The 115343-nt window shown below is 70.6% G+C and carries 99 protein-coding genes and 5 pseudogenes (1 of these 104 cut by a window edge); 37 read left to right on the top strand and 67 right to left on the bottom strand.

Translation table 11 applies throughout. The annotated features are described in order from the left end of the window. The 4 genes from AB0O07_RS15715 to AB0O07_RS15730 form a co-directional block, all read right to left on the bottom strand. Window positions 1-275, bottom strand: the beginning of a protein-coding gene (locus AB0O07_RS15715; RefSeq protein ID WP_365632541.1) for an AI-2E family transporter. Its footprint begins 1192 nt before the window's first position; only the first 275 of its 1467 coding nucleotides appear in the window; the start codon lies at window positions 273-275; its stop codon lies off the left edge, out of view. Between the two features lie 174 nt (window positions 276-449). Then, window positions 450-1190, bottom strand: a complete 741-nt coding sequence (locus AB0O07_RS15720) for a transglycosylase SLT domain-containing protein (RefSeq protein ID WP_365632544.1) — start codon at window positions 1188-1190, stop codon at window positions 450-452. A gap of 369 nt (window positions 1191-1559) precedes the next feature. Continuing rightward, window positions 1560-2885, bottom strand: coding sequence for a PhoH family protein (locus AB0O07_RS15725; protein WP_365632547.1), 1326 nt, complete (start codon window positions 2883-2885; stop codon window positions 1560-1562). Between the two features lie 466 nt (window positions 2886-3351). Further along, on the bottom strand, window positions 3352-4113 hold the full coding sequence (locus AB0O07_RS15730; RefSeq protein WP_365633093.1) for an isoprenyl transferase: 762 nt from the start codon (window positions 4111-4113) through the stop codon (window positions 3352-3354). 148 nt (window positions 4114-4261) lie between these two features. Here AB0O07_RS15730 and mgrA point away from each other — a divergent pair, with 148 nt between their 5' ends. Then, a complete protein-coding gene (gene mgrA / locus AB0O07_RS15735) occupies window positions 4262-5371 on the top strand; it encodes an L-glyceraldehyde 3-phosphate reductase (RefSeq protein ID WP_365632550.1) in 1110 nt (369 codons plus the stop codon). Window positions 5372-6086: 715 nt separating this feature from the next. Here the strand turns inward: mgrA and AB0O07_RS15740 are convergent. Together AB0O07_RS15740 and AB0O07_RS15745 are read right to left on the bottom strand one after the other, a co-directional pair. Continuing rightward, window positions 6087-6890, bottom strand: coding sequence for a class I SAM-dependent methyltransferase (locus AB0O07_RS15740; protein ID WP_365632553.1), 804 nt, complete (start codon window positions 6888-6890; stop codon window positions 6087-6089). Between the two features lie 104 nt (window positions 6891-6994). Beyond that, window positions 6995-7948, bottom strand: a complete 954-nt coding sequence (locus AB0O07_RS15745; RefSeq protein ID WP_365632556.1) for a prepilin peptidase — start codon at window positions 7946-7948, stop codon at window positions 6995-6997. A 124-nt stretch (window positions 7949-8072) separates the two neighbouring features. Here AB0O07_RS15745 and AB0O07_RS15750 point away from each other — a divergent pair, with 124 nt between their 5' ends. Continuing rightward, the gene (locus AB0O07_RS15750; protein WP_365632558.1) at window positions 8073-8489 is read left to right on the top strand and encodes a DUF192 domain-containing protein; all 417 of its coding nucleotides are present in this window, start codon (window positions 8073-8075) and stop codon (window positions 8487-8489) included. Between the two features lie 10 nt (window positions 8490-8499). On the opposite strand, the gene AB0O07_RS15755 is transcribed toward AB0O07_RS15750, so the two are convergent. From AB0O07_RS15755 to AB0O07_RS15895, 29 genes and pseudogenes are all read right to left on the bottom strand, one after another. Beyond that, window positions 8500-8940: a DUF3592 domain-containing protein gene (locus AB0O07_RS15755; protein ID WP_365632560.1), complete on the bottom strand. Its 441-nt coding sequence runs from the start codon at window positions 8938-8940 to the stop codon at window positions 8500-8502. A 77-nt stretch (window positions 8941-9017) separates the two neighbouring features. After that, window positions 9018-9641 (bottom strand): hypothetical protein, encoded by a 624-nt coding sequence (locus tag AB0O07_RS15760; RefSeq protein ID WP_365632563.1) that lies wholly within the window; start codon window positions 9639-9641, stop codon window positions 9018-9020. A gap of 22 nt (window positions 9642-9663) precedes the next feature. Continuing rightward, complete coding sequence (locus AB0O07_RS15765) at window positions 9664-11148, bottom strand: hypothetical protein (protein WP_365632566.1); 1485 nt, start codon at window positions 11146-11148, stop codon at window positions 9664-9666. A 173-nt stretch (window positions 11149-11321) separates the two neighbouring features. Then, window positions 11322-11780 carry a hypothetical protein gene (locus tag AB0O07_RS15770; RefSeq protein ID WP_365632569.1) on the bottom strand — a complete coding sequence of 153 codons (459 nt, stop codon included), beginning with the start codon at window positions 11778-11780 and terminating at the stop codon, window positions 11322-11324. A gap of 292 nt (window positions 11781-12072) precedes the next feature. Next, window positions 12073-12471, bottom strand: coding sequence for a cupin domain-containing protein (locus AB0O07_RS15775; RefSeq protein ID WP_365633096.1), 399 nt, complete (start codon window positions 12469-12471; stop codon window positions 12073-12075). Next, a pseudogene (locus tag AB0O07_RS15780) lies at window positions 12445-13239 on the bottom strand (carbon-nitrogen hydrolase family protein); the annotation flags it as partial. The gene AB0O07_RS15775 and the pseudogene AB0O07_RS15780, both read right to left, overlap by 27 nt. Window positions 13240-13819: 580 nt before the next feature. Further along, entirely contained in the window at window positions 13820-14056 is a 237-nt protein-coding gene (locus AB0O07_RS15785) for a hypothetical protein (protein ID WP_365632572.1), read from the bottom strand. A gap of 104 nt (window positions 14057-14160) precedes the next feature. Next, window positions 14161-15048: a hypothetical protein gene (locus tag AB0O07_RS15790; protein ID WP_365632574.1), complete on the bottom strand. Its 888-nt coding sequence runs from the start codon at window positions 15046-15048 to the stop codon at window positions 14161-14163. Then, complete coding sequence (locus AB0O07_RS15795) at window positions 15045-17252, bottom strand: polymorphic toxin-type HINT domain-containing protein (RefSeq protein ID WP_365632577.1); 2208 nt, start codon at window positions 17250-17252, stop codon at window positions 15045-15047. Before AB0O07_RS15795 ends, AB0O07_RS15790 begins: the two co-directional genes overlap by 4 nt. A gap of 339 nt (window positions 17253-17591) precedes the next feature. Beyond that, on the bottom strand, window positions 17592-18854 hold the full coding sequence (locus AB0O07_RS15800) for an epoxide hydrolase family protein (RefSeq protein ID WP_365632580.1): 1263 nt from the start codon (window positions 18852-18854) through the stop codon (window positions 17592-17594). Window positions 18855-19065: 211 nt separating this feature from the next. Continuing rightward, window positions 19066-19719, bottom strand: a complete 654-nt coding sequence (locus tag AB0O07_RS15805; RefSeq protein ID WP_365632583.1) for an OmpA family protein — start codon at window positions 19717-19719, stop codon at window positions 19066-19068. Window positions 19720-19727: 8 nt separating this feature from the next. Then, on the bottom strand, window positions 19728-20327 hold the full coding sequence (locus AB0O07_RS15810) for a hypothetical protein (RefSeq protein WP_365632586.1): 600 nt from the start codon (window positions 20325-20327) through the stop codon (window positions 19728-19730). 30 nt (window positions 20328-20357) lie between these two features. Continuing rightward, complete coding sequence (locus AB0O07_RS15815; protein ID WP_365632589.1) at window positions 20358-21050, bottom strand: pilus assembly protein TadG-related protein; 693 nt, start codon at window positions 21048-21050, stop codon at window positions 20358-20360. Then, window positions 21047-21289: a hypothetical protein gene (locus tag AB0O07_RS15820; RefSeq protein WP_365632592.1), complete on the bottom strand. Its 243-nt coding sequence runs from the start codon at window positions 21287-21289 to the stop codon at window positions 21047-21049. The genes AB0O07_RS15815 and AB0O07_RS15820 overlap by 4 nt, the downstream gene beginning before the upstream one ends. 329 nt (window positions 21290-21618) lie before the next feature. Continuing rightward, complete coding sequence (locus AB0O07_RS15825; protein ID WP_365632595.1) at window positions 21619-22734, bottom strand: response regulator transcription factor; 1116 nt, start codon at window positions 22732-22734, stop codon at window positions 21619-21621. A 72-nt stretch (window positions 22735-22806) separates the two neighbouring features. Next, entirely contained in the window at window positions 22807-24111 is a 1305-nt protein-coding gene (locus tag AB0O07_RS15830) for a histidine kinase (protein WP_365632598.1), read from the bottom strand. A 45-nt stretch (window positions 24112-24156) separates the two neighbouring features. Further along, the gene (locus AB0O07_RS15835; protein WP_365632600.1) at window positions 24157-25041 is read right to left on the bottom strand and encodes a DUF5936 domain-containing protein; all 885 of its coding nucleotides are present in this window, start codon (window positions 25039-25041) and stop codon (window positions 24157-24159) included. Between the two features lie 16 nt (window positions 25042-25057). Beyond that, on the bottom strand, window positions 25058-25996 hold the full coding sequence (locus AB0O07_RS15840) for a type II secretion system F family protein (RefSeq protein WP_365632603.1): 939 nt from the start codon (window positions 25994-25996) through the stop codon (window positions 25058-25060). Window positions 25997-26006: 10 nt separating this feature from the next. Beyond that, window positions 26007-27344 (bottom strand): CpaF family protein, encoded by a 1338-nt coding sequence (locus AB0O07_RS15845; protein ID WP_365632606.1) that lies wholly within the window; start codon window positions 27342-27344, stop codon window positions 26007-26009. 76 nt (window positions 27345-27420) lie between these two features. Continuing rightward, a complete protein-coding gene (locus tag AB0O07_RS15850) occupies window positions 27421-27831 on the bottom strand; it encodes a TadE/TadG family type IV pilus assembly protein (protein ID WP_365632609.1) in 411 nt (136 codons plus the stop codon). A 3-nt stretch (window positions 27832-27834) separates the two neighbouring features. After that, window positions 27835-28344 carry a TadE family protein gene (locus tag AB0O07_RS15855; protein WP_365632612.1) on the bottom strand — a complete coding sequence of 170 codons (510 nt, stop codon included), beginning with the start codon at window positions 28342-28344 and terminating at the stop codon, window positions 27835-27837. Between the two features lie 2 nt (window positions 28345-28346). Next, window positions 28347-29654, bottom strand: a complete 1308-nt coding sequence (locus AB0O07_RS15860; protein ID WP_365632615.1) for an AAA family ATPase — start codon at window positions 29652-29654, stop codon at window positions 28347-28349. Window positions 29655-29661: 7 nt separating this feature from the next. Further along, on the bottom strand, window positions 29662-30366 hold the full coding sequence (gene cpaB / locus AB0O07_RS15865; protein WP_365632617.1) for a Flp pilus assembly protein CpaB: 705 nt from the start codon (window positions 30364-30366) through the stop codon (window positions 29662-29664). 334 nt (window positions 30367-30700) lie between these two features. Beyond that, window positions 30701-31600 (bottom strand): hypothetical protein, encoded by a 900-nt coding sequence (locus tag AB0O07_RS15870; protein ID WP_365632620.1) that lies wholly within the window; start codon window positions 31598-31600, stop codon window positions 30701-30703. 535 nt (window positions 31601-32135) lie between these two features. Beyond that, window positions 32136-33578, bottom strand: a complete 1443-nt coding sequence (locus AB0O07_RS15875) for an Nramp family divalent metal transporter (RefSeq protein ID WP_365632623.1) — start codon at window positions 33576-33578, stop codon at window positions 32136-32138. 181 nt (window positions 33579-33759) lie between these two features. Continuing rightward, window positions 33760-35235: a gluconate:H+ symporter gene (locus AB0O07_RS15880; protein ID WP_365632626.1), complete on the bottom strand. Its 1476-nt coding sequence runs from the start codon at window positions 35233-35235 to the stop codon at window positions 33760-33762. A 286-nt stretch (window positions 35236-35521) separates the two neighbouring features. Next, on the bottom strand, window positions 35522-35932 hold the full coding sequence (locus AB0O07_RS15885; RefSeq protein ID WP_365632629.1) for a RidA family protein: 411 nt from the start codon (window positions 35930-35932) through the stop codon (window positions 35522-35524). Further along, window positions 35929-36711, bottom strand: a complete 783-nt coding sequence (locus AB0O07_RS15890; protein WP_365632632.1) for an IclR family transcriptional regulator — start codon at window positions 36709-36711, stop codon at window positions 35929-35931. Before AB0O07_RS15890 ends, AB0O07_RS15885 begins: the two co-directional genes overlap by 4 nt. Beyond that, window positions 36708-37802 carry a sugar kinase gene (locus AB0O07_RS15895; protein WP_365633099.1) on the bottom strand — a complete coding sequence of 365 codons (1095 nt, stop codon included), beginning with the start codon at window positions 37800-37802 and terminating at the stop codon, window positions 36708-36710. The genes AB0O07_RS15890 and AB0O07_RS15895 overlap by 4 nt, the downstream gene beginning before the upstream one ends. A 312-nt stretch (window positions 37803-38114) precedes the next feature. On the opposite strand from AB0O07_RS15895, the gene AB0O07_RS15900 reads away from it, so the two are divergent. The 5 genes from AB0O07_RS15900 (at window position 38115) to AB0O07_RS15920 (ending at window position 44727) form a co-directional block, all read left to right on the top strand. Next, window positions 38115-39422 (top strand): alanine racemase, encoded by a 1308-nt coding sequence (locus AB0O07_RS15900; RefSeq protein ID WP_365632635.1) that lies wholly within the window; start codon window positions 38115-38117, stop codon window positions 39420-39422. Window positions 39423-39508: 86 nt separating this feature from the next. Then, window positions 39509-41269 carry a D-aminoacylase gene (locus tag AB0O07_RS15905; protein WP_365632638.1) on the top strand — a complete coding sequence of 587 codons (1761 nt, stop codon included), beginning with the start codon at window positions 39509-39511 and terminating at the stop codon, window positions 41267-41269. A gap of 628 nt (window positions 41270-41897) precedes the next feature. Further along, window positions 41898-42620, top strand: coding sequence for a polysaccharide deacetylase family protein (locus tag AB0O07_RS15910; RefSeq protein ID WP_365633102.1), 723 nt, complete (start codon window positions 41898-41900; stop codon window positions 42618-42620). A 306-nt stretch (window positions 42621-42926) separates the two neighbouring features. Then, complete coding sequence (locus AB0O07_RS15915; protein ID WP_365632641.1) at window positions 42927-44138, top strand: pyridoxal phosphate-dependent aminotransferase; 1212 nt, start codon at window positions 42927-42929, stop codon at window positions 44136-44138. A 148-nt stretch (window positions 44139-44286) separates the two neighbouring features. Then, window positions 44287-44727: a hypothetical protein gene (locus tag AB0O07_RS15920; protein ID WP_365632644.1), complete on the top strand. Its 441-nt coding sequence runs from the start codon at window positions 44287-44289 to the stop codon at window positions 44725-44727. 90 nt (window positions 44728-44817) lie between these two features. Here AB0O07_RS15920 and AB0O07_RS15925 read toward each other — a convergent pair whose 3' ends face one another. Beyond that, window positions 44818-46728: a phosphoenolpyruvate carboxykinase (GTP) gene (locus tag AB0O07_RS15925; protein WP_365632647.1), complete on the bottom strand. Its 1911-nt coding sequence runs from the start codon at window positions 46726-46728 to the stop codon at window positions 44818-44820. Window positions 46729-47018: 290 nt separating this feature from the next. Between AB0O07_RS15925 and AB0O07_RS15930 the strand changes: the two genes are divergently transcribed. Continuing rightward, on the top strand, window positions 47019-47786 hold the full coding sequence (locus AB0O07_RS15930) for a hemolysin III family protein (RefSeq protein ID WP_365632650.1): 768 nt from the start codon (window positions 47019-47021) through the stop codon (window positions 47784-47786). 81 nt (window positions 47787-47867) lie between these two features. Continuing rightward, complete coding sequence (locus AB0O07_RS15935; protein WP_365632653.1) at window positions 47868-48491, top strand: TetR family transcriptional regulator; 624 nt, start codon at window positions 47868-47870, stop codon at window positions 48489-48491. A 106-nt stretch (window positions 48492-48597) separates the two neighbouring features. Here the strand turns inward: AB0O07_RS15935 and AB0O07_RS15940 are convergent, their stop codons facing one another. From AB0O07_RS15940 to AB0O07_RS15985, 10 genes are all read right to left on the bottom strand, one after another. Continuing rightward, window positions 48598-50418, bottom strand: coding sequence for an asparagine synthase C-terminal domain-containing protein (locus AB0O07_RS15940; protein ID WP_365632656.1), 1821 nt, complete (start codon window positions 50416-50418; stop codon window positions 48598-48600). Window positions 50419-50536: 118 nt separating this feature from the next. Continuing rightward, window positions 50537-51091 carry a hypothetical protein gene (locus tag AB0O07_RS15945; RefSeq protein WP_365632659.1) on the bottom strand — a complete coding sequence of 185 codons (555 nt, stop codon included), beginning with the start codon at window positions 51089-51091 and terminating at the stop codon, window positions 50537-50539. Continuing rightward, a complete protein-coding gene (locus tag AB0O07_RS15950; protein ID WP_365632662.1) occupies window positions 51088-52110 on the bottom strand; it encodes a hypothetical protein in 1023 nt (340 codons plus the stop codon). The genes AB0O07_RS15945 and AB0O07_RS15950 overlap by 4 nt, the downstream gene beginning before the upstream one ends. After that, window positions 52107-53138, bottom strand: a complete 1032-nt coding sequence (locus AB0O07_RS15955) for a hypothetical protein (RefSeq protein ID WP_365632666.1) — start codon at window positions 53136-53138, stop codon at window positions 52107-52109. The genes AB0O07_RS15950 and AB0O07_RS15955 overlap by 4 nt, the downstream gene beginning before the upstream one ends. Next, the gene (locus tag AB0O07_RS15960; RefSeq protein ID WP_365632669.1) at window positions 53135-53917 is read right to left on the bottom strand and encodes a cupin domain-containing protein; all 783 of its coding nucleotides are present in this window, start codon (window positions 53915-53917) and stop codon (window positions 53135-53137) included. The genes AB0O07_RS15955 and AB0O07_RS15960 overlap by 4 nt, the downstream gene beginning before the upstream one ends. Before the next feature lie 126 nt (window positions 53918-54043). Next, window positions 54044-56548 (bottom strand): galactose oxidase early set domain-containing protein, encoded by a 2505-nt coding sequence (locus tag AB0O07_RS15965; RefSeq protein WP_365633105.1) that lies wholly within the window; start codon window positions 56546-56548, stop codon window positions 54044-54046. A 242-nt stretch (window positions 56549-56790) separates the two neighbouring features. Then, window positions 56791-58320: a glycosyltransferase family 2 protein gene (locus AB0O07_RS15970; RefSeq protein WP_365632673.1), complete on the bottom strand. Its 1530-nt coding sequence runs from the start codon at window positions 58318-58320 to the stop codon at window positions 56791-56793. After that, a complete protein-coding gene (locus tag AB0O07_RS15975; RefSeq protein WP_365633108.1) occupies window positions 58317-60029 on the bottom strand; it encodes a phospholipid carrier-dependent glycosyltransferase in 1713 nt (570 codons plus the stop codon). Before AB0O07_RS15975 ends, AB0O07_RS15970 begins: the two co-directional genes overlap by 4 nt. 218 nt (window positions 60030-60247) lie before the next feature. Beyond that, complete coding sequence (locus AB0O07_RS15980) at window positions 60248-61492, bottom strand: glycosyltransferase (RefSeq protein ID WP_365633111.1); 1245 nt, start codon at window positions 61490-61492, stop codon at window positions 60248-60250. Between the two features lie 279 nt (window positions 61493-61771). After that, complete coding sequence (locus AB0O07_RS15985) at window positions 61772-63862, bottom strand: thioredoxin domain-containing protein (RefSeq protein ID WP_365632676.1); 2091 nt, start codon at window positions 63860-63862, stop codon at window positions 61772-61774. Window positions 63863-64093: 231 nt separating this feature from the next. On the opposite strand from AB0O07_RS15985, the gene AB0O07_RS15990 reads away from it, so the two are divergent. Next, complete coding sequence (locus AB0O07_RS15990; protein WP_365632679.1) at window positions 64094-64660, top strand: Uma2 family endonuclease; 567 nt, start codon at window positions 64094-64096, stop codon at window positions 64658-64660. Window positions 64661-64886: 226 nt separating this feature from the next. Here the strand turns inward: AB0O07_RS15990 and AB0O07_RS15995 are convergent, their stop codons facing one another. From AB0O07_RS15995 to AB0O07_RS16020, 6 genes and pseudogenes are all read right to left on the bottom strand, one after another. Next, window positions 64887-65750: a hypothetical protein gene (locus AB0O07_RS15995; RefSeq protein ID WP_365632682.1), complete on the bottom strand. Its 864-nt coding sequence runs from the start codon at window positions 65748-65750 to the stop codon at window positions 64887-64889. Window positions 65751-65823: 73 nt separating this feature from the next. Continuing rightward, window positions 65824-66234: pseudogene (locus AB0O07_RS16000) on the bottom strand (cyclic GMP-AMP synthase DncV-like nucleotidyltransferase); the annotation flags it as partial. After that, complete coding sequence (locus AB0O07_RS16005; protein WP_365632685.1) at window positions 66231-67424, bottom strand: SAVED domain-containing protein; 1194 nt, start codon at window positions 67422-67424, stop codon at window positions 66231-66233. The pseudogene AB0O07_RS16000 and the gene AB0O07_RS16005, both read right to left, overlap by 4 nt. Window positions 67425-67727: 303 nt before the next feature. Next, window positions 67728-68483 (bottom strand): annotated as a pseudogene (locus AB0O07_RS16010) (restriction endonuclease); the annotation flags it as partial. Between the two features lie 348 nt (window positions 68484-68831). Beyond that, window positions 68832-68981 carry a hypothetical protein gene (locus AB0O07_RS16015; protein ID WP_365632688.1) on the bottom strand — a complete coding sequence of 50 codons (150 nt, stop codon included), beginning with the start codon at window positions 68979-68981 and terminating at the stop codon, window positions 68832-68834. Window positions 68982-69027: 46 nt separating this feature from the next. Beyond that, entirely contained in the window at window positions 69028-69309 is a 282-nt protein-coding gene (locus AB0O07_RS16020; protein ID WP_365632691.1) for a DUF255 domain-containing protein, read from the bottom strand. Between the two features lie 94 nt (window positions 69310-69403). On the opposite strand from AB0O07_RS16020, the gene AB0O07_RS16025 reads away from it, so the two are divergent. The 4 genes from AB0O07_RS16025 to AB0O07_RS16040 are packed head-to-tail and all read left to right on the top strand — an operon-like array spanning window position 69404 to window position 73901. Continuing rightward, window positions 69404-70126 (top strand): NUDIX domain-containing protein, encoded by a 723-nt coding sequence (locus AB0O07_RS16025; RefSeq protein WP_365632694.1) that lies wholly within the window; start codon window positions 69404-69406, stop codon window positions 70124-70126. Further along, window positions 70127-71302 (top strand): 5'-methylthioadenosine/S-adenosylhomocysteine nucleosidase, encoded by a 1176-nt coding sequence (locus tag AB0O07_RS16030; RefSeq protein WP_365632697.1) that lies wholly within the window; start codon window positions 70127-70129, stop codon window positions 71300-71302. Beyond that, on the top strand, window positions 71299-73341 hold the full coding sequence (locus AB0O07_RS16035) for a hypothetical protein (RefSeq protein WP_365632700.1): 2043 nt from the start codon (window positions 71299-71301) through the stop codon (window positions 73339-73341). Before AB0O07_RS16030 ends, AB0O07_RS16035 begins: the two co-directional genes overlap by 4 nt. Window positions 73342-73367: 26 nt before the next feature. Beyond that, complete coding sequence (locus AB0O07_RS16040) at window positions 73368-73901, top strand: hypothetical protein (protein ID WP_233656990.1); 534 nt, start codon at window positions 73368-73370, stop codon at window positions 73899-73901. A gap of 81 nt (window positions 73902-73982) precedes the next feature. Here AB0O07_RS16040 and pglX read toward each other — a convergent pair whose 3' ends face one another. Further along, window positions 73983-77549 (bottom strand): BREX-2 system adenine-specific DNA-methyltransferase PglX, encoded by a 3567-nt coding sequence (pglX, locus tag AB0O07_RS16045; protein ID WP_365632704.1) that lies wholly within the window; start codon window positions 77547-77549, stop codon window positions 73983-73985. A gap of 293 nt (window positions 77550-77842) precedes the next feature. Here pglX and AB0O07_RS16050 point away from each other — a divergent pair, with 293 nt between their 5' ends. Both AB0O07_RS16050 and AB0O07_RS16055 read left to right on the top strand, forming a co-directional pair. Beyond that, window positions 77843-79255: an AAA family ATPase gene (locus AB0O07_RS16050; RefSeq protein WP_365632707.1), complete on the top strand. Its 1413-nt coding sequence runs from the start codon at window positions 77843-77845 to the stop codon at window positions 79253-79255. Next, on the top strand, window positions 79252-79887 hold the full coding sequence (locus AB0O07_RS16055; RefSeq protein ID WP_365632710.1) for a hypothetical protein: 636 nt from the start codon (window positions 79252-79254) through the stop codon (window positions 79885-79887). Before AB0O07_RS16050 ends, AB0O07_RS16055 begins: the two co-directional genes overlap by 4 nt. Window positions 79888-80265: 378 nt before the next feature. Here the strand turns inward: AB0O07_RS16055 and AB0O07_RS16060 are convergent. Then, a pseudogene (locus tag AB0O07_RS16060) lies at window positions 80266-80421 on the bottom strand (DUF255 domain-containing protein); the annotation flags it as partial. 44 nt (window positions 80422-80465) lie between these two features. Next, the gene (locus AB0O07_RS16065; RefSeq protein WP_365632713.1) at window positions 80466-81035 is read right to left on the bottom strand and encodes a TetR/AcrR family transcriptional regulator; all 570 of its coding nucleotides are present in this window, start codon (window positions 81033-81035) and stop codon (window positions 80466-80468) included. Window positions 81036-81241: 206 nt separating this feature from the next. On the opposite strand from AB0O07_RS16065, the gene AB0O07_RS16070 reads away from it, so the two are divergent. Continuing rightward, entirely contained in the window at window positions 81242-82936 is a 1695-nt protein-coding gene (locus AB0O07_RS16070; RefSeq protein ID WP_365632716.1) for a CocE/NonD family hydrolase, read from the top strand. A gap of 75 nt (window positions 82937-83011) precedes the next feature. Beyond that, window positions 83012-83812, top strand: coding sequence for a hypothetical protein (locus AB0O07_RS16075; RefSeq protein WP_365632719.1), 801 nt, complete (start codon window positions 83012-83014; stop codon window positions 83810-83812). Window positions 83813-83962: 150 nt separating this feature from the next. Here the strand turns inward: AB0O07_RS16075 and AB0O07_RS16080 are convergent, their stop codons facing one another. From AB0O07_RS16080 to AB0O07_RS16090, 3 genes are read right to left on the bottom strand one after another with little or no spacing between them, the layout of a single operon-like run. Further along, entirely contained in the window at window positions 83963-84385 is a 423-nt protein-coding gene (locus tag AB0O07_RS16080) for a cupin domain-containing protein (RefSeq protein WP_365632722.1), read from the bottom strand. Between the two features lie 36 nt (window positions 84386-84421). Then, on the bottom strand, window positions 84422-85405 hold the full coding sequence (locus tag AB0O07_RS16085) for an SDR family oxidoreductase (RefSeq protein ID WP_365632725.1): 984 nt from the start codon (window positions 85403-85405) through the stop codon (window positions 84422-84424). Then, window positions 85402-86439: an alcohol dehydrogenase catalytic domain-containing protein gene (locus AB0O07_RS16090; RefSeq protein ID WP_365632729.1), complete on the bottom strand. Its 1038-nt coding sequence runs from the start codon at window positions 86437-86439 to the stop codon at window positions 85402-85404. Before AB0O07_RS16090 ends, AB0O07_RS16085 begins: the two co-directional genes overlap by 4 nt. 264 nt (window positions 86440-86703) lie before the next feature. Here AB0O07_RS16090 and AB0O07_RS16095 point away from each other — a divergent pair, with 264 nt between their 5' ends. After that, entirely contained in the window at window positions 86704-87639 is a 936-nt protein-coding gene (locus AB0O07_RS16095) for a helix-turn-helix transcriptional regulator (protein WP_365632732.1), read from the top strand. 80 nt (window positions 87640-87719) lie between these two features. On the opposite strand, the gene AB0O07_RS16100 is transcribed toward AB0O07_RS16095, so the two are convergent. After that, window positions 87720-88934, bottom strand: a complete 1215-nt coding sequence (locus AB0O07_RS16100; protein ID WP_365632735.1) for an ROK family protein — start codon at window positions 88932-88934, stop codon at window positions 87720-87722. Between the two features lie 133 nt (window positions 88935-89067). On the opposite strand from AB0O07_RS16100, the gene AB0O07_RS16105 reads away from it, so the two are divergent. The 6 genes from AB0O07_RS16105 (at window position 89068) to AB0O07_RS16130 (ending at window position 94647) form a co-directional block, all read left to right on the top strand. After that, window positions 89068-90114 (top strand): substrate-binding domain-containing protein, encoded by a 1047-nt coding sequence (locus tag AB0O07_RS16105; protein ID WP_365632738.1) that lies wholly within the window; start codon window positions 89068-89070, stop codon window positions 90112-90114. Window positions 90115-90275: 161 nt separating this feature from the next. Continuing rightward, window positions 90276-91250 (top strand): ABC transporter permease, encoded by a 975-nt coding sequence (locus AB0O07_RS16110; protein WP_365632741.1) that lies wholly within the window; start codon window positions 90276-90278, stop codon window positions 91248-91250. Continuing rightward, window positions 91247-92092, top strand: coding sequence for an ATP-binding cassette domain-containing protein (locus tag AB0O07_RS16115; protein ID WP_365632744.1), 846 nt, complete (start codon window positions 91247-91249; stop codon window positions 92090-92092). Before AB0O07_RS16110 ends, AB0O07_RS16115 begins: the two co-directional genes overlap by 4 nt. 182 nt (window positions 92093-92274) lie before the next feature. After that, window positions 92275-93156, top strand: a complete 882-nt coding sequence (locus AB0O07_RS16120; RefSeq protein ID WP_365632747.1) for a sugar phosphate isomerase/epimerase family protein — start codon at window positions 92275-92277, stop codon at window positions 93154-93156. Then, on the top strand, window positions 93156-93908 hold the full coding sequence (locus AB0O07_RS16125) for a nucleoside/nucleotide kinase family protein (protein ID WP_365632750.1): 753 nt from the start codon (window positions 93156-93158) through the stop codon (window positions 93906-93908). Before AB0O07_RS16120 ends, AB0O07_RS16125 begins: the two co-directional genes overlap by 1 nt. Before the next feature lie 124 nt (window positions 93909-94032). Continuing rightward, a complete protein-coding gene (locus tag AB0O07_RS16130) occupies window positions 94033-94647 on the top strand; it encodes a TetR/AcrR family transcriptional regulator (protein WP_365632753.1) in 615 nt (204 codons plus the stop codon). Between the two features lie 3 nt (window positions 94648-94650). Here the strand turns inward: AB0O07_RS16130 and AB0O07_RS16135 are convergent, their stop codons facing one another. Further along, complete coding sequence (locus AB0O07_RS16135; protein ID WP_365632756.1) at window positions 94651-95391, bottom strand: TetR family transcriptional regulator; 741 nt, start codon at window positions 95389-95391, stop codon at window positions 94651-94653. An 85-nt stretch (window positions 95392-95476) separates the two neighbouring features. Between AB0O07_RS16135 and AB0O07_RS16140 the strand changes: the two genes are divergently transcribed. The 7 genes from AB0O07_RS16140 to AB0O07_RS16170 all read left to right on the top strand — a co-directional run bounded on the left by AB0O07_RS16140 (window position 95477) and on the right by AB0O07_RS16170 (window position 102255). Then, window positions 95477-96187, top strand: a complete 711-nt coding sequence (locus AB0O07_RS16140) for a type II CAAX endopeptidase family protein (protein ID WP_365632759.1) — start codon at window positions 95477-95479, stop codon at window positions 96185-96187. A 185-nt stretch (window positions 96188-96372) separates the two neighbouring features. Then, window positions 96373-97548: an FAD-dependent oxidoreductase gene (locus AB0O07_RS16145; protein ID WP_365632762.1), complete on the top strand. Its 1176-nt coding sequence runs from the start codon at window positions 96373-96375 to the stop codon at window positions 97546-97548. A gap of 59 nt (window positions 97549-97607) precedes the next feature. Next, window positions 97608-97916 (top strand): (2Fe-2S)-binding protein, encoded by a 309-nt coding sequence (locus AB0O07_RS16150; protein WP_365633114.1) that lies wholly within the window; start codon window positions 97608-97610, stop codon window positions 97914-97916. Continuing rightward, window positions 97897-99399 (top strand): FAD-dependent oxidoreductase, encoded by a 1503-nt coding sequence (locus tag AB0O07_RS16155; RefSeq protein WP_365632765.1) that lies wholly within the window; start codon window positions 97897-97899, stop codon window positions 99397-99399. The genes AB0O07_RS16150 and AB0O07_RS16155 overlap by 20 nt, the downstream gene beginning before the upstream one ends. A gap of 60 nt (window positions 99400-99459) precedes the next feature. Beyond that, entirely contained in the window at window positions 99460-100458 is a 999-nt protein-coding gene (locus tag AB0O07_RS16160) for a dihydrodipicolinate synthase family protein (RefSeq protein WP_365632768.1), read from the top strand. A gap of 2 nt (window positions 100459-100460) precedes the next feature. Further along, window positions 100461-101471 (top strand): proline racemase family protein, encoded by a 1011-nt coding sequence (locus AB0O07_RS16165; RefSeq protein ID WP_365632771.1) that lies wholly within the window; start codon window positions 100461-100463, stop codon window positions 101469-101471. A gap of 61 nt (window positions 101472-101532) precedes the next feature. Further along, on the top strand, window positions 101533-102255 hold the full coding sequence (locus AB0O07_RS16170) for a GntR family transcriptional regulator (RefSeq protein WP_365632774.1): 723 nt from the start codon (window positions 101533-101535) through the stop codon (window positions 102253-102255). A gap of 171 nt (window positions 102256-102426) precedes the next feature. On the opposite strand, the gene AB0O07_RS16175 is transcribed toward AB0O07_RS16170, so the two are convergent. Beyond that, window positions 102427-102654 carry a hypothetical protein gene (locus AB0O07_RS16175; protein WP_365632777.1) on the bottom strand — a complete coding sequence of 76 codons (228 nt, stop codon included), beginning with the start codon at window positions 102652-102654 and terminating at the stop codon, window positions 102427-102429. A gap of 235 nt (window positions 102655-102889) precedes the next feature. Between AB0O07_RS16175 and AB0O07_RS16180 the strand changes: the two genes are divergently transcribed. The 3 genes from AB0O07_RS16180 (at window position 102890) to AB0O07_RS16190 (ending at window position 105694) form a co-directional block, all read left to right on the top strand. Continuing rightward, entirely contained in the window at window positions 102890-103732 is an 843-nt protein-coding gene (locus tag AB0O07_RS16180; RefSeq protein ID WP_365632781.1) for a helix-turn-helix transcriptional regulator, read from the top strand. Further along, window positions 103729-103941 carry a DUF397 domain-containing protein gene (locus AB0O07_RS16185; protein WP_365632784.1) on the top strand — a complete coding sequence of 71 codons (213 nt, stop codon included), beginning with the start codon at window positions 103729-103731 and terminating at the stop codon, window positions 103939-103941. The genes AB0O07_RS16180 and AB0O07_RS16185 overlap by 4 nt, the downstream gene beginning before the upstream one ends. Before the next feature lie 196 nt (window positions 103942-104137). Then, complete coding sequence (locus AB0O07_RS16190) at window positions 104138-105694, top strand: ABC transporter substrate-binding protein (RefSeq protein WP_365633117.1); 1557 nt, start codon at window positions 104138-104140, stop codon at window positions 105692-105694. A gap of 30 nt (window positions 105695-105724) precedes the next feature. Here the strand turns inward: AB0O07_RS16190 and AB0O07_RS16195 are convergent, their stop codons facing one another. From AB0O07_RS16195 to AB0O07_RS16210, 4 genes and pseudogenes are all read right to left on the bottom strand, one after another. Beyond that, window positions 105725-106390, bottom strand: coding sequence for a hypothetical protein (locus AB0O07_RS16195; protein WP_365632787.1), 666 nt, complete (start codon window positions 106388-106390; stop codon window positions 105725-105727). 46 nt (window positions 106391-106436) lie between these two features. After that, window positions 106437-108773: a hypothetical protein gene (locus AB0O07_RS16200; protein WP_365632790.1), complete on the bottom strand. Its 2337-nt coding sequence runs from the start codon at window positions 108771-108773 to the stop codon at window positions 106437-106439. Between the two features lie 6 nt (window positions 108774-108779). Continuing rightward, window positions 108780-109238 (bottom strand): hypothetical protein, encoded by a 459-nt coding sequence (locus tag AB0O07_RS16205; RefSeq protein ID WP_365632793.1) that lies wholly within the window; start codon window positions 109236-109238, stop codon window positions 108780-108782. A 152-nt stretch (window positions 109239-109390) separates the two neighbouring features. Beyond that, window positions 109391-109865 (bottom strand): annotated as a pseudogene (locus AB0O07_RS16210) (nitroreductase family deazaflavin-dependent oxidoreductase). 185 nt (window positions 109866-110050) lie between these two features. On the opposite strand from AB0O07_RS16210, the gene AB0O07_RS16215 reads away from it, so the two are divergent. Beyond that, on the top strand, window positions 110051-113341 hold the full coding sequence (locus AB0O07_RS16215; protein WP_365632796.1) for a tetratricopeptide repeat protein: 3291 nt from the start codon (window positions 110051-110053) through the stop codon (window positions 113339-113341). A 230-nt stretch (window positions 113342-113571) separates the two neighbouring features. Here the strand turns inward: AB0O07_RS16215 and AB0O07_RS16220 are convergent, their stop codons facing one another. Beyond that, window positions 113572-113829: a hypothetical protein gene (locus tag AB0O07_RS16220; RefSeq protein WP_365632799.1), complete on the bottom strand. Its 258-nt coding sequence runs from the start codon at window positions 113827-113829 to the stop codon at window positions 113572-113574. Next, complete coding sequence (gene mca / locus AB0O07_RS16225) at window positions 113822-114703, bottom strand: mycothiol conjugate amidase Mca (RefSeq protein ID WP_365632802.1); 882 nt, start codon at window positions 114701-114703, stop codon at window positions 113822-113824. Before mca ends, AB0O07_RS16220 begins: the two co-directional genes overlap by 8 nt. Before the next feature lie 109 nt (window positions 114704-114812). Here mca and AB0O07_RS16230 point away from each other — a divergent pair, with 109 nt between their 5' ends. Further along, window positions 114813-115238, top strand: a complete 426-nt coding sequence (locus tag AB0O07_RS16230) for a DUF4307 domain-containing protein (RefSeq protein WP_365632805.1) — start codon at window positions 114813-114815, stop codon at window positions 115236-115238. The last annotated feature ends 105 nt before the right edge of the window (window positions 115239-115343 follow it).

Here is a 115343-nt window from a genome sequence, read left to right on the forward strand (position 1 = left end):
CCCGCGACCCGTATGCCCCAGGGGATGGCGCTGACGGGGTCGGGCTCGGCCGCCACGGGGGCCGGCGGCGGGGCGGGGGCTTCGGGGGCGGGCGGCGGCGCGGACGGCTCCCGTACGGCGGCACCCCGGCCGTCGGGCCCGGTGCCGGCCGCGGTCTCGGCGGCGGCCCTCCGCTCGGCGTCTTCCTCGGCCTCGGCCTGGCGCTGTTCGAGCCGCTCGCCCATCCGGGAGAGCTCCGCACCCATCTGATTCAGCCACTCCGGCAGTCTTGACATGAAGCTTCCTCTTCCCCCCGTCCGGCTCCGCACGCCCGCTGCTTCCCGGGGCCCTCTGGTGGTGCGGCGTGGTCGGTACGACCGTACAGGGGGAAGCCCCCCACCGTAGGACGGCGGGGGGCTTCCCGGGGTTGAGCGTGACGGGCACCGGCGGAGGAAGCCGGTGGCGGCCGTCTAGTACCAGTTGTTGGCCTGCCAGAACGACCAGGCGCCACAGGGGCTGCCGTAGCGCTCGTTCATGTAGCCGAGGCCCCACTTGATCTGGGTGGCCGGGTTGGTGCGCCAGTCGGCTCCCGCCGAGGACATCTTGGACCCCGGGAGCGCCTGGACCAGCCCGTACGCGCCCGAAGAGGCGTTCTGGGCCTGGTAGTTCCAGGTCGACTCGTGGTTCACGATGTTGCTGAAGCACTGGAACTGGCCGGAGGGGACGATGGACCGGGCGATGGCCTGGACCTCGGCGACCGTGTAGGAGGACTGCTGCGGGAAGGAGCCGGCGGAGGCGGTGGTGCGCGTGGCGTCGCGGCTGGCGCGCTCGGCGTCCTCCTGCTTCTTCTTCTCCGCGGCGGCCTTCTCGGCCTCGACCTTGTCGACGGCCGCCTGCTTCTTCGCCTTGGCGTCCTTCGCGGCCTGGAGCCGGGCCGACTCCTCGGCGGACTTGCGCGCCGTGGTGTCGGCGGCGGCTGCCTGCGCGTCCGCCTGGGCGGTCAGCGAGGCGGTCTGCACCTGGGCCTGCTGGCCCGCGGGGATGTCCGCGAGGAGCGTCATGTCCGCCGCGGTGGTCTCGAAGTTGTCGCCCGAGGTCTGGGGGTCGCCCGAGGCAACACCCACCACAGCGCCGACGGTGGTGACCGCGGTGGCAGAAGCCACGGCAAATCCCCGGACCGAGATCCGGCTCACACGGTGTCCTTCCAGCATCGCCCGCCTACGTGACCTGGCGGACGCGATCGTGCCCCTGGCACTGGTCTCCGTTCTACGGGGTCACGGGAGACACGGGCCCGGTGGGCAACCCCCTTGCGAGGAGTGCCGCGTGGTGCACGGGCGGCATACGGCGGCAGCTTTGGAGTTGTGTGGTGCCGCACCCTTGGTGGTGCGCGTGTGCCGCATGCGGGGCCTGACGGAAGCAAGACTCTGCCGGACTCCCCCACCGGGTGGCAATTCTCCGTCGCGTGGGAAAGCTCACACCTCGTTTGCCCCAAGGGTTTTGAGGAAAGTACGGCGCGACACAGCGCCGCCCGGCTAAGCTCTTTCGGCTTCGCCGGGCGGCGCCAAGTGCGGTGATACGGGTCAGATCTGACCGTCCTCCAGCATTTCGGTCACGAGCGCGGCGATCTGCGAACGCTCCGAGCGGGTGAGTGTCACATGGGCGAAGAGCGGATGACCCTTGAGTTTCTCGACGACGGCGACGATCCCGTCGTACCGACCCACCCTCAGATTGTCGCGCTGCGCCACGTCATGGGTGAGGACGACCCGGGAATTCGCCCCGATCCTGGACAGAACGGTCAGCAGGACGTTCCGCTCCAGCGACTGGGCCTCGTCCACGATGACGAACGCGTCGTGGAGGGAGCGGCCCCGGATATGCGTGAGCGGCAGCACCTCCAGCATGCCGCGCCCGAGCACCTCCTCGATCACATCCCGCCCCGCGACGGCCGAGAGCGTGTCGAAGACCGCCTGCGCCCAGGGGCTCATCTTCTCGGCCTCGGAGCCCGGCAGATACCCCAGCTCCTGCCCGCCGACCGCGTACAACGGCCGGAAGACCATCACCTTCTGATGCTGCCTGCGCTCCAGGACCGCTTCCAGGCCGGCACAGAGGGCCAGCGCCGACTTGCCGGTGCCCGCCCGGCCACCCAGGGAGACGATGCCGACCTCGGGGTCGAGCAGCAGGTCGAGGGCGATGCGCTGCTCGGCGCTGCGGCCGTGCAGCCCGAAGGCCTCGCGGTCGCCCCGGACGAGCCGGACGGCACCCTCGGAGGTGACCCGGCCGAGCGCCTTGCCGCGCTCGGACTGGAGCACCAGGCCGGTATGGACCGGCAGGTCGCTCACCTCGGGCACATAGAGGGTCTCCTCGGTGAAGAGCAGGTCCACCTGGTCGGCGGCGAGCGTCACTTCGCTCATCCCCGTCCAGCCGGAGTTCTCGGTGATGGCGAGCTCGGCGCGGTACTCCTCGGCGAGGAGTCCGACCGACGACGCCTTGATGCGCAGCGGCAGGTCCTTGGAGACGACCGTGACGTCGTACCCCTCGGCCTGGAGGTTGCGCGCGACCGCGAGGATCCGTGAGTCGTTGTCCCCCAGTCGGAAGCCGGCGGGCAGGATGCCGGGATCTGAGTGGTTGAGCTCGACGCGGAGCGTGCCGCCCAGGTCGCCGATGGGGATGGGGGCGTCGAGACGGCCGGAGCGGATCCGGAAGTCGTCCAGCAGGCGGAGGGCCTGGCGGGCGAAGTATCCGAGTTCCGGATGGTGCCTCTTGGCCTCCAGCTCCGTGATCACCACGATGGGGAGCACGACTTCGTGCTCCTCGAAGCGGGACATGGCGTTGGGATCGGCCAGCAGGACGCTGGTGTCGAGAACGTAGGTGCGCCTGTCGGGCATGCGGCGCTTTGTGCTGGTCACCACGGAAGGACGTACCCCCTCGGATGAGGTCGGGGTTGCGACGGCGTCGCGGGCGGGTGGGCCGGGCTCGGGCCCCATGCGCGGGCCGAGCTCCGGCCCTCCCTGTCGCCCGTACGACGTGGCGCACGGTCGTCCTGGTGCAAAGGGCCTCCCGGGCGGACGGCCCCATGCCGTCCGCTGAGATGCGATGTCCACGGACCTGTCTTTTCGGACATCGACCTGGGGGAGGTATTCCCGCGAACCCGCGCCGCCATGCCAGGGCATCCGGCGGACGGTGGGTGAACCGTGGGTGAAGCGCCCTGGACCGGAGCGGCGCCCCGGGCCGGTGCGGGGGCGGGACGGCCCCCGCCGGGGCGTTTCGGGGGGACGGTCCCGAGGGGGCGGCGCCGGGGGCGCCTGGCCGAAACGGGTGGTCAGGCGCGGCGCTCCGGGCCGGTCCGGGCGGCGGGGCCGGGGGCCGTGGGGGCGCTCAGGTGCCGTAGCGGCGGTGGCGGGCGGAGTAGTCGCGCAGGGCGCGCAGGAAGTCGATCTTCCGGAACGCCGGCCAGAAGACCTCGCAGAAGTAGTACTCCGAATGGGCGCTCTGCCAGAGCATGAAGCCGGAGAGCCGCTGTTCGCCGCTGGTGCGGATGACCAGGTCGGGGTCGGGCTGGCCGCGCGTGTAGAGGTGCGAGGAGATGAGGTCGACGTCGACGATCTCGGCCAGTTCCTCGAAGGTGGTGCCCTTGTCGGCGTGCTCCATCAGCAGCGAGCTGACGGCGTCGGCGATCTCCTGCCGGCCGCCGTACCCCACGGCGACATTGACGAGTATCCCCTGGTTGCCCACGGTGGCCTGTTCGGCCTCCTTGAGCACGGTCTGGGTCTGGGCGGGCAGCAGGTCGAGGGTGCCGACGTGGTGGACGCGCCAGCGGCCGTCGGCCACCAGGGCGCGGACGGCGTCCTCGATGATGGCGACGAGCGGGGCCAACTGGTCCTGGGGGCGGGAGAGGTTGTCCGTGGAGAGCATCCACAGGGTGACGACTTCGACCTTGGTCTCGGAGCACCAGCCGAGGAACTCCTGGATCTTGCCGGCGCCGGCCTTGTGGCCCTGCTCGGCGGTGCCCCCGAAGCCCTTCGCCCAGCGGCGGTTCCCGTCCAGGATGACACCGATGTGCTTGGGCACCTGGGCGTGGTCGAGGCGGCCTTCCACCCGGCGCGCGTAGAGCCGATACACCAGGTCGCGCACGTTCACTGCGTCCACCCTCTCGATTCCGTAAGGCCCGGCGCGTCCGCCGGCGGGCGCCCGGGGCCGGCCCGGGATCCCGAAGCCGCCACATTACTGCGGACCTCCTGCGGGGACCCAACCCGGTCTGTCACAAGTACGTGATAAGGAGGGCAGCATGACCCATTCCCCGTCTTCCCCTTCGCGCACTTCTCCCTCTTCTCCCGCTGCCCGCCCGGCCTCTTCCCTGCTGCCCTCTTCTCCCTCTTATACGGCGGCCGGGGACCGGTACGACGCGATGGAGTACCGGCGTACGGGGCGCAGCGGCCTGCGGCTGCCCGCGATCTCGCTGGGCCTCTGGCACAACTTCGGCGACGACCGGACGCTCGGCTCCCAGCAGGCCATCCTGCGGCGCGCCTTCGATCTCGGGGTGACCCACTTCGATCTGGCCAACAACTACGGGCCGCCGCCGGGATCCGCCGAGCTGAATTTCGGGCGGATCTTCGCCCGGGATTTCTCGGCCTACCGGGACGAACTCATTATTTCGACCAAGGCCGGATATCTGATGCATCCGGGTCCTTATGGCGAATGGGGTTCACGCAAGTACCTGCTGTCGTCGCTGGACGCCTCGCTGACCCGGATGGGCCTGGATTACGTCGACATCTTCTACTCGCACCGTTTCGACGCGAACACCCCTCTTGAGGAGACGATGGGGGCGCTCGCCACGGCCGTACGGCAGGGGAAGGCGCTGTACGTGGGGATCTCGTCGTACACGGCGGAGCAGACCGCGCGGGCGGCGGCGCTGCTGCGGGAGATGGGGGTGCCCGCGCTGATCCACCAGCCCTCGTACTCGATGATCAACCGCTGGACGGAGACGGACGGGCTGCTGGACGTCCTGGAGACGGCGGGGATGGGGTGCATCGCGTTCGCCCCGCTCGCCCAGGGGCTGCTGACGGAGAAGTACCTCCAGGGCATCCCGGAGGGGTCGCGGGCCACCCAGGGCAAGTCGCTCGACCCGGGGCTGCTCTCGGACGAGGTGGTACGGCGGCTGCGCGGCCTGGACGGGATCGCGCGGGGCCGTGGCCAGAAGCTGGCCCAGCTCGCGCTGGCGTGGGTGCTGCGGGACGCGCGGATGACCTCGGCGCTGATCGGGGCGTCGAGCGTGCGGCAACTGGAGGAGAACGTCGGGGCGCTGACGGGGCCCGCGCTGACGGCCGAGGAGCTGACGGAGATCGACCGCTTCGCGGTGGACACGGCCGGCACGAACATCTGGGCCGGACGGAGCTGAGGCGGGGGCGGCCCGGGGCGGGGGCGGCCCGGGGCGGGGACGGCCCGGCGCGGGGGCGGCCTCCGGGGCCGCACCGGGGCCGCACCGGCCCGGGGCGACGGGGCGCGGCGGGAGTGTCACGCTCCGTGACGCTCGGGGCTGACGCGCTGTGAGCGCCCGGCTCGCGCGCGGCCCGCGCGCCGGGCCGGGGCGGGGCGTGCCGATCCGGGCGGCGGGGCGCCCGTACGGGCGGGGCGGGGACGGGGCGGTGCCGCGCGGGAGCGGACGGGCCTCGCGGGCCCGGTCCGGGCCCCCGGCCGGACCCGCCCCTCGACCTGGACTGGACCAGAGTGACAGGGGTACGGCGGAGAGGCGGCGGCCGGGCGGCCCCCGCGCTCCACGGCGGTACGGAGCGGAGGCGCGGGCCCGGACAGAAAACGGGCCGGTCCGTGGGGGGGGATACGGACCGGCCCGAGGGGGGGTTTCCACCATAACCCTTCGTGAGGGTTCATGGGGCCCCTCGTGCAGCAAGATAACGCTCCGAAAGCGTCGCTCCGGGGCCCGAAGCGCCCGCGACCAGGCTTTTCATTGGTTGGACAAACAAAAATGGCGAGTAGTCGCCATGTCGTGTCGTCCCTCTCAGGGGCGATTTTTCAGGGCGCCATCTTGACGGAAGGTAGCGCTGGGGCGGGTGGGAGGCCCGGGGCGGAAGGGACAGCCTCAGCGGCGGACTGCCTCAGCGGCGGACTGCCTCGATCAGGAAGCGGGTCGTCGTCGCCACGAACGGCCCCTCCGTCCCGATCCGGCGGTGCAGCTCCGCGAGCCGGTCCCGGTATCCGGCGACGGTGAAGCCGGGCACCATCCAGACGACCTTGCGGAGGAAGTAGACGACGGCGCCGATGTCCAGGAACTCGGTGCGCAGCGCGGCCGTGCGCAGGTCCACGACCTCCAGCCCGGCCGCCTCCGCCGCCGCCACGGCCCGCCCGGGGTCGCGGGCGGCGCGCGCCTCGGCGGGCTGGGGGCCGAGGAAGTACTCGACCAGCTCGAAGACGCTGGCGGGCCCGACCTCCTGGGAGAAGTACCGGCCGCCGGGGGCGAGCACCCGGGCGATCTCGTCCCACCAGACCCGTACGGGGTGGCGGCTGACGACGAGGTCGAAGACGCCGTCGGCGAAGGGCAGCGGGGGCTCGTCCGGGCCGGCCACCAGGGCGACCCCGCGCGGGCGCAGCCGGGCCCCGGCCGCGGCGAGGTTCGGCGGCCACCCCTCGGTGGCGACGGTGAGCGGCGGCAGCACGGGCACGGAGGCGAGCACCTCGCCGCCGCCGGTCTGGATGTCCAGGGCGGTACGGGCGGAGGCCATCCGGGCGGCCAGGGCGCGGGCGTACCCCCAGGGCGGGCGCTCCTCGGTGGCCCGTCCGTCGAGCCAGGAGAAGTCCCAGCCGTCGACGGAGACCGCGGCGGCCTCGGCGATCAGCTCGTCGAAGGTACGGGGGGTGCGCGGGGCGTGGGGGGTACGGGGGGTGCGGGGCGGCGTGGGCATGCGCGCGATGCTGGCAGGGCGGGTCCGTACGCGCGAGCACTTTTCGCCGGTACGGCGCCGTACGGGCGAAGGCGCGGCAGGCGCACACGTACGGCGGCGAGGGGTCAGCCCGCGGTGAGGCCGCCGAGGAGGAGGCCGAGGAGCGCCCCGGCGATCATGAACGGGCCGAACGGCATCACCGACTTGCGCCCGGCCCGCCGCAGGATCACCAGCCCGAGCCCGTACAGCCCGCCCAGTGCCAGCCCGGCGAAGGCCCCCAGGAAGAGCACGGCCCAGCCGTACCAGCCGAGGAGGACGCCGAGGGAGAGCGCGAGCTTGACGTCGCCGAACCCCATGCCGCGCGGGTTGATCAGGAAGAGGACGAAGTAGCACCCCCCGAGGACCAGACCGCCGAGCAGCGCCCCGGTCCAGGAGCCCCCGGCCCCGGGGACGAGGGCGGCCACCCCGAGGAGCACGGCGGCGGCGAGGGCGAGGGGCAGGGTGAGGTGGTCGGGGAGGCGGTGGACGTTCCGGTCGACCAGGGAGAGGAGCAGCGCGACGGGCGCGAGCAGCAGCCAGACGGCGAGTTCGGGCCGGGCCCCGGTGGCGGCGGCGAGGGCGGCGCAGCCGAGGGCGCCGAGGACGGGGACGAGGAGGGAGGGCGCGTACCGCACGAGGGAGGCGTCGGGGGTCCCGTCGGGCTCGGGCCCGGTGTCGGGCCCGGTGCCGGGCCCGGTGTCGGGCTCCGTGTCGACAAGCCCCTCGGGGGCGGAGGCGGGGGCGGCGTCGGGCTGGGCGGTGACCGCGCCGGAGTCGCCAAGGTCGCCGGAGTCGTCAACGGGGGTGCGCGTGGCTCCCGTACGACCGGATCCAGCGGCCTCGCTTCCGGCGGTCTCGCAGGCGGGGCACTTCGCGATGCCGAGCCAGCCGCGTGCGGCCCCGGTGAACGGGTGGCCGGCGGGGCAGGTGGTGCGCCAGGGGTCGCCCGGGTCGACGGAGAGACGGTACGCCGGGCGCGGGAGCAGGATTCCGGTGGCGGCGCCCCAGAGCGCGGCGAGGGCAGTCAGCGTGGCGTACACCCCATGACCGTAGGCCCGCCGCCGGGCCCGGTCATGGGTCCAGGGGCCCACTTCCCGCACGCCAGGACCCAGATCCGGGCTCGAGGGCGGTCACCGTCGCCTCTGGACGCTACGGTCTACGGCCATGGGTACATGGCGAAACGGCACGGGACGGCTCACGGTCGAGGCGGCCGAGGGGACCGAGGGGGCAGCGGGACCGGACGCCCCGGGCGCCCCGGGCGCCCCGGTGGAGGTGGCGCTGGAAATCGCCGCCTCGTACGGGACACGGCGGCGCGGGCTGCTCGGCCGTTCCGGGATCGACGGGGCGCTGCTGATCACGCCGTGCAACAGCATCCACACCTTCCGGATGGGCTTCACCATCGATGTCGCCTACCTGGACCGTTCGTTGAAGGTGCTCCAGGTGCACACGGTGAAGCCGGGCCGGCTCCATATGCCCCGGCTGCGCGCCCGCCACGTACTGGAGGCGGAGGCGGGGGCGATGGAGCGGTGGGGGCTGCGGCCGGGGGCCCGGGTGAGCGTCACGGACGTACCGTCCGCGTAACGCGGAAAGGTCAGAACAGGCCTTCCGCCGCCGCGACCGCCAGCAGCGGGACGGCCGCGAAGAGCGCGGCGCCCAGGCAGATCAGGGCGGGGACATAGACGGGGCCCCAGGTGCCGGGTCCGGCGATCGTCGCGCGCTTCCGCGGGGACTTCGGGTCGTAACTGACCCGGACCGGCGCCCCGACCTCGTACCCGAACATCCCGGGCCGGTCCTTGAACTCGACGGCGGTGCCGTCCTCCGTGCGGAACGTGAAGACGAACTCGGGGTGGGAGCTGGGCGCGTTGCCCGAGGCGACGCCCGAGGTGGTGACGGTCCGGCGGTCGACGCACCGCCCTTCGGCGCGCCGTCCGCCGCCGAGCAGGACGAGGACCATCAGGACGCGCCGGGCGAAGTGGCCGGAGACGGCGAGGGCGAGAAGCCCCACCAGCAGGAAGAGCGCTTCGATCCCCACGCCGTACTCCGATCTCACTCACTCGTGCCGCTCAGGTCCCCGCACTTCAAGGGGACTTCCCACTTCAGGAAGGCTCCCTACTTCAGGGAGACACTGGCGATGATGTCCTTGATCTGCTGATCGGACAACAGCCCCTGCTCGGCGTTGACCGTGATGAGGAAGGGCCGGTCCTTGGTGTCCAGGCCGGTCACCATGACCCCCGCCAGCGGGGTCCCCTTGGGCGGCTGTCCGTCGTCGCCGGTGGAGGTGGAGGTCCAGTCGATACGGCGCGCCTCCGCCGTGTCGCCCTTCGCCGTGGCGACCTCGATGTCGGTGGTGTCGACCGGGGTCGCGCCGAGCTGGATACGGGCCTGGGCGGCCGTACCGGCCATGTCGACGTCGTTGATGCCGGTGCCGTAGTCGAACTCGACGTAGATCGCGCCGACCGGGGAGCCGTCCTTCCGCTGGACGGCTCCCGCCGCGTCCCCCTCCGGCAGGTCCCCGGCCGCGAGCTGCTTGAAATCGGCCGGGTGCGCGACGGTGAGCCGGTCGGTGGTGAGGGTGGACCAGCCGTCCGGGGTCGTCGCCGCGTCCTTGGCGCCGGTGCCGCAGGCGGCGAGGAGCGTGGCGGCGAGGCCCGCGGTGAGGGCCGTACGGACCCCGTACCCGACTCGCGACGTGACGGACCTGACGGACGCGACGGACCTGACAGACGTGTTCATCCTTCTGTTCCTCTCCGTTCCGTCACTTGGCGCAGTAGCTGTACGGCACGTACTCGCGCTTGCCGTCCCTCGGCGCACCGAGGAACTGGGCGTCGCTGAGCGTCTCGGACTTGTTCTCCATCGAGATGGAGGCCCCGAGCGAGATGCCCACGTTCAGTTCGAAGCCGTACTCCTGCGCGTCGGACATGCCATCGTACGTGGTCTTGCTGGACTTGCCCTTGTCGAACATGAGCTGGCCGAAGGGGTCGTCGTCGCCGGGGCGGCTGGTCGGCACGTTGGTGTCGAGCATGTACGCGAAGGGCGCGGTCCGGTCGCCGTTACCGTCCAGCCACGCCTGGCCGATGGCCCGGTCGGCGTCGCCCTTCTCGCCCTTCTCGAAGGAGACGGTGTTGGTGACGACGCTGATGTCGCTGCCGCCGGAGTTGTCGGTGTTCTTGCCGCTGCCGCCGCGCTTGTCCTTGCCGTCCTTGCCGTTGCTGCCGCTGGCGCCGGTGGACGAGCCGGTGAACGTCTCGGTGGTCTGGGTGAAGTCGATACGGAGCAGTTCGCCGGTCTCCTGGTCGCGGGTGACGGTGACGGTGGCCGAGCGCTCGCCGGTCGCGTGCTTGCCCTGCTCGACGGGGCCCGCCTCCACACCGGCGCCGATGGTGCCGTCCGCCTTGACGGAGTAGGTGTACGACTGGGTCTTGCGGAAGTCGTCCCTGGTGACGAGGGCGTCGGCGCTGATCTTCACGTCCGCGCCCAGCTTGCCGCTGAGCTTGCTCTCGTCGCCGGCGCTGAGCGAGAGCTCGCCGCCCGCCTTGCCGTAGACCCCGACCGAGGCCTGGCTGATGTGGCGGTCCTTGAGCTTGTCCTCGACGCGGTTGCGGATGTTCTCCTCGTCCTTGAGGGGGCCCTTGCCGAAGAGGTAGAGGAAGCTGTCGCCGACGCTGGCCTCGGCGCCGCCCGGGGAGGTGCGGCGCATCTCGTACATCTTCAGCTTTTCGAGGTCCTCGCGGAAGGACTCGGCCTCTTCGCGGCTCTTGAAGACCCAGGTGTCGCCGTTGCTGACCTTGACGCCGGCGCCGAGGTCGACGGAGCCGGTGCCGAGCTTGCCCAGCTTGCCGCCGAAGCCGCCGGTGACACCGGCGCTGGCGGAGTCGGTGAAGGTGGTGTAGATGAGCTGGTCCTTGTCGTCGACGACCCCGTCGCCGTTGACGTCGTAGTTGGCCTGCATGGTCCGGTCCATGAAGCCGTAGTCCTGGCCCCACTCGAACCAGCCGACCTTGACCTTGCCGCCCGCGGTGTCCGAAATGGTGGATATGGTGCAGAGCGGGGGCTCGAAGTCCTTGTCGGTGAGCGGCTTGTCGGCCTTGTCACCGCCGCCGGAGGTGCAGCCTCCGCCGCCTCCGCCGCCCATGGCGCCGACGGCGCAGCGGATCCGGTCACCGATGGAGCCGCCGATGCCGGCGGCGCTGATGCCGAGCACGATGGCGACGACGACGATGATGGCGCCGAGGTACTCCATGGCGGTGGCACCGGTGTCGGCGCCGAACCCACGCCCCCTAGCCCGCCCGCGGCCCCCCGCAGACCTCCGCTCCCCCGCAGACTTCCGCTCTCCCGCAGACCTCTGCTCTCCCACAGACTTCCGCTCCCCCGCAGGTCTGCGCTCCCCCGCGCGTCCGCTCCCCCGGCTCACCCTCATCGCTCCCCCTCGCGTATGCGGTCCACGGCATATCCGGTGACCGCTCCGGCCACCACCACGGCGCAGGACATCAACAGGCCTTCGAGGGACACCCGGTCCCACCTGAGAACCAGGTTGATCACCTGGGCGAAGACGGGGACCGTGAAGACGGCGAAGGCATGCCGTACCGGCAGGTCCCGGAAGGGCTCACGATGCGCGCGCGCGGAGACCCAGGCCGCGAGCGCCACGCAGAGGGCGTTCGGGAGGTGGATCAGGAGCAGCCGGCCACCGAACGATTCCAGCCGCTCGGTGGAGGCCAGCGTCTCGTAGAGGTAGGTGACTTGGAGGTACGAGGCCACGCCGAGCGTGACGAACCCCGCGGCCCAGGCGGCGGCCATCGCCATCAGCCCGCCGCTCTCCTGCGCCGTATCCCCGTAACCGGCTCCCCGGTACGGCGGCCCCCCTGTCCCACGCATCCGCGCAGCCCCCTGTGTATTGACGTATTGGCCGGATCTGACCGGCCGATCTTAAGGGGCGGGGCAAGGCGGGGGCGTGGGCCCAGGGGCCCAGAACAAGACCCAAACGCGAGTTCGCGCCATTCGCCCCGTTCGGGGCGAGGGAAACCGTTCGGGGCGAGGGAGAGGGATAACCCCGTTCAGCAGGAGAGTCGAGAAGGAATAAGAAGGAACCGGAAAGGACGGGAAGAGATCAGGGAGGACCAGAGAGGAACAGCGGGGATCAGCGGGGATCAGCGGGAGTCAGGGGAGATCAGGAGGGATAGGTGACGACGAGCATGGTCACCCCGCCCTCGGAGATCCAGGGGCCGTGGGGCATGCCCGGCGGGCGGCACGCGTACTCGCCCCGCGAGAAGGTCCGCCCCAGCGTCAGATCGCGCATGTCCCCCTCCACCAGGTAGACCTCCTCCCAGAAGTCGTGCCGGACGACGCCGGACGCCGAGGTGTCCGTACCCGGCTCCCAGCGGACGAGCGCCGTGCGACGCCCCCCGCTCCCGTCAACGGCGAGGGTCTGCTCACGCACCCCCGGGGCCGCGCCTTCGGGCGCTTCCCACTCTCCGTCAGGACGATGGAACTCAAGCTCGGGCTTGGCCCGCTCGGGCTTGGCCCGGCCGCCCTCGGCATGGAGACCGGGCCGCCGATTGGCCAGCACAGAAACCTTGCGCCGCACCAAGCCGACCTCCTCCACATCGACATCCCCCACCAGCAGCCCGGGCCCCGCGTCGAGCCGCTGCCGTACGGTGCCGTCGGGCCCGATGAGGGCGCTGTGGCCGATTCCGGTGGGCGCGGAGGTCGTGGGGGTTTGCCCGGAGGCGGCCGGATCGGCCTGCCCCACGGCGGCCAGCCAGACCGTGGCGTCGAGCGCCCGGGCCCGGGTCAGCAGCTCCCACTGCTCACGCTTCCCGGGCCCCGCGCCCCAGGAGGCGGGGAGCAGCGACAGCACCGCGCCCGCGTCGGCATGGGCCCGGAAGAGCTCGGGAAACCGTACGTCGTAACAGGTGGCGAGCCCGATCCGGACGCCGTCGAGTTCGAAGGTCACCACTTCCGAGCCGGGGGCCACGGTCCGGGACTCGGCGAAGCCGAAGGCGTCGTACAGGTGGATCTTGTCGTACGCCGCCTCCACGCCGCCCCCGGTGGCCAACACCGTATTCCGTACCCGCCCATCGGGGGCCGGCGTGAACATCCCGGCGACGACCACGACTCCGGCATCCTCCGCGATCCGCCGGACCTCCGTGGCCCAGGGCCCGTCCAACGGCTCGGCCAACTCCCCCAGCGGACCCCCGAAACAGGCCATGGCCGCCTCAGGAAACACCACCACCCGAGCCCCCGCCTCAGCCGCCCGCCCCGCCTGCTCACGCAGCAAGGAAAGATTCCGCTCGGGCTCGGGACCACTGGTGATCTGACTCAGCGCGATACGCATGGGTGCCTCTCTCTTCCCTCCCAGCCGATCGGCCGATCGGCTGGCTGACCGGCTGGCTGCGGGCGACATGCCCCAGGGCCCGCCTCTCGTCTCCGCGCTTCCAGCACGTCCGGCGAATCCACGACAGGTCCGTCGCCTCCCCCGCCCGCACCCAAGGCAACCTGATCGGACGCCCACGCCACCACCGGCCACAATCGGAAACGCCCACGTCCGGCTCGCCCGGAAGCGCCGGAAACTCCTTGCCTCCATCCTCCGTATGCGCCAGAAACACTGCGTCGAGTTCGTCGACCGCGCGGACGAGGGGCGCCCGCAACTCTGCCGGCACGTTCGCCAACCGTACGCCAACCTGATCACGGGCCCGCAGATCCCGAACGTACGACTTCACCGGATAACGCCCGGTCGGCGCCCAGTCCCCCGCCATCCGACGCACGAGCCGTTCCCACAGGAGCAGTTCCTCCCGCCCGGTTGATCTGATCCTGGGCGTGTGCGGCGCGATCCGGGTCCACGGCCATCTCGAACTTCTTGGTGACCGGGACGGCGATGCTCTCCGGCTGAACGCAATACCCGTACCTCATTGTCGCTACGCGAAGACCTCCAAGAAGTAGTCACCTGACGCCAGATCGATCACCATCCCATACGTGGCCGCAAGGTAGGCAGCTTCACGGTCACCGATCGGATAGCTCTCGACAAATGACCCGACAGCCTGCCCACAAAGCACAGCAAGCGCCTCTACATCCACTCCTTCAAGATGCGCTTCCGAGATCAGTTCATCCGTATTCGCATCAAACCTGGAAACAACAAATCGAGCAGCAGCCATACGCCCCCCTGGAGCAGCTTCAACTCCTCCATGCCGACACCACCGTGGACCCCGCCCTGCCATACCCATCTCTCCACCGCCCCACCCCGATCAGCGCTTTCAGGTCAACGCGGCCCAGTACCCCGCCCCCAAGGCACCCGCACCGGCCGCCGAAACCACCACCACCCGCGTTCCCCACCCCCCGCACCCGCCTCGCCCAACATCACAAAGACTTCCTCGCAACCCTGTTCCTTCGTATGGGCCAGAAACACCGCGTCAAGCTCCCCAACAGCCCGCCCCAGAGGCCCCCGCATGTCCCCCGCTGCCGCCAACCGCGCCCCAAGACGATCACGGACCCGCAGATCCTCCACGTACGACTCCAACGGATAACGCCCTGTAGGCCCCCACTCCCCCGCCATCCGCCGCACCAGCCGCTCCCACAGGAGCAGCCATTCCCTGTCCCTGTTCGCGGTGTCGACCCCGTGTGCGACGCCCTCGGGGTCGACAACCACGACAAAGGCGTCCGTTGTGGGGGTCGCGATCACTTCTTCTCGGAAGATTTCCGGGATCAACCGAACCCGAGCCGACGGAAACCGGGCAATGGGTTCCTCTACCACCGCGACCGTGTATGCGAGATCGGGGCCATCCGACTGATCGACGCGAGCCCGAGTGATCGCACCCTCGGGGGTAGCCGCCCAGTAGGCAGACGGAATGGCCTCTTCTGCATGCCACAGCAACACCGTGTCGAGTCGCTGCGAGAGCACGGCCGCCAGTTCCACGACACCAGGAGCCTCGGGGAAATTTTCCGCCAGTTGAATTTCCAGCAGGAGGGCCACATCCCCGCCAAGTGCCGCGTAGTCACACAACACAGGCGCCTCCCAGTCCCGCCCTTCCAGGGGACCATCCGAATCCGCCGCGTCCACTGCGGCTGGATTCACGTGCAAGATCTCAGCGAGGACATCGCCGAGACGGGAGGGTTCGAGCACGTCAGCAGCGAGAAAATTATAGATCACCTATACGTCCCCTCATAAACTTCCTTGGCCTTGGACACTCGCTCTGGATGGTTAGTGAACCGAGGATTCCTGTTGAGCTGAGGAGAGGCCGAGACATCACCCTTATGTTTTGCTACCTCGATCAGAGCAGCATATTCGTGCGTATCCATCTCGACCATACCAGGACCTGATTCAGGATAGACCCTTCCGGTTTCCTCTACTCCATAGGTTCGCCCGCCGACCTCGTACCGATTCCCATCCCTCAGAAGATTCGCCCTCCCTTGAGCGATAGCCTCGATGTCCTTGTCAATCTGCTTCTCGTAACCGCGCAGAATTACGGTGTTCTTCGCCGCCTGCGGCTTCTTCTGGTGCGCGACGCCCCGAAGGTAGTGGCGGTCGTTCGGCCGCTTCAGCTTCAGTCCGGCCGCAGGACCAGGGATGTCCTCCCTGGCCTGCCATTCACATCCATTGTTGTTGTGGACGAGAACGTTCTCGGAACCGATACCGACGTAATACGTGTGGATTCCGGCGACAGCCAGGTCATAGGTGGTCCGACGCTGAACGTATCGGAACACGGATGTCACCTGCGTGGACGTCCCCGCCGAGGTCATCAGCCGGTCACCAGCACGTACTTCACCGGCGTCCTCCCAGAGGCTCCGGTCGGGGAGCCAGAACGGGTGCGTGTCCGTGGCGGTCAACTGGTGCGTGGGCCCCCCGGTCCGAACCGTCAGACGGGTGAAGTTCTTGTCGTCCTTCGTGATGAACGTCCGCGTCACAGGACGCCCCGCCGTGACACCAGTCAGCGGATCCGTGGCCGTGACCTTATCGCCGACACGTACGTCCTGAATGGCACGGTGCGAACCGTCCGCCATCAGCACCGGGGTATCAGGCAGAAAACTGTGACTGGCGGGGCATACGCTCGGAGTTTTGTCCGGCTTCCGCGAATTCCCGCTCGCCGCCTCACGCCCAGGACGAGCCCCTCTGTCCAGCGCCTCGCCGCCGGGCTTTCCCGTCCGACCATACTTGCCGAGGCGTACCGCCTTGGACAGGAGTCTGGTCTCGCCATAGCCGGGGATGAAGAGGGAGCCGATGTTCCAGCCGACGGCGCCTATGGCTCGGCCGTATTCGCCGTTCTTCCACAGGTCGCGGGCCTCGTCGCCGATGAGCATGTCGTCGGCGATCGTGTCCACCGTTCTGCTGGATGCCTTGCCCCAGTTCCAGATGGCGCCGAAGTAGTCGCCGTCCGACCATTTCCCTGCCGCGCCTCGGGAGTCCTTCTCCCACTGGGCGGCCAGGAGTTCGCCGTATCCGCCGATCCCCTTCAGGGTGTCCATCGGGTGGGTGACGGTGTCGAAGAAGCCGGTGACGTCGCCCCAGAGGCCGTCGACCACGGCGCCCTTGAAGAAGCCGCCCACCTGCTCGACCCCGCAGGAGAGGACGCGCCATCCGCCGCAGTCGTCGCCCTTCTTTTCGGCCTCGTCCGCCTTGTCGGCCTTCTCGGACTCCCTCTCCTCCCCCTTCCCTTTCTTCTCTTCCTGCCGGCCCTCCTGGCTGTCCCGCGAGGCATCCTCGACCGGGCCCCGCCCGTCGGCCGCTCGTACATCACCGGGCGCACCGTCACCCGGAGCGCGCTCTTCGGCACGTACGTCCGCGTCCGTGCCGTTGTCGCCCTGGCCCGGGGCGAGGCACATGCCGCCGCCGAGTGAGCAGACCGCCGACTGGAGACCGCCGGTGATCCGGCCGCTCACTCCCGTCGCGACCAGGCCTCCGATGAGCGCCACGACGACGGCGATCAGGCCCAGGTACTCCGTCGCGGTCTGGCCTCCGTCGCCGCGCCACCGGATCATGCGGGCGAGGCGGAAGCGGCGGTGCGGGGCGCGGGCGGACGGGGTGAGGCGGAACCAGTCGCGCGAGGAGGGGTGGCAGAGGAGTGCGGCGGTCGCCAGGGGGAGGAGCAGTTGAGTCGGCCCGTGCCCGCCGCCCTCGGCAAGCGTTCCCGACGCACCGAGAAGCAGCCAGCCCTGGACCGCCAGCAGCCCCCACCGGACCCGCACCCCGCCCGTCCACACCCGCCGGGCCAGCACCAGCCCGGCCACACCGGGGGCCGCCGCGTAGGCGATCAGGCCCAGGAGCCGGGCATCCATGGTTCCGGCCGGTGCGGTGGCGATCAGCGCCCCGGCCCCGCCGATCACCGTCAGGGCGAACAGTGCCCGTACGAGCGTCAACGCCTCGTACAGGGAAGGGGGCAGCGGCTCCTTTCCCGGGCCGCCCGGGAACACCCCGGGGCTCGCGGGCGGTACGGAGGCTCTCCCTCTTCCTGACATGTCCCCGGACTCCCCCTCAGCAGCACGTCATGTCGACCGAGGAGCCAGTTCAGCACATTTGCTATAGCAATGCAATCCGTTTCGCCGCCGACTGATCGGCACCTCAAATCATGAAGTTGATGGCGCTTTTGATGGCTTCTGCCCGGATTCATGGCAGGGTGTGCAATCAGTTGCTTACGCGATGAGCATGGCCGGTGTACGACGATGCTGTTCGTCAGCATGGTCCAGCCGCTCAGCCCGTCATCCCGGCCGCCCGGCCCGGTAGGGGCGGAAGAACTCGCGCAGTTCCTCGGCGTACAGCTCCGGTTCCTCGAAGGGGGCGAAGTGGCCGCCTCGGGCGGGTTCGGTGACGCGGGTGGTGTTGGCCATGCGGTCCAGCCAGGCCCGGGGCGGGCGGACGACGTCGCCGGCGAAGAGCGAGAAGCCGGAGGGCACCTCGACGCGGCGGGCGAGTTGCGCGGGCGGGATCGCGGCGTTGGCGGCGTACATGCGCATCGACGAGCCGATCGTGCCGGTGAGCCAGTAGAGCGTGACGTTGGTGAGGATCTCGTCCTTGGTGAAGGAGCGCTCGATGTCGCCGTCGCAGCCGCTCCAGCTCCGGAGTTTCTCGACGATCCACGCGGCGAGTCCGACGGGCGAGTCGGTGAGTCCGAAGGCGGCGGTCTGGGGCTTCGTACGGTGCATGGCGGCGTACCCGCCCTCGGTCGCGCCCCAGGTCGCGACGGTGTCCATCCAGGCGCGTTCCTCGGGCGTGAGGTCGGCGGGGTCGCCGGTGAAGACGGGCAGGCCCGCGTCCATGCGGTGGACGGCCACGACCCGGTCGGGGTGGTCGAGGCCGAGGTAACGGGTCACATGGCTGCCCATGTCCCCGCCGGCCGCGCCGAACCGGGGGTAGCCGAGGACCGTCATCAGCTCGGCCCACAGTCCGGCTACGTCCATGTAGTCGAGCGGGGCGCCGGCGGGGCGGTCGGAGTATCCGTAGCCCGGCAGGTCGGGCACGATCACGTCGAACGCGTCGGCGGGGTCGGCGCCGTGCGCGCCGGGGTCGGTGAGGAGCGGGACGACCTTCGAGTAGCGCCAGAAGGAGTCGGGCCAGCCGTGGCTGAGGAGCAGCGGGAGGGGCGCGGGTCCGGTCGGTGCGCCGGGGGTGGTGGCGGCGCGGGCGTGGACGAAGTGGATCCCGAGTCCGCCGACCGGGACGCGGAAGCGGGGCAGCCGGGCGAGCGCCGCTTCCTGGGCCCGCCAGTCGAACCCGTCCGCCCAGTAGGCGACCAGTTCCCGGAGGTAGTCCAGATCGGTCCCGAGCGACCAGCCGGCCTCCTCGGGGGCGTCGGGCCAGCGCGTGGCACGCAGCCGGGTGCGCAGGTCCTCAAGGGCTTCGGGGGTGGCCTGGGGGGCGAAGGGTTCGGGGGTGGGGGTGGAGGTGGGGGTGGAGGTGGGGGTGGAGGTGGAGGAGGCGGGTTGGGGGGTGGGGCGGGGCGAAGGGTCCGACATGGCTGGCATGTTAGGCATGGTAGGCACGCCGGGCTTCGCGAGGTCGTCGGTCTGGTGGGGTGGGGTGGCGGTGGGGGCGGTGGGGGCGGTGGGGCACAGCATGATGGCGGCGGCATCGGCGCCGCCGCCATCATGCTGTTTCCTCTTCCTCTGTTCCCACAGGGCACACCCGGCGAGCCCGCGGGCTCCGTGTACTGGGTGGGACGGGGGGCGGGCTCGCCTACGACGCCTCGCCGCGCGGGAAGGAGACCTCCACCCTGCGGTTCTTCTTGCGGCCTTCTTCCGTGGCGTTGCTCGCGATCGGGTAGTCCTCGCTGTAGCCCCGGACTTCGTAGGTGATGCCGGAGGTGCCCAGCTGCTGGTTGAGGACCTTCTGGACCGCGTCCGCGCGCTGCTTGGAGAGGACCTTGCCGTGCTCGTAGGAGCCCAGGTTGTCCGTGAAGCCGAAGACGCGGATCTTCTTGGCGTTCTGCTTCTTGATCTCCTCGGCGATCGCGGCGATACGGCTGTTCGCCTTGCTGCTGAGGGCCGCGCTGTCCTTGCCGAAGAGGACCTCGGCCTGGAGCGCGAACTTGATGTCGGCGTTGCTGTCCTCGCGGCGCTCGTCGCCGCCCTCGTCCTCGACCACCTGGACGATGTCGAGCACCTTGGCCGGGGCGAGCGTGCCGCCCTGGGGGAGCTTCAGGCCGGGGGCGTTGGGGTCGACCTCGACCGGTGGCTTGGCGGACGCTTCGGTGCCGGGCGGCACGCTCGGACCGTCGTCAGCGGCGGCCGCCCCGGCGCCGAAGACCTGGGCGGTGGCCAGGAACGCGAACGCCACCGCCGCTGTTCCGGCGGTACGCGCTCGCCTCGTACGGATACGGGTGTACGTCATGTCGGCCCTCACTCGGAGATCTTCAGCGAGGCGACGGCGAAGGTCGGCAGCGCGAAGTCAACGTCCGTGGTGCCCTCCGGCGGCGCGGGGAACTGCATGAAGACGGGGGCCTTCTTGCCGGGCTGAAGGGGCAGCAGCCCCATCGTGCAGAGGCAGCGGTTGTCGGTGTCGCGCAGCACGTAGTAGCGCTTCTTGCCCGCCTTGTCGATCAGCGTCGCGCCCGCGACGGAGTTGGGGCTCTGCGCCACCATCTGTGTCTCAGAGCCCGCGAATCCACCCATGTTGACGACTTGGTCCGTCGGGTTGTCGATCACTCCGCTGACCGTGACGAAGCCACCACTGTCCCGCTTGACCTGGTTGACGACCAGGACCACACCTCCCCGCCCGGTGACCTCGGCGAGCTTCACATTCGGGTCCGGCTGGTCGGCGGAGGAGTCGTCCTGCCCCTTGCTCTTCTCGGCCGACGGCTGCGAGGACGAGGTGGACTCCGTCTTCTTGCTGTCGTCGCCGTCTCCACCACCGCAGCCAGCCACAGTCAGGGCCAGCGTGACCGCCATCGCGGCCACCGCCACTCCCCTGCGGCCCTTCGTGATGCGCCGAATGCTCATGTCTGCTTTTCCTTTGTTCGTCATTCGCTGTCAGTCCGCGTCAACCAAGTGCACGGTGAAGAAGGTCTCGCTCAGGTTCAGCCACTCACCCGGATGGGCTGGATCGATGGTGACGTGACGTCCACCGTGACAGGTGAAGTCGATCGGACTGGGCTTTTCGTCCTCGTCTTTACCATCGTCTCCGCCTCCACCCGGGGAGGCGCTGCCCTCGGGTTCGGGTTCGGGGCGGGGGAGGGAGCACCGGAACTCGACGACGGCCTTGGCGCGGGCGGTGGCGTGCTTCTGGTCCGTACCGGGAATCACCGACTCGCCCACGGTGTAGCGGGTCTTGACCTCTACCGTGAACTCGTCGCTCAGGAAGCCGGGCCGCGAGTAGCAACCGCTGCCGGCGCCGTCGATGGACTGCACATCGGCCCGGTTCTTCGCGGCGAGCACCTGCGCCTGGGCACAGGGGCCGGGATCCGTGAACCTGCCGTTGTTGTCGAAGAAATCGTTCAGACCGCCCGGCAGCAGCAGGGCGGCGAGGAATCCGGCGCCCATCTCGTCCCGGGCTTCCTGCGCCGCGGCGAGCGCCGCCGCGTCAGCCGCTCCTTGTGCCCCGTTGCGGGTCGCGGACGCCTTGCCGACAGTGAAGAACGCCAACGCGAGAAAGAGCAGGCCCGCCACCATCACGATGTAGATGGGGAAGGCCTGCCCTCGATCGCCGCGAAGACGCTGGATCATCCGGCGGTGATGGTGCCCACCAGCCCGGTGATGCGCTCCGTGATCGCCGAGCCGATACCCGAGGCCACCATGCCACCGATGATCGCGACGACCACCAGGATGATGCCCAGGTACTCGAACGCCGTCTGGCCGCGGTCTCCGGCCTGGCGCTTCTGGATCTTCGAGACGGCGGTGTTGGCCCAGCCGTTCACGCGGATCTTGGTGTCGACGGCGGCCTTCAGCATCATGTTGTTCGACATGGGGTTCCCCTCCAGGTTCGGCCGACCGCCTGCCGGCCGACGTGTAAGTCTCTTCGGTGTCGTTCCCGTCTCCGGCTTCCTCCTGGCCGGTTCCGTTGGCGACATGAGAAACGTACGCCGGACCACCGGGTGCACCAGAGGGCCCCAGGGCCCAATCCAGGGCCCAAAGCGGCTTCTGGGCCCTCCCGTTCGAGGGCTGGGCCCGCAGGCCCAGGTGCAGGGGTGCCTCCACCGGGGCCGCCGTGCCCGCCACGTCCCCGGGCACGCTCGCGCCCGTACGCGGCCCATGCGGCCCCCGTACGGTCACCTCGTCCCGCGAGCTCCCCCGTTCAGCCATGGCCGACCGCACTCCTTCCCGCTCCCCCGCCCGGCGTCGTGCCGAGCCACTTCGCGATGGCTTCGCTCCGGCTGCCCGAGTGCAGCTTGGCGAAGATCCGGTTGATGTGGTTCTTGACCGTCTTCTCGCTGATGAAGCAGGTGGCGGCGATCTGCTGATTGCTCATGCCGGACGCGATCAGGTCCATGATCTCCACCTCCCTCGAACTCAGCCCGAACTCCTCGCGGTTGTGACCGGGGGCACCCTGCGGTCCACCCCTAGACTGTGCCACATCCGATTGCATTTGCGAAACCCCTTGAGGGATTCGAGGCACTTCTGGTAGCAACCCACCCGGCCTTTGGCCGGTTTGGGGGCCTCTGGGCGACGGAACTCCGGGAGCGTTTGCATGTGCATTCGCATCAGGCTCGGGGGGTCTGATCGGAGCCGCCGGCTGCGCCTCCCCGCCGTACGGGACACCCGTCGTGTACACCGCGCCGAGCCCCTCCGGGAGCGGCCGGTCCTGGAGCGGGGACGGGCCGCTGCGCATGTGCTCCAGCAGAGCGTTGGCCGCCGTGGGGGTGAAGTGGGCCCGGCCCTGCTTGATGTCCCGTACGGCCGAGACGAGCTGGTCCGCGGTGAACTCGCCGTGGACCAGGTAGCCGCCGGCCCCCAGCCGCAGCGCCTCGTGGACGATCTCGTTCTCCCGGCTGTACGTCAGCATCATGACCGGGGATATCCGGACGAGGTGCGGCAGGGCGGAGATGCCGTCGACGCCCGGCATCCGTACGTCCAGCAGCACCACATCCGGGCTGGTCCGCTGGGCCACCTCGTAGGCCTGGCGGCCGTCCGCCGCCTCGCCCACCACCTCGATGTCGTCCCGGCCCGAGAGCAGCACGGTCAGCCCGGCACGGACGACCGGGTTGTCGTCGGCCACGACCACCCGCAGCGGTACAGGGGCGGCGGGGCCGGGGAAGTCCGGCAGCCCGGGGTGCTCGCCCGGGGGCGGGGGAGCGGGGAGCGGCATGGAGGGCAGTGGGGAGTGAGGAGCCCCGTCGTGCGCCGACGTGTACTGGGACGCATGACGTGGCGTGGGCTGCTGCCCTGAAGTGCGGGAAGGGTCGTCCGGCATCGTGCGGTCTCCTCTCTGGGGAGTCGGGAGCGGAAAACGGAGCGGAATCCGATGGAGGAAAGTCATGGGTGGTCAGGGCGGCGGCGCCGCGCCGAGTGCCGCCAGCGGCAGGTCGACCCGTACCTCCGTGCCCGTCGCCGCCTTGCCCTTGCCGATGCGGATACGGGCCCCGATCGCGGCCGCCCGTTCCACCATGCCGACCAGGCCGAAGTGGCCGGCCCGCCGGAGGTCGTCGAGGGTGATGCCCGGGGGAAGTCCCCGCCCGTCGTCGTAGACGCTGATACGGAACTGGTCGCCGACCGTGCCCGCCGACACGTCCACCCGGGTCGGCCGGGCGTGGCGGTGGGCGTTCTCCATCGCCTCCGAGGCGATGGTGAGGAGCTGCCGGGCCACGACGTGCGGTACGGCCGGTACGGGCGTTTCGCCGAACCTGCGGAAAGACACGGGAAGTTCGCTGCGGCGCCCGAAGTCCTGGGTACGGGCGTCCAGCTCGTCCAGGACCGCCACGCCGCCGTCCAGGCCGGACTCGCGGCGCAGGTCCGAGAGGAGTTCACGCGACTCGCCCGCCGCGCGCCGGGCCGAGCGGGCCACCAGCTCCGCCTGGCGCCGTACGGTCCCCGGGTCCAGCCGGTCCACCGACCCCGCGAGCCCCTCAGCGGCCATCGCGAGACCGTGCAGCGTCTTGGCGACCGAGTCGTGCATCTCCCGGGCGAGCCGGGCCCGTTCCTCCTCGACCGCCTCGCTCACGGCGAGCCGCGCCCGGGTCTCGGTCAGCGCCTGGCTGGCGCTGCCGAAGCGGAGCAGCAGGCCGCGCAGGGTCACGCCGACCGCGCCGGCGATGACGCAGAAGCCGGGGAGGAGAAGCCCGGTGGTGAGGAGGGAGTCCAGCTTCTCGTTGGTCAGATAGACCAGCGCGAGGAGCAGGATCTGGAGCGCCGTGAAGAGGCTCGCGCCCCGCCAGCCGTAGACCAGTCCGGCCAGCAGCGGGGTGCAGACGGTGACATACGCCAGGGTCGAGTCGGGCGTGGCCGTGATCAGCAGGAGCGCGCCGAAGAGGCTGTCCGCGCCGAGCAGCCAGGGGTGCTTGAGCAGCAGCGGGCCGAACCGCTCCCAGTCGCGGAAGAGGACGTACGAGCCCATGAACGTGACCAGGACGGCCCCGCCGACCAGCACCGTCGGCGCACCGGGCGCGGTGCCGGCCAGCGCGAAGGGCGTGGCCATGGCGATCATCGCCAGCCGGAACCCGAAGACCTGCCGGCACATCGCCTGGAGCGCGTTGAGCTGGAGCGAGAGCGCGGGCGCCGGTGGCGGCTCGGCCGGCACCGTCCGTACGTCCATGGTCAACCCGCCGCGCCATCGGGCCAGTTGGCTTGCCATGAGCCTGACACCGCCTTCCAGGACTCCCCCGTGATGTCGGTCATGTCAGCCGCCGAGGAAGCTGAAGTCCACGTTCGCGCCGTACACGAAGCCGACGGTCAGCAGCACCAGCGTGCCGGGCAGCAGGAACGAGGTGACCGCGAAGGTCGCCTTGGGGACGGCCTTGGCCGCCTTGCGCCGCGCGTTCTGGGCGTCCGTACGGCGCATGTCGTTGGCGATGGCGATAAGGGTGTCCACGATCGGCGCGCCCAGCTCCTCGCCCTGCTGGAGCGCGGTGACGAACATCGCGACCTGCTCCGAGTCGTTGCGCTTGCGCAGCTCCTCGAAGGCCTGGCGGCGGCTGACGCCCATGTCCATCTGGCGCAGGGTGATGCGCAGTTCGTCGGACCAGGGGCCCTCGTACTTCTCGGAGACGCGGTCGAGCGCCTGCCGGAAGCCGAGCCCGGCGCTGACGACGACGGCGAGGACGTCGAGGAAGTCGGGGAGGGTGCGCTCGATGTGGTCCCTGCGCACCCGGACGGCCGACCAGATGCCCACTTCGATCCAGAAGAGCCCGAAGAGGACCATCACGGCCGCCAGCAGCACCTGGCCGCGGATGATCATCGAGAAGGCCCCGGCGAAGCCGAGCGCGCCGTAGACGGCGCGCCGGGCGGCGTAGCGGTCGATGGTGAGACCGCCGGGGTTGCCGGCGAGGTCGATCTGCCGGCGCTTCTTGTTGACCTGCTTGGGCCCCATCATCCGCAGGATGGCGGGGGCCCAGCGCATGCCGAGCCGGTCGATGCCGGAGCCGACGGCGCTGGTACGGGTGGAGCCGACCTCCAGGGCGACGGCGAGGTCGCCGGGGAGCTTGGCGTCGGCGCGGTACATACGGATGCCGTGGAGGGCGCCGTACACGCCGAGGCCGACCACGAGTGCGAGCAGGAGTTCCATGGGTCTGCCTCCCCCTTCAGATGTCGATACGGGACAGGCGGCGGATCACGACGAAGCCGATGGCGTACAGGACCAGCGAGACGATGACGGCGACCTGTCCGATGAGGGCGCTGGTCATACGGTCGAGGGCCCCGGGCATCACGGCGTTCAGCAGGAGCAGCGCGGCGAAGCCGAAACCGGGGACGGCGTACGCGGTCACGGTCACCTGGGAGAGCTGGGTCTTGACCTCGCGGCGGGTCTCCTTGCGCTCCTCCAGCGTCTCGGTGAGGTTGCGCAGCGAGCTGACGACCGTACCGCCGGCCCGGTTGGAGAGCACGAGCGTGGTCACCAGGACGACCAGCTCACGGGAGGGCAGCCGCTCGGCCAGCTCCCCGAGTGCGCTGTCGAGCGACTCGCCGACGGCGAGCCGGCGGGCCACCCGGGCCAGCTCCTCGCCCGCCGGGGCCTCCAGTTCGTCGGCGGCCATGGAGAGCGACGTACGGAGGGCCAGGCCGGCCTGGGTGGCGTTGGCGAGGATGCGGGAGAGCTCGGGGAGCTGGTTGATGAAGCGCTCGGTGCGCTTGGTGCGCTGCCAGTTGAGGAAGGTGTTGGCGCCCCAGAGAGCGGTCAGTCCGGCGAGCGGGCCGAAGAACGCGGCGAGGATGGAGGAGGCGATGGTCCAGAGCGCAACGACCGCGGCGAGCATGTAGACGAAGTACTCGCCCGGGGTGATGTCGAGGCCGGTCGAAGCCAGCTTGAGTTCGAGCTTCTTGCCCAGCTTCGTCTTGCGGAGATACCGGTCCAGCCCGGCGAAGCGCTTCCGCCGCCCGACGATCGGTATCTGACCGGTGGTCGAGAGCCGGTCGACGAGCGCCTGGCGCTGGGACTTGCCCGCCGCGTAGGCATGCACGCCCATGACGCCGAGCAGGCAGCACAGCAGCGTGACGCCGATCGTGGGCAGAACGAGATTGTTCATGACGGGCTACCTACTTGGCCTCTCGGGTGAGGAGCTGTTCTTCGGACGCGGCGACTCCGAAAGCCTGCGGAATGGGCTGGTTGGCCATGTAGAGACGCTCGGCCACGCGTCGCGGAAGCGGAAAGTACTGGAAGGTGCCGTGGATCTGTCCGTCGGCGTCCATGGGCTGGGCGTTGAAGCGGACGGCGCTGACGATGCGGTACGCGTCCCTGCCGTGCGAGTCGAGTACGGCGATCTCGGTGACCCGGCGGGAGCCGTCGGCGTGCCGGGTGAGCTGCACGATCACATCGATGGCGCTGTTGATCTGGTCGTGCAGCGCCTCGAAGGGGATCTTGATCTCGGACATCGACGCCAGGGTCTGGAGACGCATCAGCGCGTCCTCGGCGTTGTTGGCGTGCACCGTGGCGAGGGATCCGTCGTGACCGGTGGACATCGCCTGGAGCATGTCGAGGGACTCGCCGCCGCGGACCTCACCGACGACGATCCGGTCGGGGCGCATACGGAGGGAGTTGCGGACGAGGTCACGGATGGTGATCTGGCCCTTGCCCTCGACGTTGGCGGGGCGGGACTCCAGCCGGATGACGTGTGCCTGCTGGAGCTGGAGTTCGGCGGAGTCCTCGATGGTGATGATGCGCTCGCCCTCGGGGATCAGCCCGGAGAGCGCGTTGAGCAGGGTGGTCTTGCCGGTGCCGGTGGCGCCCGAGACGATGATGTTGAACTTCGCCTGGACGAGGCCGGAGAGCAGCAGCACCATCTGCTCGTCCAGCGAGCCGAAGGTGAGCATCTCGGTGAGGGTGAAGGCGCGCGGGAAGCGGCGGATGGTGAGCGTGGCGCCGGTCAGGGCGAGCGGCGGGATGATGACGTTGACACGCTCGCCGGACGGCAGCCGGGCGTCGACCATCGGGTTGGACTCGTCCACGCGCCGGTTGACGGTGGAGACGATGCGCTCGATGGTCTGCATGAGCTGGTCGTGCGAGCCGAACCGCATGGGGAGCTGTTCGACCCGGCCGCCGCGCTCGACGAAGATCTGGTCGGGCCCGTTCACCATGATTTCCGTGACCGAGGCGTCCTCCAGCAGCGGCTCCAGGATGCCGAGGCCCAGGGCCTCGTCGACGACCCGGCGGATGAGCTGGGCGCGCTCGACGGTGGAGAGGACGGGGCCCTCGCGGCTGATGATGTGGCCGAGGACGCGTTCGAGACGGGTCCGCCGGTCGGCCGCCGCCAGGGCGGACATCTCGGCGAGGTCGATCTCTTCCAGCAGCTTGGCGCGGTAGGTGACGACGAGGTGGCTGTCCTCCCCCGTCGCGCCGTTCTCCTCGGGGGAAGTGATCCGTGCCCGCAGGCTCATGGTGCGTAACTCCTCGGTGATGCTGGCCTGCTGGGGTGCCAGCGGGGCCGGTGAAGCTCGGTGAGGCCGGTGGTGCTCAGTTGACAGGCATGGTGGAGCTGCGGGTCGCCTTGCCCCAGCGGCCTTCCATGCCGGGGATCACGGACGGGATCTTGAGCTTGACCGTGTAGGTCACATCGCGGCCGTTGTAATGGACTTCGGAGTCGTAGGTGTCGCTCTTCCTCAGCCAGCGGCTGATGGAGCTGCGGGCCGCCGCGTCGGGGGTCAGCTCCCGGTCCAGCCAGTCCTGGCTGGCCGTCCGCGCCGCCACCCGGGCCGCCGTGCCCGCCTGGTTCGCGGTGTACGCGGCGATCCCGAGCTGGATGGCGAGGAGCCCGACGATCAGCAGGAGGGGTATGAAGCCGACGTACTCGATGGCGACCTGGCCCGCGTCGCGACGGCGCCGGCGGCCCTGGGGACGGGCGGTGGTGTTCTCGCGCTCTCTCATGGCTCAGCTCTCCTTGACCGAGGTGGCGTTGCCCTCGACCGGGAACGGGAAGTTCAGCACGCCCGGGACGAGTACCGGGACGTGGAGCTTCACGATGGCGCGGTAGAGGCCGCGCTCTCTTACGCAGTCGACTTCGGCCTTGCCGGACCACGCGTTCGGCAGGTCCTCCTTCGCCGCGCGTATGCACCGCGTCTCCTGCGCGTACGGCGCCGTCGTACCCACCCGCGCCCCCACATCCGCCGCGTTCCCCGCGAGGCTGAACGTGTAGCCGATCAGCGCGCACTGCCAGAGCGCCACCAGCAGCAGGATGATCAGCGGGAAGACGCCCACGAACTCGATCGCGGTCTGCCCGCTGTCACGGCCCCGGCCACCATCCCGGCGGCCGGTCCGGCGACCGCCCCAGCGGCTGACCCGGCGGCTGACACGGCGGCCGCCCCGCCCGGGCGGACGGCAGGCGTGCTCCCCGCCGTCCGCCGGCCCCGGCCGGTCCTGTCGTTCCCCCGAAACAGACATGATCAGCCATTCCCCTTCCTGGAGCCGGAGCCCGGGCCCGAGTCGGCACCCGGGCCGCTCGGGCCGCCTCGGCGGCGGCGGGTGCCTATCGCGCCCCGGTCGTTGTTGCGGAACTTGCTGTTCTTCTCGGCGGGCTCCGGGATCTTGACCAGGCCGAGTTCGCCGGCCAGGCCCCACAGCGCCTGTTTGACCACGCTCTTGCTCTCCAGCTCGTGGAGACGGCCCGCGTCCACCACGCCCTGGAGTTCCTTGAAGTTGGACGGGACCGCCGACTGGGCCAGCCTGGTGCCGGTGATCTTCTGGATCAGCGGGGGCTGGATCTCGGTGGCGCGGCTGTAGCGGTTGACGACCGTCATGGTCTCCTCCGCCTTGCGGATCTGGAGGCGGTCCCACATCCGTACGATGCGCTTGGCGCCCCGGACCGCGATCACGTCCGGGGTGGTGACCAGGAGCGCCGTGTCGGCCATTTCGACCGCGGTGGCGTTGGCCCCGGTCATCTGGGTGCCGCAGTCGATGACGACCACCTCGTACCGCGAGCGCAGCGCGCTGACGATCTGGCGGACGGAGCGGTCGGTGACCTCCTCGCCGCGTTCGCCCTCGCCGGGGGCGAGGAGCAGGGCCAGGCCGCTGGCGTGGCTGAAGACCGCGTCGGAGAGGACCCGGGGCGAGATGTCGGTGATGGCGGCCAGGTCGACGAGGGAGCGGCGGAACTGGACGTCCAGGTACGAGGCGACATCGCCGGCCTGGAGGTCCATGTCGACCAGGGCGACCGTACGGCCGGAGGCCTGGGCCGCCAGGGCGAGCTGGATGGCGGTCAGGGTGGTGCCCACGCCGCCCTTGGCGCCGGTGACGGTGACGACGGTGCCGCCGGGGCCGGTGAAGACGTCGCCGCCCTGGCCGAGGTGGCGCCGTACGCCTACCGACCACTGGGCGGCGGCCTGGAGGCGGTTGGCCAGTTCCTCGTAGCTGAGGGGCATGGCGACCAGGCCGCGGGCGCCGGAGTCCATGGCCGCGGCGAAGAGTCCCGGGCTGGCGTCGGCGGTCACGAGGACGACCCCGACCGCGGGGAAGCGGAGCGCCACCTCGCGGATCAGCTCCAGCGCCGGGACCGGGCCGATCCGTTCGTGGACCAGCACCACCTCGGGCAGTTCGTCGAGCGACTCGCCGGCGAGCCGGGCGAGCAGGTCGATGAGTTGCGTCGAGTCCGACACCGGCGGCGCCGGCTCCACATCGGGGAGCTGGCTGAGCAGGGTGGTGATGGATCTGGCGGCGTCGGTGTCCCCGACGGCCGGGATGATCCTCGTGGCCATCAGTACCTCACTTGTCCTTGCCGAGCTCGTACGTGCGTTCGCCGGGACGGAGCGTGGTGTCGCTGCCGGGAGCGACGAGTGCGAGCCGGACGTGCTGGGCGAAGGACTCCGCGTACGCGATGCGCTGGGCGTCCAGCGTCTTCAGGGCGAAGGTGATCGGCACGGCCTCGGTGGTCTGGTTCTTGGAGTCCCTGCTGGGCTCCAGCGCCGTCAGCTTGCCGACGTCGAGGACCTTCGCGTTGGAGACGATGATCTTCGACTGGGCCGCGGCGCCCTGGTTCTCGGCGGCGAAGGTGGCGAAGACGTTCACCGAGGCACCCGGGGTGATCTTGCCGGCCACACCGGTGGCGGCGTCGATCATGATGGCGATCTCCTGCTCGCCGGGCTGGAGCGCCGGCCGCTTGACGATCATGTCGTTCTGGAGGAGCGAGCCCTTGCGGAGCTGAGTGATGGCGACCTTGCCGCCGACCTCGGAGAGGTTGGTGACGGCATTGTCCGAGAGCCAGCGCTTCGGCATTTTGATCTTCTCGAACTGGTCATTCCGCAACGCCTCGTAGGGGGCCACGTCCGACTTCAACTGGTAGGCGACCACTTCGGGGCCGACCTTCGAATTCACATCGCTGATGACGGAAAGGACACCGACGAACGCGGCGAAGGCACAAAGGACGGAAAGGAGCAGAAGTATGACGCCACGGCGCTGGCGGGAGTTCATGGACCGTACAACCTCGATCGGGGACGTTGGTGCGGAACGGACGGAAGCTGTTGGGCGAGCGGAAGCGGTTGGTCGAACGGAAGCGGTCGGGCGGCCGGCCGGGTGAGCGGTCGACCGGATCGTACGAGGTGGTGCGAGCAAAGCGAAGGGTGTGGGCCGGAAGGTGACGGGGCCGCACCCGGCCCGCCTCGTACGCCGGGGACGTGTGCCGCCCCCGCGCCGCGCGCTGCCCGGCAGGTGTCACTCTCCGCCCTCGTGGGCCGGTTGTCCGCGGGGCACCGTGGCGGTTCCGTAGCGGCTCCGCGAGGCCCGTGGTGGCACCCGGTCCCCGTGGCTACGGCTCCTGACCCACAGGAGCCCCATCGTTCAGGACACCAGTTGGCCGAGATTGGTTCTCGGGAGTGTGCAACGGCGAGGAACAGAAGCCGCACCGGTCTCCTATCAGCTCCATTCCGCACCAATGGCACCTTTCGCGCCGTACCGACGACACCAACTGGTAGAGCACGGAGATGTCCGGGAGATGAGCGGCGAATTCGACCAGCTTGCCGGTTCCCCACCACCGGGCGGAACTGGCGGGCAGTTCGGCCTCGGCCACCCCGGCGACCTTCCATGCCGGGGCGAGCGTCTCGGTGACCCACTCGGACTGCGACTGCCCCCGGGCGACCAGGAGCTGGGTGGCGAACTCGGGCCCGGTCAGTTCGCCGGCCCCGACCCTGACGAGCTGCGGCTGCGGACTGGCCACCACCCCGAACTGCGAGCCCGGGACCCAGGACCTGGCGTGCGTCTTGAGGCTGACGGGCACCCGGTCCAGCTTGGCCACGGAGCCGAGCAGCGCGCCCGCGTGGATGTAGTGGGCGAGCAGCCGGGCGGCCGACGCGACCACGCCGGGGCTGAAGTCGCAGATGGAGAGCTGGCGCAACTGCCGTACGAGCACGGCGAGCCCGAGCGGCGGCAGCTCGGAGCGGAGCAGCGCGACCCGGTCCGTCTCCAGGACGGACCGTACGGCGTGCAGCCGCCGTTCGTACGCGGGCGGGAGGGTGGACGGATAGACGGCGACGACATAGCCGTACTGCTCGACCAGCACCTGCATATCGGTGAGGGCGTCCTCGAACGACTGCTCCCCCGGCGGTTTGAAAGCCGCTGCGGTGGGCGTCTGCTGATCCTGGGCCGGCAGCACCAGGTCGGTGCTGGTGACGGCAATCGCTGTCGACACGTGCTGATTCCCCGTTTCCATCCGGTCCCCAGACGCAGCCCGCCGGGAACCGCGGGTCGCTCACTGCTGAATACACCCGCGTCGGCACTTTATCCAGCTCAATGCATTACTACCAAGCGTTCCATCTGACGAAGCACCATAAGCGTTCACAGGTGGGCGTTCTGGACAAATAGGAAAGAATATCTTGGCTATGGGCGCGACCTGCGGGGATTGCCCTCGCGCCGCATATGCCACCACCTTCACCGGAATGTGAAAGCGGAACGATTTCACTCCGTATAAAGGTCATGGCCACAAATCCTTCACCGCAGGACCGGGCCACCGTCGGCGCCCTTCAGCGACCCAACTCCATTGGCGCGGACCAATTTTACGCCCGTCGAACAGGTACTCGGCAAGAGAATCCGCCACGATCTTCATCCGGGCACGCCCGCGCCGCCACTCGGACCCGGCCGGGCGCCGAGGCGGGCGCGGGGCGGGGCAGGGTCGGGCAGGGAGAGCCCTACCAGGGGATGCCGTACCAGGGGATGGCCCTCCCAGGGGATTTCCCTCACCTATGGCCCTACCAGGGGATTTCCCTCACCTGCTGCACGCAGAGGACGACGAAGAGCAGCCCCGCCGCCGCCAGCATCACATTGCTGAGGAGCCCGTTCCGCCACTCGGCGGGCGTACGGGAGGAGTTGAGCAGCCAGATCAGGGTGAGCGCGAGGAACGGCATGAAGAACGCGCCGAGCACCCCGTACGCCACGACCAGGCCGAACGGCTCGTTGAGGAAGAGCAGCGCGATGGGCGGGAAGGTCAGCCAGAGCAGATACCCCCGGAACGCCGGCGACCGCTCGCGCGCCCCCGACGCGACCTCCTCGGCGCCCGCATCACCGTCCGGGGCCGGGCCCGCGTCCGTACCCCCGCGCCGGATCCGGTCCACGAAGTCCGCGAACATCAGGCTCACCCCGTGCCACACCCCGATCAGCGAGGAGAACGACGTGGCGAAGAAGCCGACCAGGAAGAGCTTGGCGGTGGCGGGCCCGAACCGGTCCTCCAGCACCCCGCCCAGGTCGACCAGGCCCCGGTCGCCCGAGGTCAGCGCGATGTTCGAGGAGTGCAGCAGCTCGGCGCCGATGACCAGCATCGCGACGACGAAGAGCCCGGTGGTGACGTACGCGACCCGGTTGTCGAGCCGCATGACCTTCATCCAGGAGGAGTTGGTCCACCCCTTCGCGTTGACCCAGTACCCGTACGCCGCCATGGTGATCGTGCCGCCCACCCCGCCGATCAGCCCCAGCGTGTAGAGCAGCGAGCCGTCCGGCAGCACCGGCAGGAGCCCGGCGAAGGCGCCGCCGAGGTCGGGCGCGACGCGGATCGCCACGTACATCACGACCACGAACATGACGCCGATCAGGGCCGTCATGACCTTCTCGAAGACGGCGTACCGGTTGAACCAGACGAAGACCAGGCCGACCACCCCGGTCACCACCGCCCAGGTCTTGAGCCCGGGCCCGTCCGGGAAGAGCGCGACGACCGGGAGCGCGCTGGCCGACATGGCGGTCGCGCCGTACACGAACCCCCAGACCACGACGTAGATCGCGAAGTACACCGTGGTCCACCGGCCGAGGCTGCGCCAGCCGTCGAAGAGGGTGCGACCGGTGGCGAGATGCCAGCGGCCGGTGGCCTCGGCGAGGGAGATCTTGACGACGCAGCCGATGACCGCCGCCCAGAGCAGCGTGTAGCCGAACTTGCTCCCCGCGATCAGCGTGGCGACCAGGTCACCGGCGCCGACCCCGGTCGCCGCGACGACGATCCCGGGCCCGATGTACGTCCAGCTCGACTTACGGGGCCGGGAGGAGGGGGAGGCTACGGCGGCGGCGCCGGTCGCGGCGCCGGTCACATCTCCGGTCGCGGCGGCGTCGTCGGCGGTACGGCCGGATCCGGTCGTACGGTCCGATCCGGCCCCGGGATCCTCCGTACCGGCGCCGCCGCCCAGCCCGGTGTCCGTGGTTCCTGCCATCCGTACATCGCCTCCCGCTCGCCCGCTCGGCTCGTTACGTGACCCAAGTCACCAAAGCGGGGCGGCGATCATCGCGCAAGAGGGCCTGCACGGCACGTCACCGGAGCTCGGTCTGTCCAGTCCGTCCGATCCGGCCGGTCCGGACAGACTGGACAGACCGGCCGGACCGGACAGACAGGGCCTAGATCACCAGGCTCAGCAGCGCCGCCACCACGAAGCCCGCCACCGACAGCACCGTCTCCAGCACCGTCCACGACTTGAGGGTGTCGCGCTCCGAGATGCCGAAGTACTTCGCGACCATCCAGAAGCCGCCGTCGTTGACGTGCGAGGCGAAGATGGAGCCCGCCGAGATCGCCATGATGATCAGGGCCAGGTGGGCCTGCGAGAGCCCCTGTCCCTCGACCAGCGGGACGACGATGCCCGCCGTCGTGACGATCGCGACCGTCGCGGAGCCCTGCGCGACCCGCAGCACCACCGAGATCAGCCAGGCCAGCAGGATCACCGGCAGGCCCACGTCGTTGAAGGTGTCGGCGAGCGCGTCGGCGATGCCGCTGCCCTTGAGGACCGCGCCGAAGACCCCGCCGGCGCCGACCACCAGCAGGATGTTGCCCACCGGCTTGAGCGAGGCGGTGGAGACCGTCTCCAGCGACGCACGCGACCAGCCGCGCCTGATGCCGAGCAGGTAGTACGCGAGCAGCAGCGCGATCGTCAGCGCCACGAACGGGTGACCGAAGAACTCGATGACGGAGCGGATCACCGAGGGGTCGAAGGCGATGGACGAGAACGTCGCCAGCAGGATGAGGATCAGTGGCGTCCCGATGATGGCGAGGACCGTGGAGAGCGCGACGGGGTTCTCGTTCGGGGTGACGCCCGCCGCCCGCTGCTCGGCGGCGACGGCCGCCTTCGACTCCTCCGCCGCCTCGACCATGTCCTGCGGCACGTCGACGTAGAGGCGGTTGCCGATCCAGGCGGAGTAGACCCACGCGGCGATGACGGCCGGGATCCCGACGACGGCGCCCATCAGGATGACCCACCCCAGGTCGACGTCGAAGAGTCCGGCCGCGGCGACCGGGCCCGGGTGTGGCGGCAGGAAGGCGTGGGTCATGGAGAGCCCGGCGAGCAGCGGCATGGCGTACAGCACGATCGACTTGCCGGAGCGCTTGGCGGCGGCGTACACGATCGGCGCGAGGACGAAGATGCCGACGTCGAAGAAGACCGGGATACCGAAGACGACCCCGGTGACACCCATCGCGAGCGGGGCGCGCTTCTCGCCGAAGAGCCGGAGCAGCCGGGCGCTCAGCACCTCGGCGCCGCCGGAGACTTCGAGGATGGCGCCGAGCATGGTGCCGAGCCCGATGATGATGGCGACATGCCCGAGGATGCCGCCCATCCCGGATTCGATCATGGAGACGGCGGCGGATTTCTGGACCGTACCGAAGAGTTCGGTGACCGAGAGCCCGGCGGCGAGGCCGACGGCTATGGAGACCCCGAGCAGCGCCACGAAGGGCTGGAGTCTGATCTTGATGATCAGGACGAGGAGCAGGGCGATACCGAGGGCGGCGACGGTCAGCAGACCGGGCGTACCGCCGATGAGCAGCAGCAGCCCGCCGGTGTGTGGCGGTACCTCGGGGGCGGACGGGTCGGCGGCGAGCAGCATGGGGGACCTCTGACCTCTGCTAGGGAAGCGGAGCAGGACATGGCGCAGGACATGGCGGTGCGAGGGCTGCTGTGCGGAGTTGCGCGGAGCTGTGCGGAGTTGCGCGGAGCTGTGCGGAGTTACGTGTACGGAGGCGGTACGTGTACGGGGGCGGTACGTGTACGGGGGCGGTACGTGTACGGGGGGCCTCCTACCGCCGGCGGGAGAGGTCACCGGCGGCAGGAACGTACGGCGGAAACGTACGGCGGAAACGTACGGGGAGGACAGGGCAGTTGGTGCCCGTGTGTCAGCCGAGGACGGCGAGTACGTCGATCTCGATCAGCAGGCCGGCGGGCAGCCCCACGTACACCGTCGTACGGGCGGCGGGCGGCTGCGTCAGGCCCTGCTCCGCGAAGTACGCGTTGTAGATCTCGTTCAGCTCGGCGAAGTGGGCGACGTCCGTGAGGTAGACGCGGACCATCATCGCGTCGTCCCAGCTCGCCCCGCCCTCCTCCAGGATCGACTTGACGTTGGCGAGGGTCTGGAGCGTCTGCTCGCGCAGGGTCGGGCCCGCGGGCGTCGGCGGCTGCCCCTCGACGGCGGGGAGGAAGCCGACCTGGCCCGCGACCTGGAGGATGTTCCCCTTGCGGACACCGTGCGAGAAGCGCGCGGGCGGGGTGGTGTGGGTGGCGGGCGTCAGGGCGGTCTTCTCGGTCATCGGGGAAGTTCCTTACTCGGAGGAGGGGTTGTGCTCGCGGGGGTTCCGGAGTACTCCGCGCTGATCGCGTCCGCCGTACGGCGCACCAGCGGGAGGAGGGTGAGGAGTTCGTCGGCGCCGACGACGACATTCGGCGCCGAGACCGACATCGCGGCGACGACCCGGCCGTCCGCGCCCCTGATCGGGGCGCCGACGCAGTTGATGGACCCCTCGTGGCCGCCGAGGTCGGTGGCCCACCCCTGTTCGCGTACGGCCGCCAGTTCGGTGAGGAAGGCGGTGGCGTCGGTGGTCGAACGGGGGGTGTACACGGGGTAGTCGAGGCGGTGTGCGAGGGCGCGGCGCTCGGCTTCGGGGAGGTCGGCGAGGAGCAGTTTGGCGACGGCGGCGACGGTGATCGCGACCGGCCGGCCGATCCGGGAGTACATCCGGACCGGGTAGCGGCTGTCGACCTTGTCGATGTAGAGGACGTCGTCCTCCTCGCGTACGGCGAGATGGACGGTGTGGCCGCACCGTTCGTTGAGCGCGACGAGGTGCGGGTGGGCGATCTCGCGCAGGTCGAGGTTCTCGACGGCCTCCTGCGCGAGCGCGAGGAGCCGGGCGCCGAGCCGGTACCGCTGGTTCTGCTGCCGGTAGACGAGGCCGTGTTCGTGGAGGGTGCGGAGCAGCCGCAGCGCCGTCGACTTGTGGACGCCGAGCCGCTCCGCGACCTGCCCGAGGTCGGCGGGTCCCTGGGCGAGCAGCGGAAGGATGCTCAGCGCGCGGTCGACGGTCTGGCTCATGGGGTACGTACCTCCGGCTCGCCCGGACCCGTCCAGCCCGGTGCGAGTCGCAGTGTGCCCCACTCCTCCTCGTCCAGGGCGGCGAGCCGGTCGGCGAGGTCGCGGGCGGGCGGTACGGCGAGGTCGCCGGGGACGGTGAGGGTGGCGGCGGCCATCAGATGCCCGTGCCGCAGCCGGGCAGCGACGTCCAGCCCGCGCAGGGTCGCGGAGAGGAACCCGGCGGCGAAGGCGTCCCCGGCCCCGACGGGCGCGACCACCTCGACCCGGAGGGCGGGCACGGAGGTGACGGTGTCCCCAGGGTCGTTCGTACGGTCCATACCGCTCGTACGCTCCGTCCCGCCCGGACGCTCCGTCCCGCCCGGACGGTCCGCACCACTCGCACGGTCCGCACCACTTGCACGGTCCGCACCACTCGCACGGGTGTACGCGACCGCCCCCTCCGCCCCGCGCTTCACCACCAGCGTCGCGGGCTCCGGAAGCGCCGCCCGGATGGCGTCCGCGCCGTGCACGCCCCACGCCTCGGCCGCCTCGTCCTCCCCGACGAAGACGAGGTCGGCGCCGCGCGCGAGGTCGAGCAGGACCCGGGCGCCGTCCGCGTCGCGCCAGAGCCCGGGGCGGTGGTTGATGTCGAAGGAGAGCAGCGGCCGGCCGGCCGCGGGGCGGGTGAGTTCCCGGGTGAGGGCGAGGCAGCCGGCCGAGAGCGCGGGGGTGATGCCGGAGAGGTGGAGCACCCGCCCGGCCCACAGGTCGCCGTACGGGAGGGAGCCGGGGGCCAGCGCGGAGGCGGCGGATCCGGCCCGGTAGTAGGCGACTTCGTGGACGTCGTCGGCGCGGTCGGTGGCGGTACGGAAGTAGATCCCGGTGGGCCGCGCCGGGTCGCGCCGTACGCCCGAGGTGTCCACGCCGTACGCGCCGATCGCCTCGACCAGGTGGTCCCCGAAGCCGTCGGCGCCGACCTGGCTGAGCCACTTCACGGAGTGCCCCGCGCCCGCGAGCGCGCAGGCGACATTGGACTCGGCGCCGCCGATGGTCCGCTCGTACGAGGGGACGTCCGCGAGCCTGCCGGGGCGCGTGGGCAGGAAGGTGACCATGGACTCGCCGAGACAGACGGCGTCCACGCTCAGGGGGACGGCGCGGCCCGCGGCCGCGGTTCCGGTCACGCTGGGGCTCCTCGTGGTTCGTACGGACCGCATGGTTCGTGCGGATCGCATGGATCGGGTGGGGCGGAAGGGGGCAGTGATACGGGCGTGGGCACCGTCGCCACCGTTGACCCGGTGTCTGCCCGGATGTTAGACACTGCCCAGCGACATACGCAATGGACGTTGCAGAGAATGCAATACGCACCCTGCCTGCGACGGCCCCGGCCATCGCACCGACGACGCACCGACGACGGAGAGGCACCCATGGCCACCGACGCGCACGCCGAGCACGTCGACCGCACCGAGCAGCCCGCGCCCGCGCACGCCGAGCACGTCGACCACCGCTTCAAGGGCCTCCCGCCGGACGCCGACGGCCTCACCCTCGGCGCGCTCGCCGCCGAGCGCCGCTCCCTCTTCACCGGCGGCTTCACCACCCCCGTCCTCACGCTCTCCGCCGAGTCCGTCGAGCACAACCTCGCGCTCCTGGAGACGTACACGGAGCGCCACGGCCTCGCCTTCGCCCCGCACGGCAAGACCTCGATGGCCCCGCAGCTCTTCGCCCGCCAGCTCGACCGGGGCGCGTGGGGCATCACCGCCGCCGTCCCCCACCAGGTGCGGGTCTGCCGGGCCTTCGGCATCCAGCGGATCTTCCTCGCCAACGAGGTGGTGGACGCCGCCGCGCTCCGCTGGATCGCCGCCGAGCTGGACCGGGACGACACGTTCCGCCTCATCTGCTACGTGGACTCCGTACGCGGCGTCGAGCTGATGGACGAGGCGCTGCGGGCGGCCGGCGCGCGCCGCCCCGTCGAGGTCGTCGTGGAGCTGGGCGCGGGCGAGGGCGCCAGGACCGGGGCCCGTACGGAGGCGGAGTGCGCGGCGGTCGCCGACGCGGTCGCGGCGGCGCCGGCCCTGCGGCTGACCGGGGTGGCCGGGTACGAGGGCGAGGTCCCGGACGCCGACGGCGCTGCCGTACGCGGCTGGCTGGGCCGGCTCACCGCGCTGGCGGCGGAGTTCGACCGGGCGGGCCGCTTCGACGGTACGGACGAGATCGTGGTCAGCGCGGGCGGCAGCGCCTGGTTCGACGCGGTGGCGGAGGTCTTCGCGGGGATCCCGGCGCTCTCCCGCCCCGTGCTGAAGCTGCTCCGCTCGGGCGCGTACATCTCCCACGACGACGGCCACTACCGCCGGATCACCCCCTTCAACCGGGTCGCGGAGGAGGGCGCCCTGCACCCCGCCTTCCGGCTCTGGGCCCAGGTCGTCTCCCGCCCCTCCCCCGGGCAGGCGTTCGTCAACGCGGGGAAGCGGGACGCCGCGTACGACCTGGACCTGCCCGAGGCGCAGGTGGTACGGGACGGACGCACCGGCGAGCTCCGCCCGGCGGCCGGGATCACCGTCACGCGCCTCTCCGACCAGCACGGCTGGCTGGCCACCGGGCCCGGGGCGGAGCTGGAGGTCGGGGACTGGGTGGGGATGGGGCTCTCGCATCCCTGCACGTCGTTCGACAAGTGGCAGCTCATCCCGCTGGTGGAGGCGGACGGGACGGTCACCGACTTCATCCGTACCTACTTCTGACGTATCCGCTTCTGACGTATCCGCTTCTGACGTATCCGCTTCTGACGTATCCGCTTCTGACGTACCTACTTCTGAGGAGGGCCGCCGTGGAGGCGATACGGAACGAGCCCGGCCGCCCGGATCACAGGGACCGCCCCGACCACGCGGACCTGGTGTTCCGGGACGTCCAGGTCGTGGACGGCACGGGCGGCGCCGCGTACCGGGCCGATGTCGCCGTCACGGACGGCAGGATCTCCGGCATCCTCCGCGCCTCCGACGCCGGCCCGCGCACGCCGCGCCCGACCGGGACGCGGGTGGTCGACGCCGACGGGCTCGCGCTCGCGCCCGGCTTCATCGACATGCACGCGCACAGCGACCTCGCTCTGCTCCGCGACCCCGACCACTCGGCGAAGGCCGCGCAGGGGGTGACACTGGAGGTCATCGGCCAGGACGGGCTGTCGTACGCGCCGGTGGACGACGCGACGCTCGCCCAGGTGCGGCAGGCGATCGCGGGGTGGAACGGCGGCGCGCCCGCCCCGGACGGCGCGCCCGCCCCGGACGGCGCGAGCGGCCCGGACGGCTCCGGGGGCGGCTCCACGGACATCGACTTCGACTGGCGCACCGTCGGCGAGTACCTCGACCGCCTCGACCACGCCTTCGCCGGCCGGGGCTTCGACGGCGAGGGCACCGCGGTCAACGCCGCGTATCTGATCCCGCAGGGCACGGTGCGCGCCCACGCGGTCGGCTGGGACGACCGCCCGGCGACGGAGGCCGAACGCGGCGCGATGCGGCGGCTGGTGGCCGAGTCGATGGAACAGGGCGCGGTCGGCATGTCCTCCGGGCTGACGTACACCCCCGGCATGTACGCGGACGACGCCGAACTGACCGAGCTCTGCCGGGTGGTGGCGCGGTACGGCGGCTACTACTGCCCGCACCACCGGTCGTACGGGGCCGGGGCGCTCGCCGCGTACGAGGAGATGGTGACGCTCACGCGCCGCGCCGGGTGCGCGCTCCATCTCGCCCACGCCACCATGAACTTCGGCGTCAACAAGGGGAAGGCGCCCGAACTGCTCGCCCTCCTCGACCGGGCGCTGGACGAGGGCGCGGACATCACCCTCGACACCTATCCGTACACCCCCGGGTGCACCACGCTGGTGGCGATGCTGCCGAGCTGGGCGAGCGAGGGCGGGCCCGGGGCGATCCTGGAGCGGCTGCGGGACGACACGGCCGCCGAGCGGATCCGGTACGTACTGGAGGAGGTCGGCGCGGACGGCTGTCACGGGGTGCCGATCGAGTGGGACACCATCGAGATCTCCGGCACCACCGACCCCGCCCTCGCCCACCATGTCGGCCGTACGGTCGCGGAGTCGGCGGCGCTGGCGGGCGAGGCGCCCTGGGAGACGGCGCGGGCGCTGCTCGTCGCCGACCGGCTCGGCCCGACCATCCTCCAGCACGTGGGGCACGAGGAGAACGTCCGCGCGATCATGCGCCACCGGGTCCACACGGGCGGCAGCGACGGCATCCTCCAGGGCGCCAAGCCGCATCCGCGCGCGTACGGCACCTTCCCCCACTATCTCGGCCGGTACGTGCGCGAGCTGGGCGTCCTCTCGCTGGAGGAGTGCGTGGCCCACCTGACCGCGCGCCCGGCGGCCCGGCTGGGGCTGCGGGACCGGGGGCTGGTGGCCCAGGGGTACCGCGCCGACCTGGTGCTCTTCGACCCCGGGACGGTGGCGGCGGGCTCGACCTTCGCCGAGCCGCGCAGGCTGCCCCGGGGGATCCCGTACGTCCTGATCGACGGCCGGTTCGTGATCGAGGACGGGCGGCGCACGGAGGTCCTGGCGGGGCGGTCGGTCCGGCGGGCCGGCTGAGCGGAGAGCCACCGGGCCGCGTGCCGGGCGGAACCGGGCCGGGCGTACGGTACGTATCTCCCGGGGGCGGGCGTGTGGGCGTGCCTGATGGGGACGGGCGTGGTGGGCGTGCCTGGCGGGGACGGGCGTGAGGGCGTGCCTGGCGGGAACGGGTGCGCGAGCCGGTTCACCCGAACTTGTGGCCGCTTCCCGGGGAACGGATCCTCCTTCCCCTTTCGCTCGTCTCTCTCCCCGGGAGAGGTGCCGGAGAGATGAGTGACAGGTGAAAGCGGTGGGGATCATGGGGCGGGCCGTATCGGCACGGGGACGGCTGCTCGCGGGGGCGCTCGTGCTGGCGAGCGCCGCGCTGCTGGCGGGGTGCGGGCAGCAGGTGGTGGAGGGGAGCGGCGGCGCGAAGACGCCCGGGACCCGGGCCGGTGCGGACGACCGGGCGGGCGGGGACGACGGGAGCGGCCCGCGCGGCGAGGGCGGCGGGAGCGGCCGGGGCGGCGGGAGCGACGGGGCCGGGGCGAGCGGTGACGACGGGAAGCCGGGGCGGCACGGCGGGCCGGCGGAGCCCGGCGGCGACGGGCGGCCCGGCGGCCGGGGGGACCACGGGGAGCGTGGGGAGCGGGGCGACCGTGACCCCGTGACCCCGGCACCGACGGGCGGGACGGACCCGGCGTCGCCGACGGGGCCGAGGCCCCCCGCTCCCCCGGCCCCGCCCGGGCAGACCTCGTCGCCGGACCCGAGCCTGCCCCCGCCCGTGGTCAGCATGGACATCGCCCATGCGGTGGAGGGCGGCGGCAAGGCGGTCAACCTCACCATCGACGACGGCCCCGACCCGGTCTGGACGCCCCGGATCCTCACGATCCTCCGGGAGAACAAGGCGCGGGCGACCTTCTGCATGGTCGGACCGCAGGCCGCCGCCCACCCCGAGCTGGTGCGCCGGGTGGTGGCCGAGGGGCACCGGCTCTGCGATCACTCGGTGGCCCACGACACCGGAATGGACCATCGGTCGCGTGCTTATCAGAAGGACCAGATCCTGACGGCGGCGCGCCAGATCGAGCGGGCGTCGGGCGGGGTGAAACCGCTGTACTACCGGGCCCCCGGGGGCGCCTTCACGCCGTACAGCCGACAGATCGCGGCGAGCGCGGGGATGCGGCCGCTGGGGTGGAACGTGGACTCGAAGGACTTCGAGCTGCCGGGCGCCGGGACCATCGTCCGCACCGTCAAGAGCGAGCTGGGCAACGGCCCGACCATCCTTTTCCACGACGGCGGGGGCGACCGTTCGCAGACGGCGGAGGCGCTGGAGCGGCTGCTGCCCTGGCTGCGCGGACAGGGCTACGGCTTCGGCTTCCCGGAGCGCTGAGCCGGACACCGGGCCGGACACCGGGGCCGGACACCGGGCCGGACACCGGGGCCGGACACCGGGCCGGACGCCGGGCCGGACACCGGGCCGGACGCCGGGCCGGACACCGGGCCGGACGCCGGGCCGGACACCGGGCCGGACGCCGGGCCGGGCCTTCCCGCACGGCGCCCCTCCCCGCACGGGACCCCTTCCGCACGGCGCCCCTTCCGATGCGCATGCGGACGCACGTGCGGGAGGGGCCCCGCGCGGGCCAACGTGGGGAAGAACACCACGCGGGGTTGGTTACGCGGCCGTAAGGTGGCGGACATGCAGGTCATCCAGTCGACGAAGCTCGCCAACGTCTGTTACGAGATCCGGGGTCCGGTCCTCGACGAGGCGATGCGGCTGGAGGCGGCGGGCCACCGCATCCTCAAGCTCAACACCGGCAACCCGGCCGCCTTCGGCTTCGAGTGCCCGCCGGAGATCCTGGAGGACATGCTCAGGAATCTGGGCGACGCGCACGGCTACGGCGACGCGAAGGGCCTGCTCTCCGCCCGGCGCGCGGTGATGCAGCACTACCAGACCAAGGGCATCGACCTGGGCGTCGAGGACATCTACCTCGGCAACGGCGTCTCCGAGCTGATCCAGATGTCCATGCAGGCGCTGCTCGACAACGGCGACGAGGTCCTCGTACCGGCCCCGGACTATCCGCTGTGGACGGCGTCCGTCTCGCTCGCGGGCGGTACGGCGGTGCACTACCGCTGCGACGAGCAGGCCGACTGGATGCCGGATGTCGCGGACATCGAGCGGAAGATCACCGACCGCACCAAGGCGATCGTGATCATCAACCCGAACAACCCGACGGGTGCCGTATACGACGACGCCGTGCTCCGCTCGCTGACCGAGCTGGCCCGCCGCCACCACCTGGTCGTCTGCTCGGACGAGATCTACGACCGGATCCTGTACGACGGCGCCACCCACACCCCGACCGCCGCCATCGCCCCCGACCTGCTGACGCTCACCTTCAACGGGCTCTCGAAGAACTACCGGGTGGCCGGGTTCCGCTCCGGCTGGCTGGCGGTCTGCGGCCCCAAGGCGCACGCCTCGTCGTACATCGAGGGGCTGACGATCCTCGCCAACATGCGGCTCTGCGCGAACATGCCCTCGCAGCACGCCGTGGCCACCGCGCTCAACGGCCGGCAGTCGATCGACGAGCTGGTGCTGCCGGGCGGCCGGATCCTGGAGCAGCGGGACGCGGCGTACGACCTGCTCACCCAGATCCCCGGGGTGACCTGCGTGAAGCCGAAGGGGGCGCTCTACCTCTTCCCCCGGCTGGACCCGAAGGTGTTCAAGGTCAAGGACGACCGGCAGATGGTGCTGGACCTGCTGCGGGCCGAGAAGATCATGGTGGTGCACGGTACGGGGTTCAACTGGCCGGAGCCGGACCACTTCCGTATCGTCACCCTCCCCGCCGCGCAGGACCTGAGGGACGCGGTGACGCGGATCGGGACCTTCCTGGACGGCTACGCGCAGCCGTAGGAGAGAAGCGACCGTAGGAGAGAAGCGACCGCGTAGGAGAGAAGCGGACGGGCCGCGACGACCCGATCATCGGATCGCACTCAACTTTAGACTGATTCCAAGGTAGGATGGTCTCCTGACCATGCCAGGAGTGCCAGGAGGCCGTCCCATGTACGAGCCGATCCGTACGAAGTCGGTCCACGCGCTGGCCGACGACGCCGACTTTCCGCACCGGAGCCGCGCGGAAGAGCTGAGGATCCAGCTCTCCGGTCATCTTTCCGCGCTGCTCGCCGTCACCGACGAGCTGGGGCTCGACGCGGCGGCGGAGGCGATAGCCGCGCAGGTGAGCCGGTTGCGCGGGGCGCCGCCCGCCAGGCACGCCGGGCTGAGCGGGGCCGACCCCGCCGCCCTGCACCGGCGTGCCCTCGCGCTGGCGGGACGTGCCCTCGTCGTCGCCGCCTCGCGCGCCGACACGGCCGCCGCGATCCTCGCGGCGGAGCGTATGGACGCGCACACGGCGGCCCTGGCCGAGTCCGTGCCCGACCAGGGCCGCGAGGGCGGGGCCGACGCCGGCGAACGCTCCGACCAGCGACTCGTCGGCGCCCACTGACGGCCCCGGTCCGCGCGCCGAGCGGGCACGCGGACCGGGCGCCACCGAGCGCGCCCCGCCCCGTTCCGGGACCCCCGTTCCGGCCGGGACTCAGCCCAGGCGCTCGACCAGCGCGTGGTACTCGTCCCACAGCTCCTTCGGCGCGTGGTCGCCGAAGGTGGTGAGGTGGCCGGGTACGAGCGCGGCCTCCTCGCGCCAGACCTCCTTGTCGACCGAGAGCAGGAAGTCCAGCTCGTCCGCCGACAGCTCCAGGCCCTCGGTGTCCAGGGACTCCTTGGTCGGGAGGATGCCGATCGGCGTCTCGACGCCCTCCGCCGTCCCGTCCAGGCGCTCGACGATCCACTTCAGGACGCGGCTGTTCTCGCCGAAGCCCGGCCAGACGAACGAGCCGTTCTCGTCCTTGCGGAACCAGTTGACGTAGTAGATCTTCGGCAGCGCCGAGGCGCCGCCCTCACGCCGCACCGCGTCCTGGCCGACCTTGACCCAGTGCCCCATGTAGTCGCCCATGTTGTAGCCGCAGAACGGCAGCATGGCGAAGGGGTCGCGGCGCAGCTCGCCGACCTTGCCCTCGGCGGCCGCCGTCTTCTCGGAGGCGACATTGGCTCCGAGGAAGACGCCGTGCTGCCAGTCGAAGGACTCGGTGACCAGCGGCACGGCGGAGGCGCGGCGACCGCCGAAGAGGATGGCCGAGATGGGGACACCCTGGGGGTCCTCCCACTCGGGCGCGATGATGGGGCACTGTCCGGCGGGGACGGTGAAGCGCGCGTTGGGGTGGGCGGCGGGCGTGCCGGACGCGGGGGTCCAGTCGGCGCCCTTCCAGTCGGTGAGGTGCGCGGGCGGCTCCTCGGTCATGCCCTCCCACCAGACGTCGCCGTCATCCGTGAGGGCGACGTTGGTGAAGACCGAGTTGCCCCACATGGTCTTCATGGCGTTGGCGTTGGTGTGCTCGCCGGTGCCGGGCGCGACGCCGAAGAAGCCCGCCTCGGGGTTGATCGCGTAGAGCCGGCCGTCCTCGCCGAACCGCATCCAGGCGATGTCGTCGCCGATGGTCTCCACGGTCCAGCCGGGGATGGTGGGCTCCAGCATGGCGAGGTTGGTCTTGCCGCAGGCGGACGGGAACGCGGCGGCGACGTACTTCGGCTCCGCCGCGCCCTCCGCCGCGCCCTCGCCCTGCGGCGGGGTGAGCTTGAGGATCAGCATGTGCTCGGCGAGCCACCCCTCGTCGCGCGCCATGACGGAGGCGATACGGAGCGCGTAGCACTTCTTGCCGAGCAGCGCGTTGCCGCCGTACCCGGAGCCGTACGACCAGATCTCGCGCTCCTCCGGGAAGTGCGAGATGTACTTGGTGGAGTTGCACGGCCAGGGCACATCGGCCTCGCCCGGGGCGAGCGGGGCGCCGAGGGTGTGGACGGCCTTGACGAAGAAGCCGTCGGAGCCGAGTTCGTCGAGGACGGGCTGTCCCATGCGGGTCATGGTGCGCATGGACGCGGCCACGTACGCGGAGTCGGTGAGCTCGACGCCGATCGCGGAGAGCGGCGAGCCGAGGGGGCCCATGCAGAACGGGACGACATAGAGGGTCCGGCCACGCATCGAGCCCCGGAAGACGCCGTTCTCACCGGTGAAGATCTCCCGCATCTCGGCGGGGGCCTTCCAGTGGTTCGTGGGTCCGGCGTCCTCCTCCTTCTCGGAGCAGATGAACGTACGGTCCTCGACGCGCGCCACGTCGGAGGGGTCGGAGGCGGCGTAGTACGAGTTCGGCCGCTTCGCCGGGTCGAGTTTCCTGAACGTGCCCTTGGCGACGAGCTCCCCGCACAGGCGCTCGTACTCGCTGTCGGACCCGTCGCACCAGACCACGCTGTCCGGCTGGGTGAGAGCGGCGATCTCGTCCACCCAGGAGATCAGCCCCTGGTGACGGGTGGGGAGAGGGTCGCCGGTGGTGCTCGCGCCGCCGGGGGTGCCGGTGCTTGCGCTGGTGCTGGGAGCCGCGATGTCGCGCGCCACGATTGCTCCTTGGTGAGGGATTTTTTGGGTTCTGCCCCTTGGGGGCCACGACCCGGACGCTTCGTAGCCGCTCATCCGGTGCCGATCGCACTCATTTGATCATCGGACTCGTCCGCCCATATGTCCAGAGGGCCTCACACGTGAGCATCGCCACTCCTGAACGGAAAGCGCGGGCAAGCTGCGGGGAACGGGCGGGAAACCGGCGGGGAAGCGGCGGACAGCGACGGAATTAACAGCGCGGAAGCCGGGTACTGGCGCGTAACTTACGGACCCGTAGGTAGCATGAGCCCATGACTCCTGCCGCGTCCGATCCGCACGCGAACCCCGCGCAGACCGAAGAGATTCCGGCCCGGGCCGAGGGAACGCCGACGACCGGAACCCCGTCCGCACCGGCCGCGTCGGTCTCACCGGACTCGTCGACCCTGGTCAAACCGAAACTGCGCGGCTGGCTGCATGCGGGCATGTTCCCGGCCGTCCTGGTCGCCGGCGTGGCCCTGATCGCCCTGACCGGCTCCACCCGCGCCCGGATCGCCTGCGCCATCTACGTTCTGACGGCGTGCCTGCTCTTCGGGGTCAGCGCGGTGTACCACCGGGGCGAGTGGGGGCCGCGCGGCGAGGCGGTGCTGCGCCGGCTCGACCACGCGAACATCTTCCTGATCATCGCGGGCACGTACACCCCGCTGACGATGCTGCTGCTCCCCGACTCGACCGGCCGGACCCTGCTCTGGGCGGTATGGGCGGCGGCCGCCGCCGGCATCGCCTTCCGGGTCTTCTGGGTCGGCGCGCCGCGCTGGCTGTACACGCCCTGCTACATCGCCATGGGGTGGGCGGCGGTCTTCTTCCTCCCCGAGTTCATGCGCGCGGGCGGGATCGCGGTGCTGGTCCTGGTGGTGGTCGGCGGGGTGCTCTACAGCGCGGGCGGGGTGGTCTACGGGCTGAAGCGGCCGAACCCGTCACCGAGGTGGTTCGGCTTCCACGAGGTCTTCCACTCCTTCACGCTCGCCGCGTTCGTCGTGCACTTCGTCGGCATTTCGCTGGTGGCGGCCCAGCACCCCTGAGCCTCCCGGAGGCCTGCTCCGCCCGGGGCGTCGCCTCCCGGACGTGGCCCGGAAGGCGACGGATACACGACAATGAGCGCCATGGCCGCCACCTCGTACTCCCCTCCGGAAGAGCAGCTCGCCCAGCTCACCCTGCGCGAGCGCAAGAAGCTGAGGACCCGCGTAGCCATCCGCCGGGCCACCTACCGGCTCATCTCCGAGCAGGGGTACGAGGCGACGACGGTCGAGCAGATCGCGGAGGCGTCGGAGGTCTCCCCCTCCACGGTCTTCCGGTACTTCCCGACCAAGGAGGAGATCGTCCTCACCGACGAGTACGACCCGTTGATCGTGGCGGCCCTGCGGGCGCGCCCGGCCGGCGAACCCCCGCTGGCCTCGCTCCGGGCCGTACTGACGGAGGCGCTGGAGACGGCGGCGGCCCGGGAGCACGAGGCGCTGGTGGCCCGGACCCGGCTCTCGGCCGAGGTCCCCGCCGTCCGGGCGCGGCTGGCGGAGACGACATCGGTCCTGGCGAAGCGCCTCGCCGCCGTACTCGCCGAGCGCACCGGCCGGGACCCCGACGACCTGGCCCTGCGGGTCTCCGTCGCCGCCGTGCTCAACACGCTCGGCGAGGCCGTCCTCTACTGGGGCGAACACGGCTGTGAGGGCGACCCGACGGCCCTGGCCCACCGGGCCCTGGACACCCTCGAAGGCGGACTGCGCCTCTGACGTGCCCGTGCCGTGCCCGTTGCCCGTACGGTGCGGGGGCCCGTACGGTGCGGGGGCCCGTACGGTGCGGGGGCGCCCGTACGGGCGCCCCGGGCGTGGGGGGGCGTCACGTCACGTCGTACGACCGCAGCCACAGCTCCAGCGTGAGGACGAGCCAGAGTTTGCCGCCCTGGCGGGGCAGGAGGGCGCCGTCCCCCTTCATCCAGGCGCGGAGCGTGGCGGGCCGGAACAGTCCGCGCTCCCGGGCCTCCCTGCCCAGCAGCAGATCGCCGGCGAGTTCGCGGAGCGGGCCGCCGAGCCACTGCTGGACCGGGACGCGCATCCCGCTCTTGGGCCGGTCCACGACCGTGGCGGGCAGCAGGTCGCGCACCGCCTCCTTGAGGACCCACTTCTCCTCGGTCCCGTTGAGCTTCCACCGGGGCGGCGTCGCGAACGCCTGCTCCACCACCCGCCGGTCGAAGAGCGGCGAGCGGCCCTGGATGGCCTGGGAGGCGGTGAGCCGTTCCACCTTGGTGAGGATGTGGTGGGCGCCCTTGGTGCGCAGATTGCAGTGGAGGAGCTGGTTGAGGAGGTGGTCCATCCGTCCCGGCCGGGGCCGGGGCCGCAGATACGGGGTGACGAACCGCTCCGGGCGCGGCAGCGTCTCCAGCACCTCCAGCGCGTCCGGGGTGAGCAGGTCGGGCAGGTCGGTGAAGCACTTGCGGTACGAGCGCAGGTAGGCGTTCTCCCGGGCGTCCTCGGCCTCGGCCGCGCCCTCCCCGTACCCGCCGTACCCCCCGCGCCGGTGTATCTCGTACACCAGCATGGGGAGGTTCTTCGGCCCGCCGAAGACCGGGTCGCCGCCCTCCCCGTTGAGCGCGACCCGCAGCCCGTCGCCCGCCACGGCCTCGGCGAGCATCAGGTTGGGCACGGTCAGCGGGTCCCCGACGGGGCTGTCGAGCAGCCCGGCGGCCTCCGCGAGCCGGGCGGCGACGGCCCGGCCGGTGACGCTGAGCACCCGGTGGCGGGTGTCGCAGTGGGTGGCGACCAGGCCCGAGTAGCCGAGTTCGTTGGGGAGTTCGTCGCCGAAGCTGATCGAGTAGGTGTGCACGGGGTGGGTGTGCAGCTTGGCGGCGAGGGCGGTGACGAGGGAGCTGTCGACGCCCCCGGAGAGCAGGACGGCCACGGCCTCCCCCGCCGGCAGCCGCCGCGCCGTCGCCTCCTCCAGCAGGCCGCGCAGGCGCAGCGCGTACTCCTCGGCGGGCGCGTCACCGCCCTCGTACCACTCGCGCACGCCGAGCCCGATCCGCTCCTCGGGCTCCCAGTAGTGGTCCTCGGTGACCGTCCCGTCGGCGGCGAGGCGGAGACAGCGGCCGGGCAGGACCTCCCGTACGCCGCGCAGCAGGGTCTCCTCGCCGGGGAGGTAGGCGAAGGTGAGGAAGGAGCGTACGGCGGCGAGTTCGAGCCCGGTGCCGAGCGCGGGCCAGCGGCGCAGGGCGCGGAGCGAGGTGGCGGCGGCCCAGGCGTCGTCGGCGCGGGCGTAGAAGAGGGTACGGGCGCCGAGGTGGTCCCGGATGAGGACGAGATCGCCCTCGTCGTGGACGGCGAGCGCGAACATGCCCTCCGCCAGCCGGATCCCGCGCGCCCCGAACTGCGCCCAGCAGCGCAGCAGCAGCTCGCCGTCCGGGCAGTCGGGCGGGGCGGCGGCTCCGGCGCGGGCGAGCGCGGCGGCGAGTTCGGCCCTGTTGTGCAGGGTGACCTCGCCGACGGCGGTACGGCCGCAGGCGGTGAAGGGGCCGGTGGCGTGGCCCGGTTCGTCGTGGATCAGGGCGGCGCCGGGTCCTGGCCCGGCCGCCGCCGCGTCGTACCGTACGGCCGCGCCCATCGCCGCGAGGTGCGACCGCGCCCGGTCGGGGGTCGCCGCCAGGCAGGCACAGAATCGCGCCACGGTACCGCCTTCTCTCGTCTCTTCTTCACCCACTGGTCTCTCCCGCGCCGGAGACCGGCCGAACGGGAGGTCACCCACACCGGAAGTCAGCCGTACCGGAGTTCACCCGCACCGGAGGTCAGCCGAAGTCGTCGTCGCTCCAGCCACCGTCGCCGTCGGAGCCCCAGCCGTCTCCCGCGTCCCAGTCACCGCCGTCACCGCCGTCACCGCCACCGTCACCGCCGCCCCCGCCGCCCTCCGCACCGCCGGAGGTGGACTGGTTCGCCGCCTGCTGCTGTTGCCGGAGCTGCTCCTCCTCTTGGGGGGTGAGGCTCTCGGGCGGGAAGTGCGCGGCGGTGACGGTGAGGGCGGCGAGGCCGAGGCCGCCGAGGACGAGGCCCATCCGGCCGCCGAACGAGGTCCGGTTGACCATGACCGACTCGCCCTGGCCCCAGACCGTACGGCCGTAGCCGATGTCGCGGCCGTAGCGCACGGTGCCGTCCGCGTGCCGGCGCTTGACGATGCGCTGCCCGAGAAGTTCGTCGGTGCCCGCGCCGCCCTCGTTGTCGTGCCAGCGCACGCGGGTGGCGCCGTCCCGCCGGCGCCACTCCTGGCGGCCGGACTCGTAGGTGCGGTGGACGCTCCCGTCGGCGAGGAGTTCGTCCCGGTACGGTATTTCGCGGGGCCTGGTCATCGTCTCGTGTCCTCGGGTCGCCGGGCCGGATCCCCGGGCCAGGTCAGGAATCCTGTCGTCCGCAGCTCACGCAGCCCGCTCCGGACGGAGTGGCCGGGCGTCCTCGGGCCGCGCACCAGCCGCAGTACGGTACGGAGCAGCCGCGCCGGAGGTACGGCCTCCACCTCGGCGGCCCTCCCCCGCGCCAGCCACTCCACCTCACGTGCCTCCAGCGCGGCGGGCAGCTCCGGGAGCGGTGACGCGGCCCGCCCGTCGGCGGCCCGCCCGTCGGCGCCCCGGGACTCGCCCGGCCGGGAGAACAGCCGCAGCGCCACCGCGTGCCGGGGCACGAGACCCAGCGAGGTCACCCGTACGCCGGGGACCGCGTCCCGCAGCGTGGCGCGCACCCGGGCGGTGAGCGCGATGCCCTCGGCGCCGGCGTCGTGCAGGACGTGCACGGTGGCGCCCTCGGCCCGGCCGAGGCCGGCCGTCAGCCGGGGGTCGAGGGGCAGATCGGCGGCGGCGAACACCGGGCAGGCGGCCTCCAGATGGACATCGTTGGCCAGCAGCATGCGGGCCACGGAGCGGCTCTGGCAGACGAGCAGCCGGGGCAGCCCGTAGTCGTGGAGATCCGGCTCGGCGGGCGCCGCGGGCGCCGGGTCGCCCGGCCGGGGCTCCAGCGGATCGGGCCGCTCCGGCGGTACGGGCGGCGGCAGGGGCGGCAGCAGCCCCGGGATCGCGGGCCCCGGGACCGCCGCCCGGTCCGTGCGCCGCCGCTCCAGCGCCCGTGCGAACCGCTCGTACGGTACGGGCGGGCCCGGCGTGAGCGGCACCCCGCGCGGGAGGGCGCGGGCCGGGTGGAGGACGCGGCAGGTCTCGTAGTAGAGCTGACGCTCGGTGAAGCGGATCCGGCCGGGCGCGCCCGCACGCTCGACGGCGGCGCCCAGGGCCCGGTCGAGCACCGCGTCGAGCACCGCGTCCACTCCCAGGCCAACGGCCCGGGAGAGCGACGTCCCCGAAGGGTCCCTCGGCTCCGTCATGGTGTGGCCTCTCCGGTGGGCCAGGTGAGGAAGCCGACCGCCTCGGCCTCCGCCACATCGGCGTCCCGTGCCCCGGTGACCCGTTCGATCACCCGCGTGACGACGGTGAGCAGCTTGCCCGGCGGCACCGCGCCCAGCGGGCCCGTCATCCCCTTCTCCAGCCACCCCACCTCGGCCTCGGTGAGGGTGCCCGCGGCCCGGAGCCGCTGGACCGCCTCGGCCGCCGGCGAGCCGCCCTTGACCGCCACGCCGGCCGGCGCGTTCATGACGGCGCGCGGGGGCAGCCCGGCGTCGACGACCCGGCGGCCGGGCAGCGCGACGCGGGTGCGCGCGGCCAGTTGGCAGCCGGCCGCGTCGGCGTCGTGCAGGACGATCACCGGCTGGGGCCCCGCCGCCACCTGATGGGCGCGGGTGACGACGGCCGTACCGAACCTGCGGGGTATCTCGTTGGCCACGAGGAACGCGGCGATGCTCGCGTCACCGCAGAGCAGCACCCCCGTGGGCGAGGCGGGCTGGGCGGGGTGCGCGATGGTCCGCTCGTCGATGACGCCGGACGGGAGCGAACCGTGGACCCGGATCCACTCGTTCATGGCCGAGCCCCGGAACCGGCTGAGCGGATACGCCTCGACGGCCCGCTCTCCGCCGCGGAGCATCGAGGGGACGGAGACGAGGAGGAAGAAGAGGATCAGGAAGCCGAAGAGGGCGAGGATCCCGACCCCGTCGGCGGCCAGCCCGGTGACCGTCAGCGTCAGGCCGACCGGCAGCCCGAGCGCCAGACAGCCGATGGCGCCGGCCTTGTTGCCCTTCTCCCCGCGCTGCTTGCGGCTGAGGGCGTACCAGAGCTGGGCGACGGTGATGCGGGTACGGCCCGCCTCGGTGAGCTTCGCGGCGACGCGCTGGATCCGTACGTCGCTGAGCCGCAGCGGGTTGGTCCTGGGGTCGAGGACGAACTCCCGGCCGCAGCGCGAGCAGGTACGGCCGGTGCGCTCGCGCTGACGCAGGTTCTCGTCGCAGTGGGGGCAGATCACCGGGGCCCCTCCAATACGGCGGCGGCCCTGCGCAGCCCGGCGGCGATCCGCTCGCGCGCGCTCACCGCGCCGATGCCGCCGACGCGCTGGGCACGCTCGATGTCGCGGAGCGCGGCGGCGAGAACGGCGTAGTCGGTGGTGGCCTGACGCAGCGTCGGCACACCGCCACCCGCCTCAGGAGCCTGGTCGCTCCCGGACCCGGAACCGGCTCCGGCCGTGCGCCGCTCGGCCTCGTCCGCCGTGATCGCGTAATCCTCGTGGTCGATGCCGAAGCCGGTGTTGGCCGCGAGGATGGTGAGCGGCCCGGCCCCCCGGTTGGCGAAGGAGTGCGGCATCATCTCGGGGATCCGGATCATCGCGCCGGGAAAGAGCCGCACTTCGGAGACCCGGCGCCGCGCCGGGTCGTACAGCCCGCACGAGGCGTGCCCGAGGCTGAGCACGATGTGCTCCCCGCCGTGGGCATGCGGGGTGAAGGCGCTGCGCGGCCCGACGACGCCGAGTTTGTACGTCGCGTTGGACGGCCGCTCCGGCGAGGTGCGCGCGTCCCCGACCAGATAGTGGGCGAACTGCCCGTCGTCGATGAACCGCAGGAACTCCTCGCTCGGCCCCAGCTCCCTGGCGCCCTCCCGGTCCGCGAAGTGCACCCGCCCGTCCGGCCTGAGGTGGAACACCTCGACCCCGTACGGCAGCTCCCGCGCGATCCGCGCCATGCCCCGCACCCCGGGCCCGCCGGACCTTCCGGGCCCGCCGTCCCCCGTACCGGATCCCCCGTCGAACATCAACGCCCCCTTGCGCAGCCGACCACGATCGCAGCGTAGAGCCGTGATCGGGAACACCCAGGACCGATGATAGGGCGGGGGTCCGACATCGCGGCCAAGTCCGGGTGAACGCCCAGGCCGGACGGCTTATCCGGACTCTCCGTCGCAGGCCACTCCGTTCCCGTCCGGGTCGAGGCGCAGCGGGTCGTCCGTGTCGCCCCGCCCGTTGACCTCCAGCCGCCCGTACCCATGGGCGGCGAGCCAGGCGCAGCGGGCCCGGGTCGTCGCGGCGGCGGTGGCCCCGCCGCCCGCCCCCGGAACAGCCGCCCCCGGAACAGCCGTCTCCGGAAAGACCGTCGGTACGCAGACGTCCGCCGCCCCGTAGTGCCGGTCGCACCCCGCGACCTGCGGGCCGACCGGCGCCGACGCCCGCCGCCGCCGGGGCGGTTCGGCGGCGCCCGACAACTCCCCGGCGAAGTCGTGCACATGGGCCGGCTCCGCCGCCGCCCCGGCCGCCGCCTGCGGCCCCCCGAGCCGCACCCACTCGGCCACCGAGGGAACCCCGTTCGCGTCCACCGCGAAGAGCATGTACCACCCCGGCGGCGCCAGATGGGGGTTGCTCGTGACGTTCAAGTCGACGATGACCGGGGCGCCGGAGCCCGGGTCGTCGGCGCCCGGGTCGTCCGAGCCCGGGTCCTCGGCGCCCACCGAGAGCGGCAGGTCGACAAAGCGCTGGTTGGGGTCGGACGAGTGGGTCACCGCCGCCGGACGGATCAGTTCCGCCTTCGCGACCGGGCGGTCGACGGTGATGCGCCGCGTCTCCCCGTACCCCCACTCCGCCCCGTCCAGCGAGGTGATCCGGGGCCGCTCGCCCCGCAGCAGGTAGGGCGGGGTGTAGAGCGAGACATGGTGGTTCCAGGTGCCGTTGCCGGGGTTGTCGCCCGTCGTCATGACGCGGCCGTCCGGCAGCAGGAACGCCGACGAGTGGTAGCCGCGCGCCTCCGGGTCGGCCGCCACCGGGGTGAACGTCTCCGTCACCGGGTCGAAGAGCGACGTCTCGTAGACCGGGTCGGCCCGGTTGTGCAGGGCGCCGCCCGTCTCCAGCACCTTCCCGTCCGGCAGCAGCACCGCCGACCCGTACATCTTGCCCTGCGCCCCGGTCTGCGGCCGCGGCCCGTCCCCGAGGTCGACCGTGCCCTGCGGGAGCGGCGGGCCCGCCGTGTAGCGGGGGTCGGGGGCCTTGAGGTCGATGAGGTCGGTGAGGCGGCCGGCCTCCGGGTTGGTGTCGATGTTGCCGCCGCCGATCGTCAGCACCCGCTGGTCCTGGGCGGGCGGCAGCAGCACGCTCGCGGACTGGTCGCGCTCGTCCTTGTTCTGGAGACCCGGCACCTCGGTCACGGTGTTGGCGTCGTAGTCGTAGATCGAGGAGCCGGTGCCCGGGGTGCCGTTGCCGAAGACATGGCTGCCGGAGTAGAAGAGCCGGCCGTCCTGCATCAGGATCATGGACGGGTAGAGGCCCCAGTACGACCAGGTCTGGTTGACCTGCCCCAGCGGGAGCCACTTCTCCTCCCGCGCCGACCACCGCTCGGCGGTCACCGAGCCGCTGGAGTCCTCGCGGAGCCCGCCGAAGGACATCACGTCGCCGTTGCCCATGAGGGTGGCGGACGGGTACCAGTGGCCGTCGTTCATGTCGTTCGTCCTGCTGTACGTCTCGGTCGCCGGGTCGAAGACGTACGACGCCTTGTACCCCTGGTAGCCGACCGTGCCGTCCGCCGACGGATAGCCCTTGTTGCCGCTCATGACCAGCACGCGGCCGTCGGCGAGCTGGACATGGCCGGAGCAGAACATGTCGTCGGGGGTGGGGATCGTCCGGTACGAGCCGTCGCGCGGGTCGTAGACCGCCGACGTGAAGGTGCCCGCCGCGAACATGTCGGGGTCGTTGCCGGACCCCGCGATCAGCAGCACCTTCCCGTTGTTGAGGACGACGGAGTGCATGGAGCGCACCGGGTTCTCGGTCGGCAGGACCTCCCACACCCCGTCGGCGCACTGCTGCGGCGTGGCCGTGCAGCCGGGGTCGGCGGGCGGCGCGTCCACCTCCGCCATGGCGTAGTCGTCGGTGGTGACGCTGCCGGTGCCGTTGACGGAGACGCCCCAGGTGATGCGGTCGGTGCCGGGCGGGACGACGGGCGTACGGACCTCGGCGAGCCGGTAGTCCGGGCTGAGGTCGAGCGTCTTGAGGTCGGTCCAGTACTGCCAGCCGCCGCCGTCGCCATCGCCACCACCGTCGCCATCGCCGGTGGTGGTGACATGCCGGAAGAGGGTGATGGCGACGTCGGGGGTGGTCGACTTGTACCAGACGGAGAGGTCGTACTGCCGGTCCTGCTCCACGGCGGGCGCGCAGGCGGCGGACTCCGTGATGAGCGCCTTGCGGTCGCCGTCGACGCGGCGGGTCAGCTCGACCTTGAGCGCGGCCGAGCCGGAGTGGGCGTCGGCGCCGGTGACGGTGGTGAACGAGAAGTCGTTGTCGCCCCACCCGGACGCCGACCAGCAGTACGGCAACTCCCCGTCCCCGCCGGAGCCGGGCGTCTCGAACCCGGGGTTCTTGACGAGGTTGGCACCGGCCAGAGCGGGGTGCGGGACGCCGAGGAGCAGCCCGGCGGTGAGCGCGACGACGGCGAGGAGGGCGGTGCGGGGGGAGGTACGGGGTGAGGTGCGGGGTGAGGTGCGGGGTGAGGTGCGGGGTGAGGTGCGGGGCGTACGGCCCTGTCTCACGGCGCGTGCGGCACGTACGGCATGTACGGCATGTATGACACGTACGGTACGTACCGTACGTGCGGCACGCGCCATACGGACCGCACGTACCGTACGGAACGGACTCGCCCAGCGACGCGCGTTCACCGCCCCACCCCGCTCTCCCGGTCCCGCCCCGGCCCGTCCGCCGAGGGCGACGGGACGGCCGGGGCCCCCGCGCCGACGGCCGTACGCGCGCCCGGGGCAGCCCCAGGAGCGGCGCCCGAGGTGCCCCCGGCCCGCGACCACCGCCGGACCCCACCACCCCGCGCCCTCGGCTCCCTCCACTCCCTCCGCACCCTCCGTTCCCGCCTCCGCTTCGGCAGGTAGACGAGCGCCTCCGTCCCCACGAACCGCACCACGAAGGTCGCGAGCAGCGCGCACACCGTCGCCGTCATCACCCCTGCCCCGAGGTACGTGACGAAGAGCGCGATCAGCGGGATCCGCAGCAGCAGATCGGCGTTGGCCAGCAGCGCGAAGCGGCCGGCCCGGTCCGCCCAGTGCCGGTGCGCTCGCCGGCCCCGGAAGAGCAGCGCCTCGATCAGGAGGAAGTTCCACGCCACCCCGAGCTGATTGGCCACCACCTCCGCCGGCAGGTAGTGCATCCCGGCCCCCGTCAGCCCGTACAGCGCCAGCAGATTGGGGACGAAGCCGCTCAGCCCGATCGCCCCGAAGGCGGCCATCCGGGCGAACGGCGAGGCCGTGCGCAGCTCCACGAGGTGGCAGAGGAAGCGCAGCCCTTCCCTGGCCGTCGACTTGGACGCGCCCGCGAAACGGTCCCGGAAGACGAACGGGACCTCGGCCGGGTGCTCGGGCCGGCACCGCACGGTGAGCTCCAGCAGGATCTTGTAGCCGAGCGGACGCAGCGCGGCGGCGGTGACGGTGCCGGCGACGGCGGAGCGGCGGACGGCGAAGAATCCGCTCATCGGGTCCGTGATACCGCGCAGCCGGCGCGGGAAGAGCGCTTTGGTGAGCCAGGTCGCGGCGCGCGAGACGGCGACGCGGTAGCCGCCGGCGAGCCCGGCGCGGCTGCCGCCCGGCAGGTAACGGCTGGCGACGACGAGATCGGCCCCGCCGTGTTCTCCGGCGGCGACGAGAGCGGGGACGAGCGCGGGCGGGTGCTGGAGGTCGGCGTCCATGACGACGATCCACTCGGAACCGGCCGCTCTGAGCCCTTCGACCACGGCGCCGCCGAGCCCGCCCTCGGGCGTGTCGCGGTGGATGACACCGACGGGGAAGGGGCAGTCCTGGGCGGCGGAGGCGATGACGGCGGGGGTGTCGTCGGTCGAGTCGTCGACGAAGAGGACCTCGCAGGGGATCCTGGCGGGGACGGCGTCGGTGAGCTGACGCAGCAACTCCCTTATGTTGTCGGCCTCGTTGAAGGTCGGGATGACGACGGTGACGGCACCGGGCTCGGCGACGGCCCCCGCTTCGAGCACCGCGCGGGTCTCCTCCAGCTCCGCACAGGTCTCCTCCAACTCCGCACGGTTCTCCTCCAGCTCCGTACGGATCTCGTCCGGTCCCGTACGGTGCTCCTCCGGTCCCGTACGGTGCTCCTCCGGTCCCGTACGGGACTCCCCCTCCGCACCACCGGGTTCACCCTCCGGGTCAGGGCCATGAGAACGGAAACTCATCGCGCACCACCTCCCCCACGCACCCCGTCAACCACATCACTCACGTCTCGGCCCACCACGCCCCCCGTATCCCGCCCGGCCACACCACCCGTGTCCCGCCCGGCCACACCACCCGTGTCCCGCTCGGCCACACCACCCGTGTCCCGGCCGTTCCCCACGACCCGGCGGATCTCGATCCGGTCCTCCCCCGTGCCGAAGACGGCCACCGGCTCCGAGTGGCCCAGTGCGTCCCGTACGGTCGGCAGGTCGGGCGCGTCACGCCGTACGGTCGGGGAGGCGACGACGTAATCCAGCGCGCGCCAGCCGCCCACCAGTGTTTTGGTCACCGCCGGGTCGAGGTCCGCCTTGTAGAACCAGATGGCGCCCAGCCCCGGTTCGTACCCCGCGTGCACCAGGTCCAGCCAGAGCGCGTCGTCCACCAGCACCCGGGCCCCTGCCCGGTCGGGCACCTCCCGCGCCATCCAGGAGGCCGCCGCCCGGTACGGGGCGTTGGCGTCGGCGGTGAGGGCGGTGCGGTCCCCGTCGTACCAACGCGGCAGTACGAGTACGGCGGCGGTCGCCGCGAGCGCCCCCAGCGCGCTCCAGCGCACCCCCGTGATCACGCGCCCTTCCCGGACCCCCGCCCCCTTCTCGCCCGTGTCCTTCTCGCCCGTGCCCCTCCCCCTCCGCCGCCGCCCCTTGCGCAGGACGGCGTGGGTGACGCTCGCCGCGCCGCCCGCCAGGACCAGCGCGAGGAACGGCAGCCCCTGGATGACGTACATCGCGGGCAGATAGCCGGACGGCCGCAGCGCGACGGCGGTGAGGAGCGCGACCGCGAGAGCCGGCCCGGCGAGCGCCCGGGCCGTCACCGACCAGGGCAGGGTGGCCAGCAGCAGAAGGGCCCCGGCGATCCCGCCCAGCGGCAGGATCCGGTCGTAATAGAGCCAGGACTGGAGTACGGCGTACGAGCCGCTGCCCGGGTCCAGGACGAAGCCTGAGCCGGGCCTGCTCATCTGGTACGTGATGCCGTCCCAGAGCGAGACATGACCGCCGCCGGGCAGCAACTCGCCTTTGAGCAGGGCGAAGAGCGGATACGAGAGCCCGGTGAGCGCACAGGCGGTGACGGCTCCGGTGACCGCGAACTTACGGGTGTCACGGTGGCTGTGGCGCCACATGGTCACCAGCAGCGCGGGCAGCACCACCAGCATCGTCTCTTTCGTGAGCACGCCGACGGCGGCGGCGAGCCCGGCCGCGAAATGGTGCCAGAGGTGGCGGTGGGGCGAGGCCGCGAGGCAGAACGCCAGCAGGATCCACATCACGGCGATGTTGTCGAGGAAGATCTCCCGCTGGAGCACCACGGCGAGCGGGGAGAGCCCGAAGAGCGCCGTCGCGAGCCCGGCGGCCCAGCGCGGCAGCCGGAGCCGCCGGGCCAGTACGTACAGGAAGACCGCACTGGCGGCGGAGACCGGCAGCATCGCGGCGCGCATCGGCGCGACCGTCATCGCCTCGGGGACGAGGAGGGAGGGCAGCCAGGTCAGAAAGGCGATCTGGAGCCAGCCGAGCGGCGGATGGTCGTACCAGTACGTGTAGTGGGCGAGGCCCTTGCCCTCCTGGAGGGCCCATGCCTGGGCGAGATAGGTGCCCTCGTCGTCGCTGAGGGTGGGGTAGTGCTGGATGTTCCAGCCCTGGACGAGGAGGATCGCGAGGAGCAGGGCGCCGCAGAGGACCAGGTCGGAGCGGGAGCGGCGGAAGCGGACGACGGGCGGGAGCGCAGGGGCGCCGGGTCTCCGGCGCGGGGCGCTCCGCGTGCCGGGAGCGGTGGCGGCGGAGGCTGCAAGCACCCCCGGCCCGGCCTGCCCGGCCTGCCCGGCCTCCGCACCTCCGCCTGCGGCCGTCGCCCCCGTATCCGTCGCCCCCGTATCCGTCCCGCCCGAGGAAAGGATGGAGGTCACGCGGAAACGTCCTCTCGGCTGAGACGTGCGCCATGGCTGAGATGGTCGCCGCGGCTGAGATGCGCGCCGACATGGCTGGTCAGCTCCCAGTCGTCGCGCCCGCGCCGGTCCCGCCAGACCGCGCGGAGCGCCGCGCCGGCCAGCATGACCTGGTAGAAGGGCCCGCCGAGGACGAGCTTCAGATAGTGCGTCAGCCGGATCCGCAGCCCGTACTGTGCCCCGAAGTCATGGAGTCCGACGACCTCGAAGACGAATGTGACCAGGGCGGTGACCAGCGGCAGAAAGGTCAGGAAGGCGACCGCGACCGGCACGTCGAGGAAGAGCGCGACAGCGATGTTGAACGGGATGACCAGTCCGGTGAACGCCTGGAAGAAGGGGGTCATCAGGGTGTAGCGGGCGAGCATCCGCTGCCCCGGGGTGGGCAGTTGGCGCCAGTCGCCCTTCCGGTACACCTGGAGGAAGCCCTGGTTCCAGCGGGTGCGCTGCTTGAGCAGCGACATCAGCGAGCCGGGGGTCTCCTCGCGGGTGACCATGTCGGAGTCGTAGGCGACGACGACCTTTTTGCCGGCACTGGAGAGGCGTACGCCCAGGTCACAGTCTTCGGCCAGACAGTTCTGGTCCCAGCCGCCGGCCTCGCGGAGCACGTCCGTCCGTACGAAGACGGTGTTGCCGCCGAGCGGGATGAACCCCTTCTGGGCGTGGAGATGGAGCCGGCTGCGGAACCAGAAGAAGTACTCCAGGCAGTTGCGCAGGCTGTACCAGCTCGAATGGAAGTTGATGAGCTGCACCCCGCCCTGTACGACATCGGCGCCGGTCGAGCGGAAGGCGTGGTCGACATGGGTGAGCAGCTCGGGGTGGACCTGGTCCTCGGCGTCGAAGACCCCGACGAACTCGCCCGCGCAGTACGGGAGGGCGGTGTTGAGCGCCTTGGGTTTGTTCTTCACCGCGTGGGTGTCGACGACGACGCGGACCCGGCCGGGATCGCGGGCGGCGGCGCGTTCCGCGACCGCCGCGGTCTCGGGATCGTCATGACCGACGATGACAATGATCTCGAAGCTGGAGTGGCTGGATTCCAGCAGTCGTTCGATGGTGTGCTCCAGGACCGCCTGCTCGTGGCGGGCGGGCAGGAGCAGCGAGAACCGGCTGACACGGCCGCCGTCGGGCGGGTCGAATCTGGTGGCGGCGAGCGTTTCGGGCGTACGCCAGGCGTGCATCTGCCACCACAGCGTGAAGGCCGCCATGCCGAAGAGCGCCAGCGAAACGGCAGCGATGAATACAGCGACGAACGCAGCGACGAACACGGACGCGAACACACGGCCCCCCTCGGCCCGGGCGACCGCGGCAAGGCCCCCCAGACCGCCGGCGCACCCGTCATCCCCCCGTGCGCATGGCTCCCCACACGCACCTGTCATGTCTGTGCTGTGAAGACTTTAGGGGGAGCCCGTGACGACAGGCAGGCCAATCGAGTGAATTCGACGTTTCAGTCCGATTCCCGACGGCGGCGACACCCGCCGCCTCCGTCACTCCCTCAGAACGCCCAACTCGGCCTTGAGCACATCGGGATCGGCCGTAGGCGCGGCACAGACAAAACGCCGGCAGACGTACGCGGTGTCCCGCCCCGAGAGCGCGCCGCGCCCCGCAAGCAACGGAAACTCCACCTCTCCACCTACGCCACTCCCACCACCGGCCACACCGACAGCGACAACAGCCCCGGGCGAGGTACCGAGCAGCGCGACCCGATGCAACCCAGTAACCACACCCCCCTCACTCCCCGAGCCCCCTTCTCCCTCCAGGCCCCCTTCTCCTCCCTTCACGACGGCGATCTCCCGAGGCCCGTCGAGAGCGGCCTCGGCGACCGCGAGCCCCCACCCCATGAAGCGCGGCACGCGCGGCCCAAGGGCGGTCACCACCCCCAACGCCTTCTCGGCAGCCGCCCGGTGGCGCTCGGAACCGGTCTGCGCGGCATACGAAAGAAGCGCCCCGGCCGCAGCGGTCCACCCGGAAGGGGTGGCATTGTCGGTGGGATCCTGCGGCCGCCGGATCAGCCGCTCGGCGTCATCGGCCGTGTCGTACAGCGCGCCGTCCTCCGCCACGAAGCGGTCGAGCACGGTGTCCAGGAGCAGCCCGGCGAATTCCAGCCAGACCCCTTCCCCGGTGACCCCGGCCAGGACGAGGAACCCCTCCGCGACATCCCCGTAGTCCTCCAGCACCCCCGCATTGCCCCCGCCCCGCCCGCCCCGTGAGGTACGGGCGAGCCGCGCGACCCCGTCCAGGTGGACCCGTACGAGCAAGTCAGCGGCCTCGGTGGCCCGTTCCACCAGATCGGGCCGGTCGAAGTAGGCGCCGGTCTCGGCCAGCGCGGCGATGGCGAGCCCGTTCCACGCGGCCACGACCTTGTCGTCACGCCCCGGCCGCTCCCGCGTCTCCCGGGCGGCGAACAGCCGCTGCCGTACGGACTCGACGCGCCCCGCGTCCACCACCCCGCCGTCCAGCGGAAGCTGAAGGACGGAGGCCCCCTCCTCAAAGGTGCCTTCGGCCGTCACCCCGTAATACCGCGCGGCGAACTCCCCGTCCTCGTCGCCCAGAACCGCCCTCAACCGCTCAGGAGTCCAGACATAAAACGCCCCTTCGGCGTGGCCCCCGCCCTCTGCCACGCTGTCGGCATCGAGCGCCGAGGCGAACCCGCCCTCGGCGGTCCGGAGTTCACGGACCATGAAGTCGGCGGTCTCCAGAGCAACCCGCCGCGCCAGATCCGATCCGGTGGCCCGCCAGACATGCGCATAGACTCGACACAAAAGGGCGTTGTCATAAAGCATTTTCTCAAAATGGGGCACAATCCATTCCCGGTCCACCGAATACCGCGCGAACCCGCCCCCGAGCTGGTCGTAGATCCCGCCCCGGGCCATCGCCTCGCAGGTGTCGGTCGCCATCTGGAGCGCGCCCTCGGAACCGGTACGGGCATGGTGGCGCAGCAGAAACTCCACCACCATGGACGGCGGAAACTTGGGCGCCGCCCCGAACCCGCCCCGCGTGGCGTCGTACTCCCGGGCGAGCCCGAGCAACGCCTGCCCCAACTCCCCCTCCCCGGGAGCCCCGCCCCCGCCCCCCGCCAACGACCGCCCCGCCAACTCCCCCACAATCCGCCCGGCCACCTCGGCCACCTCACCCCGCCGCCCCTCCCAGGCGGCCACAACCCCTTCGAGCACCTGGGTGAACGACGGCATACCACCCCGGGCCACCGGCGGAAAATACGTACCGAAGTAGAACGGCGCCCCGTCCCCGTCCAGAAACACCGTCATAGGCCACCCACCCTGCCCCGTGGCCGCCTGCACGGCCTCCATATAGACGGCATCCACATCGGGCCGCTCCTCGCGGTCGACCTTGACGCTGACGAAGTGGGCGTTCATATAGGCAGCGGTGGCGGCATCCTCAAAGCTCTCGCGCGCCATCACATGACACCAGTGACACGCGGAGTAGCCGACCGACAGCAGAACGGGCACATCGCGCCGTTTCGCTTCCTCGAACGCCTCAGGTCTCCACGGCCACCAGTCGACCGGATTGTCAGCGTGCTGAAGCAGATAAGGCGAGGTCACACCAGCCAACCGGTTCATACGGCCCAGCCTCTCACGCCGACACGATCCTGCCGGTTCGGCCCGCAAAGCCCCGCCCTACTTGGCCGATTTGCACTCATGCGCCATCACGTGGTGAATGCGGATCGCCCCTTTTGCACCCAGGTCGCGCTGCGGACGCTGGAGGTTCTATCCCGCCCCGAAGCCGGTGCCCGACTGGAAGCGGGCAGTACGCTGAGTCGTGCAGCACCGCGTCCTCGAAGGAGGTACTTCATGTCCGCCGAGATGGTGGCGCCCGCGTGGATGCACACGCAGATCAGCGCGGAACAGTACGACTCCTGGTCCGAGGAGCAGTGCGCCGGCATCGAGATCGTGGACGGGATGGTCGTCGTGAGCCCGAGCGCCTCCAAGCGGCACAACCGGCTGGCTCGGCTCCTGGCCAATGCCCTGGACGCCGCTGCGGGCCCGGACTGGAACGCGGACACGGACTTCGATGTCCGCCTCCAGGACGTTCCGCTCACCAACCGCCGACCGGACGTCATCGTCTACCGGGCGGAGACCATCGACCTCACGCCCACCCGCCCCGAGCACGTACTCCTGGTCGTCGAGGTCGTATCGCCCGGGTCGGAAACAACCGACCGGGTCGTGAAGGTGGACCAGTACGCCAAGGCCGGCATCCCCTTCTACTGGCGGGTCGAGCAGGCTGCCACCGGCGTCCCGATCGTTTATACGTACGTCCTCGACCCAGCCACCACGGCCTACCGGGACGGCGAGGTGTTCACCGGCACCGTGAAGGCCACCGCGCCCTTCCCTGTCACGGTCGAGCTTGGGGCCCTGTGAGCAAGGAGGAATCGCCCACGCCCTCGGCGCCTCCGACGTCCTGTGGGCGAAGACATGTCCGCAACCGGGGGCCTCTGGGCATCGACCCGCAGCTCGGCCCAGACCCGTCGTAGGCGGTCCGGATGCAGAGCTTCAACCAGGGGCCGACCTGTATGTTCTCGCCGGGGACGAGCCGCGTGGGGAGCCGCCCCCGCTTCATGCCCGTCACCCTGATGGCGTGGCGTCGTCAGCGGATCACTACGTCGTGGTGATCGCTGGCGACGACCTTGCCGTCCTTGACGATCCATACCTCCACGTAATGCCGACCCCGATACCTAGTGCGCTCATGGATCCGTGGTCCGCGCCCCGGCGTGATCTGACCACGTAGACCGTGGGCATTCTCGGCGTCCGGTCCGTGGTTGCGGACCTTCCACCAGATGTCTTGCGGCTGCGGGGCGTCGGTGCTCACCGTGAAGTAGATGTCCCGGCCGACGGGGGCGAAGCCGGTACGGCGCAGGTCCGCGGACCCGGTGCCGATGGGGTTCGCGACACGGGCTTCGATCCGGGCCCAGCGTCCACCCGCCCACTGCACACCCATCTCCTCGATGAACCTCTCCGACGGCGCCCGGGTGACCCCTTCCGCCGAGGCCATCTGCCCGGCCTTGGCGAGGGAGGCCGCTGCCGTCGTGGCCGGTGCTCTGAACCCGTCACCGAAGAGTTGCTGCCAGAGCTTGACGCTCTTGTCCTTGTCCTGCTCGTCCAGGGCCGTACGCATCCGGGTCGCATACGACTGAATGTGCTTGGCGAAGTTGGCGTACCGGTCCTGGTCCCAGCGGTGGTTGAAGCTGGTCTGCGGGCAGCTCGGGTCGGCGATCACGCGCATTAGCGGGTTGAGGGCCAGCCACGCGGCGAGGTCCTCGATGAGGTGGACCAGAGTGGTGGGCACCCCGCTGTACCGGTTGCTCGTGTCGTAGACCTGGACCCGTTCGCCCAGCAAAGCGGTCAGGATCACGGAGGGGATACTGAAGGTGTCCTTGGAGTCCCGCAGGTACTTCACCAGGCGAATCACCTTGCGCAGGTTGCCGCCGGTCAGCGAGTCCTTCTCCTTCATCCACGCGGTGTAGCCCTTCCGGGTTGGTCTCCTCGAACTCCTCTACCTCCGAGTTGACGATCACCTGCCGACCGTCGGACAGGATGAGGTGGGGGACGATGTCGACGTGGCAGTCGCCCGCGTAATTGATCCGCACGCAGCGGTTTTTCTTCACCACCATCGACTTGTAAGTGCTGCTGCGCTTGAGCGCGGCGAACAGGATGTTCAGGTACTCCGACGGCGTCGTTGCCCATGCCTCGACGACGGTCAGGTTGAGCAGGAAGTCGGCGTCGAACTCGTCGTTCTTGCCGGCCACTGGCTTGATGATGGTGCGATGGGCCCAGGAGCCCTGTCTGGTGGTGCCGAGGATCAGCGGGCCGATGACCGAGTCGCTGGTCAGGAAGTTCAAGACGGCCGTCACCCGGGTGTCCAGATGATCCAGCCTGGTCTGGTTGAGGTTGACCGTCCCCTTGAGCAGGGTGTCGAAGTGCCCGTTCAGTTTCACTTGATCTCCAGCGCGGGGCGGTAGCCGCCGTCGGTGCGGTCGTAGATCGTCAGGCTGGGGTGAACCTGCCGGTCGTGGACACGGCCCAGACTCACTGCGGCGGACAACGGCACAGCGGGCAGGATGTGCAGGCGGCGGATGGCCCTCGCGTTCGCCTCGGTGTCGGCGAACAGGGCACGAAGGTTCTCTTGAAAGCGGGCGAGGCTGTCGCGGTGGCGCATGATGTCCGGGGCAGCCGCCGCGTCCGCCGAACTGATCCGGTAGCGCCGCAGCCCTGCCAGCCGAAGGGGCAGTTCCCCAGGCTGGATGGTGCCGGAGATGTTGAGCACCAGGACGGCTTCTTCAGCGGGCGGCACGTCCAGGTCGAGGTGTGTCGCGAAGGCGACGACCGGTCCGTCCTCGCTCCATGTCCAGGTCTCATCGTGGCGGTGGCGCTGGTAGATATCGGTGGGCACCGTGTCATCCAGACGCGATCCCAGGTAGACGAGGAGCGGGATGCGGGCGAATCCGAAAACGCTGAGATGGGCCACCTGGTCGCGGGAGATGCCCTCGTTGAGCTTGTTGTCGACCACGTTGTCGATCACGGCCTTCGCCTGGCTGTAGTACTCGCCGTTGGTCCCGTTCTCCCCGGGGACGTCGCGGAGGTCGATCGTGGCTTCGCCGAGTACATGGCGGAGCTCGATCTCAATTCCATGGCGGGAGTAGGACTCCAGGAAGAGGGGGACACGATCGCCCGAGATGAGCACGGCGGACGAGGCCGTCTGGCGGGTCAGTTCGACTTGCTGCCCCCGAACCTGACCAATCATCCGCAGCACGGTGGTCGTACGGTCTGGTGCGATGCCAGTGACGTGCTTGATCCGGTCTTCGTGGGCGTGCTTGAGCGCGAGCAGCTTCTCGACGGTGAAGACGTCCAGGTTCTCTGGGGCGTCGATCTCGTCGGCACAGACCAGCATCACGTTGTCCGCGGTATCACGTTCGGGAAGGTCATTCTGACCCCGAGGGGAGCCCACCGTGTTCTGCTGGCCGACGATGTGCGCGAGCTCGCCGAGGCGGATGGGCCGATGGGCCAGCACTCCGTCGAGGAGGTAGCGGTTGCAGATCGCACAGCGACCTCCACAGCGGACCCACACTTCCAGCTTGACCTTCCAGGGCAGCGCCTTGCGCTTATAGCCGCTCTTCTTCGTCGCCAACTGAACCTCGCAGGCTGCCAAGTCGCTTGCAGGGGCAGGGAATCTTGCCCCGTGAGAAAACGGTACGCCCCTGCTCTGACACTCACGCGCGACCTCGCGTGCCACGAGTCCAGGCAGGGCCTACCTCGTGCTACTGGACCGGGGCTCACGTTGCGGCGGCCGGACCAGTCGCGGGCCATCCGGGTGAGACCGCTGAGACGGCGGTTCGCGAGGTTTCGGCCTAACGGGCCAAGGCGCCGAAGTGGTTGGGGCTTGCGTTCGTAGCGGTGGAGTCATCGGACGCCACGAGCCAGGCGGCTCCTTTTACCGACCGCGGATGCCGCTGAGCAAGCTGATCAGCTCTGGCGGTTGCAGGGTCTTCCAATCGACTGGACTTGCCTCCGGAGTCACCATGTGATCATAAATTCGCTCACAGGTAACTACGGATTTTTCAACGATGAACAGCAGACCCTCCCAGTCGCTGACGTCAAAAATCTCACCATCAACGAGATCCAGCGGGAAATAAGCGACTGGCCAGCGGCCGAACCGCGCATCTTCCAGCGACTGTCGCATTTGACTGAGGCGGGATGTCACTCCCGCCACGGCATGAGGGCCACCTTTGAGTAAATCAAACCCAGGAGGGCCGGAATATCGAGCAAACGCCGCCTGCCGCTCCGATTCCGCTAGATCCCAAACTGCCAAAAATGCCTGCAAGAGGCGAGAAATTCGCTCATCGAGAATTCTTGCCTTCGTCGATGAGATCTCATCTTGAAAGTTCAGCCTGAAGTCTTCCAAGCCAGTCAAAGTGATATTTGTGTTCTGAGTGACACGAATTGCGCCAGCCTGGAATCCGCTCCCGGAAAAAACAAGTCCGCGATCGGCCCCGATGTCATCAACTATTCCCTGGAGGGTGAGAATCCTCTCCTTCGGAACCCTTCGCCCCCAGGCCTTGCACTCGACTACCCAAAGGATATCTACGCCAGCAATTCTCATGCGGGCCGCTACGTCGACGTCATGCTGTGCGCGTGCACCTTCGATGGTTTCGTCAACGCGCGTATCAAATCCGAGCTCAGACAAGAACGAGGAAACTTCTTGTTGATATTTCTACCATTCCGGCGTCCGGGGCAATTGGATACTCCAGTAGGTGCGAGTGGCGGGATCGGCGGGCGGGGCAGTCAGCGTTCGGGCGTGGTGGTTCAGAACTTGGCGGTACCTGCCAGGGGATGAACAGCGTCCGCGCGTCAGTGAGCTCAGGGCATCTCCAAGCTATGGGCGGCCGCGTCACCATACTTCTTGTTCTTGGCAGCGGACGCCCTGCGGGTCGGCTCGCCGACCACCGTCGCCGTTACGGACAGTGCTGTGGGCGAGGACCTATCGACCCTCGCCCACAGCACTGTCGCGTGAGCCGCGATTTATGGCTCCGTGCCCCTACTCCTCAGCGGTGACTGCGGGTCCGCTGCCCTCCAAGTACTGGCGGATACTGGCGATCTTCTCGGGCCCCCACTCGGGCGAAGCAGCCAGTTCGGCCTCCACCCAGGCGTCGATACTTGCGTTCAGGTCCTCATCGTACGTATCCACGCGACTCCCGCCCCTGACACACCCCAGGCCATGACTGCCTGGCCACTCACACGCCCTGCCGCCAGTGACACGCAGAGTATCCAACTGGTAGCAGAACGGGAACATCGTGCCGTTTCGCTCCCTCGAACGCCTTGGGTCCCCACGGCCACCAGTCGACCGGGTTGTCAGCGCGCTGAAGCCGATATGGCGAGGTCGCACCAGCCAACCGGTTCATGCGGGTCAGCCTCCCACAGGGTCTGACGCGAGCACCGAAACCCGGCCGAGCCCGCCACGCTCGGCCGGGTCGAGGACCCACTGCCCCGGAACCTCCGGCTGGACCGCCGGCCATTCAGCCACGCCAGGGCCCTTAGGGACGAGTAGTGCGTCGATCGCACTGTCCGACTTCTTGTGCAAGTGACAGTATCTGAAGTACCTTGCAAAACATGCCAGATGACGCATGGTCACCACCTCCCGTCCTACTGACAGTCGATCTCGTGATCCTGACGCTGCGGGAGAGTCGTCTGCACGTGCTCTTGGTGGAACGGGGCGAGGAACCCTTCCAGGGCACCCTCGCGCTGCCGGGAGGATTTCTGAACCACGCTGACGAGGAGATCCTCGACGCCGCCCACCGCGAGCTGAGCGAGGAAACGGCACTGACCTCCGGCCGGGTGCACCTTGAGCAACTGGCCGTGTACGGAAGTCCGGGCCGCGACCCGCGGGGACGAGTCGTCTCCGTGGCTCACCTGGCGATCGCACCGGGGCTGCCTGATCCCGTCGCGGGGACGGATGCCACCGAGGCCGCGTGGATTCCCGCGGACGCCGTCCTGTCCGGCGAGACCGCTCTTGCGTTCGACCATCGCCGCATCGCCGAAGACGGGATCGAACGCGCGCGCGCCAAGATCGAGTTCTCGGCGCTGGCCACCGCTTTCTGCGGGGAGAGCTTCACCATCGCGGAGCTCCAGCAGGTGTACGAGGCCGTCTGGGGCACTCCGCTCGACACCCGCAACTTCTATCGGAAGGTCCAGGCCGCGAAGGGATTCATCGTTCCCACCGGCGCGGACCGCAAGGCCACAGGGGGGCGGCCCGCGCGGCTGTACCGGGCTGGGCCGAACACCGTGTTGTTCCCACCGCTGATCCGACCCCACACGACAGGGGAAGAGGAGTAGATGTCGAAAGACCTGGTGGTGATTCTCACCGCCCTCAATCTTGAGTATCAGTCCGTGCGCGAGAGGCTGGTGGATCTTCGATTACATCTCCACAAGAGTGGTACCCGGTTCGAAGTGGGCGTCGTGAAGGGCACGTCGTGCCGTGTCGCGCTCGGGCTGACGAACAAGGGAAACCAGTCCTCCGCGGTGATCGCGGAACGCGCGATCCAGGAGTTCTCGCCCGTGGCCGTGCTGTTCGTCGGGGTCGCCGGCGCCCTGTGGGATGCCACGAGGCTGGGTGACGTGGTGGTGGCGTCGCATGTGTACGCCTACCACGGCGGCACCAGCGAGGACGATGGGCTCAAAGCCCGCCCTCGGGTGTGGGAAGCGCCTCACGGCATCAGCCAGCTCGCCTCGCACCTGGCCCGCCTGGACGAGTGGACAGACCCCCCGCCTGGTCACGAGGACCGACCGCAGGTGCGTTTCGGGGCTGTCGCCGCCGGCGAGATCGTCCAGAACTCGAGGATCTCAGCCGAGGCGCAGTGGATCCGGCAGCACTACAACGATGCGCTCGCCATCGAGATGGAGGCCGCCGGTGTGGCCCAGGCCGGCCATCTCAGCGGAGCTCCCGTGGCCATCGTCCGGGGAATAAGCGACCGGGCGGACGGCACGAAGAACAGTTCGGACGACCGCAACTGGCAGCCTCGGGCTGCGGCGAACGCGGCGGCTTTCGCCGTCCGCCTGGCAGTGGAACTGGTGAACGAGCAGGGGGAGTCCGCCATGCAGTCCGCAATGGCCCAGGACGACAGGGACCGTTCGGTCGAGCGATTAGACCGGGGGGTCATCAACACCGCTCACAACAGCACCGTCGGCATCATGGCCAGCTCGGTCACGGGCAGCAGTGTCCACATGGGCACGGCCCCGAAGGCATCCGGTCCGACGGACCTGGTCACGGAGCTGAACGGGTTCCGCGACCAGCTGAGGTGGCACCGCGCCGAGGGCGTGCTCGACGAGGACAGTTACCAGGCGGCCCTGACCGATCTGGAATCCACCCTCCGGTCGGCCGGAGAGCGTGCCCCTGGGTCGTCGAAGCAGACCGTCCTTGCGCTCAAGAGGCTGCGTGGACTGGTCGCGGAATGCCCCGCGCTGGTAGCCGCGTTAGCGCCCCTGGTCGCTGCGGCCGGTGGCCTGGCATGAGCCGCGACGACAGTGCCGCGTACAGCTCGGATTCGTACAACTCGGCCGCATACTCCACCGTCGGGATTCAGGCCGAGACCGTCCACGACTCCCACGTCTACATCGTCCACCCGGACGCCTCGCCGCAGGAGAAGTACCGGGTCGGCGTGCGACTCCTGGAGGACGGCGTCCCCAGTCGCGCCCGGGAAATGATCACTGATGCGATCGCCCACGGCCACGACGGCACAGAGGTGCGCTTCCATTGGGTGCTGGCCATGCTCAGCGCACGTACCCACCACGACCTGAGCGACGAAGAGGTTCAGCGGCTGCGCTACGCCGCCGGGCGCGTGCGGGACTACGCCGAGGACGAGTGGACGGAAGCCCTACGCGTCACTTTCGACCTGTTGGCGGCGCTCAGCACGGCTGGCAGCGAGACCGGACCCGTGCTGAAGCAGTTGCAGGACCTGCCGCACCGCCAGCACGACGCGATCCTCCGCCACCTCGACCTCATGCTCACCGGAGGCCTGAAGGACTACCTGTGGGCGGAAACCCTTGACCGGGCCAAGGCAGAACGCTTCGCCAACGACCGGGGCCAGCGGGCCTGGACCTACTTCGCACCCGCCCCCATCGGGGCACGGGCCGTTCCGCCCCGCCCGAGCACCGCTGCCGCCGCCAAGGCGGCCCTCCCCCTCCGCGCGATCCTGTTCGTCGTCAGCAGTGCGCTCCTCTGGGCCCTGGCACTGATCACGGATCCGACCCAGGCGATCGTCGAGTTACCGGTGGCACTCGGCGCGGGCCTGACCGCGGCCCGCTTCGGCGTCCGGTGGTGGGGCCGGTGGCCCGGGCCAGGCCTCGCGGCCGGGGCGCGCGTCCCCCACCCACGCGATCCTGCCTCCGACTCCGCACCCAGCCCGGACTCCGGACCCGACTCCGGCCCGGACCCCGCCGAGGGTAGGTTCACCAAGCGCGTCCGCCATTCGTTCGATCACTACTTCAGCAGGCGCAGGCCCCACGGGTTCACCTCGGACGCCTGGCTCGCCCACACGGATCAGATCCGCAGCGGCCTCGCCACCGAGATCGCGGATCTCTACCGGGAGAGCCGGATCGGTGTGGAGCGGGTCGAATGGCTGATCCGGTACCTCGCCGAGGATGCCCGGAATCGCTACAACAGCGGAACCCTGTTCGATCAGCACCACCAGGACCGGACTCCGGGCAGGACGAAGGTCCTGACCGTGGCAGCCCTCGCTGTTCTCGGCACGGCGGCTCTGGCCGCGTTCGCCACGGCGGTCACCGATGCCGCCCAGCAGCAAGTTCTGTGGGCGTTCCTGGCCGTGCTCGGTGCGGCCTGGTCCGGGCACGCAGCCGCTTCCCGTTGGCTGGAGGTCCGACGTGAGGAGCACCGACTGGACCGGGAGAATCGGGAGTACCTGGAACAACTGGCCGCACGGCAGAGCGCCTACCAGCGCTGGCAGTCATTCCTGGACGACAAGCGGCCAAGCGAACAGGAGATGGAGACTTGGCTCGCCTGCGACAAGACGTCGTTCGTCGACGAGGCGCTCCAACACCACCGGCTCACCTGGCGCGACCTGATCACTCACACCATCCTGGTGGCCCCGGCTCCCTCCTACAAACGGGGCCGGGTCCGCGGCGGCCCATGGCGGTACTCGCACTACGTCTTCCGACTGTTCCTGTTCACCCAGGGCGGCATCCGCGAGATCAGCTCCGAGTTCGACTTCTCCGACGCGACGCGCAGGAACGAGCAGCGGAACAACTACCGGTTCGACGCCCTGACCTCCGTGCAAGTGACGGAGAACGCCGACGTCGGCTACGACCTGGAGCTTCTCCTCGCCAACGGACCAGCCAGGAAGATCCGCGTCAAGGACGCCGAAGCCCGCCAGCTGGCGCCGACCGAGAATCCCCAGGAAATCTCCGAGATCAGCCTCAGCGCGGCCGGCTCCACCCACACCTTCCGCCTCCTGGAGGGGATAGCGGCGGACGGGAAGAGCTGGATCGAACGGCACGGCCCCGACAGCCTGGCGCCCTTCCAGATCGCCGGCTGATACTGAACTCGAGCGGAGGAGCACCTGTGACCTGCACGGACGACGTCACCGAGAGCAAGGTCCTGCTTGCCGAGTACGACCGTCTCAAGGAGGAACAGAAGACCCGCATAGGGTTTCGCGACAACCTGCTCTACTTCACGCTCGCCGCAGCCACCGCGGTCGTGGCTATCACCGCCCAGAGCGGACAGTCCCGGCTGCTGCTCTTCGTTCCGGCGATCTGTCTGATCCTGGGCTGGACCTACCTGGCCAACGACGAGAAGATCTCGGCGATCGGCGACTATGTCCGCGACCGGCTGGGACCCCGCCTGGGGGAGCTCACCTCCGCCGACGGCGCGGTGTTCGGCTGGGAGGTCTACCACCGTGACGTCGCGGGCCACACCGTGCGCAAGCGGCTTCAGAGCGCAGTGGACCTGTTCACGTACCTGGTCCTGCCCATGGTCTGCACGACCGCGTTCTGGTGCTCTCCCGTCGTTCAGCCCCTGCTCCTGCTCGCGTCTCTCGGACAGACGCTCGCCCTGGCCGTACTGGGCTTGCAGTTCCTGCGCCGTACGGAGCGGTAGCACCCCAGGCCTCGACAGGGCCGAGCCTGCCGGAGGGCAAGCGCGGCGTGACTCTCCCCCTTCTAGCGACGTCCACCCCGCTCAGGGGACATTGTTCCGCGCCCGCCAAGAGGTCAAGTCGTGCGTGGTGAGCTGGTACGCACTGCGCAGTTGCTCGAACTCGTATTGGAATTCGTCTGCTTGGCCGGGCCTCATCCCGGATCCGGGGTGAGCCTCCCACTGGTGGATCCAGGGAATCAGTTCCTGGATGCCGATCAGAAGGGGGGTGATCCGGTATGCGCTCGGATGAGGCTGCTGGTGGTGCGCGCGGGCCAACTCCAGCAGGACGCGCACGCGGTCTGCCTCGTTCCAGCCGGACCAGCCGAGCAGCAGGCCCTGGCCAGCGACAACAGCGTCGGGATAGGAAATGAAGCGTTCCCGGGGGATGTCGAGGCTGCCTCGGATCGACCAATAGGACGCATGCTGGAAATCGGCGCTCACGAACTTGGGCGGAACGGGAATCCCCAGTGCTTCGCCTGTTTCGTCCTCGCGACGCTGAAGCTCCCAGACCTGCTCCCACTGGGCACGCTTACGCAGACCCGACTCCTTGTATCGCTTCGCTGACGCGTACGGCACATGCTCTTCGGCCAGCACCGACGCCAGCACTTCACCAAGCGTTGCTTGCCGCCTCCCGAGGTGGTCGGCCGCATAGAGCGTGGCCACGGCAGTCACGTCGGCGTCGTCTCCGAGATCCCGCGCGAGCTGATCGATCGTCCGGGGGCGAGCGTGCTTGGCACCACCCCGGAGCTCGAACCACAGGCGTTCGTCCTCACAGCGATCGAGCAACCAGGAACGCAGCGCTCGTTCCTCACGCTTCGCCCATGGGTCCGACAGCCAGCGCCGCTTGTACTCCGGACGTTCCACCAAGGCGATCGCATGTCCCGACTCGATGGCGTGGACCCTGGCCTGCACAACGTCCCGGTAGGCGGCCGGCCAGTGGTTCGGGACGTCGGTGACCGGCGTGACTCCCTGCTTTTCGAACCAGGACAACCTCTGGAACCAGGACGACGAGGCAGTGCCGTCGGCGACCTTGCGTGCCAGCACGATTTCGAAGGCACGCTCGCCCGGCCGGAGCGGCGGCAAGTCGGTACCGGGGACGGTGGTCAGACGAGTCCGCTCATCAGCGGACAGCAGCCCGTAGGCGGCGTAGACGTCCCAGTCCAGTTCCTCCTGAAGCGCGGTCATCCGGTGGCGTGCCCTCTCCTGGACAACTCTCGCCGCGTTCAGTGTGCTTCGGCTGGGCGGGTGTTCACCCGCGCACGCGTCGTCTGGCTCGTGGGCGTCGAGAACCAGCCCCAGGTCATACAGCTCCCGCGCGTGGTCCGGTGGAGTGCCGCCCGGCAAGGGAAGGCGTGAGAAGGAGGCCGCCGTAAAGAGGTAGGGCCGGGCCCATTCCTGACCAGGCAGGGGGAAATCGAGCCCGTCGGATCCCGTGGTGACGTTGGCCTGCTTCAGCCAGAAACAGATTGCCGACGAGTTGAGAACCCCCAGAATCGCGAAGAGGTCGTTCTCGTTTGTGGCTGAGGGGAGCCGGAGCACGGGGGCGGTCCGGCTGAACGCCTTCCGACCGGGCTCCAGCGCGAAGTGGTTGTGCGTCGCCGCATACGCGAACGTGATCGCCGGCTCGCGATCGTCGCCCAGCGACCAGACCCTCCAGGTCCACCAAGGGCGGGACCGGGATGCATCCCTTGCACCCGGCGCTGTCCGCAGAACCTGGCGCATCGCCCAAAGATGACGTCCCCACGCGGTGTCGAGGTCCAGCTCGAGCGGAGAGCCGTGCTCGTCGTAGGGAGCAAGTACCTCGGTCGACGCTCTCACGCGCCAGTCCCGTACCGTCTCGCCCGTGACCATGTCGCGGCCCGCATTGGCCGAGTCCGGGTGCCGGGCGAACCACGACCGCCCGAGGGTGAAGACATCTCGCTGCCCCGGGTCGGCGACGACTCGGGGCGGACCAGAGAGGAAGTCCGACAACCGTCGCGGGGCCTCCGAGAGCACATCCATGAGGTCCGCTCCACCGCCTCCCGTCATCGTCCACGGGAAGCGCGAGTAACGCTGCCGCGGCTCGTCCTGGACGCTCACCCACTCCGAGGTGGTGCCGGGCCGGTCGATCTGGTCGACGATCGCCTGCCACACAATTCCCTCGGCCGGATGCTGCGGCATCGCCGGCTCCCCGCGCACGCCAAGCACCGACCTCACCGGGGCGTCACGTCGGCTCGGATCATTCCGCCCGATCAGGATCAGGGTCGGGGTCCGATGGCTCGGTACGAAGACTCCAGAAGTGTCGATCACGTGCGTCAGCCCGACACGCGGAAGGAACTCCTCGATCAGCTTCTCGCCGAAACCACGCCTCGTGAACGAGCTGGGCATCCATTGCCCGACGTAGCCACCGGGTTCTCCGTCGGTTCCCCTCACCGCAAGCTGGAACATGCGCTCCACGAAGGGAACCGAAAGCGGGAACGCGCCGACGGCCGTGGCATACGCCTCCCTGTACGCAGCCCTCTTGAACTTGTCACGCACGACCGTGAAGGGGGGCTCACCCAGCACGACATGATAGGAACCGGCCCCCAGGAGGTCGCATCGCTCGGAGAACTCCTCAACATCCTCAGCAGTCCCAACGCCCGCGTCCTCCCAGTCCCCTGCAAGCTTCGCTGGCGGCTGCCCCGGGGCGCCTCGCCCTCCCAACAGAGCATCGCCGACAGCCACATTGACCATGTGCTGGGGAACCTTCCCCAGCACGCGCTCACCACTCGCCAGTGTGGCGGCCATCAGCAGCCTGAACCGTGTGATACTCACGGCGAACGGATTCAGGTCACAGCCGTGGACTGATTCCAGGGCCCGACAAACCAGCTCGCGATCCGCGGTTCCAGGCTCTAGCGCGCGCCAGGCACCGAGAAGGCGTTCGAAGAGCCCGAGCAGAAAGGTTCCCGACCCACAGGCTGGGTCGATACCGCGGAAGCCTTGAGGGCCGAACTCCGCGACAGCCGGATCCACGGTGAGGTCCAGGATGAAAGCCTCGATGTATTCAGGTGTCCGAACCAGGGCGTAGGACCTGGACGCCGTGTCACTGATGTCCTGATAGAGATCTCCGAGGAACCGGGTGTCGAGTTCCGGGTCGGTGAAGTCGAATCGGATCGAGCCGTCCCTGTTGCGCCGGCGCCAGAACGAGACCAGCTCGGCTGCGGCCTGCGGAGAGGGCGACAACTGCCACAGTGGGCTGTGCCGTCTGTCGAAGACGCGGGCCATCGCTCGGTGGGACCGGGCCAGGTGTGTAAACGACTCCAGCAGCCATTCCCGGTCGCCGTTCCCGGGGTGCTCCGCACGATAGGCGTCCTGCCGTTCCTCCGCCTGTGCCAGCCTCCGTCCCGGCCCCGCGATGAACGGCCAGCCGATGAGTCCGTTGTCCTCGCAGAAGCGCACGAACACTGTGCCGAGCACCCACGCCACCGCCGCCTGCGTGATGTGCTCGTCCCGCCAGGCACCATACGTGTCGGCCGTGCGCCGAGCCGCCCTCACCTGCTCGTATGCGTTCCGCAGGCGGCTGCGGTAACGGTCGACATTGTCGCTGCGCTCGCGGAGGTCCGTCCGCAGTGCCAGAACCTGTTTCCGCACGTCTGAGACGAGTGCGGCACGGTCCAGCGAGGACGTCCCCGTCTCAGCTCCGCCAGTCGGAGACACAGCGGCGACCTCTCCTCCGTACGTCGTCGACGTCCACGATCCACTGTCCTGTCGGATACATCCTGCCAGCTCCCCGGCTGGCTGGCCGCGTCCGTCGCTGGTGACCGGCCGGATAGGCACCACCAAGCACATCCCCGACCCCTATCATTCTGTGCGCACCGGCACACGAACCAGTCGGTAACCGCGGGGTACCTGGGGCAGGCCGGGGTAGACCATCGAGGGGATACATGCTGACGCGACTCGAAGTCGATGGCTTCAAGAATCTGTTGGATCTCAGGGTCGAGTTCGGTCCCTTCACCTGTATCGCGGGGGAGAACGGCACGGGAAAATCGAACGTCTTCGACGCGATCCAGTTTCTGAGCCTGCTCGCCGACCGTTCCATGATCGAGGCTGCCCAGGCTGTGCGCGGGACCCATGGTTCGCTGCACGGTGACGCGCGCGACCTGTTCTGGAACGGCTACGCGGAGGGCGAGCATCTGATGACGTTCGCCGCGGAGATGATCATCCCCGGAGAAGTAGAGGACGACTTCGGCCGACTCGCCGAGCCGACGTCCACGTTTCTGCGCTACGAGCTCAGGCTCGGCTACCAACCACCGCGAGGCGGGGAGCGCGGCGGCAGACTGACGCTGCTGTACGAGGATCTCAGCAAGATCAGGCCCCGTGATGCCGCGTCGCAACTGCGGTTTCCGCACAGCGCCAAGGGCTTTCGGAACACCGTGGTCCGCGGCCGCCCGTCAACTGCCCCCTATATCTCCACGTCTCTCGACACAGGCGATGCCGTCGTCCAGATCCACGCCGACGGCCGCAGGGGCCAGCCGCGTCCCGCGCCTGCGAGCCGGGCACCTGGGACCATGCTCTCCACGATCAACCGGAACGACGACCCCACCATTCTGGCGGCCAGACGGGAGATGCAATCCTGGCGACGGCTGGCCCTTGAGCCCTCGGCCCTGCGGACCTCGGACCGCTATCAGGACCCCAGCACAATGCAGCCCGATGGCCTGCACCTACCACGGAGCCTGGACCGGATCGCGCGGGAGAAGTCCCCGGACGATCCCGCGCGGGTCTACTCGCGGGTCGCGGGACGCCTGTCGGACCTGTCAGGCCTGCACGTACGCACGCTGCACGTCGAGGCCGACGACACACGTGAGCTGCTCACGATCAAGCTCCACGAGATCAACGGCATGGAACTGCCAGCTCGTAGCCTGTCTGAGGGGACCCTGCGCTTCCTGGCCCTCTGCGTGCTGTTGGAGGACCCCAGCGCGCAGGGCCTGCTCTGCATGGAGGAGCCTGAGAACGGCATTCACCCGGCCAACCTCCTCGCCATGGTGAACCTCGTACGGGATCTGGCGGTGGACCCCTCCGAGCCGGTGGACGAGGACAACCCCTTCCGGCAGGTCCTGATCAACACGCACTCACCGGGGGTCGTGCAACTCGTCGATCCTGCGGACCTGCTCATCGCCGACACGGCCACCGTCCCCAGGGAGGTAAGCAAGACCGCGCGCGCCTTGCGGCTCCGGCCGCTGGCCGGCACTTGGCGTGCAGGCGGTGTGGAGAAGGGCTACGGCACAGTGGCCGACATCCTTGCGTACCTCACTTCTCCCCCACAGGCCCGGCTGACTCTTGAGGAGAGCGCCTCGTGACCCTTCGCGCCCTCTACCTCTGCGAGGGATCCAGCGACACCGGCCTGCGCTTTCACATTGAGGCGATCGCGATCGAGACTGGCCGGGAGATCCACGTAACCGTGCCGGACCTGCACCGCCTGCCGAACAAGCCTGGGCACTCGGTCGGGGACAAACTGCGGGCCGCGCGGCAGCTCAGCCACGACGCAGACGAGTACGACCTGGTAGTGATCCACCGCGACTCCGACGGCAATCCCCCGCAGACACGTCGCGATGAGATCGCCGACGCGGTGGCCTCGGTGAGCCCCAGTTTGGCCCACGTGCCCTTGATCCCCGTGCGCATGCTGGAGGCCTGGCTGATCCTCGATCCTAGGGCGATCCGGGAGGTGGCGGGGAACCCCAACGGCAGAGTTTCACTCAAGCTTCCAAAACCGAACCGAGCGGAGTCCGTGGCGGACCCGAAAGCACTGCTCAAGGAAGCCATCGCCACGGCCAGCGAGGAGAAGGGCCGCAGCCTCAAGAAAGTCCAAGCGCGCTTCTCAGAGAACCGCGCGCGGCTCCTCCAGATGCTAGATCGCGAGGGTCCCGTCAAGCAGCTCGCATCATGGCAGTCGTTCACCCACGACCTGAGCGAGGTGCTGAGCAGCCTCTGAAGCCTTTCCAACCTTAGGTTGAGGCGTGGTGAAGAACGAGAACGTGGTGGCGGCAGCCGCTCTCGGCGATGCCCGGACCGATTGCGACTGGACCTCGGTTGCCGCCGCACTGTGGTCGGCTCCGTTTCAGCCCATGGCTTGATCACGGCTAGCTGATCCTACCCTCGGTCTCGAGTGCGGGCCATCTTCGTGCGCTTACGCCCTCTAGCCAAGCAACAGCGGCAACGACTACTGCTCGGGCGTCCACTCGGGAGAGGCTGGCAGCTGGCCTTCGCCCCAGGCGTCTATGTCTCCACCTAGCCGCTCACCGTACGCGCCCACGTGGCTGCCCTCTGGAAACACCCCAGGTACGGACTACCTGGTTTTGTAAGTTCACTGACACCAGTGACACGACGAATACCCCACACTCAGCAGCACGGGCACATCCCGCCGCTTCGCCTCGGCGAACGCCTCCGCTCCCCAGGGCCACCAGTCGACCGGGTTGTCGGCGTGCTGGAGCAGGTAGGGGGACTGGGAATCGGCCAAGTGATTCATGACGGCATCGTCGCACGGTCCGGGAGCGCCGCCCCAGTGCCACATCAGAGGACGAGGGGGAGGAAAAGGGTGTCGACGATCTCCTCCAGGACCGCGTCGGGCACCGGTGTGCTGGTGGTGAGCAGTTCGTGGCGGAGGAGGTCGAAGGGGAGGGACTTCATGCGCGCGGTGATGCGGTCGGGGTCGATCTCACCGCGGCCGGCGGCGCGGTCGAAGAGGACCTCGATGGCGGGGCGGCGTCCAGGGTGGATGAGGGTGCGCAGGTCGGCGGGGGTGGTGCCGGTCTCCTCGAAGTAGGCGGCGAGCTGGATGCTTATCGCCGTGACGAAATGCGCGCGGGTGGCGTTGATGTGGCGCAGGAGCTCCAGGACGTCACCGCGCAGGCTGCCGGTGTCGGGTACGGCGACAGGGTGGCGTTCGGCTGTCCGCGCCAGGGCGGCGACCATCAGTTGCCGCTTGTCCGGCCAGCGCCGGTGGATGACCGGCCGGCTGGTTCCGGCGCGGGAGGCCACACCGTCCAGGGTGAAGCCGGCGTAGCCGACATCCAGCAGTTCCTCCCAGGCCGCGTCGAGCAGCGCGCTTTCCAGTGCCGCGCCTCGGCGCCGTTCAGCCATGGCCGTTCCCTCTCCTCATGAGATGCGTTTGCGCATCCTAACGCGGGGCCCTACGCTCTTTTAAGATCCGACTTCGCATCTTAGGGGTCTCCCCTGACCACCTCAGCGTCGCCCCGCACGGCCTCGCCTCCGGCCCGCACGCTCCGCACGCGGCTGGCGGCATGTTGCCGCGCACCACAACTACGCGCAGAACGGAGGCACTTGCCGTGCCCGATGCCCATGAGACATACACGACCCTGACCCGCCGCCTCGGCGACGGAGAGCACACCGTCCTCTTCCGCAAGGCAGGCTCCCCGCAGGACCTCCCGCACATCTTCAGGCCGCTCAAGCCGAGCGTGAGCGAGGAGAACGGGATCGTCGCCGAACGGGACGTCGCCGTCGTCATGCGGGACGGGGCGACGATCTACACCGACGTTCTCCGGCCGGCCGGCGCCGACAACGCCCCGGCCGTCATCGCCTGGTCCTCCCCCGGCAAGAGCTACACCTTCCACAGCAGGGGCGGCACGGGCGGTCTGGTTCCGGAAGGCGCGCTGTCCCCGCTGGCCAAGCAGGAGGGCCCGGATCCCGCCTACTGGTGCCACTACGGATACGCGGTGATCAACCCCGATCCGCGGGGCGTGGGCAACTCCGACGGCGACATCCAGTTCCTCAGCGAGACCGAGTACGACGACATCTACGACCTCATCGAGTGGACCGCCCAACAGCCCTGGTCCAACGGGAAAGTGGCGATGCACGGCACCGCCTTCTCGGGTGTGACGGCCTGGTTCGCCGCCGCGAAACGCCCGCCGCACCTGGCCTGCATCGCCCCATGGGAAGCGTTCTCGGACCTTTACCGCGATGTGCTCGTGCGCGGCGGCGTCGTCGACTCCCAGATGTTCGGCCATGTCCTCTCCCGGCTACGCGGCAACGGCGGCCTCGAAGACGTCGTGGCAATGGCCGAGGAGCACCCCCTGATGAACGGGTACTGGGAAGAGAAAGCCGCCCGGATCGAGAACATCGACATCCCCGTCTACGTCACCGCGAACGTCAACCTCTTCCACCAAGCCGGCCTGCGCGCCTTCGAAGAACTGACGACACCCCACAAGTGGCTGCGTATCCACAACTCGATCTCCTGGCGCGACCTGTACTTGCCGGACAACCTGGAAGACCTGCGGCGGTTCTTCGACCGCTACCTCAAGGGCATCCACAACGGCTGGGAGTTCACCCCGCCCGTACGGCTGTCGCTCTACGACTCGGCCGGCGACACCGTGAACCGGCCCGAACCGGAGTGGCCACCGGCCCGTACCGAACACCGGGCGTTCTACCTCGACGCTTCCGACGGCAGCCTGTCCCCCACACCCGTGGGGCAGGAATCCGCGATCCGCTATGCCGCCGACGGAACCGGGGAGGCCTCCTTCGTCCTCCCGTTCGAGAACGTCGGCGAGACCGTCGGCTACGGCAAGCTGCGCCTGTGGGTCGAGGCCGTCGGAGCGGACGACATGGACCTCTTCGTGACGCTCCAGCGGCTCGACGCCGACGGCCGGCCGCTGCCCATCCCCTTCTACGGACAGCCCCACGGCGGCGTCAGCGGCGTCCTGCGGGTCTCGCACCGCGAACTGGACGGGGCGAAGTCGACCGACTCCCGCCCGGTGCCCGCCCACCGGCGCCAACTCCCGCTGGAGCCCGGCCAGATCACCGCCGTCGACATCCCGCTGTGGCCGTTCGGCTACGTCTGGAATCCCGGTGAACAGCTCCGCGTGACCGTCTCGGACCGGCCCAGGCGGGCCGGATCCGGCGCCGACCTGCTCCCCGACACCCGCTGGAACCTGGCCAACAAGGGGGAGCACATCATCCACACCGGCGGGAAGTACGACTCGCTCCTGCTGCTGCCGGTACTCCCTGCCCGGTCCGGGCCCAACTGAGCACTCCGCCCCGCCCTCACACACCACGCACCACGCACCACGCACCACGCACCACGCACAGAGGAGAACGTCACCATGGTCGACTTCGGGTTCACGGTCACGATCGACGGCCGGGAGTATCCGGCGGAGGATCTGGAACGCTACGAGTACTTGCGCCTGATCCACATGCTCCATGAGTTCAGGCAACTCGACGTGGACATCCGGGACGGTGACCGGCACCTGTCCCACGAGGACATCAACTGGCTGGAGCCGGCCGACGCGAAACGCATCGCGATCGCCGCACGCGACACCCTCGGTCCGGACGGGATCAGGGACCTGTTCAAGGAGCGCGCCGCGAACACCGATGCCCGCTGGCGCGCGATCAACGAGGTCCCCGTCGAGCAGCAGGGCGTGTGGCTGGCGCAGACGGACTTCGCGTTCCGGGGACTGCGGCTGAACCCCGATCTGTCCTGGTCACTGGCCGGCGACCCGGGCGGCGCGACGACCCGTCCGCTGATGGGGCGGGACCCGCGCGGAGCCATCGAGGTCTTCCCCGAGCACTACGCCCCGGCCATGGAGACCATCGGCATGTACGGCGAGCCGGTCATCGCCGCCCCGGTACCCGCCCGGGACATCCCGCCCTACGTACCGGTCACCCCGGACCCGGACTTCCCCGTCATGGGCGTCGCCCACATCCACCTCGCCGACGACAACTCCGACACCCACCTCGGAGTCATCCACCAGTTCAAGCCACTCCCCGACGGGTACCTCCAGCGCTCCATCCTCTTCTATCCGAGGAACGCCCCGAAGATCCTCGGAGACGGCCACAAGATCCACTTCGCCGTCGAAATGGTCAACGACGCCAGGCTCGCCTACGAACGGCTGCGGAACGCGTAGACAGCGCCCCGGCGTCGGGCGCACCACGCAGCGGCCCCCGAGCGGGCCTCGCACGGCTCGGAGTCTTCGCCGCCCGCTCCGGCGAGTGCTCGCCGGAGCGGGCGTCCGGTATGGCCTGCGCGGGACCGGACGGGGTCCCCTTCCCCGGGGTCAGTGGACGGCGCGGGTGCGTTCGGCGTGGTACTGGGTTTCGGTGATGTGTTCCAGCCAGGTGGTTTCGGGGCGGTCGTCGTCGGGGGCGGTGGCGTCCCAGAGGGCGAGGTGGGCCATGAAGCGGTCCTCGGTGGCGCCGTGCCAGTGCTCCTCGCCGGGCGGGCAGGTGACCGTCTGGCCGGGGTGGGCCTCGTAGACGGTGCCGTCGCGGGTGCCGATGAGGGCGATGCCGGAGACGATGTGGAGGGTCTGGCCGACGGCGTGGCGGTGCCAGGCGGTGCGGGCGCCGGGGGCGAAGCGCACCATGTTGGCGCGGATACGGGACGGTTCGGTGCCCGCCTGGATGACGTCGAACCAGACGTCTCCGTCGAACCAGTCGGCAGGTCCCTTGCCGGTGGGCCGGGGCTCGGTGAATTCCATGCGGGGTCTCCTCGGGCGGTGGTGGCGGGAGCCGGTTCATTCACCGGCGGGGAAGTCGGTGGAGGCGGCCAGGTCGCGCTGGGCCTCGAAGGCGTCGATCCGCTCGCGCAGCACACTCAGGGTGGTGTCGAGGGCCTGGGAGCCGAGGACCATCCGCAGCGGCGCCGGTTCGGTGTCGACGGACGCGATGATGCGGGCGGCCATGCGCTGCGGGTCGCCGGGCGCGAGGCCGTTGGCCGGGTCGAGCATGGCCCGGAAGGCGTGGGCGGGGCTGTCGTCGTAGGCGTCGATCGCCTCGGCGACCTGGGCGCCGCCGTAGCGGAACGCGGTACGGGCGCCGCCGGGCTCGACGATCGTGACGCCGATGCCGAAGGGGGCGACCTCCTGGGCGACGGACTCGGCGAATCCCTCGATGCCCCATTTGGTGGCGTGGTACATCGAGTTGCCGGGGAAGGCGACCTGCCCGCCGTAGCTGGACATCTGCACGACGCGCCCGCCGCCCTGGGCGCGGAGGTGGGGAAGTGCCGCGCGGATCAGGGTGATGGAGCCGGTGAGGTTGGTCGCGATGATGTGGTCGGCCTGGGCGTCGCTGATCTCCTCGGCGGCGCCGAACAGGCCGTACCCGGCGTTGGAGACGACGACGTCGACGCGGCCCGCCGCGAACGCCCGGTCGACGCTCGCCCGGACGGCGGCGGTGTCGGTGACATCGAGGACTTCGGCCCGGAAGGTGCCGGGGTACGTCCCGGTCAGGCCGGCGGCCTTGTCGAGGTCGCGTACGGTGCCGATGACCGTGTCGCCGCGCTGAAGGAGCCGGGTGGCCAGGGCATGGCCGAAGCCGCTGCTGACACCGGTGATGAACCAGGTACGGGTGGTGGTCATGCGGCGCCCTTCCCCTCTCCCCTCCGCGTCCGGGAGGCCCCCGGGAGCGATGTCCCCGGCCCGGACGCCCCCGGCCGAACCGTCCCCGATGAGCCGCTCGTGGGTGGCGGCAGCGGTGGGGGTCGGGTGGTGGGTGGTCACGGGCGTACCAGCACCTTCAGGCGGCTGCGGTCGTCCATGGCCCGGTAGGCGTCGGCGACCCGGTCCAGGGGGAGTTCGGCGTCGAAGACCCGGCCCGGGTCGATACGGCCCTGGAGCACGTCGTCGATGGCGGGTTCGAGGTAGGCGCGCACCGGCGCGGGGCCGCCGGCCAGCTGGGCGTTCTTCCCGAAGAGCGACCCGAAGCCGACGGGCGCCTCCTCGTACTGCGGGACGCCGACGCGGGAGATGATCCCGCCCGGCCGGACGATGCCGTACGCCTGCTCGTACGCGGGCATCAGCCCGACGGCCTCCAGGACGACATGGGCGCCCTCGCCGCCGGTCAGCTCCAGCACCCTCGCGATGCCCTCGGCGCCGCGCTCGGCGACGACCTCGCCCGCGCCCCACTCCCGGCCGAGGTCGGTACGGGAGGTGTGGCGGCCCATGAGGATGATCTTCTCGGCGCCCATCCGGCGGGAGGCCAGCACCGCGGAGAGCCCGACGGCGCCGTCCCCGATCACGGCCACGGTCCGGCCGGGCCCGACACGCCCCATGTGGGCGGCGTGGTAGCCGGTGAGATAGACATCGCTCAGGGTCAGCAGCGAGGGCAGCAGCGCCGGGTCCACCTCGGCGGGGAGCTTGACCAGGGTGCCGTCGGCCTGCGGAACGCGGACGGCCTCGGCCTGTGCGCCCCCGACGCCGTTGGCGCCGTACCAGCCGCCGTGCGGGCAGGCCGTCTGGAAGCCGTCGCGGCAGATCGGGCAGGTGTTGTCCGCGTACGCGAACGGGGAGACCACGAAGTCGCCGCGGCGGAGGCCGGTGACCTCGGCGCCGGTCTCCTCGACGACGCCGAGGAACTCGTGCCCCATGGGCGCGCCCCGGCCGGTCCGCTCCATGGAGTGGTACGGGTGCAGATCTGACCCGCAGACGCAGGCCAGCGTGGTCCGGACGATCGCGTCCGTGGGCTCGACGATCTCCGGGTCGGGCACGTTCTCGACCCGGACGTCGCCGGGGCCGTACAGGAAGGTGGCGCGCATAGCTGTGGTGCCTTTCGAACAACCGGACCGGAACCCGCGGTGGTCCCGTCAGACCACCGTCACCCGGTTTGGACGGGCCCGCCATACGACGCGGCAGGGCGGCGGAGCGGGCCGGGCCCGCGCAGGGGAGCGGGCCGCACCCCGCACACTGCCGCTTTCCGGGCGGCCCGGGCAGGCCGGGATGTACGGGGGAGCCGCGAGCGGGGGTGTGACAGGGCCCCTCTGGCGGGCGCGCCGCGCCGGGGGCGGCGTGAGACTGGTGTCATGACAGCAGAGCAGCGCGGCGGCGGTGACGAGCTGGGACGTTTCCTCCGCGCCCGCCGCACGCAGACCACTCCGCAGAGCGCCGGGCTCACCCCGGGGCCCGGCGTCCGCCGCACCCCCGGCCTGCGCCGCGAGGAGCTGGCGACCCTCGCCGGGGTGAGCATCGACTACTACACCCGGCTGGAACGGAGCAAGGAGACCCGGCCCAGCCCGGCGGTGGTCGACGCGCTCGCGCGGGCCCTGCGGCTGGACGACGCCGAACACCAGCACCTGCGGGCGCTCGCGGCGCGCGCCGCCCGGTACGCGCCCGAGCCCGCCCCCGCGCCCAGCCGCACCGTACGCCCGCACGTGCAGCTGATGCTGGAGTCGCTGCGGCCGAACCCGGCGTACGTGGTCAGCCGCGCCATGGACGTACTGGCCCACAACCCCGGCGGGCTCGCCCTGTACGCGGGCATCGAGGAGTGGCCGGCCCGTCAGCGGAACCTCGCCCGCTACCTGTTCCTCCACCCCGCGGCCCACGACGTCTTCCCCGACTGGGACAGTCAGATCCGCGGCTGTGTGGCCCGCCTGCGCGCCCTGGCCGGCACCGACCCGGACGCCGTCGACCTGACGCAGTTGGTCGGCGAACTCCTCCTCAAGAGCCCGGACTTCGCCGGGCTGTGGGAGCGCTACGAGGTCACCGGCCGCAAGATCCTCACCAAGACGTTCCGGCACCCGCAGGTCGGCACGGTCACCCTCACCTTCCAGGGCATGGGCCTCGAAGGGACCCCCGGCCACCGGATGGGCGTCTACACCGCCGCCCCCGGCACCCCCGACCACGACGCCATGCTGCTGCTCGACCTGACCGCACCACCCACCACCGGCACCGACCACCGGGCCCCGGCCCGCCACGAGAGCCCGGCCGACCACGAAGGCCCGGCCCGCCACCAGGACTGACCCCGCAGTGCGGCGCGCGGCCGGTTCAGGTGGCGTCCGGGCGGTTCACCGGCCCGCGCCGACCCGGGGCCCGGGGCGGTTCACCGGCCCGCGCCGGCCCTCTCGATGAAGGCGTGGACGCGTTCGGGGGTGTAGATGCCGTCCACCAGGAGGTGCGAGAGGCCCAGGATCCCCGCGTGCGGGTCGAGGGCGCTGCGGACGATCTGGAGGTTGCGGGTGGCCAGCGGCAGGGAGCGGCGGTAGACGACCTCGCGGATACCGGCGAAGAGCTGCTCGTCGGTGTGGGCGAGCTGGCCGCCGATGGCGATCACCCGGGGGTTGAAGAGGTTGACCGTGTCGGCGATGGCGCCGCCGAGGATACGGGCGGCGCGGCGGGCCAGCCGTACGGCGGTGAGGTCTCCCGAGCGTACGAGCTGGACCGCCTCGTTGACGGTGGCGACGGGATGGCCGGCCTCCCGGAGGTCGCGGACCAGGGCCCAGCCGCCCGCGTACGCCTCCACGCAGCCGGTGTTGCCGCACCGGCAGAGCGGCGGCTCGGCGACGTCCTCGACGGTGACCTGGATATGGCCGACGTCACCCGCCGCGCCGTCCGCGCCCCGGTGGACCCGGCCGCCCGCGATCAGTCCGGTGCCGACGCCGGTGCCGATCTTGACCATCAGCAGGTGGTCCACGCCGGGGTAGCGGAGCCGCTGTTCCCCGTACGCCATCGCGTTGACGTCCTTGTCGACCAGCACCGGGCAGTCGTACCGCGGGGCGAACCACCCCGGGATGTCGTAGCGGTCCCACCCCGTCATGATCGGCGGGCTGACCACCCGGCCGGTCTCGTGGTCGACCGGGCCCGGTACGTCGAGGCCGATGCCGAGCACCTGCTCCGGGGCGAGCCCGTTGCCCTGGAGCAGTTCGGTGAAGAAGCGCTCCACGACGGTGAGTACGGCGGCGGGGCCCGAGGTGACGTCGGAGTCGGCCTCCCGCTCGGCGAGCACCTCGCCGCCCAGGTCGCAGAGCGCGGCCCGCAGCGCGGTCGCGCCGATGTCGGCGACGAGCAGCACCCCCCGCTCCCGGTTGAAGACGAACCGGCCGGCCGGCCGCCCCTTGGTGCGGGCGTCCTCGGAGGCCGGGATGAGCAGCCCGGCGGCGAGCAGACCGTCCAGCCGCTGGTTGACGGTCGTCCGTGACAGGCCGGTGTGCCGGGTGACTTCGGTCTTGGTGAGGCCGTCACTGACATCGCGGAACAGGCCGAGTATGTCGCCGGGTGAGAGCCCGGCCCGGAGTGCGCTCGCGTTCGTCGTGTCCACCGGGGCACTCTATCGACCGTCGCCAGCGGACGGAAGATGGCAATGTTTCGACTATTAAAGTCGAAACAAGGGTTGTTCAAAGCCCATAGAGCGACGTACGGTCGCCCCACCAATGCGGGAAAGGGACGATCCAATGCGTGGAACAACGAGGTTCGGGCGCCAGGCGAGAGCCGCGCTCGTCGGGGTGGCCGCCGGTGCCCTGGCGCTCACCGCCTGCGGTTCGGGAGGCTCTTCGGGCGGCTCGGGCTCCGGCGACGGCGGTACGGCGAAGATCGCCGCCGTCATCAAGGGGCTCGACAACCCCTTCTTCCAGAGCATGGAGCAGGGCATCAAGGCCGAGGCCAAGACGGCCGGGGTCGATACGACGGTGCAGGCGGCCACCTCGATCACCGACACCACCGGCCAGGCCGACAAGCTCAGCGGTCTCGCCGGCCAGGACTTCAACTGCTACCTGGTGAACCCCATCTCGGGCACCAACCTGGTGCAGGGCCTGGCCAAGGTCGCCGCCGCCAAGAAGACCATCGTCAACATCGACAGCCCGGTCGACGCCAAGGCCGCCGAGGCCGCGGGCGCCAAGCCGGCCACGTACATCGGCACCGACAACGTCGCGGCGGGCGAGACCGCGGGGAAGCGGATGGCGGAGCTGCTGCCGGGCGGCGGGAACGTCGCCGTGATCGGCGGTATCGCCGGAGACGTCACCAGCGGCGCCCGCGTCGAGGGGTTCGGCAAGGGCATCGGCTCCGGGCTCAAGGTCGTCCAGACGGTGGCGGCCGACTGGGACCGCCAGACCGCGCTCACCGCCGCCACCGACGTGCTCCGCGCCCACCCCGACCTGAAGGGCTTCTTCGTCGCCAACGACGACATGGGGCTCGGTGTCGCGCGGGCCGTCGCCAACGCCAAGAAGACCGGCCAGGTGAAGGTCATCAGCGTCGACGGGGTCAAGGACGCGCTGGAGGCCGTCAGGACGGGCACGCTCGACGCCACGGTCGCGCAGTACCCGTACGCCATCGGCCTGATGGGCGTCGAGGCGTGCACCGCCGCCGCGCAGGGCAAGACGCTGCCGGCGAAGGTCGCGGCGCCCGTGGAGCTGGTCACCAAGGAGAATGCGGCGAAGGCGCTGGCCGCGACGCCGAAGCCGTTCGGCAGCTACGACGACCCGTTCAAGGCGCTCCTCAAGTAGTCACGAAGCAGTCGCGAAGCAGTCACGCCGTCGCGTAGCCACGCCGTCGCGTACGGCCCCTCTTCTTTTCTCTCCCCCGCTCCACCCTCACCACGTAAAGGAAAACCGGCCGTTCGGGCCGTCGGACCAGGTCCGGCGGCCGCCCGGCCAGGAGGACTCACATGACAAACGCAACGCTCACGGCGCCCGGCCCGGGAGCCTGGTCGGCGCGCCTCCGCGATGTCGGATTCTGGGCCGACTGGGCGGCCCTGGTCGGCCTTGTCGTGCTCGTCGTGGTCTTCCAGGCCGCGAACCCGACCTTCCTGAGCAGCGGAAACGTCCAGTCCATGCTGGTGGCCGCGGCGATCCTGATCATTCTCGCGGTGGGGCAGACCTTCGTCATCGCCACCGCGGGCATCGATCTGTCGATCGCCTCCACCATGACGCTGGGCGCGGTGGCCTTCGGCCAGGCGTACGCGGCGGGGTGGGGGCTCGGGCTCTCCTGTCTGGTCGCGGTGGCCGCCTCGACGGTGCTCGGGACCGTCAACGGCCTGATCATCGCCCGGGGGAAGATCGCCGACTTCATCGTCACCCTCGGCACCCTGTCGGCCGCCTCCGGACTCGCCCTGATCCTGGCCGACGGCAAGCCCGTCACCATCGTCGACCCGGCCCTGCTCAAGCTCTCCACCGGCGGCATCGGCATCCTGGGGTGGTCGTTCCTGATCGCCGCCGGGATCGCGGTCGTCGCCCATGTGGTGCTCTTCCACACCCGTCCCGGCACCCATGTGCTCGCCACCGGGGGCGCCCCCGAGTCGGCCACCGCGATGGGCATCTCCACCTCGCGCATCAAGATCGGCGTCTACGCGGGCGCGGGGCTGCTCGCCGGGGTGGGCGCGATCCTGCTGGTCGCCCGGGTCGGCGCGGCCGAACCGGCCGCCAACACCTCGTTCCTGCTCAACTCGGTGGCCGCGGTGGTCCTGGGCGGCGTCAGCCTCTTCGGCGGCCGTGCCACCGTGATCGGCCCGATCATCGGCGCGCTGCTGCTCACCGCGCTGGTCAACGGGCTCACCCTGCTGGGTGTCTCGCAGTTCTACCAGCCGCTGTCCGTCGGCATCGTCGTGGTGCTGGCCGCACTCCTCATGAGGTTCCAGCGATGAACGAGGTTCCAGCGATGACCGACCACTCCCTTCGGAAGGGCGCCTCCGGTACGGACGCCGCCCCCGCCAACGACCGTGGTACGGGCTCCGGTACGGCCGCCGACGTGCTCCTGGAGTGCGAGGGCGTCTCGCTCTCCTTCGGCAGTGTGCGCGCCCTCGCCGATGTCTCGCTGACCCTGCGCAAGGGCGAGATCACCGCGCTGGTCGGCGACAACGGCGCCGGCAAGTCGACCCTGGTCCGCTGTATATCGGGCATCCACCGCCCGGACAGCGGCCGGATCTCCTTCGACGGCAGGACCCGCGACTTCCACTCCCCCGAGGACGCCAGGGACGCCGGGATCGAGACCGTCCACCAGAACCTGGCCCTGGTGGAGGACCTGACCGTCTGGCAGAACCTCTTCCTCAACCGGGAGCTGGTACGCCGGATCGGCCCGCTGGCGCTGCTGGACCGCAAGGCCATGCAGACCCGCGCCCGGGAGATGGTCTCCTCCCTCGCCGTCAACGTCCCCGCCGTCACCTCGCGGGTACGGCGGCTCTCCGGCGGCCAGCGCCAGGCGGTGGCGATCTGCCGGGCCTCGGGGTTCAGTTCCCAGCTCGTGATCATGGACGAGCCGACGGCCGCGCTGGGCGTCCAGGAGACCGAGCGGGTCGAGCAGCTCATCCTCGGGCTCCGCGACGAGGGTCACGCGGTGCTGCTGATCAGCCATAACTTCGCCCAGGTCATGCGGCTCAGCGACCAGGTGTGGGTGATGCGGGCCGGCCGCTGCGTGGGCGGTCGCCGCACCGCCGAGACCACGGGCGAGGAGATCGTGTCCCTGATCACGGGCGCGCGGGCGGAGTGACCGGAGGGGCCGCGCCCCCGCCCCCGCCCCCGTACACCGGACGGCGCCGCTCACTCCCGTACGCCCCGCTCGTCCCGTACCCCTCGCACATCCCGTACGCCCGCCCCGCGCCCTCCGGCCGTGACCGCACCCCGACCCACCGCCGTACGCCCGCCCCCGGAAACACACCAAGGACGTCACTCATGACCACCACCCCCCTCGCCAACCCGATCGGCGTGCACGCCCTCGTCTGGGCCGGTGACACCTCGCCCGCCTCGCTCACGCACGCCATCGAGATGACCCGGGCCACCGGCTACGACCTGCTCGAACTCTCGCTCCACGACTCCGTCAGCCTCGATGTCCCCGCCGCCAGGCAGCAGTTGGAGGCGGCCGGGATCGCGGTGGCCTGCTCGCGCGGGCTCGCCTTCGACGCCGATGTCTCCAGCGCGGACACCGCCACCGTGGCGCGCGGCGAACAGCTCCTCCGCGACTCGCTCGCCATCACCCACGGCCTCGGCGGTACGCACTTCACCGGCGCCCTCTACAGCGCGCTCGGCAAGTACGGGCAGCCGCTCAGCGCGGCCGGGCGGGCCAATGTGGTCGCGGTGCTCCGCCGGCTCGCGGCGGAGGCGGCCGGCCTCGGCATGACGCTGGGCCTGGAGATCTGCAACCGGTACGAGACCAACGTCATCAACACCGCGCACGACGCGCTGGTGCTCGCCGACGACATCGGTGCCGACAATGTGCTGATCCACCTCGACACGTACCACATGAACATCGAGGAGGACGACCTCGTCCGGCCGGTGCGAGAGGTCGGCGACCGGCTCGGCTATGTGCACATCGGTGAGAACCACCGGGGCTATCTCGGCTCGGGCCACCTGGACTTCACCGCGTTCTTCCACGCGCTGGCGGACATCGGCTACCGGGGTCCGATCACCTTCGAGTCCTTCTCCTCCGCCGTCGTCGCCCAGGGCCTCTCCAACGACCTGGCGGTCTGGCGCAACCTGTGGACCGACGGGGAGGACCTGGCGCGGCACGCGCACGGCTTCATCACCCACCAGCTCGCCGCCGCGGCCCGCCGCTGATGACCACCCCCGACACCCCGGCCACGCCTTCCTCTTCAGCGTCCCCCTCCTCGGCGTCCCCCTCCACGGCGCCCACCTCGTCCGCGTACCCCGAACTCCCCGGTCTCACCGAACTGACCGCCCGCGCCCGCGCCCTGGTCAGGAACGGCGGGCGGGCGGTCCTCGGCATCACCGGGAGCCCCGGCGCCGGCAAGACCACCCTCGCCGAGCAGCTCGTCGCCCGGCTGCTCGCCGACCCGCCGCCGGGCGCGCCCGCGCCCTGGGTGGCGCACGTCCCCATGGACGGCTTCCACCTCGCCGACGTCGAACTCGACCGGCTCGGCCGCCGGGAGCGCAAGGGCGCGCCGGACACCTTCGACGCCGCCGGGTACGCGGCGCTGCTGCGGCGGCTCCGTGAGGACGAGGACGAGACGGTCTACGCCCCCGGCTTCGAGCGGGAACTCGAACAGCCCATCGCGGGTGCCCTCCCGGTACCGCGCACGGCCCGGCTGATCGTGACCGAGGGCAATTACCTGCTCCTCGACGAGGGCGACTGGGCCCGGGTCCGGCCCCGGCTGGACGAGGCCCTGGACGAGGTCTGGTACTGCGAGCTGGACGAGGAGGAGCGTATCCGCCGACTGGTCGTCCGGCACGAGCAGTTCGGCAAGGACCACGCCGCCGCGCTCTCCTGGGCCCTCGGCACCGACCAGCGCAACGCCGATCTGATCCGGCGCACCCGGGACCGGGCGGACCTGGTGGTACGGGGCGGCTGACGGACCCGACCGGCCGGTCCGATCCGGCCGGTCCGATTCGCCGGTACGGGGTGGAGGGCGGTCCGGATGCCGTACGCGACGGCTCCGGTACGGCCCGCCACCTGCGCCCCTATAGGATCGCGGGGTGGTGGGAAATGCCGACAAGCGACAGCACATTCTGGACGTAGCGACACGCCTGGCCGGGACGAAGGGGCTGCGGGCGCTGAGCGTGCGCTCCGTCGCCGCCGCGTCCGGGGTGGGGGCGACGACTCTGCGGGCGTATTTCCCGTCGCAGTCGCTGCTCTATCAGGCGGTCGCCGAGCGGGTGGTCTCCTTCGTCCTCAGCGACGAACTGGTCCAGGACCGCTCGCTCGCGCCCGCCGACCGGCTCTACGCGAGCCTGCGGCAGTTCCTTCCCACCGCGGGTGAGCAGGATTCCGCGCTCGCCATGTGGTTCGACATGCTCACCCTCGCCCTCGGTTCGGACGCCAACGCCGAGGTGCTCGCCATGGTCCGCTCCGGGCACGACCGGTCGGCCCTGATCGTGGCGCGCTGGTTCACGCTGCTGGCGGCGGACGGCTGCGCCCTGCGGGACGCGCCGGAGGTACTGGCGGCCCGGTTCATGGCCCTCGTGGACGGGCTCCACCTGGGCCTCCTCCTGGACGGGGACCCGGAGGCGCTCGGCTGGGCGGAGCGCACCCTCCGCTGGTACGCCGAGCAGTGCCTGACCGCCCCCGGCGGGAACGCCGTCCCCGCGTAACGCCTACGGAGGGGTGGTACGGGCCTCCCGTACCACCTGCTCGGCGAACCATCTGACCGTGTCCCGCGCCGCGTCGAGACCGGCCCCGCCCGCCCCGGCTGTCTCGCCCGCCCCGGTTGCCTCCTCTGTCTCGCCCGCCCTGCCTGCCTCGTCTGCCCCGTCCAGGCCGTCCGGGCCGCTGGGGCCGCTGGGGTCGCTCGGGCCGCCCCAGTCCCCCGGCTCGCCCAAGTCCCCCGGGTGGAGCAGGGCGTTCAGGTGTACGCCGTCGACCAGTGCCAGCGCCGCGAAGACCTGGCCCTCGATCTCCCCGGGCGCCACATGTCCCTGGCCGGCCAGGACCGTCAGCCACCGGCGCAGCCGCTCGGCCCGCGCCTTCCGCTCGCCCGCCACGGCGGCGCGCGCGCCGGGCACCGGTTCCGCCCCCTCCGCCATGCGGCGCAGTTCGAACCACGCCTCCACCGCCACCGTCCGGCCGGCCGCCGGCAGGAGCTGAGCCAGGCACGCGAAGAGGCGGTGCGCCGGATCGCGGGTGTCGTCGGCGATCGAGAGATCGGCCGGGTGGTGGCGGCGGGCCAACTCGGCGGCGACCACCAGGCGTAGTTCCCCCTGGACCGGAAAGACGCGCCGGAGCGTCGTCGCCCCCACACCCGCCTCGGCCGCGACCCTGCGGACGCTCAGCGAACCGAAGCCGCGCGTGGCGGCCAGCCGGAGCGCGGCCTCGACGATGTCCTCCCGGGCAACCATGCGGTACACCGTACCGCACAGTGTGCGGTACGGTGTACCTGCATCGCCGCGGACACCCGTCCATCGCCGACGACAGGAACCCCTGATGACGCACACCGACCTGACCGACACCGCCGCCACGGACCAGCGGTCCCGGCTCCCGGGCTGGCCCGAGATATTCGTCGCCGCCGCCGCGTACTACCTGTGCTTCCTCGTCGGCCCGCCGGTCGTCCGCTCCTTCACCGGGGACGAGCCGGTCGCCAACGGGCTGGCGTTCGCGGCGCTCTCCGGGGTCATGGGCCTGGTCGCCTTCTTCGCCGCCTTCGCCATCCGGCACCGCTCCTGGCCGGCGTTCAGCTTCCGCCCCATCACGGGCCGCTGGGTCCTCTACTCCATCGGCTTCGGGCTGCTCGCGTTCGTCCTGGTCCGCGTCGTCGCCGCCGTCGTGGTCGTCGGAATCATCGGGAACGCGGACTCCGACCCGCAGGGCGACTACGTCGCCGCCTCCAACGCGGGACCGATCGGCCTGGTCCTGCAACTGCTGTTCATCGCCGTCCTCACCCCGCTCGGCGAGGAGTTCGCGTTCCGCGGCGTCGTCTCCACCGCGCTCACCCGGTACGGCGCATGGGTGAGCGTCATCGGCAGCACCGTCGTCTTCGCCCTGGCCCACGGCATCAACCTGGCCCTCGTCCCGGCCACCGTCGTCGGCGCGATCAACGGCTACCTGCTGGTGCGCACCAAGTCGGTCTGGCCCGGTGTCATCGTCCACGCGGTCAGCAACGGCCTGGGGACCATCCTCGGCGTGCTGCTCAGCTGAGATCCACAGAACCGCAGATCCGCAGAACGCAGAACCGCAGAACCGCAGGACACACAACGCACGCACGGATGCCGAGGCGGGGCGAGGGGCGGCACGGTCGCCCCCGCCCCCGCCCCCGCCCCCACCCCCGCGCCCGCGCCCGCCGGCCACTCCTCCTCATCAGTGCTATATGACATGATGCAGAAATGACTCAGCCATCCACCAGGTACGACGTCCTGATCGTCGGCGCGGGTGTCGTGGGGGCCGCGTGCGCGTACTACTGCACCGCCGCCGGACTGCGGGCAGCCGTCGTGGAGCGCGGGGCCGTCGGCGGCGGAACCACCAGCGGCGGCGAGGGGAACATCCTGGTCTCCGACAAGGAGCCGGGGCCCGAGCTGGAGCTGGCGCTGCTGGCCTCGCGGCTCTGGCGGGAGGCGGCGGAGGAGCTGGGGCCCGGCGCCGTCGAGTACGAGGCCAAGGGCGGCGTCGTCGTCGCCGGGACCGAGGAGACCGCCCAGGGGCTGCGGCACCTGACGGCGGGCCAGCGGGACATGGGCGTGGACGCCGTCGACATCGGGGCCGACGCGCTCTTCGAGCTGGAGCCCCAGGTGACCCGGCGGGCGGTCGGCGGGGCGTACTACCCGCAGGACGCGCAGGTCCAGCCCGTACTGGCCGCCGCCCACCTGCTGCGCCGGGCGCGGGAGCGCGGGGCGGTCGTGTACACCGGGACCACGGTCACCGGGTTCGTACGGGACCGGCACGGCGCCCTCACCGGCGTACGGACCGACGCCGCCGGCACCCCCGTCCTCTCCGCGCCCTCCGTGATCAACGCGGCGGGCACCTGGGCCGGGCAGCTCGCGGAGCTCGCCGGGGCCCCGGTCCCCGTCCTCCCCCGCAAGGGGTTCGTCCTGGTCACCGAGCCGCTGCCGCGCGCCGTACGGCACAAGGTGTACACGGCGGAGTACGTGGCCAACGTCGCCAGCGGTGACGCGGGCCTGGAGACCTCCGTCGTGGTGGAGGGCACGCGGGCCGGCACCGTGCTCATCGGCGCCAGCCGCGAACGGGTCGGCTTCGACCGTTCCTTCTCCCTGCCGGTGGTACGGCGACTGGCCGCGCAGGCCATCGGGGTCTTCCCGTTCCTGGCGGAGGTCGCCCTGCTCCGTACGTACCTCGGCTTCCGTCCGTACTGTCCGGACCACCTGCCCGTCATCGGCGCCGATCCGCGCGCCCCCGGCCTGCTGCACGCCTGCGGCCACGAGGGCGCGGGCATCGGACTGGCCACCGCCACGGGCAGGCTCCTGGCCCAGCGGCTGACCGGCCAGGAACCCGATCTGGACCTGACGCCGTTCCGCCCCGACCGGTTCGAGGAGGCCGCCGCATGAACGAACCGTCCGCCACCGCCGATTCCTCTTCCGATTCCCCTTCCCATTCCTCCCCCTCCATTTCCTCTCCCCCCGCTTCCTCTCCTTCCGTTCCCTCCCCTTTCGCCTTCACCTTCGACGGGCAGGACGTGCCGGCCGAGCCCGGCCAGAGTGTCGCCGCGGCGCTCATCGCCTCCGGGCGGCGCTCCTGGCGTACGACCCGGGTCGAGGGGCGCCCGCGCGGGGTGTTCTGCGGTATCGGGGTGTGTTTCGACTGCCTGGTGACGATCAACAGGCGCCCCAACCACCGCGCCTGCCTGGCCCAGGCCCGGCCCGGCGACACGGTCACCACCCAGGAGGGAGCAGGCCATGACGACCTCGCGTGCTGAGGGGGCGACGTCCGCTGTGTACGACGTCGCCGTGCTCGGCGCCGGACCGGCCGGCCTCTCCGCCGCCGTCGCCGCCGCGTCCCAGGGCAGCCGGACCGTACTGGTCGACTCCGCGCCCCGCCCCGGCGGCCAGTACTGGCGCCACCGGGCCGGTGACGACGGCGCCCGCCACCACGACTGGGACCGATTCCGGCGCCTGGAGCGGGAGTTGGCGGCGCAGCCACTGCTGGACCACCGGCCGGGGTGCGCCGTCTGGCACGTGGAACGGCCGGCCGGGGCCACGGACACCCGCTTCGTCCTCCACACCACCGGCCCCGACGCCCCCCGCGGCCCCGGCGGCCCTGATACCCCCGACGCCCCGCGCGGCCCCGGCGGCCCCGCCCAGCGGATCGCCGCCCGTACCGTCGTCGTGGCCACCGGCGCCTACGACCGGCAACTCCCCTTCCCCGGCTGGACTCTTCCCGGTGTCTTCACCGCCGGTGCCGTCCAGGCGCTCCTCAAGGGGCAGGGGGTCGTGGCCGGGAAGCGGATCGCCGTCGCGGGCACCGGGCCCTTCCTGCTCCCCGTGGCCGCCGGGCTCGCCGAGGCCGGGGCGACCGTGGTCGGGGTGTACGAGGCGGGGCTGCCCACCGCCTTCGCCGCGCACCCCGCCGCCACCCTCCGCAACCTGGCCAAGGTGGCCGAGGGTGCCGGTTATCTCCGTACCCTCCGGGCCCACCGCGTCCCCTACCGCACCCGTACCACCGTCGTCGCCGCGCACGGCACCGACGCCGTCACCGGGGCCACCGTCGCGCGTCTCGACCGTGGGTGGCGGGTCGTCCCCGGCACCGCCCGCACCATCGACTGCGACACCGTCGCCGTCGGGTACGGGTTCACCCCGCAGACCGAGATCCCCGTGCAACTCGGCTGCGAGATGCGCCGGGACGCGGACGGCAGCCTCGTCGCCCGCGTCGACACCCGGCAGCGCGCGACCACGGAGGGCGTGTACGTCGCGGGCGAGGCCTGCGGGGTCGGCGGTGCCCAGCTCTCCGCCGTGGAAGGGGAGTTGGCAGGTCTGCACGCCGCTCATGTGACCACGGGCGCCGCGCCCGGCCGCGGGCGGCTGGCCCGGCTGCTCCGGCGGCGGGCCGCCCTGCGCTCGTTCGCCGCCGCGCTGCACCACGCCTATCCGGTCCCGGACGGCTGGCTGAGCTGGCTGGACGGCGCGACCACGCTCTGCCGCTGCGAAGAGGTCACGGTCGGCGCCGTACGCACCGCGATCGACACCCTCGGGGCGGCCGACCCCCGGACGGTCAAGCTCTACGCCCGCCCCGGGATGGGCCTCTGCCAGGGCCGGGTCTGCGGCTACGCCACCACCTGCCTCGTCGCCCGCGCCACCGGCCGCGAACCCACCGCCGAGGACCTGCGCGGGGTGGCGGGCCGGCCCGTCGCGAGCCCGGTCACGCTGGGCGAGCTGGCGGCCGGGAGCGACCAGGACCGGTGACAGAAACCCGACCTCTATGTAATGTGACATATTACTGACCGGCGACCGTGCGGAGGAATCATGACCCAGGAGACGACGACCGAGGGCACGGCCCGGGAGACGGCGGGAGGGGCGAAGCCCTGGCACGGCGTCCTCGTGGCCACCGCCCTGCCCCTGCGCGAGACCCGGAACGGCGCGGACCGTAACGGCGCGGACCGCAACGGCGCAGGCGCAGGCGCAGGCGGCGGCCTCACCGTCGACTTCGACGCATACGCCGCCCACATCACCTGGCTCGCCGAGCACGGCTGCGACGGCGCGACCCCCAACGGCTCCCTCGGCGAGTACCAGACACTCACCGCCGAGGAGCGCGCCAGGGTCGTCACCACCGCGCTCGCCGCCGCCCCGCCCGGCTTCACCGTGATGCCGGGTGTCGCCGCCTACGGCTCCGACGAGGCGCGCCGCTGGGCCGAGCAGGCGGGCGAGGCCGGGGCGCCCGCCGTGATGCTGCTCCCGCCGAACGCGTACCGTGCCGACCGGCGCGCCGTGGTGGCGCACTACCGGGCGGTCGCCGAGGCCGGGGTCCCGGTCGTCGCGTACAACAACCCGATCGACACCAAGGTCGACCTGGTCCCCGAACTCCTCGCCGAACTCTTCGGCGAGGGCCTGATCGTGGCGGTCAAGGAGTTCTCCGGCGACATCCGCCGCTACTACCGGATCACCGAACTCGCCCCCGGCCTCGACATCCTGGCAGGTACGGACGACCTCGCCCTGGAGATGGCGCAGGCGGGTTCGCCGGGGTGGATCTCCGGCTACCCCAACGCCCTCCCCCGCGCCTGTGTCACCCTCTGGGAGGCCGCGTCCAAGGGCGACCTCGCCACCGCCCTCCCGCTCTACCGCACCCTGCACCCGCTGCTGCGCTGGGACTCGCGGACCGAGTTCGTGCAGGCGATCAAGCTCAGCATGGACATCGTCGGGCGGTACGGGGGCCCCAGCCGCCCGCCCCGGCTCCCCCTCACCGCCGAGCACGAGGCGCTCGTACGGAGCGCCACGGAGCGGGCCGTCGCGGAAGGACTCGCCTGAGCATGCGCAGCGACCGGGTCTTCCACGCCGTCGACTCCCACACCGAGGGGATGCCCACCCGCGTCATCACCGGCGGGGTCGGGACGATCCCCGGGGCCACGATGTTCGACCGGCGCCGGTACTTCGTCGACCACCTCGACCACATCCGCCGGCTCCTGATGAACGAGCCGCGCGGCCACTCCGCGATGAGCGGCGCCATCCTCCAGCCGCCGACCCGCCCGGACGCCGATTTCGGGGTCCTCTACATCGAGGTCTCCGGCTGTCTGCCCATGTGCGGGCACGGCACGATCGGGGTCGCCACGGTGCTGGTGGAGACGGGCATGGTCGAGGTCCAGGAGCCGGTCACCACCATCCGCCTGGACACCCCGGCGGGCCTGGTGGTCGTGGACGTACAGGTGGCGGACGGCTCCGCGAAATCCGTGACCCTCCGCAATGTCCCCTCCTTCGCCCTCGCGCTCGACCGGACCGTCGAGCTCGCCCCCTGGGGGGACATCCCCTACGACATGGCGTTCGGCGGCAACTTCTACGCCATCGTGGAGCTGGACGCCCTCGGCATCCCCTTCGACCGGTCCGACCGCGAGAACAAGAACCGCCTCATGGCGGCGGGGCTCGCCATCATGGACGCGATCAACGAGCAGGACCGCCCGGTCCATCCGGGGAACCCCGAGATCAACGGCGTGCACCATGTCTACCTGGCCGCGCCGGGCTCCACGCCGGCCCACTCCCGCCACGCCATGGTCATCCACCCCGGCATGTTCGACCGCTCCCCCTGCGGTACGGGAACGAGCGCCCGCATGGCCCAGCTCCACGCCCGCGGCCTGCTGCCCCTGGACACGGACTTCCGGAACGACTCGTACATCGGTACGCGCTTCATCGGCCGCCTGGTCGAGGAGACGGAGGTCGCGGGCCACCCGGCGGTCGTCCCCACGGTCACCGGCCGTGCGTGGCTCACCGGAACCGCCCAGTACCTGTACGACCCGGACGACCCCTTCCCCGAGGGGTTCACCCTCTGAGCCGCATAGCATGGGCGTACCGAACCGGACAGTGAGGACCCCGAGAGATGAGCGCGGACGGATGAGCACGGACGACAGTACGGCGGCGGTCCACCTGCCCTCGTTCCGCGGACGGCGCAACCTCCGGGAGGAGATCACCGAGACCCTGCGCGGCGCGGTGATCTCCGGCGAGATGAAGCCGGGTGTCGTCTACTCCGCCCCCAGCCTCGCCGAGCAGTTCGGCGTCTCGGCCACCCCGGTGCGCGAGGCGCTGCTCGACCTCGCGAAGGAGGGACTGGTCGAGGTCGTCCGCAACAAAGGGTTCCGGGTCACCTCGCTCTCCCCGGAGGAACTGGACGACATCACGGAACTCCGGGCGCTCATCGAGCCGCCCACCATCCGCCGCATCACGGAGCGGGGCGTCCCGGCGAAGACGATCAAGCGGCTGCGCCCGCTGGCGGCCGGCATCGAGAAGGCCGCCGCCCAGCGGGACTTCATCGCGCACGTCACCATCGACATGCAGTTCCACCTGGCCCTGCTGGAACTCGCCGGCAACCCCCGCCTCCTCGACACGGTGAAGTCCCTCCGCACCAGCTCCCGCATCTACGGCCTGCGCCTCCTCCCCGAGGGCGCCGAACTCTTCGACTCCTCCCACGAACACGCCGAACTCCTCGACCTCATCGAGGCAGGCGACGCGGACGGCGCGGAAGCCCTGATGCGCCGCCACATCGGCCACGTCCGGGGCATCTGGAGCGAGAAGGGCGGGGAAGACGGGGAGGACGGGGAGGACGGGGAGAAAGGGTAGGGGGCGGGGCCGGAGCGGGACCCGGGGCCCGTCCCGGGTAATCGAAGGGTTTCTCGAACAGTGCAGTCCCGCCGCGCTCCTGGAGTGTGACGAACAGCGCCTTGCGGCGGCGCGGTCCGGCGCGGGGCGTGGGCCGCCCGGCGCGGTTCCCGTCCCGCGCCCGTACGGTCCTCATCCCGCTTCCGACGCGGCCGGCGCGCCCGCGTCAGGGCATGTGGGGCTCCCGCACTCGCACGGCGGCCAGCGCAGGGCGGCGCCGGGGTCCAGGTCAGCTCCTTCGCCCTCACCATCGGCGTCGTCCACCCCGTCGAAGGCGTCCTTCCGCATGACGAGCGTGCCGTCGACGCCGAGCGCCGCGATCTCCAGCGACAGCAGTCGCCGCGCCTCGCTACCGGCCACGGGCGCACCCCCTCGACCAGGCATGGAATGGCCTTCGAACAGTGTGACTAGTCATCGCCAGCCCCTCGACAATGGGTAACAGTCCACGTTCATAGTGTGACGCGAGGTGTCACCATGAAAGAGGTTCAGCGACCAACCTGCATTTTGGTCGCGCCGGCCCCTGTTCACACGGACCGGCCTGCACAGCTCTCGCCGGCGGCACCCATTCCCAGAACTCTGGTCAAAGGGGCCGAACATGACGGAAAACAACGACCGCGGCGACGACTACAGCAAGGGCCTCACCCCGAGGGAGATCTTCGGCGAGGCACTGCGCAACGCGCGGGAGACGCGGGCGGCGGGCAAGCTGACGCAGTCGGAACTCGCGCGAATGGCCCGTACGTCGAAATCGACGATCAGCCGGATCGAACGCGGGGTACCACCGATCGGAAGTCATCTGCCCGCACTTTTCGATCAGATTTTTGAAACGGACGGATTGTTCAAGCGTTTGTACGAAGAAGTCGTTTCGCAGTCCTACCCCGCATTGTTCCGCCGCCGCATGGCCATGGAGCGCGAGGCCATCGCCATCCGCGAATGGTCACCGACCCTCATCCCCGGGCTCTTCGAATCCCCCGCGTACGCCCGGGCCCTGTTCCGGTTCGCCAACCGGCGGGCCTCCGACGCCGAGGTCGCCGATCTGGTGCGGGCCCGGCTCATCCGGCAGGAGCTGTTCCGGAAAGAAGCTCCGCCGAAAGTCTCCCTGATTCTCTGCGAATCCGCGCTCGACCGCAGCATCGGTCACGCCCACACGATGCGGGAGCAGCTCGCCGTTCTCCTGAGCCGCAGCGCCCTGCCGACCACGCGCGTACAGGTGCTGCCCCTCAATGCCGAACCACACCCTTTGATGGACGGGCCGATCACTCTGCTGACCACGCCACACCATCTGACTGTCGTATCGGTGGAGGCATTTCGCACGGCAAGCATCATCGAGGATCCTGAACACGTTCGAGCAGCCATGGCCGCCTACGATGATCTGATGAGCGAAGCCTTCTCGACGCGTGAGAGCGCTGCCCTCATCAGAAAGAAGTTGGAGGCACTGTGAGTCTCAATCCCGCCCCCGCCACCTGGGTCACATCCGCCCACTCCAACAATGAGGGCGGGAACTGTGTCGAGTGGTCCCCCACCTACGCCCGCACCCACGGCATCGTCCCTGTCCGCGACAGCAAGATGCCCCACGGGCCCACCCTCGGTTTCTCTCCCGCCAGTTGGGCCACGCTCGTCGCCTACGCCCACACCTCCTCCGGCGCATAGCGGCGAACCCGGGACCACCGTTCCCCACAGAGGCGCTCCCTCGTCTACCGTGCTGCTCTGCCTCCCTGCTTCTCCCGCCCCACCAACCCCACAGGCCCCAAGGCCCCACCGTCTCCCCCACCCCTCTCCTCCACCCCTCTCCTCCACCCTCTCCCCCACCATCTCCCCCCACCCCAAGGAGCATCCCGTGGTGAACATGAACAGGCGCGCCTTCAACAGGAGCCTGCTCGGATCCGGCTTCGGAGCCGCGCTCATGGGCGCCACCTCCGCCTGTGTCGGCGGCACCGACACCGACGCGGGCGGCACGGGCAGCTCGGGAAAGGGCTCGCGCACCCTGAATCTCGCGGTCGACCAGGAGATATATTCGCTCGACCCGGCGAAGCAGCAGAGCGGTTCCGCCATCGTCCAGGTGTGGCAGGCGTGCTTCGACACGCTGCTGCGGTACGAGCCGGACGGGACGGTGGGCCCCAACGCGGCCCGGAGTTTCACCTTCAACAAGGAGAAGACGGAGCTGACGCTCACCCTCCGTCGGGGCATGAAGTTCATCGACGGTGTCGCGGTCGACGCGCAGGCCGTCAAGCAGTCGCTGGAGTACTTCAAGTCGGGCGCGGGCCCGGAGGCGGGCCGGCTGGCCGGGGTGACGGTCACCGTCAAGGACAGCACCACCGTCGTGCTCACGACACCACAGCCCAACGGCCTGCTGCCGATGTTCCTCTGTCTCGCGCCCGGCATCCTGTCGAGCCCCGCCTCGCACAACTCCGGGGAGCGCGAGACCAGTCCGGTCGGTTCGGGCCCGTACAAGCTGGACGCGGCCGGGACGAGCGCCGGGTCCCTGTACACGTTCGTACGGAACCCGGGGTACTGGAACAAGGCCGCGTACCCGTACGACAAGGTGATCGTCCGTCAGATGGCCGGCACCATGACGCGGCTCGACGCGCTGAAGTCGGGGCAGATCAACGCCGCGCAGATCTCGGCGCGGACGAGGACCGACGCGCAGAACTCCGGTCTGACGGTGCTGCGGAACTCGGTGGGGTGGGCCGGGCTCTTCCTCAGCGACCAGGGCGGCGAGGTCGTCCCCGCGCTGAAGGACGTCCGGGTCCGCCGGGCGATCAACATGGTCTTCGACCGGCCGGCGATCCTGAAGTCGCTCTTCCAGGGCCACGGGACGGTGACCAACCAGATCTTCAACAGCAGGAGCGTGGCCTACCTCCCCGACATGCTGGACTTCTACCCGTACGACGTGACGAAGGCCAAGTCCCTGATGAAGGAGGCGGGTTACGCCGACGGGTTCACCTTCGACCTGCCGTTGGTCAGCGGCCAGGAGGACGCGAACCCGCTGATCGTCCGGCAGCTCGCCCTGCTGAACATCACCGCCCGCCAGGTCAACATCCCTCCGGCCCAGACCATTTCGGCCCTGCTCAGCGGCAAGTACCCGATCTTCTTCCACACGCTGGAGTCCCGCGCCGCGCTCTGGGACATCGCGCAGTCCCTGACCCCGAACGCGCCCTGGAACCTCAACAAGTTCACCGACGAACGGCTCCAGCCCCTCCTCGACAAGGCCCAGTTGCTCGACGGCTCCGCGGAGCGGCTCAACGCGCAGGCGGTCAACGCGTTCGTGGTCGAGCAGGCGTGGTTCTGCCCCTGGGTCCTGCCGACGAACTTCTACGCCACCGACAACACCGCCACCGCCACCCCCTACACCGGCACCCCCGTCCCCCACCTCCGAGGCTTCACCCCGGCCACGGACGGCTGACGGGGACACCGGACCATCCTGGCGCGGCTTTCAGTACCTCGCGGCGGGATCAGCGGGCTTCAGGACGCGGAGATCCACTTTCGCCGGAATGCCACCGTTGTTCTCGCACCCCAGCTTCTTCGCCATGGCGAGGGCGGCCGCGTGCAGGATGGTCATGTTGGCGTCACGCAGCGTTCGATCGTCCTCCTCAGGAAGATTTCGCCGCTGCTCAAGGGCCCCCTGAACGGGGAACGGAATGATCCCGGAAGAGTCGACTTGGGGAGTCAGGCACTCGAACTTGAGGGAAGCGTTGCGGGCACCGGCGTCGGCATACATTCCCATGCCATAGACATCCCTGTCCCGCCAGGGAGAGAAGTAACCCAGAGATTTGTCCCGTCTCACCTCTTTCGCATTACCATAGAGACTGAAATCCACCGTGATGCCGACGTCGAATCTGCCGACCCCCGAAAAACCACAGAGCCGCGAGACCGAACCGTCAAATTCCGAATAGTTGTATTTAAGTTCACCGGCGACCCGGTCCAGCCCTCCCGAACCATACGAACGGTAAGCCTTCGCAGCGGACAACGAATCGATCGCCCTTGCACTTCCCCCGGAGAAAATCTCATCGCACACCTTCACCGCGGGATACGGACCATCACCGTCCCTGGCGTCCGCCGACACAGTAGCCCCCAGGACAAGCACCAGCGCAGTACTCATGGGCGCAACCGCCGCCCTGACCCTCACCACCGAGCCCCTTCCTCCCTCATTCCGTCTGCGGCCGATAACCTTGCTGGTTCTCTTTGACGGAACCAGAACTGTAACCCGACCGTACAGATTCCCACATATCCTGCACGAACTTATCCGTGGCTCCGTTGCCCCGATGGCTGATGAATTGCCTCAAGGGCGCCTCGGAAGATGATTCACCCGCCTGGAATATCGCTCTCTTCTCCTCGTCCGTCATCTCTTCGATCTTCTTCTTTTCCGTATCCAAGGAGTCGCCCGCCGCGTCGCCGATGTATTGTGACGCCACTTGCTGCACCGCGCCGGTCGCCGTGTCGGTGGCGAGCGGAATCAGTACGGCGGCGGCACCGACGGCCGCGACCGGCGGAAGGACCGCGACCGCTCCGGCAACCGCGCCGCCGATGGCCGCGCTGGTTCCGAACGAGATCCACGCGGACTGCTTGTCCTGCGCGTCCTTGTACTCGCTGTGCTTCGCCAGGCCCTCGGCCACGACCTGCCCGGCCCGCGACTCGTCGAGCTGCCCCTGGACCGCGGCACCGGTCGACAGCGCCTCGCGGGCAAACCCCTCGTTGATCGCCCCGTTCGGCCCCACTTGGGCTTCCAGCACGCTGGTGGTGTGCACTCGCTGCGCCGTGGTGATCATCGCGTAAGCGTCAGGATGCTGTCCCAGGGCGCTCAGGAAGCCGAACGTCTCCCGCTGTCCGAACACCGCATGCCGATACCTGTCCTCGCCTGGAACGAAAACTCCGTACCCTCTATTGCTGACAGCCCTGTCGATGTCGTCGATATATCCGGCACCCATGCGTCCGAGGCTGCCCGACAACGCTTCCTGGTGCTTCAGGAGGTCAGGGTCGCCGCCATACTTCTGGACAACCGACTCCATGATCTCGGCGGTCTTTCCGTCCCGGACACCGTTCGCACTCGGCTCGTCCCACGGATAGCCGAGCGTCGCGGACTCCAGCGCGTGGCCCAAGGCTTCCGGCAGGAAACGTGAGGCCTTCTCCACGTGCTCCGGATCCGGGGTTTCCGTGTCCGCGAAGGAGGTGTACTCCTTGGTGCCGAAGAAGTCGAGGTAATTGCCAATGGGGTCGCCGCTCTTCGTCGTCCCCAGATCGGCCTCGCCGTCTCCGACGCTCCCGTCCTCGTTGTACGCCGTCGGATCCGACGTGAAGAACAGTTTCGACGCCTCCGGGCTGTGCCCCAGCGCCTCCAGCATCGACACCATGGGGTCGTATCCCGAACCGTTCTTCCCGGACGGGTTGTACTGGTTCTCGAAGGCGCCGCTCATCGGCTTCGAGCCGGCGAAGAAGTCCGGTTTCTTCTGGTGGAGCTGGGCCACGTGCTCGGCTATCGGGTTGAGGAACGTGGGGGCATAGTTCCCGTAGCGCATGATCCCGCCCAGCAACTGGTAGCCGTAGGGCGGGGCGCCGTACGGGGAGAGGGGGATCTGCTGGGTGCCGAGTTTGCGGAGTTCCGGGGCCCATTCGGAGGTGAATGCCTTGTCCTGGGAGGCGGAGGCCAGGGTGAGGCCCAGGTTCCGCTGGAGTTCCTGGACGTCCTTCAGGCGCTGCTTGTCGAGCTTTCCGTAGTCGCCGTACGTGTCGGTCGAGAGCTGCCCGAAGAACTCCAGGGACTCCTTGGGACCGAGGTTCCGGTAGAACGCGGTGGCGAATTCGGTCGAGTTTCCGTAGCTCCGCAGGATGTCGTTCTGTTCCCGCAGCTGCTCGTGCGTCAGGTCGGCGCCCCTGGCCGCGAGCGCGGCGGCCCGGGCCGCCGTTTCCTGTTCCAGGCTGCCGTACTTCGGAGCGGTGAAGTTGTGGTCGTCGGAGACGTTCGCCCGGAGCGCCCTCCGCAGCGACTCGTCCACGACCACGCACCGGTCGACGAGCTCGTCGATCCGCGCCTGCCACTCCGCCACGGCGGCCTTCTCCTTGCTCAGCAGCTCCTTGTAGTGGCCGTCGGTGCGGGCGCTGACGTCCTCCTGCACGGAGTGGCGCGCCGTCGCCTTACCTCGCGCGTCGACATGGATGTTGGCCTCGGGACCGTCGTCGTCCCTGATGGTGATCAGCTCGTCCTGGGCCTTCTTGAAGACCGTGTACGCGTCCTCCAGAACGGCCTTGACCCCCTTGGCCTCTTTGGCCGCGTCGCCGAACTCCTTCGCGGTCTTGCCGATGAACGCCTTGGTGACGCCCGCGTTGACGCCCTCCCAGTCGGCCTTGTCCGCCTTCGTCTTCATGCCGTCGCGGGCGTCCTCCGCGAGCCTGTCGAGCTTGGCGGCCATGTCCGACCAGTCGTCGACGGCGGTCTTCAGCTTGCCCAGCGGCAGGGCGACGATGTTCTCGAACGTCACGTCGGACATGGGCACTCACTTCAGATACTGGTTGAGCCTGGAGACCGAGATCAGGTCACCGGCGATCTGGGCGTCGTCCTTCGCATGCGCGGCCTCGGTGTAGTTGAGGTGGTTCGAGATCTGGGCGCAGGCGTCGAGCAGGGTGCGCAATTGGGTGTTCCACCGGTCGTGGACCTTCAGGAGCGCGGCCCCGCTCACAAAGCTCTCGTTGGTGAGGGCGATCGCCGCGTCGAAGGTCGCCGGGCGGGCGTGGTCACCGTCACGGCTCAGCCGGGTGCGGACCTCATAGGCGTCGTGGCCGATCGCGCCCAGGTCGTCGCGGTTCACACTGAGGTCGCTGTCCGCCGCGCCGACGGTGCCGCCGCCCGCACCGCCACCGCCACCGCTGCCCGGCGCCGACGCCGTGTTGAGACGGGTGGATGACCGGTCGGCCGCCCGTTCGCGGAGCCGCGCCCACTCCTCGTCGAAGGTCATGGTCCTCCCCTGCCCTGGTGCCCGTCATATGTTCGGCCCGGTCGAACACACACCGTATGCGATCACATCCCCAGGGGTGACAAGCGGCCCCGGGGCCAGAGGTCCCAGGGCCGGCAGGTGAGGTGGGGCTGGATGGGGCTGGAGTGGTCTGGTCAGTGGTGGTCGGGGGACGGGGTCAGGACGAAGAGGGGGATCTCCCGGGCCGTCTTGCGCTGGTACTCCGCGTACGGCGGGTACGCCTCCACCGCGCGGGCCCACCACGCGGCCTTCTCCTCGCCGGTCACCTCGCGGGCCACCATGTCCTGGCGGACCGGGCCGTCCTGGAGTTCCACGCGGGTCCGCGAGCAGGTTGTAGTACCAGACGGGGTGCTGGGGGGCGCCGCCCATGGAGGCGATCACCGCGTACGTTCCGTCGTGCTCCACACGCATCAGCGGGGTCTTGCGGATCCGGCCGCTCTTCGCGCCCAGGGTGGTCAGGATGATCACGGGCAGGTCCCGGCCCTCATGGGACGGGCCCAGCAGGGGTTCCAGGGTGGTGCCCCGGGTGCCGCCCGAGCTTTCGTAGAGTTCCACCTGGTCGCGCACCAGCTTCCGTGTGCTGGGCTCGTACTCACCTTCGAGGGGCATGCCGGACATCTCCCTGTGTGGTCGCGGTGTCGTCGCGGGACGTGCTCCTCCGGGAAACGCGGAGGGCGGAGGGAATCATTCCTGCCCCGGGGCGTCGTACAGGGGAACGACAGGCCCTACTCGCCAACATGGCCCGTACGCAGGACAATGTGCCTCTCAGTCATGTTCTCGGAGGGGGACAACACATGCGGGAGAGCCACCGGGCCGAGGCCGAGAGGCTGTTGGTGCGCGCCGTGGAGGAAGAGGTACGGCGGTCCGGCGGGCGGACCGATGCGAACGCACTGCTGGCGCGCGGACGCGGGGCGCTGGACACGATGGCGGCCGGGGCTGCCGAGGAGTACGCCACCTACACCCAGGCCCTGGACGCGGCGCAGGCGCAGGTGGTGCCGTTGTCGGAGCGGTTCAGCCGGCGGAACATCGGGACGCCCGCCCTGGTCACCTCCGTCGCCGCCGTTGCCGCGATCGGGGCCGATGTGGCGCTGGGCGCGGCCACCGGGGTGGCCTTCGGGGCGGGTGCCGTCGTCGCCGTCGCCGGGGCGGCCACCACCGTCGCCAAGGTGACGGCGGGGCACTGGCCGGCCGCGCACCGCAGGGCCGGGGCGGCCGGCCAGCCGGGCGGGACCGAGCAGTTGCGGCTCCAGTGGCTGACGGCGCTGGAGGTACGGGGCATCCGCCCGTTCCTGGACCAGCAGCGGGTGCTGACCTCCGCTTCCCGCCGTACCGGCAAAAAGGCCTCCGCCGTACCGCAGTTGCGCGGTGGGGACCGGAGCGCGGCGGCCCGTCGGCGTACCGTCCTTGAGCAGTCGTTCGGCCATCTGCCCGAGCCCGAGGGGGTGTTCGCGGGGCGGCGGTCCGAACTCGCCCAGATCGCCCAGTGGGTGCACGCGGCCCGCGCCTCGACCGAGACCAGGCCGACCGTCGTCGTGCTGCACGGTGCGCCCGGATCCGGCCGCACCGAACTGGCGGTACGCGCCGCGCACCAGCTCAGGGACCAGTTCCGGGGCGCCTGCGTGGTCGACCTGCGCGGCAACTCCACGCTGGAGTCGCCCCTTTCGACCCGGGACGCGCTGCTGCACCTGCTGAACCGGCTGGGCGCCCCGCGTGAGCAGTTGCTCTTCCGGGAGGGTTCGTCGCCGGAGCAACAGGTGCGTCGGCTCAGCGAGTTGTATCACCAGCAGCTGACCGGGCTCCCGGTGACGGTGGTCCTCGACGACGCCTCCGACCCCGAGCAGATCCGCACCCTGGTGCCCGAGCGCTCCGACAGCCTCGTCCTGGTCACCACCCTCGCCCCGGTCGAGCTGCCCGCCGAAGTCCCCGCCTGGGTACACCAGTTGCCGGTGGAGGCGCTGGACGGCGCGGGCGCGGAGGAGCTGCTGCGCGCGGCGGGAGGGAACGGGGGATCCGGAGAGGCGGACGGAGCCCTCTCCGGAGGAGCGAACGGGGCGGCGTCGAGCGGGCCGTACGACGCCCAGTCGGCCGACCGGGTACGGGAGTTGTGCGGCGGCCTGCCGCTCGCCCTCCGGGTCGCGGGCTCCTCGCTCGGCGGCGGGCGCTCCGCGCACCAACTGGCCGCGGATCTCGACGCGTACGGCCCGGTGGAGCCCGTCGAGCGCGCCCTGTGGCTGCGCTACACCGACCAGAGCGACCAGGCCCGCCGGCTGCTGCGGCGGCTCGCGCTGGCCGGGCGCGCCTCGCTCGGCGCGGGCGCGGCGGCGGCGCTCCTCGACACGGACGAGCGGACGGCGGGGCGGCTGCTGGCGGCGCTCGCCGACGCCGGGCTGGTCGAGCACGTACGCGGCAGCCGCTACCGGCTCCACGCCGTCGTACGGGTCTTCGTGCACGCGCGGCTCCGCGAGGAGGAGCCGGCGGAGGAGCGTACGGCCGCGCAGGAGCGGCTGATCCGGAACTACGGCGAGCTGGCCGACTCGGTGATCCGGCTGGTCGACGGGAAGACCTCGACCCGCGCCGACCTCTTCAGGACGGCGGCCGGCGCACACGGTTTCACCTCGCTCGACGCGGCGCTGCGCTGGCTGGACGACGAGTCGAGCGCCATCACGGCCACGCTGCGCCACGCGGAGGGCGTGGACCAGCAGGCGGTGCTCGACCTGCTGGGCGCGCTCTGCGACTACTGCCTGCTCCGCGGCGACCTCTACCGGCTGGGCGAGATCAACGAGTTGACGCAGGCGGTGGACCAGGGGCTGCTGCTCCGCTCCGTCCAGTGGCGTACCGGCATCGCGGCGCGGAACCTCGGCGAGCTGGACAAGTCCCGTACCACCCTCACCTCCGTGGTGGGCCTCTACCAGGAGGCGCAGCACGAGGCGGGCGCGGCCCGCGCGCTCTGCTCGCTCGGCATCACCCTGCACCACCAGGGCAATCTGAGCGAGGCGGCGGCGAAGCTGCGCGAGGCGCTGGCGCTCCAGGAGACCCCGTCGCTCGCGGGCGACCGGGGCTGGACGCTGCACGCGCTGGCGGCGGTGGAGCGGGACCGGGGCCATGCGGCCGAGGCGTACGGGATGCTCACCCGGGCGCTGACGCTGCACCGCGAGAACGAGTCGATCCACGGCGAGGCCTGGGGCCACTACCAGCTCGGCCAACTGCTGCTGCGGATGGGCGATGTGGTGCGCGCGGATTCCGAACTGCGGGCGGCGCTGGGCCTGTACGAGCAGACCCGGGACGGCCGGGGGGTGGCGTGGGCGACGACGCAGTTGGCGCGGACGCGGCTGGTGGCGGGTGAACCGGCGCAGGCGGCCGAGCAGTTGCGCGAAGCGCTCGCCGGCCACCGGGACAACGAGGACTCGCGCGGCGAGGCGTGGACCCTGTACTACCTGGGCCAGGCGCTGGAGGAGGGCGGCGACCGCGACCAGGCGGTACGGGAGCTGGAGCGGGCCCGCACGATGTTCTCGCGGATGCGGGACGTGTACGGTCTCGCCTGCGCCCGCCACCACTCGGGCCGGGTCACCCGCGACCAGCGCGCCGCGCAGACCGGCAACCTGCGCAACTCCGGCTTCGCCCGGCAGCTCCTGGTCGACGCCCGCGCGGACTTCCGCCGGATCGGGGTGGCGCACGGCGAGGCGTGGACCTGCCTGGAGCTGGCGATCATCGACGCGGGCAACAATCGCGCGGCCCAGGCGCTGACGCTCTGCGACGAGGCGGTGGCGCTCTTCACCTCGTACGACGACCGGCGCGGCGCCGACTGGGCGCGCTTCCTGCGCTGCACGCTGCTGCCGTACGGCTCGGCGGGCGGTACGGAGGTGGGCTCGGTCGTGGCCGAGCAGGAGGTGTCCGAGCTGGCCTCGGCGGAGCGCGACCACCCGGCGCGCGACGGCAAGCTGCGGGACTCGCTGACGGCGTTCTCGGTGATGCTGGGCCGGGGCGTGCGGCTGGAGGACGGATGGCAGGCCTGGGACCTCGGCATGGTCCCGAACCGGCACGCGCGCGAGGTGATGGGCGTACCGGTGGAGGGGGCGGCGGCGTAGGCACCGCCACGGCCCGGCTGTGGCTCAGGGCACACGGCCGGGCCGTACCGTACGGACGGTACGGGCGCACGGGTCACGCCGTACGGTACGAGCGCACGCGTCACGCCGGGCCGTACCGTACGGGCACCCGCCGGGCCGTACCGTACGTACAGCACGTACAGCCGCGCAGGGCGCAGGGCGCAGGGCGCGCGGGTACGTACGGAGGACCGGCGGCCCGCCGACGCCAGGTCCTAGGCCTTCAGGGCGGCCGAGGAGGCCGAGGAGCCGGGCCGGGGCTTGGCCGACGCCTCCTCCGGGGCCTCCTCGAAGTCGACCCGGCCCATGTGCCGGGTCATCGACTTCATCAGCAGCCACACGCCGGCCGCCATCACCGCGAAGACGATGAACCCGAGGACGCCCGGCGTCACCTTGTTCTGGTCCAGCTCCTGCGCGAGGGGGACGAGCTGCGTCATTGCCTGCGTTGCGTGGGTCGCATCCATGTCAGGCATTGTCGCGGATGCCCGCGAAGAGGTCGCTCTCGGGGAGGGAGGTGTCCACGAGCGACTTCGCCAGCTCGTACTCCTCCGTCGGCCAGACCTCCCGCTGGATCTCCATCGGGATCCGGAACCAGCCGCCCTCCGGGTCGATCTGGGTGGCGTGCGCGATCAGCGCCTTGTCCCGGATCTCGAAGAAGTCGGCGCACGGGATGTACGTGGTGAGCGTCCGCTCCGCCCGCTCCATCTCCTTCCACCGCTCCAGCCACTCGCCGTACGGGGACTCCAGGCCCCGGGCGAGCAGCGCCTCGTGCAGCGCGACCGTACGCGGCCGGTTGAAGCCCTGGTTGTAGTAGAGCTTCGAGGGCTGCCAGACCGGGCCGAAGTCCTCCTCGGGGAACTTCTCCTTGTCGGCCGCGCCCTCGAACGCGATCATGGAGATGGTGTGGGTCATGATGTGATCGGGGTGCGGATACCCCCCGTTCTCGTCGTACGTGGTGATCACCTGCGGCCGGAACGCGCGGATCGACCGGACCAGCCGCCCGGCGGCGGCCTCCGGGTCCTCCAGCGCGAAGCACCCCTCGGGGAGCGGCGGCAGCGGGTCGCCCTCGGGGAGCCCGGAGTCGACGAAGCCCAGCCACTCCTGCTGGACGCCGAGGATCTCCCGGGCCTCGTCCATCTCCTTCTTGCGCACCTCGTGGATGTTCGCCTCGATGTAGGCGTCACCCTGGAGCTTGGGGTTGAGGATGGAGCCGCGCTCCCCGCCCGTGCAGGTCACGACCAGCACGTCCACCCCCTCGGACACGTACTTGGCCATCGTGGCCGCGCCCTTGCTCGACTCGTCGTCGGGGTGGGCGTGAACGGCCATGAGTCGTAGCTGCTCAGTCAAGACTCGATCCTCAGTGATGTGGCGCTTGGGTCGGCTTCTATAGTGACGGATATCGGGGGACGGAAATTCCGGCCGGCCCGGTGCTCTCCCTGTCCGAGAGGAACGATCAATGGCGGCGGTACGCGAGGAGGCTTCCGGGGAAGCTTCCGGGAAGGCTCCTGCCGGGCGGTACGGCCGCTCCTCGGACGAGCTCGCGGACCGGCGGCTGCTCCGGCTCGGCGCGGTGCTGGGCGGGCTGCTGCTGGTACTGCTGGGCTGGTACGGCTACCACTATGTCGTCGACCGGAGTGTCTCCGGCGAGCTCATCAAGTTCAAGCGGATTTCCGACAGCGAGGTCCAGGCGCATCTGGAGGTCCGCAAGGACCGGGAAGCGAGCGGGAGCTGCACGCTGCGTTCGCTGTCGGAGAGCGCGGCCGAGGTGGGGCGCAAGGATGTGCGCTTCGGGCCGGGCGAGACGCGGATCGACGAGATCGTCACCATCCGTACGACGGCGAGTGCGACCAGTACGGAACTGGTGGGGTGCACGACCGACTGAGGCGGGCCGGGGCCCGGCCCTCGCGGGAAGCCGCAGGAGCCCGCACGAGCCCGTGAGAGCCCGCACGAGCCACGACCCCGTGAGAGCCGGCAGGAGCCCGGAAGA

Origin of the sequence: Streptomyces sp. NPDC093085 (assembly GCF_040683935.1) — a bacterium.
GTDB lineage: Bacteria > Actinomycetota > Actinomycetes > Streptomycetales > Streptomycetaceae > Streptomyces.

What these genes read in the sequence shown, in the direction of transcription:
- AB0O07_RS15950 (WP_365632662.1), bottom strand. Translation starts at nt 52,110, where the DNA reads ATGACGGAGCCGAGGGACCCTTCGGGGACGTCGCTCTCCCGGGCCGTT.
- AB0O07_RS15800 (WP_365632580.1), bottom strand. Translation starts at nt 18,854, where the DNA reads ATGCCAGCCATGTCGGACCCTTCGCCCCGCCCCACCCCCCAACCCGCC.
- AB0O07_RS15885 (WP_365632629.1), bottom strand. Translation starts at nt 35,932, where the DNA reads ATGACCGAGAAGACCGCCCTGACGCCCGCCACCCACACCACCCCGCCC.
- AB0O07_RS15900 (WP_365632635.1), top strand. Translation starts at nt 38,115, where the DNA reads ATGGCCACCGACGCGCACGCCGAGCACGTCGACCGCACCGAGCAGCCC.
- AB0O07_RS15835 (WP_365632600.1), bottom strand. Translation starts at nt 25,041, where the DNA reads ATGGAACTCCTGCTCGCACTCGTGGTCGGCCTCGGCGTGTACGGCGCC.
- AB0O07_RS16035 (WP_365632700.1), top strand. Translation starts at nt 71,299, where the DNA reads ATGAGCCGCGACGACAGTGCCGCGTACAGCTCGGATTCGTACAACTCG.
- mgrA (WP_365632550.1), top strand. Translation starts at nt 4,262, where the DNA reads ATGACCCATTCCCCGTCTTCCCCTTCGCGCACTTCTCCCTCTTCTCCC.
- AB0O07_RS15810 (WP_365632586.1), bottom strand. Translation starts at nt 20,327, where the DNA reads ATGAGCATTCGGCGCATCACGAAGGGCCGCAGGGGAGTGGCGGTGGCC.
- AB0O07_RS15915 (WP_365632641.1), top strand. Translation starts at nt 42,927, where the DNA reads ATGCAGGTCATCCAGTCGACGAAGCTCGCCAACGTCTGTTACGAGATC.
- AB0O07_RS15860 (WP_365632615.1), bottom strand. Translation starts at nt 29,654, where the DNA reads ATGGCCACGAGGATCATCCCGGCCGTCGGGGACACCGACGCCGCCAGA.
- AB0O07_RS15935 (WP_365632653.1), top strand. Translation starts at nt 47,868, where the DNA reads ATGGCCGCCACCTCGTACTCCCCTCCGGAAGAGCAGCTCGCCCAGCTC.
- AB0O07_RS15890 (WP_365632632.1), bottom strand. Translation starts at nt 36,711, where the DNA reads ATGAGCCAGACCGTCGACCGCGCGCTGAGCATCCTTCCGCTGCTCGCC.
- AB0O07_RS15760 (WP_365632563.1), bottom strand. Translation starts at nt 9,641, where the DNA reads ATGAACACGTCTGTCAGGTCCGTCGCGTCCGTCAGGTCCGTCACGTCG.
- AB0O07_RS16170 (WP_365632774.1), top strand. Translation starts at nt 101,533, where the DNA reads ATGAGCACGGACGACAGTACGGCGGCGGTCCACCTGCCCTCGTTCCGC.
- AB0O07_RS16075 (WP_365632719.1), top strand. Translation starts at nt 83,012, where the DNA reads ATGGTCGACTTCGGGTTCACGGTCACGATCGACGGCCGGGAGTATCCG.
- AB0O07_RS16105 (WP_365632738.1), top strand. Translation starts at nt 89,068, where the DNA reads ATGCGTGGAACAACGAGGTTCGGGCGCCAGGCGAGAGCCGCGCTCGTC.
- AB0O07_RS16160 (WP_365632768.1), top strand. Translation starts at nt 99,460, where the DNA reads ATGACCCAGGAGACGACGACCGAGGGCACGGCCCGGGAGACGGCGGGA.
- AB0O07_RS16115 (WP_365632744.1), top strand. Translation starts at nt 91,247, where the DNA reads ATGAACGAGGTTCCAGCGATGACCGACCACTCCCTTCGGAAGGGCGCC.
- AB0O07_RS16090 (WP_365632729.1), bottom strand. Translation starts at nt 86,439, where the DNA reads ATGCGCGCCACCTTCCTGTACGGCCCCGGCGACGTCCGGGTCGAGAAC.
- AB0O07_RS16165 (WP_365632771.1), top strand. Translation starts at nt 100,461, where the DNA reads ATGCGCAGCGACCGGGTCTTCCACGCCGTCGACTCCCACACCGAGGGG.
- AB0O07_RS16030 (WP_365632697.1), top strand. Translation starts at nt 70,127, where the DNA reads ATGTCGAAAGACCTGGTGGTGATTCTCACCGCCCTCAATCTTGAGTAT.
- AB0O07_RS15855 (WP_365632612.1), bottom strand. Translation starts at nt 28,344, where the DNA reads ATGTCTGTTTCGGGGGAACGACAGGACCGGCCGGGGCCGGCGGACGGC.
- AB0O07_RS16140 (WP_365632759.1), top strand. Translation starts at nt 95,477, where the DNA reads ATGACGCACACCGACCTGACCGACACCGCCGCCACGGACCAGCGGTCC.
- AB0O07_RS16135 (WP_365632756.1), bottom strand. Translation starts at nt 95,391, where the DNA reads ATGGTTGCCCGGGAGGACATCGTCGAGGCCGCGCTCCGGCTGGCCGCC.
- AB0O07_RS15740 (WP_365632553.1), bottom strand. Translation starts at nt 6,890, where the DNA reads ATGCCCACGCCGCCCCGCACCCCCCGTACCCCCCACGCCCCGCGCACC.
- AB0O07_RS15990 (WP_365632679.1), top strand. Translation starts at nt 64,094, where the DNA reads ATGTCCGCCGAGATGGTGGCGCCCGCGTGGATGCACACGCAGATCAGC.
- AB0O07_RS15830 (WP_365632598.1), bottom strand. Translation starts at nt 24,111, where the DNA reads ATGGCAAGCCAACTGGCCCGATGGCGCGGCGGGTTGACCATGGACGTA.
- AB0O07_RS15840 (WP_365632603.1), bottom strand. Translation starts at nt 25,996, where the DNA reads ATGAACAATCTCGTTCTGCCCACGATCGGCGTCACGCTGCTGTGCTGC.
- AB0O07_RS16195 (WP_365632787.1), bottom strand. Translation starts at nt 106,390, where the DNA reads ATGAGTACTGCGCTGGTGCTTGTCCTGGGGGCTACTGTGTCGGCGGAC.
- AB0O07_RS16050 (WP_365632707.1), top strand. Translation starts at nt 77,843, where the DNA reads ATGCTGACGCGACTCGAAGTCGATGGCTTCAAGAATCTGTTGGATCTC.
- AB0O07_RS15985 (WP_365632676.1), bottom strand. Translation starts at nt 63,862, where the DNA reads ATGAACCGGTTGGCTGGTGTGACCTCGCCTTATCTGCTTCAGCACGCT.
- AB0O07_RS15850 (WP_365632609.1), bottom strand. Translation starts at nt 27,831, where the DNA reads ATGAGAGAGCGCGAGAACACCACCGCCCGTCCCCAGGGCCGCCGGCGC.
- AB0O07_RS16125 (WP_365632750.1), top strand. Translation starts at nt 93,156, where the DNA reads ATGACCACCCCCGACACCCCGGCCACGCCTTCCTCTTCAGCGTCCCCC.
- AB0O07_RS16065 (WP_365632713.1), bottom strand. Translation starts at nt 81,035, where the DNA reads ATGGCTGAACGGCGCCGAGGCGCGGCACTGGAAAGCGCGCTGCTCGAC.
- AB0O07_RS15720 (WP_365632544.1), bottom strand. Translation starts at nt 1,190, where the DNA reads ATGCTGGAAGGACACCGTGTGAGCCGGATCTCGGTCCGGGGATTTGCC.
- AB0O07_RS15875 (WP_365632623.1), bottom strand. Translation starts at nt 33,578, where the DNA reads ATGGCAGGAACCACGGACACCGGGCTGGGCGGCGGCGCCGGTACGGAG.
- AB0O07_RS15870 (WP_365632620.1), bottom strand. Translation starts at nt 31,600, where the DNA reads ATGGAAACGGGGAATCAGCACGTGTCGACAGCGATTGCCGTCACCAGC.
- AB0O07_RS16145 (WP_365632762.1), top strand. Translation starts at nt 96,373, where the DNA reads ATGACTCAGCCATCCACCAGGTACGACGTCCTGATCGTCGGCGCGGGT.
- AB0O07_RS16025 (WP_365632694.1), top strand. Translation starts at nt 69,404, where the DNA reads ATGCCAGATGACGCATGGTCACCACCTCCCGTCCTACTGACAGTCGAT.
- AB0O07_RS15970 (WP_365632673.1), bottom strand. Translation starts at nt 58,320, where the DNA reads ATGAGTTTCCGTTCTCATGGCCCTGACCCGGAGGGTGAACCCGGTGGT.
- AB0O07_RS16220 (WP_365632799.1), bottom strand. Translation starts at nt 113,829, where the DNA reads ATGCCTGACATGGATGCGACCCACGCAACGCAGGCAATGACGCAGCTC.
- AB0O07_RS16190 (WP_365633117.1), top strand. Translation starts at nt 104,138, where the DNA reads ATGAACAGGCGCGCCTTCAACAGGAGCCTGCTCGGATCCGGCTTCGGA.
- AB0O07_RS15920 (WP_365632644.1), top strand. Translation starts at nt 44,287, where the DNA reads ATGTACGAGCCGATCCGTACGAAGTCGGTCCACGCGCTGGCCGACGAC.
- AB0O07_RS16180 (WP_365632781.1), top strand. Translation starts at nt 102,890, where the DNA reads ATGACGGAAAACAACGACCGCGGCGACGACTACAGCAAGGGCCTCACC.
- AB0O07_RS15880 (WP_365632626.1), bottom strand. Translation starts at nt 35,235, where the DNA reads ATGCTGCTCGCCGCCGACCCGTCCGCCCCCGAGGTACCGCCACACACC.
- AB0O07_RS15765 (WP_365632566.1), bottom strand. Translation starts at nt 11,148, where the DNA reads ATGGAGTACCTCGGCGCCATCATCGTCGTCGTCGCCATCGTGCTCGGC.
- AB0O07_RS15995 (WP_365632682.1), bottom strand. Translation starts at nt 65,750, where the DNA reads ATGAAGGAGAAGGACTCGCTGACCGGCGGCAACCTGCGCAAGGTGATT.
- AB0O07_RS15805 (WP_365632583.1), bottom strand. Translation starts at nt 19,719, where the DNA reads ATGACGTACACCCGTATCCGTACGAGGCGAGCGCGTACCGCCGGAACA.
- AB0O07_RS15960 (WP_365632669.1), bottom strand. Translation starts at nt 53,917, where the DNA reads ATGTTCGACGGGGGATCCGGTACGGGGGACGGCGGGCCCGGAAGGTCC.
- AB0O07_RS16020 (WP_365632691.1), bottom strand. Translation starts at nt 69,309, where the DNA reads ATGGCCGGCGGTCCAGCCGGAGGTTCCGGGGCAGTGGGTCCTCGACCC.
- AB0O07_RS15980 (WP_365633111.1), bottom strand. Translation starts at nt 61,492, where the DNA reads ATGGCGGCCTTCACGCTGTGGTGGCAGATGCACGCCTGGCGTACGCCC.
- AB0O07_RS16095 (WP_365632732.1), top strand. Translation starts at nt 86,704, where the DNA reads ATGACAGCAGAGCAGCGCGGCGGCGGTGACGAGCTGGGACGTTTCCTC.
- AB0O07_RS15895 (WP_365633099.1), bottom strand. Translation starts at nt 37,802, where the DNA reads ATGGTCACCTTCCTGCCCACGCGCCCCGGCAGGCTCGCGGACGTCCCC.
- cpaB (WP_365632617.1), bottom strand. Translation starts at nt 30,366, where the DNA reads ATGAACTCCCGCCAGCGCCGTGGCGTCATACTTCTGCTCCTTTCCGTC.
- AB0O07_RS15930 (WP_365632650.1), top strand. Translation starts at nt 47,019, where the DNA reads ATGACTCCTGCCGCGTCCGATCCGCACGCGAACCCCGCGCAGACCGAA.
- AB0O07_RS15845 (WP_365632606.1), bottom strand. Translation starts at nt 27,344, where the DNA reads ATGAGCCTGCGGGCACGGATCACTTCCCCCGAGGAGAACGGCGCGACG.
- AB0O07_RS16155 (WP_365632765.1), top strand. Translation starts at nt 97,897, where the DNA reads ATGACGACCTCGCGTGCTGAGGGGGCGACGTCCGCTGTGTACGACGTC.
- AB0O07_RS16080 (WP_365632722.1), bottom strand. Translation starts at nt 84,385, where the DNA reads ATGGAATTCACCGAGCCCCGGCCCACCGGCAAGGGACCTGCCGACTGG.
- AB0O07_RS15770 (WP_365632569.1), bottom strand. Translation starts at nt 11,780, where the DNA reads ATGCGTGGGACAGGGGGGCCGCCGTACCGGGGAGCCGGTTACGGGGAT.
- AB0O07_RS15825 (WP_365632595.1), bottom strand. Translation starts at nt 22,734, where the DNA reads ATGCCGGACGACCCTTCCCGCACTTCAGGGCAGCAGCCCACGCCACGT.
- AB0O07_RS15785 (WP_365632572.1), bottom strand. Translation starts at nt 14,056, where the DNA reads ATGGCTGCTGCTCGATTTGTTGTTTCCAGGTTTGATGCGAATACGGAT.
- AB0O07_RS16205 (WP_365632793.1), bottom strand. Translation starts at nt 109,238, where the DNA reads ATGACCTTCGACGAGGAGTGGGCGCGGCTCCGCGAACGGGCGGCCGAC.
- AB0O07_RS16230 (WP_365632805.1), top strand. Translation starts at nt 114,813, where the DNA reads ATGGCGGCGGTACGCGAGGAGGCTTCCGGGGAAGCTTCCGGGAAGGCT.
- AB0O07_RS15820 (WP_365632592.1), bottom strand. Translation starts at nt 21,289, where the DNA reads ATGTCGAACAACATGATGCTGAAGGCCGCCGTCGACACCAAGATCCGC.
- AB0O07_RS16120 (WP_365632747.1), top strand. Translation starts at nt 92,275, where the DNA reads ATGACCACCACCCCCCTCGCCAACCCGATCGGCGTGCACGCCCTCGTC.
- AB0O07_RS15945 (WP_365632659.1), bottom strand. Translation starts at nt 51,091, where the DNA reads ATGACCAGGCCCCGCGAAATACCGTACCGGGACGAACTCCTCGCCGAC.
- AB0O07_RS16215 (WP_365632796.1), top strand. Translation starts at nt 110,051, where the DNA reads ATGCGGGAGAGCCACCGGGCCGAGGCCGAGAGGCTGTTGGTGCGCGCC.
- AB0O07_RS16110 (WP_365632741.1), top strand. Translation starts at nt 90,276, where the DNA reads ATGACAAACGCAACGCTCACGGCGCCCGGCCCGGGAGCCTGGTCGGCG.
- AB0O07_RS15815 (WP_365632589.1), bottom strand. Translation starts at nt 21,050, where the DNA reads ATGATCCAGCGTCTTCGCGGCGATCGAGGGCAGGCCTTCCCCATCTAC.
- AB0O07_RS15750 (WP_365632558.1), top strand. Translation starts at nt 8,073, where the DNA reads ATGGGTACATGGCGAAACGGCACGGGACGGCTCACGGTCGAGGCGGCC.
- AB0O07_RS16200 (WP_365632790.1), bottom strand. Translation starts at nt 108,773, where the DNA reads ATGTCCGACGTGACGTTCGAGAACATCGTCGCCCTGCCGCTGGGCAAG.